Raw genomic sequence first — 115,343 nt, 5'->3', positions numbered from 1 at the left:
CCCAGATAACGGTCTAAAGTCAGCAGTGCCACAGTGACGGTCAGAATCGGGAAGGACACGATAATCAACACGTTGGTGCACAGTGCGGCCCAGGTAAATACCGGCATTTTCATCAGCGGCATACCAGGAGCGCGCATCTTCAGGATGGTCGCAAAGAAGTTAACACCGGTCAGCAAGGTACCGACACCGGATATCTGGAGACTCCAGATCCAGTAATCTACCCCGACCCCCGGACTGTATTCCTTACCTGACAGTGGCGGATAGGCTAACCAGCCGGTCTGTGCGAATTCACCCACACCCAGAGAGATGTTGATGAGCACGACAGCAGCGGCGGTGAACCAGAAGCTCACGTTATTCAGGAACGGGAACGCAACGTCGCGTGCACCGATTTGCAAAGGAACAACCACGTTCATCAGACCGATTACGAAAGGCATCGCCATGAAGAAGATCATGATTACGCCGTGCGCGGTGAAGATTTGGTCGTAGTGATGAGGAGGCAGGAAGCCCGGTTCACCTGCAGAAGCAAGAACCTGCTGGCTACGCATCATGATGGCATCGGCAAAGCCACGCAACAGCATGACGAAGGCCAGAATGATATACATGATACCTAATTTTTTGTGGTCGACAGACGTCAGCCACTCGGTCCACAGATACTTCCACTTACCGAAATAGGTGATGCCGGCAAGAACTGCCAGGCCACCGATAATAATCGCGGCAACTGTGACCATGATAATCGGTTCATGATACGGAACCGAATCAAGCGTTAATTTTCCGAACATCGTTTATTCCTCGGCTCCGGCTGCGTGAGACTGTCCACCCATATCCATGCCTTTCATGTCGCTGCCTGCAGGCATTGGCATGGTGTGACCTTCTGGCGCTGCCTTCATGTCATGCATGGAGTATTTGCCAATGATTTCTTTGAACAAACCAGGTTTTGCAACAGAGAAGTATTCGACCGGGTTGTCGATACTCTGTGCAGCCAGTTTGTTGAAGTCATCAGTGGTTGCCAGCTGGTTCGGTGCGCTTTTCACTTTCGCTACCCAGGTGTCAAAATCGGCACGGGTTGGAGTCGCAATCGTGTTGAACTTCATGCCAGAGAAACCGCGGCCGCTGAAGCTTGCTGAGATGCCCTTATAGGTACCGGCTTCATTTGCAATCAAGTGCAACTGAGTCTGCATACCGGCCATCGCATAAATCTGCCCGCCTAACTGAGGAATAAAGAACGAGTTCATCACAGAGTCTGAAGTGACTTTGAACTGAACTGGCACATCTTTAGGAATGACAAGTTCGTTAACGGTAGCGATGCCCTGTTCCGGATAAATGAACAACCATTTCCAGTCCAGAGAAACGACTTCAACCGTCATCGGTTTTTCGTCAGTCACGATAGGCTTGAACGGATCAAGCGAGTGGGTGGTTTTCCAGGTTATCGTTGCCAGGATGGCAATGATAATAATTGGAACTGTCCAGACGACGGCTTCAATTTTGTTGGAGTGGGACCAATCAGGACTGTATTTTGCTTTTGTGTTGGAAGCACGATACTTCCACGCAAAGGCAAACGCCATGATAATAACTGGTATAACAACGATCAGCATTAAACCGATAGCGGTTAAAATCAGCGTTCTCTGCTCGAGTCCAATTGCTCCCTTGGGATCCATCAATGCCGTATTGCAACCGCTCAACAATAACGCGGAAGCAAATAAGGACAACATCCCAATACTTTTATTGTATTTCTTAAGTCTCATCTAACGACCTCAATAACTAGGGCTCTATTGTCGCTTCAGGTGTGCGGGCATTTTACGGGAAGGTTGCAGGACTGTAAACACGCTTAAACAAGTGTCAAGCCGCTGTTGACACTTTATGTTAACGCAGTCACACATGTCACGGATCGTGACAATTTACAGTGGGCAACAATATGTTGCGTATAGATTTTTTTCTATGGTGATGAAAAACAAGGAGTGACACATTTTCCCATTATTATTGCCGGGCGTTATCTGATCGATAGGTTTAATTAATGTTAAATTAATGTTTAAAACGAGTGAAATAAAATCAACAAAAAGCGGCGGAGAAAAATTATCCCCGTGAATATTATTTTTTCTGAATTTAAATTATTGAGTGATATTTATTGATCAGTTGTTAAATGAACACGCCATTCATTTCAAATGAATGGCGGTAAATCATGAACGTGCGGTACGGCGCAGAGATAAAAAGTCGAGCAGGCTGCCTAAAATAACACCAGTCAGGCAAATAAATGCGCCGGTTTCCAGTAAAACTGTCGCCAGAGCTTGCCAGGATGTCCAGCCCATACTGTCGGCAATCAGTGTGACCAGCCACAGGAGCAGCAGTACGCTTCCCGTCAGCAGGCAACGCAGCGCCCAGCGGTAAGATTTCGCAAAGTGAATGCGGGGCAGAAAACTGTCAGTATTCTGGGTGTATTCCAGCGTTTGCCGGCAAACTGCCAGCAGAAGTAAACCGGGGACCGCCGCCACAATCGAGAAAAGATAAAACCACGGCCAGCCGTAGGCTTCCACAAACCAGCCGGCAATCGGCCCGACGTACACACGGCCCACCGCAGACAGCGCAGAAAGCAAAGCAAACTGTGTGGCCGAAAACGAGCGGTTACATAACGTCATCAGCAGCGCGACAAAGGCCGCCGTCCCCATTCCCCCGCACAGATTTTCGAAGAAAATCGCTGTGCCCATGGTGATCAAATCTTTATCCGTAACGGCGAGGATCCAGTAACCCGCATTAGATACGGCCTGCAAAATCCCGAACAGCATCAGCGCGCGGAACAGGCTAAGACGCTGCATCAGCATTCCGCCAAGCAGTGCGCCAATAATCGTGGCGGCCAGACCGAGCGTTTTGTTCACCAGCCCGACTTCCCCGGCATCAAACCCCACACCGCGGATCAAAAATGTGGTACTCAGGCTGCCCGCGAAAGCATCACCCATTTTGTACATCACGATGAGCAGCAAAATCAGCCAGGCATTATTACGACCAAAAAAGTCTTTCAGCGGTGCGACCACGGCCATTTCGATGGTGCGCGGTGCGGGTTGCGAGTTTTCAGGCTCCGGAGACAGCAGGGTGGCAATCACGCCAGTCAGCATCAGACCCGCCATCAGCCAGTACATGTGCTGCCAGCCGAGATAACGATCCGCAAGCCACAATGCCAGTCCACCTGAAACCAACATCGCCAGCCGGTAACCCAGTACGGAAACCGCCGCACCGTTTCCACGTTCTTCCGGCGGTAATAAATCGGTTTTGTAGGCATCGAAAACGATGTCCTGAGACGCGGAAGCGAAGGCGATCAGCACTGCCAGCGATGCCAGCCAGAATAAATCTTTCGAGGGATCCATAAATCCCATGGCAAAAATTGCCACCACCAGCAGGAGTTGCGTCAGTATCAGCCAGCCACGTCTGCGCCCGAGGAAAGAGGGCGTATAACGGTCCATCATCGGTGACCACAGGAATTTGAAAACGTAAGCCTGACCGACCAGCGAGAAAATCCCGATCGTTTTCAGATCGACGTTTTCCACCGTCATCCATGCCTGCAACGTGCCGGATGTCAGCGCCAGTGGTAAGCCGGAAGCAAAACCCAGAAGCAGCAAAATGACGGTGTTACGCTGCGTGAAAATCTTGAAATACTGACCTTTCATTAAAATTGTGTTCCTGCGAACCGGTGAGAGAGTGGTGCATATGCATATTAAAGGAAGGGATGCTTATCGGGAAAGACAATCACTTGCCTCAGAAAGCATTCTGCCCGGACAAGCCGGGCAGAAGTGATCACTCTTACAACAGAAACTTATCGTGCGTTGGCTTTGATGAAGTCGCTGATGCTGGTGTCTGACGCCATGTCGCTGATGACATCGCCCAGAGTGGTGTTAACCGCGTTGGTGATCTTCGCGTTAGTCGCAGACAGTGCGCCCTGAACATTGTACGTCGAGCGGTAGTTTTTCACCTGTTTGTTGCCATTTTTAGCCGTTGCAATGATAGAGATATCCGCTTTGGTGGTGATGTTGTAACGCAGGTTACCTTCCTGAACATCCGCATACAGATTATTCACCACGATTTGCAGATCCACAGCGCCGTCAGCACCGACCATGTAACCACGGGCGGTCATTTGTTTCTCCAGCGATTCCTGCAGCAGGAAACGCAGGTCACGGGAAGGAGTAAGGGAAATCAGCTGGCCATCACGGTTAACTTTCGCCAGTGCCTGATCCTTACGCTGGTCAGCACCGTTGATGCTGATGGTGATGCCCTGAAGAGTAGGATCCTGTGAAGGCAGTACAATTTTCGGAGAAACGTCCAGCGTATTCGTGCTGGTGGCGCAGCCTGCCAGCATCAACATCGCCAGAACCGGGAAAATAATTTTCTTTAGCATGTGTATTTTCTCAATATTAATAAGGGAATAGTGCTCAAAATTTTGCCGACATCATAACATTGCCATTTTCCGGGGAAAGACCCAAAAATCCGGAAAACGTGTTTTTTGCACTTTTTTTCAGCAAAGAAGCCATTAGCTCGCGGATGGCTGTCATCATCCGTGGCGGAGCTGCACTTTCTTTGACAGAATCAGCTTTGACAGGCTGAGCGGTGTTTTTATCAATCCGCAGCAGAAATTTATTCTTCTGGCATGCATAGAGTCCGGAAAACAGCCTATCATTATAGAGAGATAGATGTACCAGACAGACGCAGTTCTCAGCTGATGCGGTGTAAGGAGATTGCTATGATTCGTGAGCAAATAGAAGCAAAATTAGTTGAAGCATTCGAACCTGCGTTTCTGGAAGTGACTGACGAAAGCTATCGTCATAATGTCCCTGCAGGCTCCGAGAGCCATTTTAAAGTCGTGATGGTGTCCGATAAGTTTATCGGTGAGCGTTTCCTGGCGCGTCATCGTGCAATTTATGGAAGATTAACCGAAGAACTGGCGGGCAGCGTTCATGCCCTGGCTCTGCATACTTATACCCTGAAAGAATGGGAAGGCTTGCAGGATACGGTTCCGGCTTCTCCGCCTTGTCGCGGTGCGGGTACAATGGCGTAATCGTCACGATTTGATTCATTAAAGGCATAAATATCGGCGTTTGAGACGGTAAGACTGGAACTTTCCTTGTCAGATGCGGTATTAGTAGATGCGAATTTCAAGAAACGGCCCGCGGGCCGTTTTTGTTTTTCTTCTGACGGACAGACGGCAAGGTGAAATGCCTTTGCAATGACCGCTTTTTTCGAAGGATCGATTCCCGTGTGAGTTTCCTCCCGCGTAACAGATACCGTCCTCGACTCAATGCGTCTGCGTCGCTATAATGTCGCGTCTAATTTTTCCGGAATGGTTTCGGACGCTCTCGAATACAGGGCTACGTTCTGATACAGAACTGTCCCGGTTCTTAGAAGTCGTTTTCAAGGTAAGTTCGCGCACTCGATGCTGCTTCTCATCTTGAGAACGACTTCTGGAGTTGACCGAGCACTGTGATTTTTTTTTGAGGTAACAAGATGCAAGTTTCTGTTGAAACCACTCAAGGCCTTGGGCGCCGCGTAACGATTACTGTTCCTGCTGAAAGCATTGAAAAAGCAGTGAGCAGTGAACTGATCAACGTCTCTAAAAAAGTACGTATTGACGGCTTCCGTAAAGGCAAAGTACCAAGCCACATCATCGAACAGCGTTACGGCGCGTCAGTACGTCAGGACGTGCTGGGTGATCTGATGCAACGCAATTTCGTTGATGCGATCATCAAAGAAAAAATCAATCCGGCTGGCGCACCTAACTATATCCCGGGTGAGTACAAGCAAGGTGAAGACTTCAATTTCTCCGTAGAATTCGAAGTTTACCCGGAAGTTGAGCTGAAAGATCTGGAAAACATCGAAGTTGAAAAACCTGTTGTTGAAGTTAACGACGCTGATGTTGATACCATGCTGGAAACTCTGCGTAAGCAACAAGCTGACTGGAAAGAAACTGACGCTGCAGCTACTGCTGAAGACCGTGTAACAGTTGATTTCTCCGGTTCTATCGACGGTGAAGATTTCGAAGGCGGCAAAGCCTCTGATTTCGTACTGGCTATGGGCCAGGGCCGCATGATCCCAGGTTTCGAAGAAGGTCTGGTCGGTCACAAAGCGGGTGAAGAATTCACAATCGACGTGAACTTCCCGGAAGATTACCACGCTGAAAACCTGAAAGGTAAAGCTGCTAAGTTCGCTATCACTCTGAAGAAAGTTGAAGAGCGTGAACTGCCAGAACTGACGCCAGAATTCATCAAACGTTTCGGCGTGGCTGATGGTTCTGTTGAAGGTCTGCGCGCTGAAGTGCGTAAAAACATGGAACGCGAGCTGAAAGGTGCTGTTCGTAACCGCATCAAAACTCAGGCAATCGACGGTCTGGTCAGCGCTAACGAAATCGACGTGCCAGCTGCACTGATCGACGGCGAAGTTGATGTTCTGCGTCGTCAGGCTGCACAACGTTTCGGCGGCAACGAAAAACAAGCGCTGGAACTGCCACGTGAGTTGTTCGAAGAGCAAGCTAAACGTCGCGTAGTTGTCGGTCTGCTGTTGGGCGAAGTGATCAGCCAGCACGAACTGAAAGCTGACGAAGATCGCGTTAAAGCGCTGATCGAAGAAATGGCTTCTGCGTACGAAGATCCACAAGAAGTTGTTGAGTTCTACAGCAAAAACAAAGAGCTGATGAACAACATGCGTAACGTCGCTCTGGAAGAACAAGCGGTCGAAACTCTGTTGTCTAAAGCAAAAGTGACTGAAAAAGCCACTACCTTTACTGAGCTGATGAACCAGACTCAACCTGCATAAGTTAAATGCACGTTGCTGAACCTGTTTACAGGTTCGCTTCTCAGGCCCGCAGTTTTTACTGCGGGCTTTTTATTTGCTGAAAATCAGGTAATTTCTGTTTTTGACTGTTGTTTTTGCACTATATTTATCAATATAAGGCACAGCCCACGTAGAAACCTCACATTGACCCCATCCAGAATGGCTTTTCCCCGGTCCGGGACAGCGTGAGAAAAAGAAATATTCCTGCAGGCTTGAAAAAAGGGGCTAAATCCCCCAATTGATAAGAACGAACCCAGGTAAATTTGTAGTTAAAATCTGACTGATAACGACCGTCAGGCGTGTAAATGGCGACTTGGCCGCTTGAGCATAGTCATGTGTGCCTATCTCAAGTAGAATCGGTTTTAAAGAGCGCCAAACAGAATCTATTAGGAGACGGTTATGTCATACAGTGGTGAAAGAGAGCAATTTGCACCAAACATGGCGTTGGTACCCATGGTGGTTGAGCAAACTTCACGGGGCGAACGTTCATACGACATCTTCTCCCGTCTGCTTAAGGAACGTATCATCTTCCTGACAGGTCAGGTTGAAGACCATATGGCTAACCTGATTGTTGCCCAGATGCTGTTCCTGGAAGCAGAAAGTCCGGAAAAAGACATTTATCTTTATATCAACTCACCGGGTGGTGTGATCACTGCCGGTATGTCAATTTATGACACCATGCAGTTCATCAAACCGGACGTCAGCACCATTTGTATGGGGCAGGCTTGTTCAATGGGTGCATTCCTGTTGACCGCCGGTGCAGAAGGCAAACGCTTCTGTCTGCCAAACTCACGCGTGATGATCCACCAGCCACTGGGCGGTTTCCAGGGCCAGGCGACGGACATCGAGATCCACGCGAAAGAAATTCTCAAAGTGAAATCACGTATGAATGAGCTGATGGCGAAACATACGGGTAAAACTCTTGAAGAAATAGAGCGTGACACTGAGCGTGACCGTTTCCTGTCTGCCGATGAGGCTGTACAGTACGGGTTGGTGGACTCCGTATTTACCCATCGCGCCTGACGGCTTATTTCTGCCGGGCTGATGGTCTATAGTTATACTCATACGGACGTCTCAAAGGCAGGTTTTGTATCAAGCAAAATCTGCCTGCAATGAGTCATAACAGGAATGAACAGACATCAGCCAATCATGCGGCTGTTGTGTAATATGGTCGTGCCGTGGTGTTTTTGCTACGCTGCGGGACTGATACTAGAGAAGAGGTTTACTGATGACAGATAAGCGCAAAGACGGTTCAGGAAAGCTGCTGTACTGCTCTTTTTGCGGCAAAAGCCAGCATGAAGTGCGTAAGCTGATTGCCGGGCCGTCAGTGTATATCTGCGATGAATGTGTCGATTTATGTAATGACATTATTCGCGAAGAGATCAAAGAAGTCGCGCCACACCGTGAACGCAGTGCATTACCGACGCCGCATGAAATCCGTCAGCATCTTGACGATTATGTTATCGGCCAGGAACCTGCAAAAAAAGTGCTGGCTGTGGCTGTGTACAACCACTACAAGCGCCTGCGCAATGGCGATACCAGCAACGGTATCGAATTGGGCAAGAGCAACATTCTGCTGATCGGGCCGACCGGTAGCGGTAAAACGCTGCTGGCTGAAACCCTGGCGCGTTTCCTGGATGTGCCATTTACTATGGCCGATGCCACCACGCTGACCGAAGCCGGTTACGTGGGTGAAGACGTCGAAAATATTATCCAGAAACTGCTGCAGAAATGTGACTACGACGTACAGAAAGCGCAACGCGGCATTGTTTATATTGATGAAATCGATAAGATTTCCCGCAAATCTGATAACCCGTCCATTACACGTGATGTGTCTGGCGAAGGTGTTCAGCAGGCGCTGCTGAAACTGATTGAAGGCACCGTGGCTGCCGTTCCACCGCAAGGCGGACGTAAGCATCCACAGCAGGAATTCCTGCAGGTTGATACCTCGAAAATCCTCTTTATCTGCGGCGGTGCATTTGCCGGTCTGGATAAAGTGATTGGTCAGCGTATCAATACCAATACCGGTATCGGTTTTGGTGCAGAAGTTAAAGGCAAAGAACAGAAAGCAACAGAAGGTCAGTTGCTGGCGCAGGCTGAACCAGAAGATTTGATCAAATTTGGTCTGATCCCTGAGTTCATTGGCCGTCTGCCAGTGGTAGCGACCCTGAGCGAACTGAACGAAGAGGCTCTGATTCAGATTCTGAAAGAGCCGAAAAATGCCCTGACTAAGCAATATCAGGCATTGTTCAATCTGGAAGGCGTTGAACTGGAATTCCGCGATGAAGCGCTGGTTGCGATTGCGAAAAAAGCCATGGTCCGTAAAACCGGTGCCCGTGGTCTGCGTTCCATCGTAGAAGCCGCATTGCTGGATACTATGTATGATCTGCCGTCTCTCGAAGATGTCGAGAAAGTGGTGATTGATGAGTCCGTGATTGCGGGCCAGTCAGAACCTCTGATGATTTATGGCAAACCAGAAGCGCAACAGGCATCTGGCGAATAATTAGCCAATCTATCCAGAGAGTTAGCCATGAAATGGGGGATTTTGTCCCCCATTTTTTTTTCGCACATTCTTATCGTTGAATGTCAGACATTCATCCCCATATACTCAGTTAACGACTTGCTGAAACCCGTCTGACTCGTGTTTCACGAGATTTCCTTAACCTGGCGGAAGCTAAACTAAGAGAGAGCTCTATGAACCCTGAGCGTTCTGAACGCATAGAAATCCCCGTATTGCCTTTGCGCGATGTGGTGGTTTATCCGCACATGGTGATCCCGTTGTTTGTTGGCAGGGAAAAATCGATTCGGTGCCTTGAAGCCGCGATGGATCACGACAAAAAAATCATGCTGGTGGCGCAGAAAGAAGCCTCTACAGATGAGCCGGGCGTTAATGACCTCTTCTCCGTGGGTACGGTTGCCTCAATATTACAAATGCTGAAGCTCCCGGACGGCACGGTCAAAGTGCTGGTGGAAGGGTTACAACGCGCGCGTATTACGACACTTTCTGACAGTGGCGAGCATTTTGCTGCCCAGGCGGAATATCTGGAATCTCCGGCCGTGGATGAACGCGAGCAGGAAGTTCTGGTGCGTACTGCGATTAATCAGTTTGAAGGCTACATCAAGCTGAACAAAAAGATCCCGCCGGAAGTGCTGACTTCACTGAACAGCATTGAAGATGCTGCACGTCTGGCTGACACCATCGCTGCGCATATGCCATTGAAACTCGCTGATAAACAATCCGTGCTGGAAATGTTTGATATCACCGAGCGTCTGGAATATCTGATGGCGATGATGGAATCGGAAATCGACCTGTTACAGGTTGAAAAACGCATCCGTAATCGTGTCAAAAAACAGATGGAAAAAAGCCAGCGTGAGTACTATCTGAATGAGCAAATGAAAGCGATTCAGAAAGAACTTGGCGAAATGGACGACACGCCTGACGAGCATGAGGCGCTGAAACGCAAAATCGAAGCGGCCAAAATGCCGAAAGATGCGCGTGAAAAAACCGAAGCTGAGCTGCAAAAGCTGAAAATGATGTCACCGATGTCCGCCGAAGCCACGGTTGTCCGTGGATATATCGACTGGATGCTTCAGGTGCCATGGAATGCCCGCAGCAAAGTCAAAAAAGACCTGCGCAAAGCACAGGAAGTTCTGGATACCGACCATTATGGTCTGGAGCGTGTCAAAGACCGTATTCTGGAATACCTCGCAGTGCAGAGTCGTGTGAGCAAAATTAAAGGCCCAATCCTGTGTCTGGTCGGGCCTCCGGGTGTGGGTAAAACCTCACTGGGGCAGTCAATCGCACGTGCGACTGGCCGTCAGTATGTTCGTATGGCGCTGGGTGGCGTACGTGATGAAGCGGAAATCCGCGGTCACCGTCGTACCTATATCGGTTCCATGCCGGGCAAACTGATCCAGAAAATGGCGAAAGTCGGCGTTAAAAACCCGCTGTTCCTGCTCGATGAAATCGACAAGATGTCCTCGGACATGCGTGGTGATCCGGCTTCTGCTTTGCTGGAAGTGTTGGATCCGGAACAGAACGTGGCATTTAACGATCACTATCTGGAAGTCGATTACGACCTGTCAGATGTGATGTTTGTGGCTACGTCGAACTCGATGAACATCCCGGCCCCGCTGCTCGACCGTATGGAAGTGATCCGTCTTTCCGGCTATACCGAAGACGAAAAACTGAACATCGCCAAACAGCATTTGCTGCCGAAGCAGCTTGAGCGTAACGCGCTTAAGAAGAACGAACTGACGGTTGACGACAGTGCAATCATCGGCATTATCCGTTTCTATACCCGTGAAGCGGGTGTGCGTAGTTTAGAACGTGAGTTGTCTAAACTTTGCCGTAAAGCAGTTAAGCAATTGCTGATGGATAAAGACATCAAGCACATTGAAATCAACGGCGACAACCTGAAAGATTTCCTCGGCGTACAGAAGGTCGATTATGGCCGTGCTGATACCGAAAACCGTGTGGGCCAGGTCACTGGTCTGGCGTGGACCGAAGTGGGCGGCGAACTGCTGACCATCGAAACGGCCTGCGTACCGGGCAAAGGTAAGCTGACTTACACCGGTTCTCTGGGTGAAGTGATGCAGGAATCCATTCAGGCCGCGCTGACCGTTGTGCGTTCACGTGCGGACAAACTGGGTATCAACCCTGACTTTTACGAAAAACGTGATATCCACGTTCACGTACCAGAAGGGGCAACGCCGAAAGATGGTCCGAGTGCCGGTATTGCAATGTGTACCGCGCTGGTGTCTTGTCTGACCGGTAACCCGGTTCGTGCAGATGTTGCGATGACCGGTGAAATCACTTTACGTGGACTGGTTCTGCCAATTGGTGGTCTGAAAGAAAAACTGCTCGCAGCCCATCGTGGCGGCATCAAAGTGGTTCTGATCCCGGATGACAACAAACGCGATCTGGAAGAAATTCCGGCAAACGTGCTGGCAGATCTTGAGATCCACCCGGTAAAACGCATTGATGATGTTCTGAACATCGCACTGCAAAATCCGGCTTACGGCGCACTGCCGGTGGCAGCAAAATAGTGACATCAGCTTACACAGTTGAATAAAACTCAGGCTGGCAGGTGAAATCTCACTTGCCAGCTTTTTTTTGTGCCGTTAACTTAGTCAACGGTCAAAGGGTTTCAGGCTGCTTTCAGTCGCTTGCATCGCTCTGACAAGATTGATATAACAGCAGCGCGGTCACGTCTGCAGGGATAATGCTGCGTGATGAACGAAATTAAGAGGGGATGATAAGAGTGAATAAGTCACAATTGATCGACAAAATTGCTGCCGGTGCTGATATTTCTAAAGCCGCAGCGGGACGTGTTTTAGATGCTGTTCTTGCATCTGTCACTGACACCCTGAAAGCTGGGGATGAAGTAGCTCTGGTAGGTTTCGGTACTTTCTCCGTGCGTGAACGTTCAGCACGTACTGGTCGTAACCCACAGACCGGTAAAGAAATCAGCATTGCAGCAGCCAAAGTACCTGGCTTCCGTGCAGGTAAAGCGCTGAAAGATGCCGTAAACGGCTAATTATCTGCAAGCTGACGTTACAACCGTGTGAGGCGCATCACTGATGCTTTTTCATTCAGGTCTGGTTGTTAAACAATAACCTGACGTCATCGGGCTGGTAAGGTAAGATACAAGGCGCATCGAGAACGGTGCGCTTTTTTTATTACAGCGGAGTGTTGCCTCACTATGATGGACAATTTACGCGCGGCTTCCAATAATGTCGTGCTCAAAATCATTCTGGCCCTGATTATTCTGTCCTTTATTTTGACAGGGGTGGGCAACTACCTGGTCGGCGGTTCAGGCGACTATGCAGCGAAAGTGAATGGTCAGGAAATCGGTCGGGCTCAGTTAGAGCAGGCGGTGCAAAACCAGCGTAACCGGTTGCAGCAGCAACTAGGCGATCAGTTCTCTGAACTGGCGGGCAGTGACGGTTACATGCAGCAGTTGCGTCAGGAATCCCTGAGCAATTTGATTGACGTCACTTTGCTGGATCAGTATTCCAAAAAATTAGGGATTACCGTCAGCGATCAGCAGATCAAAGACGCGATTTTTGCGACCCCACAATTCCAGACTGATGGTCGTTTTGATAACGCCAAATACCTGCAAAGTATTCAGAGCATGGGATACAGCGCGGACAATTTTGCGCAGCTGATGAAACAGCAGCTCATCAGTCAGCAGCTTGAGCAGGCTTACGGCCAGTCTGATTTCGTTTTGCCGGTAGAAAGCAAATCACTGGCTGAACTGCTTCTGCAGGTTCGTGAAGTACAAACCGCTACTCTGGATACTGATGCACTGGCTGCAAAACAGCAGGTCACTGACGCAGAGTTGCAGGCTTTCTACGACCAGAACAAAAACAGCTTTATTTCCCCTGAGCAGGTAAAAGTCAGCTACATCGAAATGGATGCAGCGGCAATGCAGGGCAAAACAGAAGTGACGGATGCTGATATCAGCGCCTATTACGATCAGCACAAAAGCGAGTTCGGTCAGCCTGAACGTCGCCGTTACAGCGTCATTGTCCTGAAATCACAGGCTGATGCCGACGCGGTTGCCGCCGAGCTGAAGAAAGGAACTGATTTTGCTGAACTGGCTAAAACCAAATCTACCGATGCCCTGAGCGCTAAACAGGGTGGTGATTTGGGCTGGATGGAACCTGAAACCACATTGCCAGAATTTAAGAATGCTAATCTGACGGCGAAAGGTCAGGTTTCCGGCGTGATTAAATCTGACAGCGGTTTCTTCATCCTGCGTCTTGATGACGTGACGCCTGAGCAGGTGAAACCGTTAGCGGCTGTCCGTAACACGATCACTGACAAGCTTAAGCAAGAAAAATCACTGGATGCTTACTACGCGTTGCAACAGAAAGTCAGCGAAGCGGCAACCAATGACAATGAATCTCTGACTTCAGCCGAAGAAGTTGCAGGAACTAAAGCGGTGCATACCGACTGGTTTACCCAAAACCAAATCCCAGCTGGCATCAATTTCAAACCTGTCGTACAGGCGATTTTTGATGGCGGCCTGATTGGTCAGGACGGTGCTCCGGGCAGTAACTCCGATATCATTACTGTTGATGGCGATCGTGCTTTTGTGGTTCGTGTTGAAGCGCATAAAGCTGAAGGCGTGAAACCTTTTGCTGAAGTGAAAGATCAGGTGACGACGCTGGTTAAACGCCAGAAAGCCCAAGATCAGGCACGGATGGATGGCGAGAAGCTGCTGACCGCGCTGAAAGATGGCAAAGGCGATGAGGCGATGAAAGCGGCTGGTCTGAGCTTCGGTGCTGTGCAGAAAGTCCAGCGTAGCCAGCAGCCTTCTGCGTTTGAATCTAACATCTACGCATTGCCGCATCCTCAGAAAGACCAGCCGGTTTATGGTCTGACTCAGGACAATAAAGGCAACAGCGTGCTGGTTAAGCTGAATACGGTGACGCCAGGTGTTGTCCCGGAAGCGGATATCGCACGTTTCAATCAGGAGATGCAACAAACCTCCTCGAACGTGACCTTTGATGCCTTGCTGACAAACCTGCGTCAGGAAGCGAAAATCAAATACGGTTCAGCTGCACAAAACCAGTAAACGCCGCAAAGTTTTGCAACGCGTTGCAACAAACAAAGGCCGCTTTCGCGGCCTTTTCCATATTTGAAACTTGCCCGTTGTTCACTTCTCCTCCCTGATGCACTCTCTGCGTGCTGTCAAACACATGGAGGATACAGCATGAAAAAATTAGGTATTACATCACTTTCGTTGGCTCTGGCACTGGGGCTTTCTACTCTGCCCGTTATGTTACACGCGGCACCTAATGCCAGCAGCCCTGTGGCGACGACCACGGCGGCGCCGGTTACGACCGCGGGGAAAGTCTCAGGTCCGCAAGTGAAAAAGGAGCAGGTTGCGGTTACCGATGAAAGTACTGTCAGCATCAACACTGCGACAGCAGAGGAATTTGCCAGTGTGTTGAACGGGGTAGGGATGAAGAAGGCGCAGGCCATCATCAGCTATCGCGAACAACTTGGGCAGTTTACTGATGTGGAACAACTACGCGAAGTACCGGGAATTGGTGCTGCATTATTTGAACGTAACAAGGACCGTCTGAAATTGTGACGGATGTCGCGGCGGTAAACCCTCAACGGTTGCCGCCGTTTTCTTCTGCTAATCTCTAAAGACATCTGACCAGTTTGGTTGTATGCCTCAGACGACTATCAGGAGTTTTCTAACGATTATGCATACCTTTATTAAAGTTCGCGGCTTTCATATCGACGTCTATCAGCACGTCAACAATGCGCGTTATCTGGAATTCCTCGAAACTGCCCGTTGGGAATGGCTCGATAACCAGTCGGGTTTCCAGTGGATGAGCGAGAACAAAATTGCGTTTATCGTGGTGAATATCAACATCAATTATCGCAAACCCGCAGTGCTTGGCGATGTGTTGCGTATTGACAGCAGCATGCAGCAATTAAACGGACGCAGCGGTGTACTGGAACAGGTTGTGACCTGTCAGGGCGAAGTGGTTGCCGATGCGACGCTGACGTTTGTCTGTATCGATTTGCGAACGCAAAAAGCGTTGCCGCTGGAAGGTGAATTGCTGGAGCGATTGCGTGAGCTGGAACTGGAAAACGACTGATTCGGCGACGTACTGATATGCGTACTTTTTCACAGGAAACGGGTGGTCTGATGGCCACCCGCTTTGTTTATGATTTTGGCTGAATTAACGCAGGCCGGTTTTTTTCTTCAGGCTGTTCATCACGCCCGCTTTGTCTTGCTGATATTGTTGCAGGCCGTTGGCGCGCAGATGACAGGCTGCACATTCACCACAGCCATCGCCGGCAATGCCGTTATAACAGGTCAGCGTTTTATGGCGGACCAGATCCAGTTGCTGATAATAATCAGCCAGCGCCCAGGTTTCCGCTTTATTCAGCCACATCAGCGGCGTTTCAAAACGGACATCACGTGCCAGACCGAGCGATACGGCCGTGTTCAGCGCCTTCACGAACTCATCACGGCAATCCGGATAACCGGAGAAGTCTGTTTCACAAACCCCGGTGATCACTGCCTCTGCCTGGATCTGGTAAGCGTAAATCGCTGCCAGCGTCAGGAATAAAATGTTACGGCCTGGAACGAAAGTGCTTGGCAGGCCGCCGTTATTTTCATCGCCAAAGTTAGGCACCGGAATGTTATCGCGTGTCAGACTGCTGACGGCCAGTTCATTTAACAAGCCAACATCCAAAACCTTGTGCGCACGGGCGCCAAGTTCCACTGATAATTTCTGTGCGATTTCAATTTCAGCACGATGGCGCTGACCATAATCGAACGTGACGCAGTGGACTTCGTCATATTGTTTCAGAGCCTGAATCAGACAGGTTGTTGAATCTTGTCCGCCGCTAAAAACCACCACTGCTCTTTTCATTCTGATTACCTGTTGTTTGAAACCATTATCTGAATTCACTGCCCGCCGGACAGTAAAACTGCCCTAATGTTACTTTCCTTTAGTGCCAGAGTGTAGTGAAACAGCTCCTTCACACATTTTCGTCCTGCAGGGGCGGCGGAACCCAGGCCTGACAAAAATCGAACCAGCCCCAGGCCGTAAGCTGAACTCCGCTGATACGCGGTGGCGCACTGACCTGATATTGATAATTAAACAAAGGTGTCACGATGCCTGATTTCATCCATTGAAAGAAATGTTCGCGCAGTTCATCCGAACGTCGGTTTTCCTGCGGAATTTGCTGAATCACTGCCAGGCGCTGTTGCTGACACGCATAATCTTCATCGCGCAGGATCCCGGTCCATAGCGGGTCTTGCTGTAACCAGTTTTCAAGCGATGCTTCGGGAGATTCACCAATCAGGCGGTCCCCGAGCAGAAGGTCGGCTGAGCGGAGCAACGCATCGTCCTCCCAGAGCCGGCCGGCATGGTAACCAATCTCAAGCCTGCAACCTTCTTCCGCCAGCCGTTCTTTTAGCGCCTGTGCTACCAGCTCAAATTCAACCGGCGGATGAAAAAGCAATGTTAGTTTTTCCGGCAGCAGAACATCCGCATCGTCATGCAAAGGGATTGGCCAGCCCGGCAGCATTTCTTTGCTGGATTTCACCAGGTCATGATCGATAGGCAAATTATTTAACATGCCACTGCATTGGATCAGACGAACAATTTTCCGCGCCTGCGCTTCATTTAACACACCCCGCCTGAGATTGGCGGCGATGTAGCAAAAACCCAGGCTGGTGCTGCGCCTTACCGGTTTCACTCGCGATAATTCTTCCTGTTCGCCAAGAATGATCCTGACAGGATGCTGACAGCTGACATTATTCTTCTGCGCGAACAATTGTGGGGTGATCCAAAACTCAATCGCCGCCAGATAAGGATGTTGCAACGTATACAACGTGTGTTGCTCGAGCCTGACCAGCTCAGGGGAGAACGTGGTCAGCCGGAAAGGTCCGGCACCAATATGCGGGTCTTCAGGGTGCGAAAGCAGGCAATTGAGATCGGCAAAACGATGCGCCAGCCAGTAGTCGGGTTTATCGAGATCAAATTGCAGACATAGCGCGTGTGGCTGCGACAATCTGATCACTGAGGCCAGATTATGTTTGCCGCGTGACGAATTTTTTAACTGCTGGAACCGCGCCATCAGTTGCGCTGTTTTCAGTGGCTCGCCGTTATGCCAGAACAACTGACTGCGCAGAAAAAACTGCCAGGTTTTGCCATTGTTACTGACCTGCCAGTGATGTGCCAGATCAGGCTGTGGCGCAGAGTTTCCCGGAATATAACGCGTCAGCCCCGCATGTATTGTGTGGGCGAGATGCTGCTCCGCACGACCGGTCAGGGTCAGAGGATCCAACGGCTGGAGAGGGCGGTAATAAGGTATGCGTAGCGTGGGGGCATCTTCCTGCCATTGTCCGCCCAGATGCGGCGCCAGCAGGGCGTTGAGGTGGGTGGGATCCAGCTGGCTTAATTGCAGTGCCGCAGAATGTTCACCGTTAATGAGTAATTCCTGTAAATAGGTGCCGCGCAGATCTTCGGGGGTTCTCAGGCAGCAGAGCGAGGCGCGTTTTCCGCGGCCAGCCTGTGATTTCCAGTCAATCCAGCCCGCATCCTGAAAATGAGTGAGTAAAGTCCGTGTGTGGCGTTCGCTACAGCAAAAAATATCTGCCAGTTCTGCCACGGTAAGCTGAACCGGAAGCGATCCCGTTTTGAGATGCAGACGCTGGAATTGATTAAGGCGGTTTTGCAGGCGCATGATAAATACGGAACCTTATTTTCAGGCTAAGTTGTTGTTCAGCACATCGTTTGTTCAGCATATCGCACGTACGGCGGACTGGCTTGCAGCTTAAGGATAAACTGTGAGCTAAAACAGGAACAGTATTTCTAAATTGTTCACTATTAGTTCCGCAAATCCGGGTACATACTTTGAATGCGAAAATTATCTCCGCTCAGAGAGGAAACATGTACCGTTTAGCTGCATTTGATATGGATGGCACGCTGCTTTTACCCGATCACACCCTGGGCGAAAAAACACTGGCAACGCTGCGCGAGCTGGCTGAAAAACCGGTAAAACTGACGTTTGCGACCGGTCGTCATTATCTTGAAATGAAAGATATTCTGGCAAATATCGGGCTGGATGGTTTTCTGATCACCGGCAATGGCACGCGTATTCATGACTTAGCCGGTCACCGTTTGCACGCGAGTGATTTGTCCGAAGATTGCGCGCATGAGCTTCTGCATACGCAATGGGATACTCCGGCCAGTTTGCACGTATTCCGCGATGACGGCTGGTTTACGTCGCTGGATGATCCTGACTTACTGATCCCGCACCAGTTCAGCGGTTTCCGTTACCAGTTGCAGGATCTGCGTTTATTGCCGGATTCAGGCAACAGTAAAGTGTGTTTCTGTGCACCTCACGAAACCCTGCTGGCGCTGGTTCCGCAACTGAAAGAACACTTTGGTCCGCGTATTGATTTGTGCTTCTCAGCGGCAGATTGTCTGGATGTACAGCCAGCGGGCAGCAATAAAGGCAGCGCGCTGGCATTTCTGACGGCGGGCCTGGGGATTGAAATGTCGGAGTGCATGGCCTTTGGCGATGCCATGAACGACAAGGAAATGCTGGAAGGCGTCGGGATGGGGCTAATTATGGGCAACGCATTACCGGTGCTGAAAGAGCAATCCCCTCACTTACAAATCATCGGGCATTGCCGCAATCAGGCGGTGTCTCACTTTTTGCAACACTGGCTGCACACTCCACACCTCACCTATTCCCCCGAATAAAAGGTATTGCAGCAAGCCGGGCCATTCTGTCCCGGCTTTTTTCCTCTTCATCCCTCAAACTATAGCTGTGTTAGCGGCATTATTTCACCCGAATCACTTCCTTGTGTAACCTCATCGGGATTCATTCATTTACGGCCTTGCTGTAGCCCGAATGATTTCGAGGATATTCAGTTAAGTCCTTCCAGTTGTGCAGCGTAAACGGAAATATCCCCGATATTTTTCGCCACCCAGTTGTCATCAAAATAGGTATTCAGATAACGTTCTCCGCTGTCGCAAAGCAGGGTGACAATCGAGCCGGTTTCGCCTTTTTCACGCATTTGTTTTGCGAGCTGCAAAGCGCCCCACATATTGGTACCCGTTGAACCGCCGACTTTTCGCCCCAGTACCTGCTCAAGCCAGCGAACGGTTGCCACACTTGCAGCATCGGGTATCTGCATCATGCTGTCGATGACGTCCGGGATAAATGACGGTTCGGCGCGAGGGCGACCAATGCCCTCGATGCGGCTGCTGCATTGCGCGGTGACGCTGGCGTCACGTCGCTGATAGTAATCGTAAAATACCGAGTTTTCAGGATCCACTAACACTAGTTCTGTTTCGTGCCCCTGATAGCGGATATAACGACCCAGGGTGGCGGAGGTGCCGCCAGTACCGGCACTCATCACCAGATAGCGCGGCACCGGATGCGGCTCGCGGGACATCTGACGGAAAATACTGTCGGCAATATTGTTGTTCCCGCGCCAGTCAGTCGCGCGCTCAGCGTAAGTAAACTGATCCATATAATGGCCGTTTAGTTCTCTGGCGAGTTGTTCTGAAGCGGCATAAATCTGGCCGGAATTCTCGACGAAATGACAGCGGCCACCATAAAACTCAATTTGCTGAATTTTGCGCGGGGCGGTGCAGGCTGGCATCACAGCAATAAAAGGCAGGCCTAGCAGCCGGGCGAAGTAGGCTTCGGAAATGGCGGTACTGCCTGACGAAGCTTCAATGATGGGTGTATTTTCGCGGATCCAGCCGTTGCAGAGTCCATATAAAAACAGCGATCGCGCCAGGCGATGTTTCAGGCTGCCGGAAGGGTGCGTGCTCTCATCCTTCAGGTACATCGAAATTCCCGGAAAATCATTCAGTGTGAGACGAATTAAGTGTGTGTCAGCTGAACGTTGAAAATCGGCGTCGATTTCTTTAATGGCGTGAGTGACCCAGGAATTACGCATGTTGCAGGCTCATAAAAGTGTTTTGATGAGATAAGAATAACGTAATCGCCAGAGAAATAAGTTACTCTTTAACCCATGAGATGCAGTATTTGTAGAAATATTTTCTCCCGGAGTGCCTTGTGGTAGATAAAATTGACCTTAAGCTTTTGTCGTTGCTGCAAAACGATTGCACCCTTTCTCTTAACGAACTGGCGGAGGCCGTTAATCTCACCTCGACACCCTGCTGGAAAAGAATCAAGCGCCTTGAAGATGACGGGATTATTCGAGGCAAGGTGGCGTTGCTGGATGGCGATAAGCTCGGACTGAGCCTGACGGCATTTGTATTGATCAAGACACAGCATCACAACAGCGAATGGTATCAGCGCTTTGTACAACAGGTTGAAGCGTTTCCGGAAGTCCTGGGCTTCTACCGGATGGCCGGAGAATATGATTATTTATTGCAGGTGCAGGTTTCCGATATGAAAAGCTACGATAACTTTTACAAGCGACTTGTGAACGGCATTCCGGGGCTGAACGATGTGACCTCAAGTTTTGCGATGGAGCGCATAAAATCGAGCACAGCATTGCCAATTTAATGCAAAAGTTGCAGTAAAAAGTTTCATCAGAAACGCATGTTAACTCTGGTATCCTTGTCAGCCTGAAGAGCAAACAGGTATTTCTGATATCTGTTAACTCAATAAAATCCTTATTATTTGTATGGAAAACTCTGCGTGAGACTGTTTGCACAATTAGGCTGGTACTTCCGTCGCGAATGGCGCCGGTATCTGGGTGCCGTCGCCTTGCTGATCATTATTGCTGTCCTGCAATTATTGCCGCCCAAACTGGTCGGGGTAATTATTGATGGCGTAACGTCAAAACAAATGTCTTACAACGTACTTTTCGCGTGGTTGGGTCTGATGCTTGGCACGGCGATAGTCGTTTACCTGCTGCGCTACGTCTGGCGTGTATTGTTATTCGGCGCGTCCTATCAGCTGGCTGTCGAATTGCGACAGGATTTTTTCCGCCAGCTCAGCCGCCAGCATCCGGCTTTTTATCTGCGTCACCGCACCGGCGATTTGATTGCCCGGGCAACCAACGACGTCGACCGCGTAGTCTTTGCCGCAGGCGAGGGTGTTTTAACACTGGTCGACTCTCTCGTCATGGGGCTGGCGGTACTGATCGTGATGGCAACCCAGATCAGCTGGGAACTCACGCTGCTTTCGCTGGTGCCGATGCCGGTCATGGCGATCATCATCAAGCGTTATGGCGACCAGTTGCATTCCCGCTTTAAAACCGCTCAGGCGGCGTTTTCCTCTCTTAACGATCAGGCACAGGAAAGCCTGACCAGTATTCGCATGATCAAAGCTTTTGGTCTGGAAAATCATCAGTCATCACAATTTGCAGACGTTGCAGCGGATACCGGTGCCAAAAATCTGCGCGTTGCCCGGGTCGATGCGCGTTTTGACCCTACGATTTACGTCTCCATCGGCATGGCGAATCTTCTGGCCATTGGTGGCGGCAGCTGGATGGTGGTCAACGGGCATCTGACACTCGGTGAACTCACCAGTTTTGTCATGTACCTTGGGCTGATGATCTGGCCTATGCTGGCGCTGGCGTGGATGTTCAATATCGTTGAACGTGGCAGTGCAGCCTACAGCCGTATCCGCAGCTTGCTACAGGAAGCGCCGGCGGTTGCTGACGGCACGACACCTTTACCCGCAGGCCGTGCGGTGCTTGAAGCGCAGATCCACACCTTCCACTATCCGGAAAACAAACACGCCGCATTAACGTCCGTAGACTTTTCCCTCAAACCGGGGCAAATGCTCGGTTTATGTGGCCCGACGGGTTCTGGAAAAAGTACCTTGCTGGCATTGCTTCAGCGCCAGTTCGATGTCACTGAAGGCGATGTGCGTTACCACGGTTTATCTCTCAAAGAAATCCGGCTCGATGACTGGCGCGCACGGCTTGCCGTCGTCAGCCAGACGCCTTTCCTGTTTTCAGACACCGTCGCGCAGAACATTGCGCTTGGCCGGCCGGATGCAACGCAGGAAGAAATTGAAGAAGCGGCACGGCTTGCCAGCGTTCACGATGACATTCTGCGTTTGCCTCAGGGGTATGAAACTGAAGTCGGTGAACGTGGCGTTATGCTTTCGGGTGGTCAGAAACAACGTATTTCGATTGCCAGAGCGCTGTTGCTCAAAGCGGAAATCCTGATCCTGGATGACGCGTTATCCGCCGTCGATGGCCGCACGGAGCATCAGATCCTGCAAAACCTGCGTCAGTGGGGCAGTGACAGAACGGTGATAATCAGCGCTCACCGGCTTTCGGCGCTGACCGAGGCCAGTGAGATTCTGGTATTCAGTCACGGAAGCATTTCACAGCGCGGTGATCATGATGAACTGGCTGCGAAGCCGGGCTGGTATCGCGATATGTTCCGCTATCAGCAGCTTGAGGCTGCTCTGGATGATGTGCAGGAAAAGGAGGCTGAATAACATGGCGGAACAAAAAGTCAGTAAAATCCAGAAGCTTTGGCCTACGCTCAAACGTCTGCTGGGATATGGCAAACCCTACAGTAAGCCGCTGTCTTACGCTGTGCTGATGTTGTGGATTGCTGCCGCAGCGGAAGTTACCGGCCCGATTCTGATCAGCTTTTTTATCGACCATTATGTGGCTAAGGGTGAAATGCCCTGGGGGAAAGTCAGTTTACTGGCGCTGAGTTTCATCTTCCTGCAATTTCTGGCTGCAAGTCTGCATTATTTTCAGGCACTTTTGTTTAACCGTGCTGCCGTCGGCGTGGTTCAGCGTCTGCGCACCGACGTTATGGATGCGGCATTGCGTCAGCCTTTGAGCGCTTTTGATACTCAACCGGTCGGGCAGCTTATTTCCCGAGTTACCAATGATACCGAAGTGATCCGTGACCTTTATGTCACGGTGGTTTCGACGGTTCTGCGCAGCATTGCGCTGATTGGCGCCATGCTGGTGGCGATGTTCAGCCTTGACTGGCGACTTGCTTCAGTGGCTATCTGTATCTTCCCGGCCGTGTTTGTAGTGATGGGGCTATATCAGATTTACAGTACGCCGGTCGTTCGTAAGGTGCGTGCTTATCTGGCAGACATTAATGATGGCTTCAACGAAGTCATTAATGGCATGAACGTCATTCAGCAATTCCGTCAGCAAAAACGGTTTGGTGAACGCCTGTCCCGCGCCAGTCAGTCGCATTATATGGCCCGTATGCAGACGCTGCGGCTGGAAGGATTTTTGCTTCGTCCGTTACTCAGCTTATTTTCATCCCTGATTTTATGCGGCTTATTAATCCTGTTTGGTTTCAGTGCAGAAGGCTCGATAGGGGTAGGGGTGTTGTATGCCTTCATCAACTACCTCGGGCGTCTCAACGAACCTCTGATTGAGCTGACGTCGCAGCAATCCATTCTCCAGCAGGCTGTCGTCGCAGGTGAACGTATCTTTGATTTGATGGATCGCACTCAGCAGCAGTACGGGCCAGACGATAAGTTGCTTACCAGCGGCGAAATTGATATTCGTGACGTCAGTTTTGCCTACCGCCCGGAAAAATGGGTGCTGGAGAATATTTCCCTGCATGTCCCTTCGCGTGGGTTTGTGGCGCTGGTCGGGCATACGGGCAGCGGTAAAAGTACGCTGGCGAACCTTCTGATGGGCTATTACCCGCTCAACAAAGGTGAGATCCGCGTTGACGGGCGTAACCTTGCTGATCTTTCGCACTCCAGTCTGCGAAAGGGCATTGCGATGGTACAGCAGGATCCGGTGGTGCTGGCGGAATCAGTATTCTCTAACGTGACGTTAGGACGCGATATTGATGAAGCGCAGGTCTGGCACGCACTGGATGTTGTGCAGCTTTCTCCGCTGGTACGGGGAATGCCGGAAGGGTTGAATACGCGCCTGGGCGAACAGGGTAATAATCTCTCTGTTGGACAGAAGCAATTGCTGGCGATGGCGCGCGTTTTGGTGCAGGCACCGGAAATTCTGATCCTTGACGAGGCAACGGCCAATATCGATTCAGGAACCGAGCAGGCAATTCAGCGTGCTTTACGTGCCATTCGTCAGCAAACAACTCTGGTAGTTATCGCACACCGTCTGTCGACGATTGTGGATGCAGACAATATTTTGGTACTGCATCGCGGGCAAGCCGTCGAGCAGGGCAACCACTTACAGCTGCTGGCACAAAAAGGCCGGTATTATCAGATGTATCAGTTGCAACTTGCCGGGCAAGAACTGGCGTCGGCTGAGCAGGGAATTCCTTCTACAGAAAACGCATAAACTGTCAGCTGGCGTAACGAGTGCGCTACGCCAGCATCCTCTCCTGAACGTCCTATCCTCCCGCTATCCTGCTCTGCGCACCGTATTCATGCAGGCAAAATGTCCTCAGTTAAAGCATTGCACTATAAAGCAGCGATGAGCACTTTATTGGTGCGTGCGTTGCTGTGAGCGGTATTGCGAAACAACTGTGCGTGCGGTCACGATTATTCTGAAAATGCCGGTTTGCGCGGGAATTGCAGGAATATTTCAACAGTTTCAACTCTGGCACACCCTTTGCTTTATCCCTTGCGTATCGGGCGCGAATCCTCTCGCGGTAAGCCCTTAATTCGAGGAGTGGCACAATGAAGCTGGTTACTGTGGTGATCAAACCTTTTAAGCTGGAAGACGTGCGTGAAGCGCTGTCTGCTGTTGGAATTCAGGGGCTGACCGTAACGGAAGTTAAAGGTTTTGGCCGTCAGAAAGGTCATGCCGAACTTTACCGTGGCGCGGAATACAGCGTGAACTTCCTTCCAAAAGTAAAAATCGACATTGCTATCGCTGACGATCAGCTTGATGAAGTGATCGACGTCATCAGCAAAGCGGCCTACACCGGCAAGATCGGTGACGGCAAAATTTTCGTTGCTGAATTGCAACGTGTTATCCGTATTCGTACTGGTGAAACCGACGAAGCAGCACTGTAATTTCCGGATTTTATCTCTCATGCCAGTCGGTTTGAGATAAATCAGATTAGAAAAAACAGTTTTGAGAAACAGGGGTGGGTTAATAATGAAAAAACTTTTATCCATGATGGGGCTGGGCGCAGTGGCATTACTGCCTTCGCTTGCCATGGCCGCAGCACCAGCAGCCGCCAACGGTGCTGATAACGCCTTTATGATGATTTGTACCGCGCTGGTGTTATTTATGACCGTACCGGGCGTTGCGTTGTTCTACGGCGGCTTACTGCGTTCTAAAAACGTTTTATCCATGCTGACTCAGGTTATTGTGACCTTCGCATTGGTCTGCGTTCTGTGGATCCTTTACGGTTACAGCCTGGCATTCAGCGAGGGTAATGCCTTCTTCGGTGGCTTCGGCAACGTAATGATGAAAGGCATTGGCCTGGATTCTGTGACCGGCACCTTCTCTCAGATGATCCACGTGGCATTCCAGTGCTCATTTGCCTGTATCACAGTGGCACTGATCGTCGGTGGCATCGCTGAACGTGTGCGTTTCTCTGCGGTGCTGATTTTCACCGTGATCTGGCTGACCTTCTCCTACATTCCAATGGCACACATGGTGTGGGCGGGCGGTTTCCTGGCGGCTGATGGCGCGCTGGACTTCGCCGGTGGTACGGTTGTTCACATCAACGCGGCTATTGCGGGTCTGGTGGGGGCATACCTGCTGGGTAAACGTGCTGGTTTCGGTAAAGAAGCGTTCAAACCACACAACCTGCCAATGGTATTCACTGGCGCTGCAATCCTGTACGTAGGCTGGTTCGGCTTTAACGCCGGCTCTGCAAGTGCAGCAAGTTCTATTGCCGCGCTGGCGTTCCTGAACACTGTGATTGCAACTGCTGGCGCAATCCTGTCCTGGACTCTGGTTGAGTGGATGGTTCGCGGCAAGCCTTCCCTGCTGGGCGCAAGCTCCGGTGCTATCGCGGGTCTGGTTGCTATCACTCCGGCATGTGGCACGGTCGGCGTGGGCGGTGCTTTAATCATCGGTCTGGTCGGCGGTGTGACTGGCCTGTGGGGTGTGGTTACCCTGAAGAAATGGCTGCGCGTTGATGATACCTGTGACGTGTTCGGTGTTCACGGTGTCTGCGGTATCGTAGGCTGCCTGCTGACCGGTGTATTCACTTCCAGCTCTCTGGGCGGTGTGGGTTACGCAGAAGGCGTGACCATGGGCCATCAGGTTTGGGTTCAGTTCTTCAGCGTTTGCGTCACGCTGGTGTGGTCCGGTGTTGTGGCCTTCATCGGTTACAAAGTGGCTGACATGATTGTAGGTCTGCGTGTTCCTGAAGAGCAGGAACGTGAAGGTCTGGATGTAAACAGCCACGGCGAAAACGCCTACAACCAGTAACCGGCCATTGATTCAACAGTAATACGATTTCAGAGAAAGTAGTGCGCTAACTCTCTAATCAGGCAGTACAAAACAATAAAATAATGATGATATGCAAAAGGGGCGATAATGATATCGCCCCTTTTTAATGCACAGTTTTTGCCAACCGTGATCGGATAATGTTTATTCAGGTGTCCGCTGGCGGATCACGCCTTCCTGTACCGTCGAGGCAACCAGCACGCCATCACGGGTATAAAATTGTCCGCGTACAAAACCACGAGCGCCCGAAGCCGATGTGCTTTCTACGGCATACAGCAGCCAGTCATCCATACGGAAAGGGCGGTGGAACCACATCGAATGATCGATGGTTGCGACCTGCATTCCCGGCTCAAGGAACCCGATACCATGAGGTTGCAGCGCAGTCGGCAGGAAATTGAAGTCCGAGGCATAACCCAGCAGATATTGATGGATGCGCAAATCGTCCGGCATCTCCCCGTTAGCTCTGAACCATACCGCGCGGTGTGGCTCTTCGACGCTGCCCTTTAGCGGGTTATGGAATTTCACCGGACGCATTTCAATCGGCTTGTGACCAATGAATTTTTCGCGGAATTTTTCAGGGATCAGGTGAGCCAGATTTTTAGCAATGTCAGATTCTGAAACCAGCGTTTCCGGTGCCGGGACATCAGGCATGGTGTTCTGATGTTCGAAGCCGTCTTCCTGGCTCTGGAAAGATGCAGTCATATAAAAAATAGGCTTGCCATGCTGAACAGCTTTTACGCGCCGTGCGCTAAAGCTGTTGCCGTCCCGCAGAATTTCCACGTCATAGATGATGGGTTTGCTGCTGTCACCGGGACGCAAAAAGTAGCTGTGAAAAGAGTGAATACCACGATCGACAGGCACTGTCTGTTTAGCCGCATATAACGCCTGACCGACTACCTGACCACCAAAGACCTGACGTAAGCCCAGATCTTCACTTTGACCACGAAACAATCCTTCTTCAATTTTTTCCAGATCTAACAGATCCAGCAGATTTTTTAATGCCTGACTCATAGTGGCCTCATGAAATTTACTGATGATAGTGACCTAAGTTACCCGGGATACTGCAGGCAGGAATGTTCTGAAATATGCCTTCACTGACAGGTCTAACCTGTTAATCATAGTGGATCTTTTGATGGCTCAGAAGTCTTGTTTTGCCATCAGGCGGCAAACCTTGGTTTTTTGTGCCATGATTAATGGGTAAGCTGGTTTAAGTCACTAAGTTCATCGTCGGCGTTTATAACAACTTGTCGACAATCGAATAATAAAAGGGAGAAGGAACAATGAAACTTTGGCAGATAGTAGGTGGAACCGCGCTGTCTCTGACTCTTGCCGGATGTGCGCATCATCAGGCTCCAGCGCAGCAACCTCCAGTGAATACCGCGGCCAGTCCGGCCACTGCACCTGCGATCACCGGCCCGAACGTATCGGGTAGCGTGTTCATAAATCAGCGTGTGGCCTTGCCACCAGATGCGGTCCTGACCGTAACCTTGTCTGATGCTTCAATTGCCGATACGCCATCGCGTGTGATCTCGCAGAAAGTCGCGAGAACCCAGGGCAAACAGTCTCCGTTTACCTTTATCCTGCCGTACAACCCGCAGGAAATTGCGCCTAATGCACGTGTACTGTTAAGTGCGGCGGTGACCATTAATGGTCAGGTGACATTTGTTACCGATAGCATTAAAGAAGTCATTAATAACGGTCAGGGCACACGTGCCGATCTGCAACTTGTTCCGGTCGTAGCCGTTCCTGTCGCGACCAAACCGAATGCTTTGGGGCCAATGACTAACCCGTCAAATCCGGGGCTGGGCACAGCACCGGCACCGGTCAGTGCAGTTCCGACCCAGTCTGCAACTTATTAATATTTAATGACGAGTGCATGACTAACAATGATTCAGGCACCGCTCCGGCGGTGCTTTTTTATGGGTGCCGGTTACCACTTCCAGCCGTATTTTTCTAAATCCACTTTGCCTTTCTTAAAGATAATCCCCTCGGCCAGAAGTGCCTGGCGCTGACGTTTGAAATCCTCGCCTTGCAGGGAAATTTCACCGTGGCGGTTAATCACCCGATGCCAGGGAAGTGAACTGCCTTCGGGTAACTTTTTGAGCACACCGCCCACCTGACGCGCAGCCCGCGGAGAACCAGCCAGTTGTGCGACGTTGCCATAAGTCGTGACCTGACCCGATGGAATGGCGGCGATAATCTGGAATACGCGCTGGCGAAAGTTATCGGGTTCTGACATGACATCCTCCTCAGTGTTTGGCGAACAGTATGACGCAAAAAATGTCCTTCTGTCCTTCTGTCCGTCCTGATTCAGGCGTATTGTTTAAGAAAACAACGGTTGTCGGCGGTTGACTTGCATTTGCCTCGGGCATCACTGATAATGCCCACCGCTTCGATTCTCTCAGGAGAAATGAAGCCGACAACGTCAATGGGGGCCCTGTTGGTTCTCCCGCAACGCTAACTTGTTAACTCGGTCAGGTCCGGAAGGAAGCAGCCATAGCAGGTGTCGTGTGTGCCGGGATGTAGCTGGCAGGGCCTCCACCATTTCAGGCCTTTCCGTTTCACCAATCCCCTTATAATTTTCCTGATTTATCGTTCTCTCTTAGTCAAACTGCGCCCATAAAAAAGGGCACGTTCTCCGCGCCCTTGGTTTACTGACTTTTTACCTGCTTCTTTTAGTGATGAACCAGCGTCGCAAAGTAATACACCAGAGGGATGGCGAGGATATACAGCCCTAAAGGCACTTCGCGCGCCTTCCCGGCCACCACTTTAATGATGATGTAAAACAGCAGGCCACCGGCAATCCCGGTACCGAAGCTGTTGGAAATCAGGGTAATCATCACCATCATCAGCACCGGCAACGCATCAGTGAAATTCGCCAAATCGACTTTGCGCAGATTGCTGAACATGTTCAGGCCAATCAGGATCAGCGCAGGTGCCGTCGCTTCTTTCGGGATCATCAGCGCAACCGGTGTGAACAGCAGCATCAGCAGGAACATCACGGCAGCAGACAGCGCCGTCAGGCCTGTTTTACCCCCAGCTTCCGCGGCGGCAGACGATTCAATCAGCGCGGTTGCGGCCGGGATCCCCACTATCGGGCCGAGTGCAGCGGCAACTGAGTCCACCATGAACGGGCGGTTGATGTGCTTCATGTTGCCGTGTTCATCAAGCAGTCCGGCTTCTCCGCCTACCGCCAGAGTCGTGCCCATCGTTGAGAAGAATTCTGATGCAAAGAAGATGAACAGGAATGGCAGGAAAGCGATATTAATTGCGCCGATCAAATCAACTTTGCCAAACAGCGGAGCCACCGAATGGGGAAGAGAAATCCATTGTTCAGGTAAATGTGTCACGCCAAATGGAATACCTGCCACAGTCGCCAGTAAAATAGCCCAGAGGATGGCTCCCGGTACTTTGCGCGCCTGTAATCCCACAGCAATCAGCAAACCGAGCAGCGCAATCAGGGCACCCGGCGCGGTAAAGTCCCCTAACGCCAGTGCATGTGTTTTGGCATTGGCCATCACCAGCCCGGCGTTACGAAAGCCGAGCAGAGCAACGAAAATACCAATCGATGCTGTCAGCCCGAGCTTGATGGACTGCGGAACAGAACGTGTGACGATTTCCCGCAGACCAAAAACGGTCATGACGAAGAATAAAATGCCCGACCAGCAGGCAATCCCTAATGCAATGGGCCAGGTGATGCCGTCGCCTGCCAGCGTGATGCCGACCAGCACGGAGCCGCCGATGCCAGGACCAACCATAAACGGCAGATTAGCGTAGAACGCCATTAACAGTGAGCCCAGCACAAACACCAGGATCACGCCGGTTGTCGCCGCGCCTTTATCCATTCCGCCCACCGCCAGCAAACCGGGGATCACTACCAGTAAATAAGCGGCGGCGAGGAATCCTGTGATCCCTGCCAGACATTCGGTTTTCACTCTGGTCTGGCGCTGGTGTAAATGAAAGCGTCGCTGCAACCAGCTTTCCTGCGTTGAGGCTGCTACGTTTTTCACAGAACTTTCAGACATGCTTGAATTCCCCTGGCAATAATTTTTATCATGTTGTTTTTGCTATCATTTTTCTCCGGCGTTGCGCCGGGTGCTTCAGATTTTATCCGGCCAGATTTCCAGAACCGGGTCGACAATTTCACGCAATCCGCCGTCAGTGAGGCCTAAATCAGTCAGATGCGGCCCGGCATTACACGCCAGACATGTACCTTCGATGGCTTTGAAAACGCGGTAAGGCGGTTCCCAGTCGGCTATCTGAGCGCTGAGCTCCCGCAGATTTTTAAATTGTTCCGCCAGTTGTTCCGCTGGCAATTCAGAGAGCATTCCGGCAATGGGCATATCCACTTTAGCCAGCAATGTGCCGTTCTGGCTGAGCGCCATTCCGCCGCCGCTGGAGATGAGCTGATTCGCCGCCACAACCATATCTGCGGGGGAACGTCCCAGTACCACCAGATTATGGGAATCGTGCGAGTAGGAAGTGGCAATCGCTCCGCGCAGTTCGCCCCAGCCTTCCAGTAATGCCATTTGTGGCGTGGCATCGTGACGCCCGTGGCGGTGCTGTACCCAAATCATGCTGAAGCCTTCCGGGAGTTGTACAACGCCGTCTTTGACTTCAACGGTCACTTCGCTCCATTGTGTAAAGCGTGCGCCTTTGATATTTCGCAGGCGTGCCTTGCCGTTTGTCAGTCCTGCAATTTTCAAGCAGAAGTCGTCCGCACTCAGGGCGCTGAGCCGCATAGTGTCACGAAGTGGTGTTACGCCGCTGGCAGCGGCCGGCGTGAAGAGAAGTTTGCCCTCTCTGGCCACACAGTTACCTGCCACGTAAACCGCGTGTGGATGCAGATTTTCCAGCGAATCAAACGCGATGATATCTGCCGTACGGCCTGCCGCAATCAGCCCTAAATCTGCACGTTGCATGCGAATGGCGGCATTAAATGTTGCCATGCGCAGTACATCTTCTGCACGTAGCCCGTATGAAATCAGCAACTTAATTAAGGCAATCAGCCCACCTTTTTCCAGCAGATGATCCGGCGGAACATCATCAGTACATAGCGTAATCTGTGAGGAAAGATGTGGCAGAGCCTGCAACGCGGCAGCGATATCCGGAAGAAGATAAGGATGAGAGCCGCGGATTTGCAGCGTCAGTCCGGCGCGAAGTTTTTCCAGTGCATCTTCCGCAGAAGTCAGCTCGTGATCGGAGGTGACGCCGGCTGCCAGATAGGCCTGCAGCTGTTCATCTTTCAACCCGCGCGCATGGCCTTCGATCAGTTTGCCGCTGTTTATACCGGCTTCGAGAATTTCCAGCATCCGCTCGCTGCCGTTAATCACGCCGTGCATATCCATGACTTCGGCAACGCCAGCGACTTCCGGCCAGCTCAGCATGGTTTGCATTTCCTGACCCATAAAGTCAGCGCCGGACATTTCTAAACCGGGGGTGGAAGGGACGCTGGAAGGAGCAGCGCAAATCACTCTCAGAGGTAAATTTCGGCTCGACTCAACGGCATATTTCACGCCGGCGACGCCCAGCACGTTTGCCAGCTCGTGCGGATCCCAGAACACAGTTGTCGTCCCCTGAGCGACGACAATTCCGGCGTATTTTTCCGGTGAAAGGTGAGAGCTTTCGATATGCACGTGGGTATCGATGAGTCCGGGTGAGAGATAGTGACCCGTCAAGTCATCAACATTTTCAGTCTGAGAGAATTTTCCGCGGGGATGGACGCTGGCAATCATGTTGCCGGTGATCCCGATATCGGCTTCGCGAATTTCCCCTGTCACCATATCGATAACGTTTGCGTTGATAAGCAGGCGATCAAAAGGGATTTTCCCTAACGCAGCCTGAACCGCACGCTGGCGCAGGGGTAACGGAGCTATGTTTTCAGTCATGTCAGTATCCGGATTTGCAGAGTGATTGGGCTAATGTAGGGAGAGGGAATGCCTTTGCACAGATGAATTATTTTATCCGTTTATAAGATGCGGTTATGCTGAGCAAACGTTTTCTATTTTTTCGGGATCCCTGATCATCATGTCTGAACCCTGGCGCCGGTTGCCTGCACTCTCCCTGAAGCAAATTCAATACTTTGTGACGCTGGCACAGTTACGCAGTTTCACCGAAACGGCTAACCGTCTGGCCATCAGTCAGCCGGCTTTAAGCAGTGCACTGCGGCAAATTGAATTAGTGCTAGGGGGAAAATTACTAAACCGCACCGCTCAGGGGGTAAGCCTGACCGAACAGGGCGAAGCGGTTTTACCCTATGCAGAACGGTTGCTGAATACAGCGCATAGTGCTTTCGATGATATGCACCAAATTATGCGGCAGGGCGGCGATGGTACTTTACGTATCGGATTAGTTCCTTCAGTCAGTACTTTGTTATTCCCCGTCGTTCCGCAGTTATTATCGGAATATTTCCCTGATATGCGTGTGGAATTTCATGACCTGACAAACGATGCATTATTAGTGGAACTGGAGAATGGTTCTGTGGATTTTGGTATCGGTGCGACTGACAGCACGGTGCCGGATTCTGTCGCAATATATCCGCTGCTTGAAGACCCTTTCGTGGCGGTGATCCGGCGGGATGATCCATTATCTGAAGGGCATAATATTCCCTGGAAACAACTGGCTAAAAGAGATATTGCTTTGTTTTCAAAAGGAAATGTCAGCAGGCTGGTGAGTGCAATGATAGAAAGCCACAGGCTGAATCTGCGGGTAAGTTATCGCGTGGATTTTCAGGAGACGTTATATGGTTTAGTGCGTTCGCGTCTGGCTCTGGCGATATTGCCAGAATTATATACAGCAACGCTTAATGATGATGAATTAAGGGTGATTCATCTGCAGCAACCTACATTAAGCCGTACAGTCGCAATGATGCGTAAGCCAGCGCCGCTGCGCTCGCCCAAAACAGAGCAATGTTTCCAGTTTCTTTTACAAACATTTCACCGGCAGATCAAAGAGAAAGCAGAAAGAAATATCTGAAGAAATAGTTAAAAATCGCTTATGTTATTTTGTATGAAATATGAGCGTCAGGCCGAAAGGTATTTCGACCTGACTCAGTCTGTCAGCGTACAAATTTCCAAACTGATACCGGGATTTTATCGTACAGCTTGTTCATCGTTAGCTCCGCTAAACGATGATCAGCCGCCGAGTAAAACAATTCCAGCTCGTCGTCGGAAAGTTCGTACTTATTCTTTTCAATGACACGTTCAAGTGTATCAATAGTGGTGCATTTTCTTAAACGCATCAAATAGTCGATTTTGTTCATCTTAGCCTTTTCATTTTTATCTGATGACTGCATATAAATTATTACTCAAGTCTTCATTAGGGTACAGATGTAGTCCCCTGAGAACATTCTGAATAATCGCTTCTTGGTCTTTTGCCATTGGCGTAAATCAGAATCGTTAATTCCATAATTGCTGAACAGGGTGTAGGTATCATCCAGATACTCTTCAACCAGATCACTTAAATGGGTATCGTCCGGATACTTAATTTTAAAGCTCATCACAAAGGATGCAATGTGCTCAATCAGTTCGTTGAGTTGCAGGTTAACAGCAGAAGTAGGGTCGTTGACCCAACCGTGGTGACTGTCACCCAGTGTCGCGATGCCTTCATCATACAACATTTCATTCAGGTAGCGTAACTGAGCGATATCATGCCGCTTAGGCGAGTACTCATCCATATCATCCCCTCCGTAATGGTTTATTCGGTGTTGATAACACTCTGTGAGTAAACAACAAAACTTGATGGCTTACAGAAAACGGCTCTCACTACAAACGCTATGAACTGATTTATACACCAAAGACAATCACAGTCTTTGAGATGAACTTTCCCGGACTTATTACATACATGTAATTTAAATATAATTCATTTTTAGAAAGCTGCGCAAACGTATTACTCAAACTTACAATTCTTCCGCCGCTAAACCTTTGAACAAATCAATAATATCAAACTCCAGACCTTCCGGCTTTACCTGGAATGTGACACTTTGCGTCGTGAACTCTTGTGCATTAATGTCCAGACAACCGTTGAAAATCGTCCATCTGAACTGGAAGTTCATCGAATAACAATGTCCACCTGTTTCATCGATTGACATGATTTGCAAAGAATTTGGTTCGTAACGTGCATTTTCTGAGAAATAAGTTAAATCACCAATTAATGGTTCTTCAATTTCAGATAAATAACGCTCAATAATCTGCAGCAAATCTGAAGGAGTCAGATTCTCCCCGTTAATAGGGTAGGGGATAAATTTTTTCACCGGTTTTCGCCTTAGAACTCCATACCTTTCTATTATTGCATACTTTTAACAGGATGTGTTTTGAGCAGAGAAAAAAATTTCCAGTGCGAAAAAACATAACTTTCTGATTGTATTGAGAATTCGTTTATATTCATCAATTTTTACCCTTTTCTGACAATTTTGCCAGGCCCGGATGTGCGCATTTATTGTTCCGTAAAGGTCTGCGGTAAAAAATCGAAACAGTTCACGTATTGATACACACCCCGACATGTGATGTTATATTGTAACGAATGGGGGTTCTATGACGAAAACACTCTTTACACTATCTTCGCCAGCACGCTGTCTCGCCGTGCTGGTTGCGCTGGCTATTTTATGGGCCGCAATTTACTGGGCAATCTCGCTACCATGATTTTTGTTAACAATGTTGAAGTGGGCTATGACCGCCGTGCAGTTGCGATGCCGATCAGCGGAAAGTTTCTTTCAGGTTCACTGACGGCGGTTATCGGAGCTAACGGGGCGGGTAAATCTACTTTTCTCAAAACGCTGGCGGGCCTTCAGCAGGCTGTAGCCGGCAACATTACGTTCACCGGCGAAAAGCGTCCGCGTCTGGCCTATTTGCCACAGCAGGCAGAACTGGATCGCGGATTTCCGATTAGCGTATTTGATCTGGTCGCGATGGGATGCTGGCCGCAAAGCGGACTTTTTGGCGGCATAAATCAGCAGTCTGCTGTGGCAGTGGCTAAGGCGCTTGAGACGGTCGGGATGACTGAAATGTCGCATTTTCCCGTAGGCTCGCTTTCCGGTGGTCAGCTGCAACGTACCTTATTTGCACGTTTACTGGTGCAACAGGCGCCTCTCATCATGCTTGATGAACCTTTTACCGGCATTGATACCCAGACAACAGAACTGCTGCTCAAGGTGATTGCACAGTGGCATCAGGAAGGTAAAACCGTGATTGCGGTTTTACATGATATCTCAATGGTTGCCCGGCATTTTCCTCATGTGCTTTACCTCAGCACGCAACAGAATCTTTGGGGCACGGCGCACGACGTATTGGGCCATTTCCCGCATCAGGCGCATGCCTGTATATCGACCGAACCTTTTTCTCTCGTGGCGGGAGTCGCCAATTCATGATGCTTTTTCATTTACTTGCCGATCCCTTTATTGAGTTTGGTTTCATGCGCCGCGCGTTAATTGCCTGTATCGCATTATCGATCAGTGCCACGCCGCTGGGCGTTTTTCTGCTACTACGCCGGATGAGTCTGGTAGGGGACGCACTTTCCCATGCCGTATTACCGGGCGCAGCTATCGGGTATCTGATTTCAGGAATGTCGCTGGTCGCTATGGGAATTGGCGGTTTTATTGCAGGGCTGGCGGTAGCGATGCTTTCGGGGCTGGTGAGCCGCCGGACACAATTAAAGGAAGATGCCAGTTTTGCCGGTTTCTATCTGGGTTCACTTGCATTGGGGGTGACGCTGGTTTCCCTGCGCGGTTCCAGTGTTGATCTTCTGCACGTTCTGTTTGGATCCATTCTCGCTATCGATTCCTCAGCAATGATTATGGTCGGCATCATTACCAGCGTGTCATTGCTGGTGCTGGCCTGCATTTATCGCGCCCTGGTCATTGAATCTTTCGATTCACTGTTTTTACGGGTTAGCGCAGGGAAATGGCTGGCGGCGATACACGGGATTTTCCTGGCGCTGGTGGTCGTGAATCTTGTCGCCGGTTTTCAGATCCTTGGCACGCTGATGTCGGTCGGTTTGATGATGCTACCTGCGGCCAGCGCGCGATTCTGGGCACAGGATTTACCGCATACTTTGCTGAGCGCCATGATCATTGGGGTGATCGCCAGTATCGTCGGGCTTATCTGGTCATATTACGCCTCGCTGCCTGCAGGTCCGGCTATCGTACTCAGCGCGACGGTGATCTTCTTTATTTCAGTTTTATTTGGAAAGCGTGGCGGGATGTTAACGGCCTCGCGAACGTAAGCAGCAGTACGTTAATAAGCAGTACCACAATTAAGGGGACATGATGAAAGTATTACCTGTATCACTCGCAGTAGCTGCCCTGCTGTCGAGTCCGCTGGCCATGGCGAAAACCGTCGATGCAGTTGCCAGTTTTTCTATTCTCGGAGATATCGTCCAGGAAGTGGGCGGCGATCACGTTAAAGTAACGACGCTGGTCGGGCCTGACGGTGATCCGCACAGCTTTGAGCCTTCGCCGAAAGACAGTAAAGCGATTAACGCGTCTGATGTCGTTTTCGTCAGCGGCTTAGGTCTTGAGGGCTGGATCGATCGTCTGGTGACGGCTTCCGGTTACAAAGGTCATTTAGTAACAGCATCCGAAGGCGTTAATTCCCGCAAAATGGAAGAAGACGGTAAGCAAATCACCGATCCGCACGCCTGGAACAGCATGGCGAATGGCGTGATTTATGCGACCAATGTGATGAATGCATTGATCAAAGCCGATCCCGAAGATGCTGACTATTTCCGCCAGCGCGGAACCGCTTATATTGAGCAACTGCAAAAACTTGATGCATGGGCTAAAACTGAATTCACTGGCATTCCTCAGTCAAAACGCAAAGTGCTGACCAGTCATGATGCCTTCGGATATTTTGGGCAGGAATATCACGTCAGTTTTATGGCTCCGGTCGGCTTCTCTACGGAAGCTGAAGCCAGTGCCAGCGGTGTCGCTTCGCTGATTAAGCAGATCAAAGAGGAGAAAGTGAAAACTTACTTCATCGAAAACCAGACCGATCCACGTCTGGTGAAACAGATTGCTGCGGCGAGTGGCGCGCAACCTGGCGGTGAGCTGTATCCTGAAGCGCTTTCAGGCCCGCAAGGCCCGGCCACAACCTATATCAAAGCGTTTAAACATAACGTTGAGACGATTGTTGCCAGTATGAAATAAGATTTTCCCTCCTCTCGGTTTGGCTGTGAGGAGGTTTTACATCATGTCTTAACATAAGAAAAAGCCCCGTCGGGCAAGCGGCGGGGCTTTTGTTTTTTTAGGAGGAGCGTAACGGAAAGGCGCAATATCAACGCTTTTTCTTTTTGCCCTGCACAGCTTTAAAACGCGGATTGCTTTTACAGATCACATAAATCCGGCCTTTACGGCGAACCACGCGACAATCCGGATGACGATTTTTTGCCGAACGTAATGAACTCAGAACCTGCATAACAATTTCCCTGATGTTGTTTACTTTTTACCGAGGAAGCTGCCGAAGCGTTGATTGAATCGCGCGGTGCTGCCTTCTTTTGAATACTCTTTCTGCTTACCGGTGTAATACGGATGGGAAGCGGAAGAAACTTCAATCGTGATGTAAGGGTAGGTTGCCCCTTCCAGTTCAATGGTGCGGTCTGTCGAGATGGTTGAACCGACCTTGAAGTATTCATCAGCGCTGGTGTCGTGGAAAACCACGGTGCGATATGCAGGATGGATAGCGAGTTTCATAATGCCTCAAGTTGTTATGTTATACTATAACAATAAGTATGCACCCATCTGTTTTCCGGTTCAAGACTCAGGCGAAAAAAAAGGCCGCATAAGCGGCCTTTCGTCAGGGTGAGGATCCGTTACAGCGTCGGATGCTCTGTTTTGTGCGTATGTTCGATATCCTCGTTCTTCTTACCGAAGCGGCGACGAACCACCACGAAGAAGACCGGAACAAAGAAGATCGCCAGCAGTGTTGCCGTAATCATCCCGCCCATTACGCCGGTACCTACGGCGTTCTGAGAACCGGAACCTGCACCGGAGCTGATTACCAGCGGCATTACACCGAGGATAAATGCCAGTGAGGTCATCAGAATCGGACGAAGACGCATACGAACCGCTTCGAGCGTTGATTCGATCAGACCCTTACCTTCTTTGTCCATCAGGTCTTTGGCGAACTCAACAATCAGTATGGCGTTCTTCGCGGACAACCCGATGGTAGTCAGCAGGCCTACCTGGAAGTAAACGTCGTTACTGAGTCCGCGCATCGTTGCTGCCAGAAGTGCACCCACAACCCCGAGCGGAACCACCAGCATGACCGAGAACGGTATTGACCAGCTTTCGTACAACGCAGCCAGACACAGGAATACCACAATCAGGGAGATGGCATACAAGGCCGGAGCCTGGTTGCCTGACAAGCGTTCCTGATAGGACAGACCGGTCCAGTCATAGCCGATACCGCTAGGAAGTTTGGAAGCCAGAGACTCCATCATTTCCATAGCAGCACCCGAACTTTTGCCCGGAGCTGGCTGACCCAGAATTTCCATGGATGGCAAACCGTTATAACGTTCCAGACGCGGTGAACCGTATTCCCATTTCGCACTGGAGAATGCGGAGAACGGTACCATCTGGCCAGCGCTACCACGGACATACAAGTTATTGATGTCAGACGGCAACATACGGTATTTATTTTCAGCCTGAACGTACACTTTCTTCACACGACCACGGTCGATGAAGTCATTGACGTAGCTACCACCAATCGAAGCACCCAACGTGGTGTTGATGTCGGAAATTGAAACGCCAAGTGCCGTTGCTTTTTCCTGATCAATTTCGATTTTGAACTGTGGGGTATCTTCCAGACCGTTTGGACGAACCTGAGTCAGCAAGTCCGGATGTTGAGCTACCATGCCCAGCAACTGGTTACGTGCCTGAGTCAGCTTGTCATGCCCAAGGTTAGCCTGGTCAATCAGCTGGAAGTCGAAGCCTGTCGCCGTACCTAACTCAACAATTGCCGGTAAGTTGAACGGGAACACCAGTGCATCTTTAATGGTGCTGAATGCGCCCATTGCACGGCCTGCAATGGCAGGAACTTTATTCTCAGCGCCGCTACGCTCAGACCAGTCTTTCAGACTGATAAACGCTATACCGGTGTTCTGACCACGACCTGCAAAACCAAAGCCGTTAACCGTAAACACGGACTTCACGTTGGCTTTTTCTTTCGTCAGATAGTAATCGCTGACTTCGTCCAGCACTTTCTGTGTACGTTCCTGGGTTGCACCTGCTGGCAATTGCGCCATGGTCAGGAATACCCCCTGGTCTTCTTCCGGCAGGAAGGAGGTTGGCAGGCGGATAAACAGGAATGCCATGCCGACAACGATCAGCAGATAAATCACCAGATAACGACCGGTGCTGCGCAGAATATTGCCTACGCTGTCGGTGTAGTGGTGCGTGCTTTGGTCGAATTTCTTGTTAAACCAGCCGAAGAAACCTTTTTTCTCGTTATGCTCACCTTTGGCAACCGGCTTGAGCATGGTCGCACAAAGTGCAGGCGTCAGGATCATCGCCACCAGAACCGACAGCACCATGGCTGAAACGATGGTGATGGAGAACTGACGGTAGATAACGCCGGTAGAACCGCCGAAGAAGGCCATCGGGATGAATACTGCGGACAGCACCATCGCGATCCCTACCAATGCACCCTGGATTTGCTCCATAGATTTTTTGGTAGCTTCTTTTGGCGGCAGACCCTCTTCGACCATGACGCGCTCGACGTTCTCGACGACGACGATGGCGTCATCGACGAGCAGGCCTATTGCGAGCACCATCCCGAACATCGTCAGGGTGTTTATCGAATAGCCAAACGCTGCCAGAATCGCAAAGGTACCGAGCAATACCACCGGAACCGCAATGGTCGGGATAAGCGTTGCGCGGAAGTTTTGCAGGAACAAGAACATGACCAGGAATACCAGGACGATGGCCTCGAACAGCGTTTTACCTACTTCTTTAATCGAGATTTTTACGAACGGCGTGGTGTCGTACGGGTAAACAATTTCTAAGCCAGCCGGGAAGAATGGCTCAAGCTTAGTCAGCGTGGCTTTAACAGACGCTGCGGTATTCAGGGCGTTCGCACCGGTTGCCAGTTTGATACCCAAGCCCGACGCAGGTTGTCCGTTGAAGCGGGCAATAACGTCGTAGTTTTCACCACCGAGTTCGATTTTAGCCACATCTTTCAGGCGAACCTGAGAACCATCCTGATTCACTTTCAGAATGATTTTACCGAATTCATCCGGTGACTTCAGACGGGTCTGCGCCACGATAGAGGAGTTCAATTGCTGGCCCGGGACCGGTGGCGTACCACCGAGCTGACCTGCTGCGATCTGGTTGTTCTGAACTTTGATGGCGTTGATGACATCTACCGGCGTCAGCTGGAAGTTGTTCAGTTTGTTCGGATCCATCCAGATACGCATCGCATACTGAGCACCAAACAGCTGAACGTCCCCTACACCCGCAGTACGGCTGATAGGATCCTTGATGTTGGAACCGACGTAGTCGGCGATATCATCCTGGGTCATTGAACCGTTATTGGAAATAAAGCCCGCTACCATCAGGAAGCTGCTGCTCGATTTCTCAACGGAAATACCCTGTTGCTGAACTTCCTGCGGCAGCAATGGTGTTGCCAGCTGCAGTTTGTTCTGAACCTGTACCTGCGCGATATCCGCGTCAGTACCGGAAGCAAAGGTCAGGGTAATCTGAACAGTACCTGATGAATCACTGGTCGACGACATGTACATCATGTTGTCGATACCGTTCATGTTCTGTTCGATAACCTGAGTAACGGTATCCTGTACGGTCTGCGCATCCGCGCCCGGATAGGTTGCAGTCAGCTGAATCGCTGGCGGTGCAACGGTTGGATACTGTGCGATTGGCAATTTAAGTATCGCCAATCCCCCTGCCAACATGATGATGATCGCAATTACCCATGCAAAGATGGGACGATCTATAAAAAACTTAGCCATGAATTACCGGCTCCTATTAAGACTTCGTCGCTGTAGCGGGTGCTGCGGCGTTTTGATCGACTTCCTGTGCAGTAACCTGTACGCCTGGCTTAATTTTTTGCAGACCTGTCACGATAACTTTATCGCCACTTTTCAGGCCGTCTGTCACTACCCATTTGTCGCCGATTGCCTGCGTTGTGGTCACAGTACGAAGTTCAACTTTATTGTCCGCACCAATCACCATCGCTGTAGCATCACCACGTGGGTTACGGGTAATACCTTGCTGAGGAACCAGCAGAGCGTTGTCGTTTACGCCTTCATCCAGACGCGCGCGCACAAACATACCTGGCAGCAGGGCATCATTTGGATTAGGGAAGATGGCGCGCAAAGTGATGGACCCGGTGGTTTCATCAACAGTCACATCAGAGAATTCTAATGTACCCGCCTGTGAATATTCTTTACCGTTATCCAACAGCAGCTTGACTTGTGCCTTGCCGTTAACCTGCTTGAGTGAGCCATCTGCCAGTTCCTGCTTCAGACGCAGGAAATCGTTGCTCGACTGAGTGACGTCAACATAGATAGGGTCAAGTTGCTGAACAGTGGCCAGCGCATTGGTCTGGCCGGTCGACACCAGCGCACCTTCTGTTACGGACGAAATACCGATACGGCCGCTAATAGGGGAGGTGACTTTGGTGTAAGCCAGATTGATACGTGCGCTTTCAACGGCTGCTTTGGCGCTGACAACAGCGGCATCAGCCTGTGCTGCAGTGGCCACAGCGGTATCGTAATCTTGCTTACTGATGTAATTAGTGCCAAGCAGAGGTTTATAACGAGTCACCGTCAGACGAGAAATTTGTGCATTCGCCTGAGCTTTTACCAGATCGCCTTTAGCGCTGTTATACGCGGCCTGATAAGTGGCTGGATCAATTTGATATAAAGAGGTCCCGGCTTTAATTTCGCTGCCTTCAACGAAGTTGCGTTTAAGAATAATGCCGCCAACCTGTGGACGTACTTCGGCGATGCGAAAAGCAGCAGTACGACCAGGAAGTTCGGTAGTCACATTCAACGGTTCAGTTTTGAGAGTAACGACCCCAACCTGCGGAGCATGAGGTGCACCTTGTTGAGCTTCTTTATCGTTACATCCTGTAAGTGCTAAGCTTCCGGATAGCATCAGAACTACCGCCAGAGGCGTTAACCCTCTGTTTTTGTTCATAAATAAACCTCAAGTGTCCGATTTCAAATTGTCCAATGGATCACAACATTCCAAATCCATTGCTGCGCTTTTAGTATGTGCGTGCTATGTTACATACATTCAAGAATGTATGTAAATCAAACTCCCCTTAAAGATAAACCTATGGCACGAAAAACCAAATCACAGGCGCTGGAAACCAGACAACAGATTCTGGATGCTGCTGTGCGTGAGTTTTCTGCCCGTGGGGTATCGTCGACATCACTGACTGATATTGCGAATGCAGCCGGTGTGACGCGGGGCGCAATTTATTGGCATTTCAGGAACAAAGTGGAACTGTTTAACGCGATCTGGGAAGCCTATGAATCGCGGATAAAAGTGCTCGAAGTAGAGTATCAGACAAAGTTTCCGAATAATCCACTGCGTATTCTACGTGAAATCTTAATTTACATTCTGGTCGCCACGGTTACCGATAGCCAACGTAAGGCATTGATGGAGATTATATTCCATAAATGTGAATTTGTTGGGGAGATGACGTCAGTTCATGAGGCGCGGAAAGCGTTATACATGGAAGGCTATGGCAAAATCGAGCGTATTCTCGTGCGCTGTATAGAAGAAAAGCAGCTTCCGGTTGATCTTGATACCCGCCAGGCCGCCATTATTCTTCGGGCTTATCTGACGGGGCTGATGGAAAACTGGTTATTTATTCCTGAAAGCTTTGATTTAGAAGGGAATGCCGGGAGATTCGTGGATACGTATATCGATATGTTGTGCCATTCGTCCTATCTCACTGCGGTAAAATAAACCTTTAATACTTTCCGTTTAATTAATAAGCCTGCAAATCTATCTCTCTTTTGTTTATAAATTAAACACTCTGATGTTGTATTCAGAAACGCTTTTCTCCTTCCTTTCATCGTCAACGCTGCTATTGTCATCTCCATATTATTCATTAAGTAAATGAGTTGACGCTGACGTATGTGTATCCGGTTTCTGGCCGCCCCTTCTGACGTAATGCTTTCCCTGAAAAAACAGGGAATGACAGGTTTTTTCACGTTTCTGGTATGCGTTGCACTGCTTTTTGTCTCCTTTTCCGGCCATGCAGCAAGTAATGATATTCCCGGCAGGAATGAAGTTCAGAACCAGCTTGATGCGTTAAACCGCCAGAAGAACCTGACGCCGGTGGATAAGCTTTCGCAACAGGATCTGATCCACACACTGGAATATCTTGATGCACTGGAAAGAGTGAAGCAGGAAGCGAATCAGCTGCAAAAACAGGTCGCCGAAGCACCGCAAAAACTGCGCGTCGCCATGGATGGGCTGGAGCAGATCAAAAACAATCCGAAAGATGATGTGAATAAAGCTCAGCTTTCCGCACTGTCGCTGCGCCAGCTTGAAAACCGCCTTAATGACACGCTGGACGATTTGCAGTCTTCGCAGGATGATTTATCGACGTTCAACACTCAGCTGATCTCTCTGCAAACCCAGCCTGAGCGCGTTCAGAACGCGATGTACTCCTATTCGCTGGCGATTCAGAAAATCCGCAATCAGCTCAACGGCATGTCGCCCGGTCAGCAAGATTTACGTAACACGCAACAAAATATGCTGGTCACGCAGCAGGCCTTACTTGCGGCGCAAATTGACCTGCAACGCAAGAGTCTCGAAGCCAATACAACGTTGCAGGATTTACTGCAAAAACAACGTGATTACACCAACGCGCATATCAATCAGCTTGAACACACTGCGCAGTTATTGCAGGAAGTGGTCAACGGCAAACGGCTGATTTTGTCCGAGCGGACAGCGAAAGAAGCACAAACGCCGGACGATACCTCGAATATCCAAAATGACCCGCTGGTGGCTCAGGAACTGGGAATTAATCGTAAACTCAGCGAACGCCTTATTGCCGCAACCGAGGAAGGTAACCAGCTGGTCCAGAAAAATATCACAGTGAAAAACTGGCTGGATCGTTCGGCGCAAGCTGAACATGACCTTAAAGAGCAAATCACTGTGCTCAAAGGCAGTTTATTACTGTCACGTATTCTGTATCAGCAACAGCAGAACACCACGCCGCCGTCGGGGCTGGTTACCGACATGAGAACCCGCATTGCGGATTTGCGCCTTGAACAGTTCACCATCAACCAGCAGCGCGACGCTTTGTTTCAGGGCGACAGTTACATTCAGAGCGTGGTAGATAACAGCAAAGAAACGATCAATGCCGATATCAGTGATGCGCTGGATCAGATTGTCGATATGCGCCGCGAATTGCTCGATCAACTGAATAAGCAACTGGGCAATCAGCTGTCGCTCGCTATCAATTTGCAGATTAACCAGCAGCAACTACTGAGCATAAATCAGTCACTGACAGAAACGCTGACTCAGCAGATTTTCTGGGTCAGCAGTAACAAACCGATGAACTGGGAATTCATTAAGTCGTTGCCGGATGATGTTAAAAATCAGCTGAGCAGCCTGAGCCTGAATATTCCGCCGGGTGAATTAATGGTGGGCGCAATACATTCATTACCGGTCACTATCCCTTTGCTCCTCGTCATTTTGCTGCTGTTATGGCGCCGGAAGTACATTAATCAGCGCATTGAAAAACTCACCAGCGATGTCGGGCAGCTTAAACGGGACAGCCAGCTGCACACGCCGCAGGCGTTGATATTAATGGCGCTGAACGTCTTACCCGGCGTATTACTCATGCTGGGAATTGGCTACTGGCTTTCGCAATGTGATATCGAACTGAGCGACTTTTTATGGACGCTGGCGCAGCGGCTGGCGGTGTTCCAGCTGGTCATGGGCTTTTGCTATCGCATTCTTAAACCCGGCGGGATCAACGAGCGGCATTTTAATACGCCCCCGGCCACCTGTGCGCATTACCGTCGTTCAGTCATCCGCCTCAGTCTGGTGATGTTGCCACTGATTTTCTGGTCGGTTCGCGGTGAGAAAGCCCCACTCGGACTGGTCGATGACATCATCGGGCAGGTGGTGATTTTCCTGACACTGCTGGCGCTGACAGTTCTGGTCTTCCCGATCGCACGTGACGGCTGGCGTGAAAAAGATTCTCACAGCATTCGGCTGGTCGTGGTCACAGCCATTGCGATAGCTCCGGCCTTCCTGGTCGGGCTGGTGGTTACCGGATATTTTTACACCACGCTGCGTCTGGCGGGGCGCTGGATTGACAGTCTTTATCTGCTGATTTTCTGGAATATTATTTATCTCACGGCGCTCAGAGGATTAAGCGTTGCAGCCCGGCGTCTGGCTTATCGTCGTGCGCTGGCCCGCCGTCAGACAAACGCGGCGAAAGAGGGTGCAGAAGGCAATGAGCCGGTTGAGGAGCCGCAGATTGGCCTGGATCAGATTAACCAGCAGTCGTTGCGTCTGACCACGATGGGTTTGTTCTTTATCTTCGCGACGGTGTTTTACTGGATTTGGTCGGATCTGCTGACGGTGATTTCGTATCTCGACAGCATTTCACTCTGGCATTATTCCAGCACGGTGGCGGGCGCGGTCACTCAGCAAACCGTAACGCTGGGCAATATGCTGCTCGGTTTCCTGGCGGTGATTGTGGCGTATGTTCTGACGCGCAACCTGCCGGGGCTGCTGGAAGTGGTGGTGCTGTCGCGACTGCAATTGCGGCAGGGGACGTCGTACGCTATCACCACGATCCTGACTTACTCGATCACGGTGATTGGGGCGATCACTGCGCTCGGGTCGCTCGGGGTTTCGTGGGATAAATTGCAATGGCTGGTGGCAGCGCTGTCGGTCGGGCTGGGCTTCGGTTTGCAGGAAATCTTTGCGAACTTTGTTTCAGGTCTGATTATCCTGTTCGAACGCCCTGTACGTATTGGCGACACCGTGACCATCGGTACATTTTCCGGCACGGTCAGTCGTATCCGCATCCGCGCAACAACCATTATCGATTTTGACCGCAAAGAAGTGATCATCCCGAACAAAGCCTTTGTGACGGAACGGCTGATCAACTGGTCGCTGAGTGATACCGTCACCCGCGTGCTGATCAAGATCGGTGTGGCGTACGGTTCAGATCTGGAGAAAGTGAAAGAGGTCCTGCTGCAGGCGGCGCATGAAAACGCCCGAGTGATGAGTGATCCGGCACCGCTGGTCTTCTTCCTGAATTTTGGGGCCAGCACGCTCGATCACGAACTGCGTGTTTATGTGCGTGAACTGGGCGACCGCAGTTATACCGTCGATGAGCTAAACCGCAGTATTGATAAACTCTGCCGCGAGAACGACATCAATATCGCTTTCAATCAGCTGGAAGTGTATCTGCACAATCAGGATGGCAGCGAGATTCAGGAGGTTAAGCGCGTGTTGAGACAACCGGGTGATGAACCGGATGCGTTGCCTCAGGGCTAAAGGGAAGCGGGCAATTCAGGGGAATGCGTAAGGTTCCCCTGAAACGGTCAGCCGGACGGCTTAAAGGTAACTAATCGACAGCGTGCTTTTGCTGTTTTTCAGCTTTTCCTGATAATCGCGTTGTACGATTTCCAGTGCTGCAAGAGCGGTTTCCGGTGCAATTTCGTTGCACTCAAGCAGGTAAATCAGATCAACAGCAAGCTGAAGTTCGGGAGGCGCATTTTCTACTGACATATTGGCCAACATTATAATTAGCAGGTTTTGGACTTACCATTATAGATAAGAAAATGCCGGGCCTGAACGCCGGGTTAAAAAAATGTGATAAAGATTCAAAAACCTTTTTCCTGCCGCTCGATTTGCCTCTCAATTTTGGCCAGCGCCTGACGACAGCGCATTAAACGTCCTTCCAGCGCAGCCAGTTCCTTTTGCACGCGTTGCTGATCGCTGAACGTGGCCAGTTGTCCGAGCGTGGTTTCCCGGTCCTCAATCATCGCAATCAGACGGCGCTCGAACTGCTGAGTTTCCGCGAGTTTGGTATAATTATCATGGCTTTTTCGTTCCGGCGTCTGGTGCGTTTTACGCAGTGTTTGCGTGGCGAGTTCACGCTGCATAGCGGTGATTTGCGCCACCAGCCGCTCGGCGATGAACGCCACCTGCGCGGACCGTTTCTCAACCACTTCCTGATTAAGTTGCTGTAAGTTCATCTTAATTTCTGCCAGATAATCGCGCAGACGGGTGCCTTTGGTTGAGAAAAGGGCGATATCAAACCGTGCCTGCGAAGCGGAAACATGGCCGATGGGTTCGATTTCCCGCGCCAGAGTTTCTATCTGCTGATCAAGGACATGTAAAATTCGTTCAGTGCTCACAGGTTATCTCCATTAATGACGTTCATAGCTTACCTGCAACCGGCGGTTATGACACCTTCGCTGCACTTGTATAAACTGGGGGCTGAATTTTCTGGCAATTTGTGCGAATCAAAAGGAACTGCATGAAGCGCATATTACTGATTATGGTCGGCTGGCTGTGTGTGGTACTGGCAACGCTGGGCGTTGTACTGCCGCTGCTGCCCACCACGCCGTTTTTACTGCTGGCCGCCTGGTGTTTTGCCCGTTCGTCGCCACGCTTTCATCACTGGTTGCTGCACCGTTCCTGGTTTGGCAGCTATTTACGGCACTGGCAGACACACCGCGCGTTGCCCAAAGGGGTGAAGCCAAAAGCCGTTGCGCTGATTGTGACGACATTCGCGATTTCGATCTATTTTGTGCCGCTATTATGGGTACGTATTTTATTGGTTTGCATGATGTTTGCGTTACTGATCATGATGTGGCGACTACCAGTGGTTGACCTTGAGCAATAAAACAGGCGATCATGTCCGGCTGCGGGTTGCTTTTTAAAGCAGCTTTGCATAGATTTGGGCATCTCGTACGTCGGTGCGCTCCCAATTTCCTTCCTTGAACGACATGCTTTTAAAGGGCATGACGGGGGACATTTGACCGCCCGCGTTTAAGTATGAACAGCAGCTTTATCAGGCAATTAACATTATGACCGCTACCGCACAGCAGCTAGAGTTTATTAAAGACAGTATCAAGACCATCCCTGACTATCCGAAGCCAGGCATACTGTTCCGTGACGTCACCAGCTTGCTGGAAGACCCAAAAGCTTACGCTGCAAGCATTCAGTTACTGGCCGATCGTTACCGCGATGCCGGAGTCACCAAAGTCGTGGGCACCGAAGCACGTGGTTTCCTGTTTGGCGCGCCGGTTGCGCTGGCTTTGGGCGTGGGTTTTGTTCCCGTGCGTAAACCGGGCAAATTACCGCGTGAAACCATCAGCGAAACTTACGATCTGGAATACGGCACTGACAGTCTTGAAATCCACACGGATGCCATTCAGCCGGGTGAAAAGATTCTGGTGATCGACGACTTGCTGGCAACGGGTGGCACCATTGAAGCTACCGCGAAACTGATCCGCCGTCTGGGTGGGGAAGTGACTGATGCAGCATTTATCATCAATCTGCCGGAACTGGGCGGTGAAAAACGCCTGAACGATGCCAATATCAACTGCTACAGCCTGGTGTGTTTCGACGGGCACTGATTTACATTTTGCAGGCAGTGTGATGTAAAAAGGCCTCGCCGTTAACGTGAGGCCTTTTGCTTTCTGCGCTACTCTTTCCCGCTTTCAACGGTCCAGACCACCATCACCTTATCGTCACCGTGCTGACGGCTGAAGGCGTAGTATTCTGCTGTCTGCTGTGATTTCTGCACACCTGCACCGACCGCCTGATGCTGTTCCCGGAATTTCCCCAGTTTTTGCCAGTGCTTCAGCAACGCCTGTTTTGTACCGTTCAGCTCATCCCAGTTCATGTCTGATCGCGTACCTTGTAAAGGATCCGATCCCGTCGGGCCGAACTGACGTCCGCTTTCGTCGCCGTAATAGATCTGCACCGCGCCCGGTGCCAGCAATAATAAGTCTGCCGCTCGCTGTTGTAATGGAACTGACCCTTTAGCGTCGTCAGCGAAAAATAACCGGGTATCGTGTGATGAGAGATAACTCAGCACATTGAAATCCTGCATTTTCTCCGCCATCTGCTGATACGTTGCGTCGATATTTGCAAAGCAGTTCAGCGCCGCCGCTGCCTGATCCTGAAAATCAAAATTGATCATCGCGTCAAAACCATTGGCGTAATAATCACTTTTCATTACGCCGTGACCCCAGGCTTCACCGGTCATCCAGAACGGCGCGTCGTCCAGCGCTAGGGAAGGATTGGCGGCTTTCCACTGTTTCAGTGCTTCTGCAGAACGGGTTTTCAGCAACGCCAGCGTCGGTTTTTCCACGTGTTTTGCGGTATCGACGCGAAAACCGTCAATGCCGTAATCGCGTACCCACTGACTGAGCCACATCACCAGATAATCGCGGGGCGTAGCGCCGGGGATTTCTCGGGCGGCGGTATCAGGTTTATGACGATAGAAAACAGGCAGGCCACTGGCTTGTGTGGATCCGGTTTTGATATCCGGCAGGAACGCCAGCGACATGGTCAGATCGTCATAACCGGGCGAGTCATAATCGCCAATATCGGTGCGGATCCATTTCTTTCCCCACCAGGTGCTCCAGCCGTTTTTGTCACTGAAATTGATGTAATCATTAAAACTGTGCCAGTTCTGGCCGGGGCCGGGTTTCCAGTCGGTCCAGTTTTTGCCCAGGGTTTTTTCGATTTCATCGCCTTTGAGATACAACGAGCCAAAATGGAACGTTTGCATATCCGCCAGCGTGGCGTAGCCGGTGTGATTGAGCACCACGTCAAAGAGAATGCGGATCCCGCGTTTGTGCGCCTCGCTGACCAGTTTCTGTAAATCTTCACCGCTGCCCATATTGGCATCGAGTTTTGTCCAGTCGAGCGTGTAATAGCCATGATAGGCATAATGCGGGAAATCGCCTTTGGTGCCGCCACCGACCCAGCCGTGGATTTGCTCCAGCGGCGAACTGATCCACAACGCGTTCACGCCCAGCTGTTGCAGATAATCCAGTTTGCTTGTCAGTCCGGCCAGATCGCCACCATGGAAAGTGCCGATTTCCTGCATTCCGTCACTGTGACGGCCATAGCTGTGATCGTTATCCGGATTGCCGTTTTCAAACCTGTCGGTCAGCACGAAATAGACTGTGGCGTTTTGCCAGCTAAAAGTGGCGGGGGTTTTACGCACCGCAGATTCAAGCAGCAGCAGGCCGCCGCTGGCCGGGTCGGGCGTCATCGTGATGTGTCCATTAGCGACCACTGCACTCTGGCTGGAATAAAAATCACGCACCGTTTCGCCATCGCTAAAGGTACCGGATACATCCACAGTCAGCGGTTTGCCATCCCAGCGCGGACAGATTTTTGTCACGGCGGCCACGGCTTCCTGCGCTGTTTTCAGGCTCAGCTGAAGCGTCGGTGTGCCGCTGCGGGTATCAATCCGCACCTGATAATCGCCTGTGCGGAACTGTTTCCAGTTAACCGGCGGATTGCTTTCACAAGGTTGCAGCGACAGCATCTCGTTAAGTTTTACCGCGCCTGAAGGTTGCCAGCACTGATTATCCTGATGTAATTCCAGTGTGCGTTGTCCTTTGGGTAAAGTGGCGTCGCTGGTGAATATTCCGCTGACCGGTTCGGCAAACGCCGGGAAGCCTTGCAACGTCCAGCTGTGAGCTGCGGGGGAAACGAGCATTAACAAAGGCAGTGTCAGGTGTTTCATGGCTCTCCTTACGCGGGGCAGGAAGCATTATCAGAACAGAGGTGAATTCAGTCTACTTGTTGTGCAAAATTTGCCCTCATCCCCTGACGTTAATTGTCAGGAGGAGGACGCGGGGGGAGAAAGCGCGGCACGCTACGCAAAAAGTAAAGTAATAGGAATGATGGCGACCCTGCTGGTACACTAAGTAGTGGCAGTCTGGCGCGGGCATCATTATGCTTAGCCTTCAGTCGCCGGTTCGCCGACCCGCGCAGAAAGTCGGGTTAAACGATGTTTTTTCGTGTATCGTCAAATTATTCATTATAAATCAACGATGAAGTGTTAATGAGCTATCAGGTTCTTGCCCGTAAGTGGCGCCCCCAAACTTTTGCCGACGTTGTCGGACAGGAACATGTGCTGACCGCGCTGGCCAATGGCCTGTCGCTCGGGCGCATCCATCATGCCTACCTGTTTTCCGGCACCCGTGGCGTGGGGAAAACCACCATCGCCCGTCTGCTGGCGAAAGGACTTAACTGCGAAACCGGGATTACCTCCACGCCTTGTGGCGTGTGCGATAACTGCCGTGAAATCGAGCAGGGGCGTTTTGTCGATCTGATTGAAATCGATGCGGCTTCCCGTACCAAAGTTGAAGATACCCGCGAGCTGCTCGATAACGTGCAATACGCACCGGCGCGTGGCCGTTTCAAAGTTTACCTGATTGACGAAGTGCACATGCTGTCGCGTCACAGCTTCAATGCGCTGTTGAAAACGCTGGAAGAGCCGCCTTCGCACGTCAAATTCCTGCTGGCGACAACCGATCCGCAAAAATTGCCCGTCACTATTTTGTCGCGTTGTTTGCAGTTCCATCTGAAAGCGCTGGACGCTGAACAGATCCGCAAACAGCTTGAACATGTATTAACTGAAGAAACCATCACCACCGAACCGCGTGCGTTGCAGCTGCTTTCCCGTGCTGCCGACGGCAGTATGCGCGACGCGCTGAGTCTGACCGATCAGGCAATCGCCATGGGGCAGGGCGCCGTCACCACCGAAACCGTGGCGCAAATGCTCGGTACGCTGGATGACGAGCAACCGCTCGCGATGCTCGAAGCGCTGGTCAGCGCTGATGGCGGTCAGATGATGGCACAGGTTGAACAGGCCGCGTCACGTGGCGTGGACTGGGAAAACCTGCTGGTGGAAACGCTGGCGCTGCTGCACCGCATTGCGATGGTTCAGCTGTTGCCGTCGGTGCTCGATAACCATTACGCAGCGATCGAACAACGTCTGCGCGAACTGGCGCGCGTTATTCCGCCGGCTGACGTCCAGCTTTATTACCAGACGTTACTGATTGGCCGCAAAGAGCTGGCGTATGCGCCGGACAAGCGCATGGGCGTTGAAATGACCCTGCTGCGTGCGCTGGCCTTCCATCCGAAAGTGATCATTGCTGAACCGGCTCCGCAGCCGGTCGCGGCTCCGGCATATGTAGCATCGCAGCCATCGCGTCCTGCGCCCGCACAGCCGCAGCAATCGCCGCAACAGAGCGATAATGCGCCGCCACAGGGCCATGCCGAACCGGCAGCGATGCCGGATTCCACCGCGCAACTTTTACAGGCGCGAACACAATTGCTCAGGCAGGGGAGTACCACCCCAAAAAAAGCTGAGCCGGCAGCGCCAGGAAAAGCGCGGCCGGCAACCTCAGCACTGGAGCGCCTCGCTTCGGTGACTGAACGTGCGCAGACATTGGCGGTGAAGAAAGAACCTGCCGCGCCGATAAAAGAAGAAGCGTATCGCTGGAAAGCGATGACGGAACCGGAAGTCGCACCGGAACCGGTGGCGACACCGAAAGCGCTGCGCACCGCGCTGGAACATGAAAAATCGCCGGAACTGGCTTCCCGACTGGCGGAAGAAGCGATTGAACGCGATGAATGGGCGGCTGAAATCAGCCGGATGACCATTCCAAAACTGGTGCAGCAACTGGCGCTGAATGCCTTTCGCGAGCAGCCGGAGCCGGGCAAAATTTGCCTGCACCTGCGTTCCTCGCAAAAGCACCTGAATTCGCCGTCCGCGCAGAAAGTGCTGACGGATGCCTTATCAGCGTTGCACCAGACGCCGGTTGAACTGACCGTGCTGGAAGATGATAATCTGGCGGTGAAGACGCCGCTGGAATGGCGACAGGCCATTTATGAAGAAAAACTGGCGCAAGCGCGTCAGTCTATTATTGCGGATAACAACATTCAGACGCTGCGCCGCTTCTTCGACGCGGAGCTGGATGAAGAAAGTATCCGCCCAATTTAAACGCCGCGATTTTGACGCGGCCATTGCTGAGAGAGAAGACTATGTTTGGAAAAGGCGGCATTGGTAACCTGATGAAACAGGCCCAGCAAATGCAGGAAAAAATGCAACAGGCTCAGGCTGAAATCGCTCAGCTGGAAGTGACCGGCGAGTCCGGCGCTGGCCTGGTGAAAATCACCATCAACGGTGCACACAACGTGCGTCGCGTGGAAATCGATCCAAGCCTGCTGGAAGACGATAAAGACATGCTGGAAGATCTGATCGCTGCGGCGTTCAACGATGCAGCACGTCGTATCGAAGAAACTCAGAAAGAAAAAATGGCAGCCGTGTCTGGCGGCATGCAGTTGCCACCAGGCTTTAAGATGCCGTTCTGATGCAAACCAGCCCTCTCCTTGAATCTTTAATGGAGGCGTTGCGTTGCCTGCCGGGCGTTGGCCCGAAGTCCGCGCAACGTATGGCATTCCAGCTGCTGCAACGTGATCGCAGCGGCGGAATGCGGCTGGCGCAGTCTTTAACGCGTGCGATGTCTGAAATCGGTCACTGTGCCGATTGCCGTACGTTTACCGAACAGGAAATCTGCACCATTTGCGCCAATCCACGGCGTAAAGAAAACGGTCAGATTTGCGTGGTAGAAAGCCCGGCGGATATCCATGCGATTGAACAAACCGGTCAGTTTTCTGGTCGCTACTTTGTGCTGATGGGGCATCTGTCACCGCTTGATGGCATCGGGCCTGACGATATTGGTTTAGGCCGTCTGGAAGAGCGTCTGGAGCGTGAAAACATCCAGGAAGTGATTCTGGCGACCAACCCGACGGTCGAAGGCGAAGCGACCGCCAACTATATCGCTGAAATGTGCGGCCAGTTTGGCGTACTGGCGAGCCGTATCGCGCACGGTGTGCCGGTCGGCGGCGAACTGGATATGGTGGACGGCACCACGCTGTCACATTCCCTCGCCGGACGTAACCCCTTCCGGTTCTGACTGTTATACGGGCGCAGCCTTCTGCGCTCCGTATTATTCTGCTATCCCCCTGCATTTCTTCTTAAAAATTTCTTCGTGCGCTTGAAAAGCCCGATGCATAACCCCACTTATTCCTCAGCGTCTGATTTGGTCAATAACAGTATCTGGATTGAGGTAATTTGATGAGTATGAAAGGACAAGAGACACGTGGCTTCCAGTCTGAAGTAAAACAACTGCTTCATCTGATGATCCATTCTCTGTATTCAAACAAAGAAATTTTCCTGCGTGAGTTAATCTCCAACGCCTCGGATGCCGCTGACAAACTGCGTTTCCGCGCATTGTCTGCGCCAGAACTTTATGAAGGTGATGGCGAGCTGCACGTCCGTCTGTCGTTTGATAAAGAAAAACGCACCCTGACCCTGAGCGATAACGGTATCGGTATGAGCCGTGATGAAGTGATCGACAACCTCGGGACGATCGCTAAATCCGGTACCAAAGCGTTCCTGCAATCTGTCGGTTCTGAGCAGGCGAAAGACAGCCAGCTGATCGGTCAGTTCGGCGTCGGTTTCTATTCTGCGTTCATCGTGGCGGATAAAGTCACCGTGCGCACCCGCGCAGCCGGTGCCAGCGCTGACGAAGGTGTATTCTGGGAATCTGCCGGTGAAGGTGAGTACACCCTGGCAGATATCGAGAAAGCCGATCGCGGCACAGAAATTACCCTGCATCTGCGTGAAGATCAGGACGAATTCCTGGATGACTGGCGCGTGCGCTCGATCATCAGCAAATACTCTGATCACATTGCGCTGCCGGTTGAAGTCGAAACCCGCAACGAAGAAGACGGCACCGTCACCTGGGAACAAATCAACAAGGCGCAAGCCCTGTGGACCCGCGGTAAAGCTGAAGTCACCGACGAAGAATATAAAGAATTCTACAAACACATCTCTCATGATTTCAGCGATCCGCTGAGCTGGAGCCACAACCGTGTTGAAGGTAAGCAGGAATACACCAGCCTGCTGTATATCCCTTCACAGGCGCCGTGGGATATGTGGAACCGCGATCATAAACACGGCCTGAAACTGTATGTTCAGCGCGTGTTTATCATGGATGAAGCCGAGCAGTTCATGCCGAACTACCTGCGTTTTGTTCGTGGTCTGATAGATTCCAACGATCTGCCGCTGAACGTGTCCCGTGAAATTCTGCAGGACAGCCGCATTACCCAGAACCTGCGCAGTGCGCTGACCAAACGTGTTCTGCAAATGCTGGAAAAACTGGCGAAAGACGATAATGAAAAATACCTGCAATTCTGGAAACAGTTTGGTCTGGTATTGAAAGAAGGTCCGGCAGAAGACGGCGCAAACAAAGAAGCGATCGCCAAACTGCTGCGTTTCGCCAGCACCCGCAACGACAGCAGCGAGCAGACTCTGTCGCTGGAAGACTATGTGGCGAGCATGGTGGAAGGTCAGGACAAGATTTATTACATCACTGCCGACAGCTATGCCGCGGCGAAGAGCAGCCCGCATCTGGAACTGTTCCGCAAAAAAGGTATTGAAGTTCTGCTGCTGTCTGACCGTATCGACGAATGGATGATGAGCTATCTGACAGAGTTTGATGGCAAAGTCTTCCAGTCCGTCAGCAAGGCCGACGATACACTGGACAAACTGGCTGACGAAAGCGAAGAACAGAAAGAAGCTGAAAAAGCGCTGGAACCGTTCGTTGAGCGTGTGAAAACGCTGCTGGGTGACCGTGTGAAAGAAGTGCGCCTGACGCACCGTCTGACCGACACGCCCGCTATCGTCACCACCGGTGCCGATGAAATGACCACGCAGATGGCAAAATTGTTTGCCGCTGCCGGCCAGGAAGCGCCGGAAGTGAAATATATCTTTGAGCTGAACCCGGAACACGCGCTGGTGAAACGTGCTTCTGACGTGGCAGACGAAGATCAGTTCAGCGAGTGGATCGAACTGTTGCTCGATCAGGCGTTGTTCGCAGAACGCGGTACGCTGGAAGATCCAAACCTGTTTATCCGCCGTATGAACACGCTGTTACAGGCGTAATCGCCTGATATAAACAGGAAAGGGTGTCGTGAAAGCGACACCCTTTTTTATTGCTGCGTTTATTCCCTGATCCAGTCCCTGAAAGCATGCGAGTAAAGTTCAGCAATCATGCCGGTAGCGTGATGTTCTCGCTGGTCGTGGTCCCGCAAACCTGGTGGGTAAAACGCCGGATGGCGCAGGCTTAACCCCAATTTCTGCGGGGTGTGTTCCTTGAGCAAAAGTGCTCAGAATGGTATGGTTGACCGGTTTTCGAGATTCATAATAATTACATGCAAGGGGATTTACGCAATGCGTATCATTCTGCTGGGCGCTCCGGGCGCAGGTAAGGGTACTCAGGCTCAATTCATCATGGAGAAATTTGGTATTCCACAAATTTCTACCGGTGATATGTTGCGCGCCGCTGTGAAGGCCGGAAGTGAGCTCGGCAAGAAAGCAAAAGAGATTATGGATGCCGGTAAACTGGTGACCGATGAACTGGTTATCGCACTGGTGAAAGAACGTATCCAGCAGGAAGATTGCCGTAACGGCTTCCTGTTAGACGGTTTCCCACGCACCATTCCGCAGGCCGATGCCATGAAGGACGCGGGCATCAAAGTGGATTACGTGCTGGAATTTGATGTGCCTGATGAGCTGATCGTTGATCGCATCGTGGGCCGTCGCGTACACCCTGGCTCTGGCCGCGTGTACCACATCCAATACAATCCGCCAAAAGTGGAAGGTAAAGACGATGTGACTGGCGAAGAACTGATCACCCGTAAAGATGATCAGGAAGAAACCGTGCGTAAACGTCTGGTGGAATACCATGAGCTGACTGAGCCGCTGGTATCTTACTACAGCAAAGAAGCAGAAGCGGGTAACACCAAATACGTCAAAATTGACGGCACACAGCAAGTTTCTGCTGTGCGTGACGAACTGGCTGCAATCCTGAGCTAATCGTCTGTACTGCACGCTCCCACGGGGTGACTTCGGTCGCCCCGTTTGTTTTTCTGCGCCAGCGCATCTGCCGCCTTAAGTATGAAGGGTATTAATAACAATTCGCATTGATAGCTACTGCCGTTGTTCCGATTGTCATTGTTTTCGTTACAATGACCTGCGCCTCTTTTCAGCATTGCCAATTGCAGCACCAAAAAACGGCGGCGCCCATCATTTTTCACACGGCTTCAATGCCATCAATTTAGGATATTCAGCATGACGCAGACTAAATTCGGTGTTCTCCTGGTCAATCTCGGAACACCGGAAGCACCGACTCCGCAGGCCGTTAAAAAATATCTGGCTGAGTTTTTGAGTGATATCCGCGTCGTGGATACGCCCCGTTTACTATGGTGGCCTATCCTGAATTTGGTGATCCTGCCGCTGCGATCTCCGCGGGTGTCCAAACTGTATAAAGCGGTCTGGATGGAAGAGGGCTCGCCGCTGATGGTGTACAGCCGCCGTCAGCAGAAAGCGCTGGCAGAACGCCTGCCGGGCACGCCGGTTGAACTGGCGATGAGCTACGGCAAGCCGGGCATGAAAGAGCCGATTGAAAAACTGCTGGCCCAGGGCGTGACCAAAATGGTAGTCCTGCCGCTCTATCCGCAATATTCCTGTTCGACCAGCGCCGCGGTATTTGACGGCGTGGCGCGGGTGCTGAAATCTCAGCGTCGCCTGCCTTCAATGAGCTTTATCCGCGATTATGCCACCCATCCGGCGTATATTTCTGCGCTCAAAGCCAGCATCGAACGTTCCTTTGCTCAGCATGGCGAACCGGATCGTCTGGTGCTGTCCTTCCATGGTATTCCGAAGCGCTTTGTCGCTGAAGGCGATGATTATGAACAGCGTTGCCGCGATACCGTGCAGGCGCTGACTGACGCACTGCAACTGCCATCGGGCAAAATAATGCTGACCTTCCAGTCGCGCTTTGGTCGCGAGCCGTGGCTGACACCATACACGGATGAAACCCTGAAAGGCCTTCCGGCTCAGGGAGTTAAGCATATTCAGATCCTGTGCCCTGGCTTTGCGGCAGACTGCCTGGAGACGCTGGAAGAGATCAAAGGCGAGAACCGTGAGATTTTTATTCATGCAGGCGGCGAGCGCTTCGAATATATTGACGCCTTAAACGACCAGCCGGAGCATATCGATCTGCTGCAACAACTGGTCACTCAGCACTTCTGAATGAAGCCTGAGCTTTTTGAATTTCCCGAGAATAATGAATGAAATTTCCTGGTAAACGTAAGTCTAAACACTATTTTCCGGTCAGCGCGCGTGACCCTTTATTGCGTGATTCTATGCTGCAGGAGATGCAGCCGGAATCTGAAGCCGGGGCCTCGTACATTGTCGGCATCGACCAGACAATGGTCGATATTGAAGCGCGCGTGGATGAAAATTTTGTGGCCCGTTACGGCCTGACGCCGGGTGAATCCAATATTCTTGACGATGATATGTCGGAAGCGCTATATCAGGAACTGATGAGCCACGCTCTCATCAGCCATCAGTTTGCCGGTGGCACCGTCGGCAATACGCTGCATAACTATTCCGTGCTGGCTGATGACCGTTCGGTGCTGCTGGGCGTGATGTGTAATAACGTCAAAATCGGTGATTACGCTTACCGCTATTTGTGTAACACCTCCAGCCGTGTGGATCTTAACTTTCTGCAAGGCGTGGACGGCGCAATTGGCCGCTGTTTCACCCTGATCAGCGACACCGGCGAGCGCACCTTTGCCATCAGTCCGGGCAAAATGAATGAACTGCATGCGTACAGTGTGCCGGAAGATGTGATTGCCGGCGCGTCTGCGTTGCTGCTCACCTCATACTTGCTGCGCAGCAAGCCGGGCGAACCGATGCCGGAAGCCACCATGCAGGCCATTGAGTACGCGAAAAAGTACCATGTGCCGGTGGTCTTAACGCTGGGTACGCAATATGTCATCGCGGATGATCCGCAGGCATGGCGCGATTTCATCCGTGATAACGTGTCGATTCTGGCGATGAACGAAGATGAAGGGTTTGCGCTGACCGGCATGAAAGATCCGCTGATGGCGGCGGATAAAGCGCTGGACTGGGTGGATCTGGTTTTGTGTACCGCCGGACCGAACGGTCTGTTTATGGCGAGTTATACCGAAGACGAATTCAAACGCACGACACAGCATCCGTTGCTGCCGGGCGCGATTGCAGAATTTAATCAGTATGAATTCAGCCGGGCGATGCGCCGTGAATGTTGTCAGGTTCCGCTGAAGATTTATTCCCACATCGCGCCGTATATGGGCGGACCGGAAAAAATCATGAACACCAATGGTGCGGGCGACGGGGCATTATCGGCGTTGCTGCATGATATCGCCGCGAACGGTTTCCACCGTACTTCTGTGCCGAACTCCAGCAAACACGCCCGTGAGTATCTGACGTATTCCTCGCTGGCGCAGGTGTGTAAATATGCCAACCGCGTCAGCTATCAGGTTCTGAATCAGCATTCTCCGCGTCTGACGCGAGGATTGCCGGAACGTGAAGACAGTCTGGAAGAAAGTTACTGGGAACGATAGGGAGACAGGTGGCTGCCCACGTCAAGACCTTGGGTTGCCACCCAAACCGGCCTCAGGCTTCTTAAATCAAAACCTGCCGCAAAATGTAATTTTTGATTATTGTGAGAAGGTAATCAGAAGGGCAGTAAAAGAGAAGCAACGGGTTTAGCAAGGGGCTTAAACAGGCGCAGTGATGAACTGCGCCCTTATGTCTGCCCTCAACCCGCCTGCACCTGATTCCTTCCTGATGTCTTTGCGCGATATAACGCGTCATCCACACGTTTAAACAGTCTGGTGAAGTCTTCTCCTGTTTCGTACTGCACCACGCCGACGCTCACCGTCATTGAAGGTAAATCAGGGTGTACAAATCCTTCTACGGCGAAGCGCAGTGTTTCCGCCACGTGTAATGCACCTTCCAGTCCGGTCAGCGGCAGCAAAATCAGAAACTCCTCGCCACCCCAGCGGAATACGGTATCACTTTCGCGGATCCCCGTTTCCAGCGTTCTCGCCAGCAGCACCAGCGCTTCATCGCCTTTGTTATGCCCGTGCTGATCGTTAATTGCTTTGAAATGATCGGCATCGACCAGCATCAGACTGAAATTGTGCGTGCGTTGCAGATTTTGAGTCCGCGCGTTTTCCACCAGTTGCATAAACTGGCGGCGGTTGCCCAGTCCGGTCAGCGGATCACGGAGTGCAGCGTGTTCCAGCTCCTGCTCAAGGCGTTTCTGCTCGGTAATATCGTGAATAATGCACAGCATCAGCCGCACGCCATCCACGTCCACCGGGCCGGCGTAAGTCTGCACATGGCGCAGATTACCGTCCGCCAGTTTATGCACAAACGTCAGCGGTTTATGTCCGCCGGGCAGACGGGCGATTTCATGCATCACCGGCAGCACGTCCTGGCCCATCGCATTGATTTCCCAGGTGTGTCTCATGCACATTTCGTCGCGTGTGTAGCCATAGAATCGCGTCGCCGCCAGATTCGCATCGACAATCTGCCCGTTATTAGCAGGGTCAATCAGCAGCATTGGCGCCGTATTAGTCTGGAAAAATCGCTCATAGAAACCGCTCTGATCACGGCGGTAAGGTCGGGCTTCGCTCAGGAACGAACCGGGTGCCGGAACATTGGCCGCGGAGGTATGTGTTCCTTCGAACACGATGACCGGTTCCTGCAAGCCAAACTGTGCCAGAGAAAGACGACAGCTCAGGGGAAAGGCGCGGCCTTCTTTGTGGATGGTCCAGATTTCAATGACCTGATCGCCTTTTTGCAGATGAGGCAGATAGGACTCGAGGGGTTGCAAAGACTGGACCGAAAACTGACCGTTGCGCAAGGGTCCCAGCAAACTGTTACCCGCAAGTTTTCTGGCCGCCGTATTAGCGAAAAGAATTTGCTGGTTATGTACTGAGACAACCCAGACCGGCGTGCTCAAAATGTTCAATGTTTCCAGATGGGATAGCAACATCGCAGTACCGGTCAATTTTTGACATAAAAAGAGAATACCGCGAAATGATCTGATTAGGTGTTTTTTATGTCGCGAAAGTTAAAGGGAATTTTTTGCGGGGAGGGGGCAGGCGCAGCAAAAGTACTGCGCCCGGCGTAAAGAACAAATCAGATCGGGCAAAATGGCCTTTTTTCGTCTTCGGTCATGGCATCTATCTGCAACATATCTACCATGCTGTTGGCAATTTCACGTTCGCCCATCACTACGCGATTTGCACCACGCTCCAGGATGTAAGTCACTTCGTCATCATAATGCGCACGGGCGATAATCTCGATATTAGGCCGTTTGGCACGCGCAGAGGCGACGATTTCTCCGGCTTCGTAACCATTCGGAATGGTCACCAGCAGCCAGCGGGCGCAGTCGAGACGCGCCAGATCCATCACTTCCTGATTGGCGGCATTGCCCAGCACCGTGCTGATGCCCTGATCGCGCAGGGCTTCGACGCGCGGGCGCGAATTTTCAATCACCACCAGCGGGATGCCTGCGGCCTGAAGTTTCTCGCCGAGCAGGCTGCCGACACGTCCGTAACCGACCAGCAGCGCGTGGTTGCACAAATCGAACGGGATTTGTTTTTCATCTTCCACGGCTTCTTCGATGCTTTGATCTTCAATGGTTTCTGTTTTTGCCAGATACTTTTCAAGCAATGTGAACAGCAGCGGGTTGAACATAATCGACAAAATTGCCCCGCCCAGAACCAGATTGCGGCCATGTTCCGACAGCAGCCCCAGTGAAATTCCAAGGCCTGCGAGAATAAAGGCGAATTCCCCAATCTGCGCCAGGCTGACGGAGATCGTCAGCGCGGTGCGTCTGGAATGCCCGAACATCTTCACCAGCAGGAAAGCGGCGACTGACTTACCCAATACGATAATTGCCAGGGTAGCGATCACGGTCAGCGGTTCGCGCACCAGGATCATCGGGTCAAACAACATGCCGACGGAAACGAAGAACAGCACCGCAAACGCATCGCGCAGCGGTAACGTATCGTGTGCCGCGCGCTGGCTGAGTTCGGATTCATTGAGCACCATACCGGCGAAGAAAGCGCCCAGCGCGAACGACACATCAAAGAATTCAACTGCGCCGTAAGCGATGCCCAGCGCCAATGCCAGAACGGACAGCGTAAACAGTTCGCGTGAACCGGTACTGGCGGTTTTTGCGAGGATCCATGGCACAACGCGGCGCCCGACCACCATCATCAGCACCATGAACGCAATCACTTTACCGATAGTCACCGCCAGTCCTGTGAGCAGTTCAACCGGGCTGGAGTGATGGCTTTCCAGCATGCCGCTGAACGCAGGCAGCAGAACCAGCGTCAGCACCATCACCAGATCTTCCACAATCAGCCAGCCGATGGCGATTTGCCCGCGCTGGCTATCAATCAGTTGCCGTTCTTCCAGCGCACGCAACAGCACCACGGTACTGGCGGTGGACAGACACAGCCCGAACACCAGTCCGGTCGCCAGATCCCAGCCCATCAGACTCGATAATCCCATCCCAAGCAGCGTCGCTACCGCGATTTGCGCTACAGCGCCGGGAATGGCTATCGACTTTACGGCGAGGAGATCTTTCAGGGAAAAATGCAGGCCGACGCCAAACATCAGCAGAATGACGCCGATTTCAGCCAGCTCCGGTGCCAGCGAGGTGTCAGCAACGAAGCCCGGTGTAAAAGGGCCGGCCAGCACGCCAGCGGCGAGATAGCCAACCAGAGGAGAAATTCGCAGGCGGTTGGCGAGCATTCCTAACAGGAACGCTAAGACCAGACCGCCGACGATGGTAGTGATGAGAGGCGTAGAATGATGCATTCAGACTCCTTCTGGTTATGCATAAAGCAAATATGTTGCTGATTGTTTCTAAGTTTATGGTAAAAATCGTTTTCGCGTTGGGGAAATTTGGCCTTTTTTATTAAAAATCATCAGCAGACGATAAAAAAATTTCCAACGCGGGATTTAAATGGGTTTTATCAGGCAGATATCAAGGGAATAAGGGGTCAGACGCTGCCGATATTTAACTATCGGCAGCCGGGAAGGAAAGGTTAAGAGCTATTTGCGTTCAATATTTGGCAGGAATGCTGTCAGGATCCCCAGCAACGGCAGGAAGGCACAAATCTGATACACCAGTTCGATGCTGGTTTTATCCGCCACATAGCCGAGAACCGCGGCGCCAAGCCCGCCCATACCGAAGGCCAGACCGAAGAACAGGCCGGAAACCATGCCGACTTTGCCCGGCATCAGTTCCTGCGCAAACACCAGAATGGCGGAAAATGCCGAGGCCAGGATCACGCCGATAATCACGCTCAGCACGCTGGTCCACATCAGGTTGGCATGCGGTAAAAGTAGCGTAAACGGCGCGACACCCAGAATTGAGACCCAGATGACGTATTTGCGCCCAATCCTATCGCCCACCGGCCCGCCGATAATGGTGCCCGCTGCCACGGCAAACAGGAAGACGAAAAGGTGAATTTGCGCACTCTGCACCGATACACCGAATTTATGGATCAGGTAAAAGGTGTAATAACTGCTCAGGCTGGTCAGATAGAAATACTTCGAGAAAATCAGCACCAGCAGAATGCCCATCGACATCGCCACCGTTTTACGCGGCAGCAGGGTGATATTGCTGTGCACCGGGCCACGCTTTTTGGCGATCTGATTTTGCTGGCGGTACCATTTACTGATTTGCAGCAGCACGACAATCCCCAGCAGCGCGGCCAGCGAGAACCAGGCGACGTTGCCTTTACCGTAAGGCGCAATAATCAGTGCCGCAAGCAACGGCCCGAGTGAAGAACCCAGATTGCCACCGACCTGGAACAGCGACTGCGCCAGCCCGTGACGTCCGCCCGATGCCATGCGCGCCACGCGGGAAGATTCCGGGTGGAACACTGAAGAACCTGTGCCCACCAGCGCCGCCGCCAGCAATACCACCGGGAAACTCTGCGCCACTGCCAGCAGCAGCAGGCCGGAAAGTGTAAAGCCCATGCCGATCGGCAAAGAATAGGGCTGCGGATGCTTGTCGGTGTAATAGCCAATCAGCGGTTGCAGAAGCGATGCGGTTATCTGATACGTCAGGGTAATCAGCCCTATCTGCGTAAAGCTCAGGGAAAACTCGTTTTGCAGCAACGGATAAATCGCCAGTATCAGCGACTGGATCATGTCATTGAGCAGGTGAGAAACGCTGATCGCCGCCAGAATAGAAAACGCAGTCTTTTTGACTGCGTCTTTCTGCGGGATTTCAGGCGTTGACGTTGAATCTGTCATAGCAGGTGAACCTTATTATTGTAAGGGTACAGATTTTCAGTGCCGTCAGTCGATTTTAGCGATATCAGCAAACTGGCCTTTGAGTAAACGGCAAAGATCGCCTGCCGCCAGTTCAATATCAAGTCCGCGTTTACCGCCTGAAACATAAATCGTGGAAAACGTCTGCGCCGGGCTGTCGATCACTGTCGGCAGCAGTTTTTTCTGCCCGAGCGGGCTGATGCCGCCGACCAGATAACCGGTGACGCGCTGGGCGATCGCCGGATCCGCCATATCGGCTTTTTTGGCCTTCAGGGCTTTGGCGACCTTTTTGAGATCCAGCATCGACGCGACCGGCGTGACGGCAACGGCCAGGTTTTTGGCATCACCGTTGAGCGAAACCAGCAGCGTTTTATAAACCTGACGCGCATCCAGCCCGAGTTTTTTCACGGCTTCATCGCCAAAATTTGTTTCATCGCTGCTGTGTTCGTAAGGGTGAAGGGTAAAGCTGACTTTATTTTTTTCCAGGAGGATGACCGCGGGTGTCATGATTACCGCCTATTTTATTTACTTTTTGTTCGGAAAATCGTCATCAGCTCAATCTGATGAAAACAAACAATAAAGTATGATTACTGAGCGAGGATGAAATAGTAGAGCAATGAATGGTTATTGCCAAGACCCGCCGCAGATTGATACCCTGTCCGCGCCGGTGCTGTGCCTGCAAAGGCCGGCACTGAAGCTATAACTAATAAAATGAAATTCCTCTTTGACTGGCCGATAGAAATATCGGCCATTTTTTTATCCTTTGAGCAGCTCCGGCAAATTCCCTTCGCCGTACAAATGCAGCGCGCCGACCGCCACCACATAGTTTCCTGCAGGCAGATCCAGCAACTGTTTTTTCCAGCGCGCATTCCGCTGATTCATCAGCACATCGTATAAATCACTGCTGAACGTATTCGGAAGTTGCTCAACTGCCAGTCCCGGTTTGCTGTCCAGCCACCAGCTGATCATGGTTTGCAGCAGGCGCGCGTTGGTGTGCCAGTGCGTCAGGGTATCTTCCAGCAATCCCAGGCCGTCGTCAGGAAGTTGCTGCAACAGCGCAAATTGCTCCTCCGGGCCTTCAAGTTCAATGACCGGCGTTTTCTGATCTTTAGCGGTGTGCAGCAACTGATAATCGATGCCGTAATTACCTCGCAGTCCGAGACGCTGTGCCTGCGTGGCCTGTAATATCAGCGCGACCTGCCATGATGGCAAAGGATTGAGCGTCCACATCGACACACCCAACTCTTCGCATAAACGTTCGACGTGGAGATATTGCGATTCAGAAAGGCGTTCGGCCAGCGGAGGATATTCGCCGGTCATACTGAAAGGGGAATCGGTGCCGCTGATATCCGCTTCGACAATAAGCGCATCGGCTTTTTTAAGGCGGCGCAACAGTTGCGCGGGCAGCGGTTGCATATCCTGCGTGCCCATATGAATGCTGCCGACCAGATGCAGAAAGCGGTTGCCGGGAAGCCGGATATCAATGGCGGGATAGGAATACTCGGCGGGGAACAGCCTGCGAAGCAAGCTGAATGCCCGGTTTAAGAACGGCGCCATAATGCAGGGTCTCCCGAAAAATGAGAGACCATGCTAACGCGCCTGTGGTTTAGCGAACAGGGGAAACGTCTTGTTTTTTCGGCGTGTTTTTCATCACTTCCCTTTTTTTGGTGAAAAGCGTAACAGACGGTTTGCGTTGGCGACCACCGTGATGGAAGAAAGCGCCATCGCAGCACCCGCCACTATCGGGCTGAGCAGGGTACCGGTCAGCGGATAGAGCACACCAGCGGCGACCGGAATACCAATCACGTTGTACACAAAGGCACCCAGCAGGTTCTGCTTCATATTACGCAGCGTCGCCTGTGACATCGCCAGCGCATCGGCGACTCCGTGCAGACTTGGACGCATCAGCGTAATCGCCGCAGTTTCAATCGCCACGTCACTGCCGCCACCCATGGCAATGCCGACATCCGCCTGAGCCAGCGCCGGAGCGTCGTTAATGCCATCACCAATCATGGCGACCTGCTGCCCTTTAGCCTGCAAGGCTTTAATGGCGTCGGCTTTGCCTTCGGGGCGGACACCGGCAATGACCGTATCAATGCCTGCCTGCGCCGCAATAGCCTGCGCGGTTTGCGGGTTATCGCCGGTCAGCATCACCAGCTGATAACCCAGCTGATGCAGGCGCTGTAACGCACTGACGCTGTCTTCACGCAGCGGATCACGCAGGGCAAACAGCGCCGCAATCTTCCCGTCAGCAGCCAGCAATACCGGCGTGGCGCCTTCGCTGGCTAACGTATTCAGTAAAGTGTCAGCCGCCTGAGTATCCACTGCGTTTTCCTGCATCAGCGCCTGATTGCCCAGCAGCAGGGATTGTTCTTCCACGTCGCCGCGCAAACCGAGCCCGCCAAGGGTGCGGAAATTCATCATATCGGGGATTTCCAGTCCTTCAGCTTTTTCGACAATCGCCTGCGCCAGAGGATGGTGTGAACCTTTTTCCAGTGCGGCGGCAAACCGTAAAGCCTGTTGCTCACTGAAACCGCTGAATGTATGAATATCGGTCACTTTCGGCTGACCTTCGGTCAGCGTCCCGGTTTTATCAAACACCAGCGTGGAAAGGGTGCTGGCTTTTTGCAGCGCATCGGCATCACGCACCAGCACGCCAAACTCCGCGGCGCGTCCGACACCGGCGGTAATCGACATCGGCGTTGCCAGACCGAGGGCACAAGGACAGGCGATGATCAGCACCGTAGTGACAATCACCAGTGTGTACATCAGTTGCGGTTGCGGACCTAAGAAGTACCAGATAGCACCGCTGAATAACGCAATCAGCACCACCACCGGTACGAAGACGGCAGAGATTTTATCCGCCAGCTTACCGATTTCAGGTTTACTGCTTTGGGCTTCGCGTACCAGATTAATAATGCGCGAAAGGGTGGTCTGGCTGCCGATGGCATCCGCGCGAAACAGCACACTGCCGTCTTTCACCAGCGTACCCGCATGCACTTTTTCACCCTGCGATTTTTGCTGGGGGATGGGCTCACCGGTCAGCATCGCCTCATCCATCCAGGCTTCGCCGCTTTGAATTTCGCCGTCAACCGGCACGCGGTCACCGGTAGTCAGGCGCAGTGTCATACCTTGCTGAACGTCAGCCAGTGGCAGCGTTTTCTCGCCTTCTGCGGTGACTACGCGCGCGGTGGGCGGGGTCAGGTCCAGCAGGCGTTCGAGCGCCTGAGACGAACGCTGACGTCCGCGTTGTTCCAGTGCGTGGCCAAGGTTAATCAGACCAATAATCATCACACTGGCTTCATAATAAAGATGACGTGCCTGCATCGGGAACGCCTCCGGCCACAGGCTGACGGCGAAGGAAAATATCCAGGCCGCACCGGTACCGAGCGACACCAGCGTGTCCATGTTGGCGCTGCCATGCATCAGGCTTTTCCAGGCGCTGCGATAAAAATGGCCGCCCGCCACCACCATGATCAACAGGGTCAGCAGCCCGACGATCAGCCAGCCGGTCTGGTTGCCAGCGGTCACCATCATTTCACCGCCGAGTAATCCCCATAGCATCATCGGGATACCCGCGGCTAAGCCGAGAGCTGCCTGCCAGCTGAAGCGGATCATGCTTTTGCGCGAGGTTTGTTGCTGGCGTTCACGGCGTTTGGTTTCGTCGATAATGATTTCGGCACCATAACCGGCCTGTTCAACGGCAGCAATCAGCGCATTCTGGTCAGCATTACCGCTGATCAGCGCACTGCGTTCCGCCAGATTGACGCGTGCCCGTTCGACGCCGTTCACGCCTTCCAGCGCCCGCTGCACTTTACCGACGCAACTGGCGCAACTCATACCGCTGAGCAACAGCTGTACGCTGTCATCGGCGGGCTGAGCAGACTGAGTCTGTGCCGGAACAGATGACATCGCCGCTGACAGGGGTTCCGGCAAAACTTTCGCCTTATCGGTCAGCGGCTCAGATTTTGGGGATGTGTCTCCAACAACCTGTGCTTCATAACCGGCGTTAACCACAGCATCGACCAGACTCTGGCTGCTGGCATCGCCTTTGACGATGGCTTTATCCAGAGAAACTTCAACGGCAGTCGTGCCTTCCACAGCTTCCAGCGCTTTACGCGTTGAAGCCACGCAGTGCCCGCAGGACAGGCCTTGCAGAGATAATACGGTGGTTGTCATGATGATTTTCCTTAGGTTAACTTCACTAAGGACAGAGGATAAACCTTCCAGCAAGGGGAAGGTCAAGCCGCAGTCTCCGTTATTTTCATTTCATGGCGTATGATGTTTGTATCATGCGTAAAAATCAGTTTGTCGTGGAGGCGAAATGAACATCAGTGATGTGGCGAAAAAAACCGGTCTCACCAGTAAAGCGATTCGGTTTTATGAAGAGAAAGGGCTGGTCACAGCACCGGCACGCAGTGAGAACGGCTACCGCAGCTATGCACAAAAACATATCGAAGAACTGACGCTATTACGTCAGGCGCGGCAGGTCGGATTTACGCTGGAAGAATGTCAGGAACTGGTGGCGTTATTCCATAATCCGGATCGCCACAGTGCGGACGTGAAAGCGCGGACATTAGAAAAGGCCGCCGAAATTGCGCGGCACATTGAAGAACTGAAGGCGATGCGCGAGCGCTTACTGACGCTGGCGGATGCCTGTCCGGGTGACGAAGGGGCGGACTGCCCGATAATCGATAATCTCTCAGGTTGCTGTAAGCACTGAGATTATATCTGGCGAACCTCAGGTTCCACGCGCAGCGTCGCGCCTTCGACGCCGGTGATCACCACTTTGTCACCGACATTCAGTGGCGACGTGCAGATCGCCCGCCAGCTGCTGTCACCGATTTGTACCCGTGTAAACTGATTATTCACCGGTTCCAGCACGGTAGCGTGAGTGCCCACTAATTGCTGACCGCGCTGATTCAGCGCTGAATTACCCGCAGATTTATCCACCCGCTGATTCAGCCACTTCCACCACAGCCACGCCGCCAGAATAGTCAGCAGCGCAAACGCCGTGCCTTGCCATTCCCACGGCAACGGCAGGATCCACGTGACGAGGCCCACTAAAGCCGCCGCCACGCCACTCCACAGCAAGTAACCACTCGCACCCACCAGCTCAGCCGCCAGTAACAGGCCACCCAGAGACAGCCAGAATACGTGCGGATTTGCCATGAAATCGTGCAGCATCATTTGCCGCCTTTAGTTTCTTTCAGCAGTTCAGCAATCCCGCCAATGGAGCCCATCAGACTGGTGGCATCCAGCGGCATCATGATGATTTTGCTGTTATTAGCAGAACCGATTTTGGTCAGCGCATCGGTATATTTTTGTGCCACGAAGTAGTTGATCGCCTGAACACTACCGGCTTCAATCGCTTCGGAGACCATTTTGGTCGCCTGAGCTTCAGCTTCTGCCGCACGTTCACGCGCTTCAGCCTGCAGGAACGCTGACTGACGTTCACCTTCCGCTTTCAGAATTTGCGACTGCTTTTCGCCCTCAGCACGCAGAATGGCAGACTGACGCACGCCTTCGGCTTCCAGAATGTCGGCACGCTTTGTACGCTCGGCTTTCATCTGCGCGTTCATCGCGGAGATAAGTTCAGCAGGCGGACGCACGTCACGGATTTCGATACGGGTAATTTTAACGCCCCACGGATTGGTGGCTTCATCGACGATATGCAGCAAACGTGCGTTGATGTTGTCGCGTTGTGACAACATTTCGTCCAGTTCCATGGAGCCCAGCACCGTACGGAAGTTAGTCATCGTCAGGTTGACGATAGCCTGTTCCAGATTGCTGACTTCATATGCGGCGCGCGCCGGGTCAATCACCTGAATAAAGCATACGGCGTCAATGGCAACATTGGCGTTATCGCGGGAAATCACTTCCTGAGAAGGAATATCCAGTACCTGTTCCATCATATTGATTTTACGGCCGATGCGGTCCACAAAGGGCACCACCAGATTCAGCCCCGGCATCAGGGTTTTGGTGTAACGGCCGAAACGTTCGACAGTCCACTGATAACCCTGAGGCACGATCTTGATCCCGGCGTAAACCACCAGCAACGCCAGCACGATCAGAATAAGGATAGGAATGGGAATGAGATCAAACATAGAGTGAAACTCCTGTAAAACTGTGTCCTGACTATTCCGGATGAAATAGTCGAGTAAAAACATGTCCCTGGCACATTCGCCAACCGGCAAAGTGTGTGCTCAATTGTCGCACAAATAACCGTTACATCGTATTAATAAAGGATAGTTCAGGGGATAAAAGGCGGGGGAAAGCCAAAAAAAAACGCACGTCCTGTTCAGTAACGTGCGTTTGATGTTTTGCGGTCAAGCCGCATGAATTAATACAGCAGAGAATATAACTGGCGGCGATATTTGGCAGCCAGCGCATCGCCGGTCCCGAGAGCGGCCATGATATCCATCAGTGTTTTACGTGCCGCGCCGTTCGCCGCGCCTAAATCTTTTTTCAGTGGCGCCATCAGCAGTTCCAGCGCTTCTTCGTTACGTCCGACCTGATGCAATTGCAGGCTGAGTTTGACGATGAGTTCTGCGTTCTCAGGATCCTGCTGGAGTTCCTGTTGCAGCAGCTGAATTTCCGGCGTATCGGCTGCCTGTTTCAGCAGTTCAATTTGCGCAATCAGCCCCTGATAGCGGGAATCTTTATCCTGTAACGGAATAGTCGCCAGCACGGCTTCGGCGTCGTCGGTTCGGTTCAGATGAATTTGCGTTTCTGCCAGCAGCAGGCCGATATCACTGCGGTAATTGCTCAGCTGCCAGGCATCTTTGAGCACCGGCAGCGCTTCAGCCACATTGCCTGCCTGCAGCAGTTCCTGCGCCTGAGCCAGTTTCAGCTCTTCTTCTTTCGGCAACACTTTTTGCAACAGCTCACGGATCACTTCTTCCGGCTGCGGCCCCTGGAAACCATCAACAGGCTGACCGTCTTTAAACAGGTAAACCGCAGGAATTGAACGCAGACCAAACTGCTGGGCAATCATTTGCTCTGCATCGCAGTCCACTTTAGCCAGAATCAGCTGACCGGCGTATTCCACAGCCAGTTTGTCGAGAATCGGCCCCAGTTGCAGGCAGTGCTGGCTGCGTTCAGACCAAAAATAGAACATCACCGGCACAGACATGGATTGTTCCAGCGTCTGGTGCAGGTTGGTTTCGTTGATATCGATTACTGTAGGTTGTGCAAGCATGAATTCTGTCTCTCCGCTACCCGTCATACTTCGAGCTGCTGATGCGTTGGCTACGCTCATTCAGCCCGGTCACTTAGTTATCTAAGCTCCCGGGTCTTCGTGAGCTTGCCGCCTTCCCGCAACTCGAATTATTTAGGGTATAGAAAATTAAAGTATTTAAGAACAAATGGGGGCGACTCTAGCCGCTTCAACCCCCTATCGCTTTTACTTAGCTGTTTCCGCGTAATATTTTGTCCAGCAAACGGGCTGGCAACAGGCGTTTAAGCACCGTCAGGGCATGAGCCACCAGCGTGACCGGATAACGCAGGCGCGCGCGCGGGTTTTCTAAAGCATGGTGCAGTTTGGGTAAAACTGCCTCCGGCTTGAGCGTAAAACGTCGTGCAATACCCGGATTTTCTACCGGCTGGTCGGCTTGTGACTGACTGACGTTGGCGGTGAAATTACTGCTCAGCGGGCCGGGTTCAATCAGGCTGACCTGAATCCCCGTGCCGTGCAGCTCCATACGCAGCGTGTCAGACCAGGCTTCCAGCGCAAATTTACTGGCGGCATAAACGCCACGACGCGGCGTGGTAATCAGCCCCATCACCGAGCTGGTCTGGATAATGCGTCCTTCACCGTGCGGCAACATGGCCGGCAGCAAAAGCTGGGTCAGCTGATGCGTGCCGAAGAGATTGGTAGAAAATTGCTGCTCGAACTGTTCACGGCTGATGGTATTAAGCGGTCCGTAAACCCCGTAACCGGCGTTATTAAACAGGCCGTACAGACGGTTTCCCGTCAGCGCAATCACCTCGGCAGCGGCGAGTTCCACACTCTGTTTGTCATCAAGATCGAGCTGAACAGTTTCAAAACCCATTTGCTGCAGGGTGTCGATATCCTGCGTTTTGCGGCATGCCGCCAGTACCCGGTAGCCACGAGCGCGTAAATCCTGTGCGGCGACCAGCCCGATACCGCTGGAACAACCGGTGATTAATACAGCTTTTTGCATAACTTTACCTGTGGGATGTCCCTATTTTTTATGACTGTGATTTACTAGGGAGTCGGATGAAAAGGTAACGTTTTGGTTTTACTCACGTCCCGGTATTATTTTATTCATCGTATTTTAAACTTAATGCGTCAGCAGCGGTGTGAGTTTTTCTGACATCCAGTCGGCAATAAACGACTGTGCAGCCAGAGCGGGATGCAGACCGTCGTCCTGCATCCATTCAGGTTTTACGGCGACCTGTTCCATAAAGAACGGCACCAGCGGAATATTTTCCTGCTTCGCCAGCGCCGGATAAATAGCGTAGAACGCATCTCCGTAGCGGCGACCATAATTAGGCGGCAGGCGGATTTGCATCAGCAGCGGCTCGGCATTGGCCTGTTTAACCTGGCTGATAATCTGCGTCAGCGTTTGCGAAATAGTTTGCGGCGCGAAACCACGCAATCCGTCGTTAGCGCCCAGTTCAATCAGCACCCAGCGCGGATGGTGTTGTTCCAGCAAGGTTTGCAAGCGCGCCAGCCCTTGTTCAGCGGTATCGCCGCTGATACTGGCATTAATGATGGTGGGCTTTCCACCCTCTTTTTGCCATTTGTTATTCAGTAATGTCGGCCACGATTCGGCTACCGGAAGGCGATAGACTGCACTCAAACTGTCGCCAATAATCAGCAAGTTATCAGCAGCAACGGCGCGAAAACTCATTAATCCTAACAACATAAGGAAGGGGAGATGCCAGCGGAAAATGTTCTTGAAGTTCATCATCTAAGTAAGCACGTCGGTCAGGGTGAAGGTCAGCTCACCATCCTGTCCGGTGTGGAGCTGGTTGTCAAACCTGCCCAGACAATTGCCCTGATTGGCGAATCCGGTTGCGGTAAATCCACCTTGCTGGGCATTCTTGCCGGGCTTGATGACGGCACCAGCGGCGACGTGAAGTTGCTGGGCAAATCTCTTGGCGAACTCGATGAGGAAGGGCGCGCGGCGCTGCGGGCAAAAAATGTCGGCTTTGTGTTCCAGTCGTTCATGCTGGTGCCGACGCTCAACGCGCTGGAAAACGTGCAACTGCCTGCGCTGTTGCGCGGCGAAAGTGACAGCAGCAGCCGTCAGCAGGCGGTGCAGTTGCTGGAAAGTCTCGGGCTGGGCGGGCGTCTGCATCATCTTCCGGCGCAGCTTTCCGGCGGCGAACAGCAGCGTGTGGCGCTGGCGCGGGCATTTATCGGTAAACCTAAACTGCTTTTTGCCGATGAGCCGACCGGTAATCTGGATCGCGCGACCGGCGAACGCATTGTCGACTTGCTGTTTTCCCTGAACCGCGATGCGGCGACCACGCTGATTCTGGTTACGCATGACGAACAGCTGGCGGCGCGTTGCCAGCGACGGCTGCGTCTGCGCGACGGGAAATTGTGGGAGGAAGCATGATCTGGCGCTGGTTCTGGCGGGAATGGCGTTCGCCTTCGCTGCTGATTGTCTGGCTGGCGCTGACGCTGGCGGTCGCCTGTGTACTGGCACTTGGCAGCCTCAGTGACCGCATGGACAAAGGGCTGAGTCAGCAAAGCCGTGAGTTTATTGCCGGCGACCGCGTGCTGAGTTCTGCCCGGCCGATTACCGAAGCCTGGTTGCAGGATGCGCAGTCGCAGGGATTGAAAGTCAGCCGTCAGCTCTCTTTCATGACCATGACGTTTGCCGGTGAAACGCCGCAGCTTGCGGCAGTCAAAGCCACCGATTTGGCGTATCCGCTGTATGGCGCGTTACAAACCGAACCGGCGGGACTGAAACCTGAGCCTGGAACGGTGCTGGTCGCGCCGCGTTTGCTGGCGCTGCTGAACGTGAAAGTCGGCGATAATCTTGATGTCGGCGACACCACGCTGAAAATTGCCGGAGTGATTGTTCAGGAGCCGGATTCGGGCTTTAACCCGTTTCAGACCGCGCCCCGTGTGATCATGAATCTGGATGATGTGCCGAAAACCGGTGCTATACAGCCGGGCAGCCGGCTGACCTATCGTTACATGTTTGCCGGTTCTCCGCAGGCAATTCAGACTTACGGCGAGGCGATCAAAGGTCTGCTCAGACCCGATCAGCGCTGGAGCGGCATGGAAGATTCCGAAGGTGCGCTGGGCAAATCATTACAACGTTCCCAGCAGTTCCTCACGCTGTCGGCGCTGCTGACGCTGATGTTGTCGATTGCCGCCATTGCTGTCTCAATGGGGCATTACTGCCGCAGCCGTTATGATCTGGTTGCGGTGTTGAAAACGCTGGGAGCCGGAAAAAAAGCACTGCAAAAACTGATCATCGGTCAGTGGCTGGCGGTGCTGGTGCTGGCGGGAATTTGCGGCAGCGTGGTCGGCCTGGTGTTCGAAGCCGTGCTGATGAAAGTCCTGGCGCCGGTTTTGCCAGCGGCGTTACCGCCTGCCGGTGGCTGGCCGTGGGTATGGTCGATGGGCGCGATGATAGTGATCTCTTTGCTGATCGGCATCCGTCCGTATCGACAGTTACTGGCCACTCAGCCGCTACGTGTGTTGCGCCATGACGTGGTGGCGAATGTCTGGCCGCTGCGTTATTTCCTGCCGGTGATGGTACTGGTGGTGGTCGGTCTGCTGGCGGCCCTGATGGGCGGCAGTTCGCTGCTCTGGTCACTGCTGGCGGGGGTTCTGGTACTTTCGCTGTTGCTCGGTGTGATTGGCTGGGGCGCGCTGTTGCTGCTACGCAAGCTGACGTTTCGTCAGCTGCCGCTGCGTCTGGCCGTTAACCGTCTGCTGCGCCAGCCGTGGGTGACACTCAGTCAGCTGGCGGCGTTCTCGATGTCGTTTATGTTACTGGCCTTGCTGCTGGTGATGCGCGGGGATTTGCTGGATCGCTGGGAGCAACAGCTGCCGCCGGACAGCCCGAATTACTTCCTGCTCAATATTACCAAAGAGCAAATTCCGCAGGTGACAGATTTCCTGCATCAGCATAAAGCAGAGCCGGAAACCTTCTATCCGATTGTGCGGGTACGTCTGACGAAGATTAACGGTAAGGCCGCCACCGATATTATCAAACCGGATGATGCGGGCGGAGAAGCGGTGAACCGTGAGCTTAATCTGACCTGGATGGAAGGGCTGCCGGATCATAATCCGCTGGTCGAGGGCAACGGGCCGCCGAAAGCCGGTGAAGTGTCGATTGACGAGGGGCTGGCCGGGCGTCTGGGCCTGAAGCTCGGCGATAGCGTGACGTTCAGCGGTGATACGCAGGAATTCAGCGCTAAAATCACCAGCCTGCGGAAAGTGGACTGGGACAGCCTGAAGCCGAATTTTTACTTTATTTTCCCGCCGGGTGCACTGGACGCACAGCCGCAAAGCTGGCTGACCAGTTTCCGTTACCACGGCGATGTCAGCACCATTACACAGCTTAACCGCCAGTTCCCGACGCTCAGTTTGCTGGATATCGGTTCGATCCTGCGGCAGGTCGGCCAGGTCTTGCAGCAGGTGAGCAGGGCACTGGAAGTGATGGTTCTGCTGGTGATGCTGTGCGGCGGATTGTTATTACTCGCGCAAATCCAGGTCGGCATGCGTCAGCGCCGTCAGGAACTGATCGTTTACCGCACGCTGGGGGCCAGCAAAAAAATGCTGCACCGGACGCTGTGGTGCGAGTTTGCGGTGCTCGGTCTGGTGGCGGGTATTGCTGCCGCGATTGGCGCAGAAGCCGCACTCTGGCTGCTGCAACGCAAAGTGTTCGATTTCCCGTGGGAACCGAATTATCTGATGTGGATTGCGGTACCGGTGGTCAGCGCGGTGCTGTTGTCCGTCTGCGGAGGCTGGCTGGGTGTGAGGTTGTTGCGGGGGCGGGCGCTGTTCAGGCAATACGACTCGTAACCGTCATACTTCGAGCCACAGGTGCGTTGGCTGCGTTCAGTCACCCGAATCACTTACCTGAGTAAGCTCATCGGGATTCCTTGACTTGCCGCGTTACTCGGCAGAGCCTCGCCCCGTGGGGCCAGCACATGTGCTGTTCAAAAGGCTGAAGCCTTTTGTCCTGTAACTCGAATTATTTAGGTTACCAGAGCATCTCCTTTTAATAAGGAGGTGCTCAAATCAAAGCTTTTCAACTGCCCATTCAATCCCGCTGGCGTATTCAGCCGGCAGCATCGGGACCAGTGCGTTCAGGTTTTCTTTCAGCAGGCTGGCGCTGGCATCGTTGAGATTCAGGTGTCCGACTTTACGCCCTTGACGCACATCTTTCTCGTACCAGTGCAGATTGACCAGCGGCAGGTTCAGCCACTCTTCTGACACATCCGTGCCAATCAGATTCACCATCACCGACGGCGTACTGACTACCGGCTTTGGCAGCGGCAGGCCGAGAATGGCACGCAAATGCATTTCAAACTGGCTGTAGGATGCGCCGTTTTGCGTCCAGTGCCCGCTGTTGTGAACGCGCGGAGCCAGTTCGTTAATCAGCAAACCTTCGCTGACGACGAAACATTCCATTGCCATCACACCGACATAATTCAGTTCGTTGAGAATGGCCGACAGCATGCTTTCTGCCTGCTGTTGCAGGGTTGCGTCCGGCTGCGGCAATGCGACGCTGGTGCGCAGAATACCGTCCTGATGCAGGTTATGAGTCAGAGGATAAAACACAGTTTTACCGTCGTGACCACGCGCGCCTACCAGCGAAACTTCGCCGGAAAAATTGATGCCCTGCTCAACGATGCATTCGCCGTAGCAATCCTGCGGCAGAGTGCTTTCTTCGCCGGGACGCAGACGCCACTGGCCACGGCCGTCGTAACCGCCGACGCGACGTTTAACAATCGCCAGTTCGCCAAGCTGTGAGAAGACCTGCGGCCATCCGGCGGCATCAGTCAGCAACTGCCACGGCGCCGTCGCCAGACCGAGCTGGTCGAGTAACTGTTTTTGCGTCAGGCGGTCAGCCAGACGTGGGAAAATGTCGCGGTTAACGAACGCGTTGTGCGTGGCCAGTTCGCGGGTCAGTGCTGTTTCTGGCCAGCGTTCGATTTCAGCGGTGATTACGCTTTGCTGATACGGCACGGCTTCCGGTTCGGCATCAAGCCCGACGGGATATACGGCGATGCCCAGTGGTTCACCCGCCTGACGGAGCATGCGGCCTAACTGGCCGTTTCCAAGTACGCAAACCGGCTTCATGCTTCCTCCCGCGGATCGGGATTATTCAGCACTTCATCAGTTTGCGCGGTGCGCCATGCCGCCAGGTTTTTAGCAATCTCAGCATCGTGCAGGGCCAGGATTTGTGCGGCCAGCAATGCGGCGTTAGCGGCACCTGCTTTACCAATCGCCAGCGTACCGACCGGAATGCCACGTGGCATTTGTACGATGGAATACAAACTGTCGATGCCACTCAGGGCAGCACTCTGAACCGGAACACCGAGTACCGGCACCAGCGTTTTTGCCGCCAGCATGCCCGGTAAATGCGCTGCGCCACCGGCACCCGCGATGATCACATCAAAGCCATTAGCGGAAGCCTGCTCAGCGAAAGTGAACAATTTATCCGGTGTGCGGTGAGCGGAGACGATATCGACATGGAAAGGAATATTCAGCGTTGTGAGAACTTCGGCGGCGAACTGCATGGTCGCCCAGTCACTTTTAGACCCCATAACGATGGCGATTTTTGCCGGGGTAACGTTGGATGACATGTCTTTAAAGCTCCTGTGATTCGGAAATAGAAACTGCGAGGGCGCAAATGATAACACGCTCCGTGAGGGAGGAAAACGGTTGCGTCGCCGGAAAACGGCGCATTTTTGATGAGAAGTTGGCAGCAGATTTGTATAATACAAACCAATATATTGAAGACAAACTTGAGTGGAAACTGATTTATGACGCAGGCTTTACTGGCACCGATTTATGATTTTCTTCACTGTGAAACACCCGCTCTTTGGGTGGATGTGGCGCTGGAAAATCAGACGGTCATGCTGATTGACCACGCTAACTGTGAAAAGAAAGCGGCGGCGACGGCGATGAGCCTGATGACGAAATATCTGGATCGCACGGAGTTGTTGTTTTGTGCGGCGCGTCTGGCGCGTGAAGAGCTTCATCACTTCGAACAAGTGGTGGAAATCATGCAAAAACGCAATATCACCTATACCCAGCTTTCACCGTCGCGCTACGCCAGCGGCATGATTAAACATACCCGCCATCATGATGATCTGAATATTCTGGTCGACCGGCTGATTATTGGTGCCTATATCGAAGCGCGTTCCTGTGAGCGTTTTGCCAAAATTGCGCCGCATCTTGACGAAACGTTGTCGCGTTTTTATACCTCGCTGCTGCGCTCAGAATCACGGCATTTTGCCGATTATCTGGCGCTGGCAGAGCAATATGCCGGAACGGACATCAGTGAACGTGTGGAGGAGTTTGGCAGGATTGAAGCGGAACTGATCTTAACCCCGGACGAGCAGTTCCGCTTCCATTCCGGCGTACCCGTTACCCTTCATACTTCGGGCTGCTGATGCGTTGACTGCGCTCATTCACTCCGGTCACTTAGTCAGCTAAGCTCCCGGGGATTCGTGAGCTTGTCGCCTTCCGGCAACTCAAAATTATTTCGGGTAATTTTGAGATGACTTAAAACGGGAAGCTGATCAGCTCGACGTTATCGGCGGTGACTTTTACCATCGAACCTTCTTCGTGCCACGCGCCGAGTACCACGCGGTGGCCGGTTTTGTTATCCAGCGGTACGTCGTGAATCGCCGGGCGATGGGTGTGGCCGTGGATCATCCACTCGACGCCTGCCGCCTGCATTTCGCTGACCACCGCCTGCTGGTTCACATCCATAATCTCCAGTGATTTGCCCTGATTCGACGCCTTACTGTTAGCGCGCATTCTGGCAGCAATGCCCAGCCGCCATTTCAGTGGCAGCATCAAGAACAGTTTCTGGATAAACGGATTGTGGACTTTTTTGCGGAAGTTTTGATAGGCAACATCGTCGGTACACAGCGTATCGCCATGCAGAATAAGGACGCGACGTCCGTACAGCTCGAGAACTTTCTTCTCCGGCAGCAACGTCATCAGGCTGTCGCGCGCGAATCGCCTGCCGAGCAGAAAATCGCGGTTGCCGTGAATGAAGAAGCAGGGCACGCCTTGCTGATGCAAGTGATTGAGTGCGGAGGAAATTTCAGCATGAAGCGGCTGCGGATCGTCGTCGCCAATCCAGGCTTCAAACAAATCGCCGAGAATGTACAGCGCATCGGCCTGCGGCGCGTCTTCACGTAGAAAACGCAGGAAACCGGCAGTGATTGCCGGCTCCTGGGCGCAAAGATGGATATCTGCGATAAAAAACGTGGTCATGCCGACGCGTTCTTTAAAAACGTCGGTTATTCGCTGACTGTCACGCTTTTGATCACAACATCTTCTTTTGGAACGTCCTGGTGCATACCGCTGCGGCCAGTTTTGACGGCTTTAATCGCGTCAACCACGTCCATACCTTCAACCACTTCTGCAAATACACAGTAGCCCCAACCCTGCGCGTTTTTGCCGCTGTGGTTCAGGAAGTCGTTGTCAGTTACGTTGATGAAGAACTGTGCGGTAGCAGAATGCGGATCGTTGGTACGTGCCATCGCCAGCGTGCCTTTGGTGTTTTTCAGGCCGTTGTCTGCTTCGTTATCGATAGGTGCGTCGGTGTTTTTCTGGTTCATGCCTGGCTCAAAACCGCCGCCCTGGATCATAAAGCCGTTAATAACACGGTGGAAAATTGTGTTGTCGTAGAAGCCTTTACGGCAATAGTTCAGGAAGTTTTCAACCGTGGCTGGCGCTTTGTCAGCGAAAGTTTTAATGACGATGTCGCCGTGGTTGGTGTGGAAAGTGACCATAATTATCATCCTGCTAATGTTGATGTGTGCTCTGTGTCAGAGCGGCTACTATAGCCTTTTCTTATACCATAACTCAAAAGTTGCCGTCAGCAGTGCCTTTATGACCACTAAAGCCCGTCCTGCGGCCTTATGCCGTTTCGGTGAAATCATTTTCGTTATATTATGGCCGTTAGTGTCGCTTAAATGCGCCAACGTCATTTTCTACGCCCAACACACGGAATAGCCTGATGCTGAAGATTTTTAATACCCTGAGTCGCCAAAAAGAGGAATTCAAGCCAATTCATGCCGGTAAAGTCGGGATGTACGTGTGTGGGATCACTGTTTACGACCTGTGTCACATCGGCCACGGCCGCACCTTTGTGTCTTTCGACGTGGTATCGCGCTACCTGCGTTACGTCGGTTATGACCTGAAATACGTGCGTAACATTACCGATATCGACGACAAAATCATTAAACGTGCCGCTGAGAATGGCGAAACGTTTATGGCGCTCACGGATCGTATGATCGCGGAAATGCATGCTGACTTCGCGTCCCTGAACATTTTGCCGCCGGACTCTGAGCCGCGTGCCACTCAGCATATTCATGAAATCATCGAGATCGTGCAGAAGCTGATCGACCGTAACCACGCGTATGTCGCCTCCAACGGCGATGTGATGTTCTGGGTGGAAAGTGACCCGGACTACGGTGTGTTATCCCGCCAGGATCTGGATCAGTTGCAGGCGGGCGCACGCGTTGAAGTTGAAGCCAACGTGAAGCGCAATCCGATGGACTTCGTGCTGTGGAAAATGTCCAAGCCGGGCGAGCCGAGCTGGACGTCACCGTGGGGTGAAGGCCGTCCGGGCTGGCATATCGAATGTTCTGCAATGAACTGCAAACAGCTTGGCGCGCATTTTGACATTCACGGCGGCGGTTCTGACCTGATGTTCCCGCACCATGAAAACGAAATTGCCCAATCCAGCTGCGCGCACGATGGCCCGTATGTGAATACCTGGATGCACTCAGGCATGGTAATGATCGACCGCGAAAAGATGTCCAAATCACTGGATAACTTCTTTACCGTGCGCGATGTCCTGAAATATTACGATGCGGAAAGCGTGCGTTACTTCCTGATGTCCGGCCACTACCGCAGCCAGCTGAATTACAGCGAAGAGAACCTGAAACTGGCGCGTACGTCGATGGAACGCCTCTATACCTCGCTGCGTGGTACCGACGCCAGCGTCACGCCAGCCGGTGGTGAAGCCTTTGTGACGCGTTTCCGTGCCGCAATGGACGACGATTTCAACACGCCGGAAGCCTATTCCGTGCTGTTTGATATGGCACGCGATATCAACCGCCTGAAAGTGGAAGATATGTCTGCGGCTAACGGTCTGGCAGCAGAACTGCGTCAGCTGGCAGGCGTGCTGGGCTTGCTGGAACAAGATCCTGAACAGTTCCTGAAATCCGGTGCGCAGGCAGATAACGACGATGAAGTGGCTGAAATCGAAGCGTTGATCAAACAGCGTAACGATGCCCGTGCCAGCAAAGACTGGGGCATGGCGGACAAAGCGCGCGATCGTCTGAATGAAATGGGCATTGTGTTAGAAGACGGCGCGAACGGCACCACCTGGCGTCGTAAGTAATCTCCTTCATACCTGAAGCCGCAGCAGCGTTGGCTGCGTTCGCGAACCCGAATCACTGACTTGTGTCAGCTCATCGGGATTCGTTCACTTGCCGCCTTGCTGCAACTCCAGTTATTTTGGAGATGCGAGACATATAGCCTCCTTCCGGGAGGCTTTTTTATAAGGATCATCCTGTGACCCAAATGCTTCTGACGTATCAGCCCCCGTATGACTGGCAGTGGATGACGGCGTTTCTTGGCGCGCGTGCGTTGCAGGGTATCGAGCAGCAGGAGGGCGACTATTATCAGCGGACGCTGGCGGTAAGGCACAATGGCGTGCGGCTGACCGGCTGGTTGCGCCTGCGGCCTTTGCCGGAGGTTAACAGCGTAGAACTTGAGATTTCGCCGTCGCTTGAGCCGGTTACGGATATCGTGGCAAAGCAGGTACGGCGTTTGCTGGATCTCGATGCGCAGCCATTACTGATCGCTCAGGGGTTAGGGGCGCTGGCTGAAAACGCCGTGGGATTACGTCTGCCGGGCTGCGTGAACCGTTTTGAGCTGACGGTCAGGGCAATTCTCGGACAACTGGTCAGTGTGAAAATGGCAGCGACACTGGCAACGCGGCTGACCGATAAATGGGGCGAACCGGTGAGTACGCCGTTTGCGGCGCTGACTCATCTGTTCCCGTCTCCGGCGGCGGTGGCGAAATTAACGGTCGATGATTTACGCGGTATCGGCGTACAGGCCAGACGTGCAGCCTGTCTGATTAATATTGCGCAGGCGGTGGAAGAGGGGCGGTTACCGCTCGATGACATTACCGATGTGCAGGAAGGCGTCAGACAACTGCTGGCAATGCCGGGGATCGGCAGCTGGACGGCCAGTTATGTCGCGATGCGGGCCTGGTCTGCGCCGGATGTTTTTCTCGGCGGTGATTATCTGATTAAACAGCGTTTTCCGGGCATGACACCGGGGAAAATTGCCCGGTATGCTGAAGTCTGGAAACCCTGGCGCACCTACGCCACGCTGCATTTATGGTTCAATAATGACTGGCAACCGGATACGCCATAATCTGCATCGGCTAAGGTTTTTCCGGTGGGGAAGTGCTGTCATCTGTATGAATGTTGGCGGTTTTCTGTTCCGGCTCGTAGCGGAAAACCCGTCCCCGCCCGTTATTTTTGGCGGTGTAACAGGCCTTATCCGCCTGCGCCATATATTCGCTGCCGCTGACATTGGGGTCATTCATCTTCGTTAATCCGGCGCTGGCGCCAATGCGGTAGATTTTGTCTTCCCAGATAAACTCGAACTGGTTGATTTCACCGATCAGTTTCAAGAGGATGCTCAGCCCCTGTTCCACCGGACAATCAAATAATATCAGCGCAAACTCATCACCACCCAGCCGCGCGAGGCGGTCGCTGCTGCGGATATGTTCCTGCATCAGCGTACTGATCTGGCGTAACAGTTCGTCACCGGCAGCGTGTCCTGACGTGTCATTAATCGTTTTGAAACGATCGAGATCAATAAACGCCAGACAGTGTGACTGATGTGCAGTGGCAATCAAATTCAGTGCTTTTCTCAGGCTTGATTCAAAACTGCCCCGGTTCGCAAGGCCGGTCAGTAAATCGTGGGACGCGCTGTAGCTGAGCCTGCGCATCAGTTCGCGGGATTTACTGACGTCCTGCAATACCAGCACGATCCCGATCGGTTCATCTTTCAATGTACGCAGCGGAGACACCGCCAGTTGCACATCAAACAGGCCGGTGTGATGACCGTGCAGCACCAGCGAACGCTCAACGGAAGAGTGAAGATTTTCGTTGATATCAAAGTGCAGCAGGTTGTCGATGAGCGGGCCATCCTGCCCTTTGCTGATAAGCACAATGCGGTTCACCGGCTGGCCCTGCGCTTGTTCCTCGGTCCATCCGGTCATTTTCTCCGCCACCGGATTCATGAACGTAATATTCATATTCCGGTCGGTGGAAATCACCGCCTCGTTGATGGAGTTGAGGGTGATGTGCAGCAGTTCTTTCTCTTCATGCAGCGCTTCCGAAAGACGCTTATTGGTCATTTCGGTGTGCTTAAGTTCGTTGATATCTTCAATCTGAGAAATGAAATACAGCGGATTATGTTCTTCATCACGTACCAGTGACACCGCGAGTAATGCCCAAATCACTTCTCCGTTACGGCACAGGTAACGTTTTTCCATGGTGTAGTTCTGGATTTCATCGTTAAGCAATTGCTCCAGCATCGCCAGATCCTTGCCCAAATCTTCCTGATAGGTGATTTCCTGGAAGGTCAGCGTGTTGAGATATCTCGCCTCATACCCCAGTAAATTACACAGCGATTTATTGACCTGCAGCAGCCTGCCTTGCGGGGAGACCAGCGCCATGCCAATTGCCGAGTATTCCATCGCGTTGCGAAAACGGTTTTCACTCTGCGTGATATGGGATTTCTCCGTGCGCAGGGCGTGCATGGCCATTGCCATGGCGTTTGCCGGCGTCAGGATCAGCAGCAATGGCAGGAAAATGAGCCCCTGCGGAATTTGTACAACAGCATGCGGTTGCACGGAAACAATGCCGCTGGTGTGCAGTAAAGCAATCATCAACGTCATCGACAAAAAAATGATGAATGCTTCGACGCGGGGTAAGCGGATGGCGCTCCACAACAGCGGAATGGTGATAAAGGCAAAGGTATAAGGCAGCCATTTGAGCGCCAGAAAACCCGCTGCCAGCGTGATGATGAGCGTCAGAAGTAAACTGAAAAAACGTCGTGAAGTCAGGTTTTTCCTGAAATAACCGTGCTGATAAACCAGTCCGAGCGGCGTAAGCGCCAGAATGGCGACAGCTTCAGACATAAACCAGGTAGCAAAACGGCTTTGCAATTCCACGGGGGATTGAATGTGCAGGATAAACAGCATCATGATCAATGAGCTGAGCAGGGGACAGAAAATGACCGCTATCAGCAGGAACTTTACCCAGGAGCCAAGACCGGAAAGAGGATCCTGTACCGGCAATATCCGGCGTAACAGTGCTGCGCAAAACGAGGCTTCAAAAAGATTATTGAGCAGATAGGGCAGATAGCGCAGAAAAGGCGTGCCCAGAACGGCATGTGCTGCAGCAATGCCCAATGCGCTGGCGCACAGTAAAGGCAACCAGTCCCGATAGCGATGGCGAAACAGAACCGGGATCATCAGCGCTGTTGGCAGCCATAAACCCGCAAGGCTGGACGATTTCTGAATCACGCTCATACAGGCGAGCGCCAGCAGGCAGACAAAAATGCCCAACAGTACGTGAGATGTCCAGTTCGCCGGGCTTACTGTGCACGAGGGCGGTTTGCTTTTTTCCACGATAAAACCTTTTTCTGGCTGGGGCGAGATCCCAGAACAGTGGCAGTGATGAATATTTTTTATCACTCTGGAGTCACCGTGAGCAGATACGATGACAGGTACTATCAGTATCGGAGAAGCGCGACTAATTATTAATATAAATTCTACATTGCGTTGTAATTGTTCACGAATACTCCGGCCGGATGGCCGGAGTACGGGGTCAAAGCAGGAAGATGGTGGCAAGACCGAGGAAGATAAAGAATCCTCCGGTATCCGTCAGCGCGGTTATCATCACGCTTGAACCGACCGCCGGGTCGCGCCCCAGACGTACCATGGTCAGCGGAATGACCACACCCATCAGCGCGGCCAGCAGCAGGTTCAGCACCATCGCCAGCGTCATCACGGCGCCCATTTCCCAGTCGCTGTACAGCAGCCAGGTCACCACGCCCATCAGTCCGCCCCAAACCAGACCGTTAATCAGCGCCACGCCCAGTTCCCTGAACATCAGGAATTTCAGGTTACCGAGCTGAACATGATGCAGGGCCAGTCCACGGACAATCATCGTGATGGTTTGATTGCCGGTATTCCCGCCAATGCCGGCAACAATCGGCATCAGGGCAGCCAGCGCCACCAGTTGTGAAATCGTATGCTCAAACAAACCGATCACGCGCGAGGCAACAAACGCCGTACACAGATTAATCGCCAGCCACGCCCAGCGATTACGCACCGCCTTCGTGACCGGGGAAAACACATCCTCTTCCGGGCTCAGACCCCCCATGCGGCGTAAATTGCTGTCTGTGTCGTTATTGACGAAATCGACGATTTCTTCCACCGTCAGACGCCCCATCAGCTTGCCTTTTTTGTCCACCACCGGCGCGGTGATCAGGTCATAACGTTCGAACGCACTGGCGGCGTCTTCGGCTTTATCTTCCGGCTCAAAACTGGTGAGGTCGGTCACCATGACCTCTGAAACCAGCGTGTGCGGCGGGTTCAGTAAAATGGTGGTCAGCGGCAGTTCGCCTAATAACGTATTTTTACGATCAGTGATAAACAGCTTATCGGACGCTTCCGGGATGGCTTTATTCAGGCGCAGAAAACGCTGCACGGTGCCGAGAGAAACGTCAGGGCGAACCGTCAGCAGTTCAAAGTCCATGATCCTGCCCACGCACTCTTTACTGAATTTCATCACCTCGCGTACTTTATCGCGCTGACGCGGATCCAGTGAGGTAAGCACGCGGCCGGTCAGGTCGCGCGGCAGATATTCGGCCAGATAGACCTGATCATCCACATCCAGCAGCGACATGGTTTTCAGCAGGTCTTTGTCGCTCATTTCCTCGATGAGGCTGTCCCAGACGGTTTCTGAGACTTCGACCAGCGCCTTACCGCGGGCAGCGGGTTCAACCAGCCGCCACAATGCAAGGCGTTCGTGAATGGGTAACGCTTCCAGCACATCCGCCACGTCAGCGGCATGGAGTTTTTGCACCCGCGAGCTCAGCTCCGCGGTGAAATCTATCAGCCTGGCGCGGGTAGCATCATCAACGTCAATTTCTTCACCGAGAATGCTGTCCGCAAGGTCATCGGTGTTAAGAAGGAGATCGAGGATCCGGCGGCGACTTTCGGCGAGTTTTTGGCCGTAACTTTTTGGTTTTTCGTCAGACATTCGGGATCCTTAGTCCTTATGGTAGCGGCAGGTCTTGAGTGTGCCGGTACAAGTTTTGTCGGAAGTCGGTTCCTGAGGTGCGAGGGTTTGCCCATCTGTTTGCTGTTGTTTTTGATTCTGATGGTGGGAATACGCGCCGATACCGGAATAGACCAGACGTCCTAACAAAATAATGAAGCTGATCGATAAAACGATTTTCGTCATTGTGATGTTGGTTTTTCTAGACATAATTTGATCGCTTAAGTAAATCGTTGCTCCGGTGGAAGGATGAAGAACTGCAAATGATAACGTTTACAATATATAACACATCTAAACGAGCAGCCAGATAATCAAATAAAGGCGAAGTTGCGTTTTGTCCATTTTGGGCAACAATCTGACGATGAGGAATTTTTCTTTTTCCTCGGATTATTCTCTGTCACTGGATATAAAAACCATTTGTTAGTCACGCGATGAATTTGTTTAAGATTATTTTTACGTGAAAACACAAAGATTATGTTTAATGATCTGCATCAAGAGATTTAAGATAAGTCACATTAGAATCCAGTCATATTTTTGAAGCGTTATACTCTGGCCTCCGCTGTATTCTTTTTTCTTCAGTTGTTTTATGTGAAATGACGTTTTTACGACGATAATTTAAGGCGGGGCCTGCAACTGCGGTTGTCAGCCTGCTTGTCTGACGTCCGCTACACGATGAATCACTCACCGCGGCATGAAGTTCATGCGCAAAACTTAGATGGACTGAATGCGTAAAATTTTTTCCTGGCATGAGATTCGCCATAAATGGTGGGGACTTCCCGTCATTTGCGCGCTGGTCTTGATCCCCCTGACCTCGTGGCTTTCTCCGATCATATTTTTGCCTGAAGGTCGCACCTATCTGATTTATATGCCGTTAGCGACGTGTGTTGCGTTGCTGATGGTTTTTGACTGGGCAGCATTGCCTGGGATCGTCCTGACGTTGTTCCTGCGTTATTATTTCAGGGTCGGCGCAGAAATGGCGACATTACTGACGGTTATTTATTTCACCTCACTTTTTCTGGCCTGGCTCGGATACCGCTGGCAGGCCGGGAATCGCTGGTCGGCGCCGTTAGGTCTGATGAATCTGGCGTGGATACGTGTCGGCTGGTTGCTGGTGTTCCTCACTGTCTTCTTCATGACTGTGCTGCAAATTGTCGTGGAAAGCGGGTTGCTGCCGGGTTATCTGGGGCTGGTAACGCCTGACTTTGTGACATTGCGGACACTCATCAATTTGCAGGCGATGATCATTGGCATTTTGCTCAATTCGCACGTGATTTACCTGGTGATCCGCATGATGCGTCAGCCCCGCTACTGGCGCGTGATGCGGATGATGTTGCGTAAGCAACGGGCACCGGGCGTAAAAACCCCCGAAATGGTGGTCTGGTTTGTCGTCATGGGGACCATGGTCACGCTGCTGAGCGTACCCAGTGTAAGCGAGCCTTTCACTAAAATTTTGCTGAGTGATTACACCCTGACGCTGTTGTTCCCTGTGATGCTGTTTGGGGCGCTACGCTATGGTTATTACTTCATCAGCATCGTATGGAGTATTGCTCTCACTATATTGTTCTACAATTATCAGGGTTTTATCTCAGAATCTGGCTTTGTTCATAATCTGGTGTTTGTCTCTGCGCTGATGCTGGTTTACACCATCACCCTGTTGCTGATGTCGGCGCTTTCTTCGCGGCAGCGCCTGCTGATGAAAAAGTTCAGATCAGCTGCCCTGCAGGATCCTGTGTTTGGTTTGCCAAATTTGCGTGCCTTTAACCGCGATTTAGCGCGCCATCCGCGCTCCATGCTTTGCTTTATCCGCGTGTCGGATATGGACGTTCTCAGCCGTAACTACGGGATGCAGCTGCGGATCCAGTTCAAACAGCAACTGGCGGTCGGGCTCAAACCTTATCTTCAGCCCGGCGAGCGTGTGTATCACTTACCCGGCTACGATCTGGTCCTGCGCCTGAACTGTGAAGATGCCGATATTAAATTGCAGAAGCTGCATGATTATCTTGAGGATTTCCGTCTGATCTGGAACGGGTTGCCGTTGCATCCCAACATTGGTTTGTCTTACTGCACGGTATATTCACCTGTCGAACATCTGCCTATTTTGCTGGGTGAACTCAGTGGTATTGCAGAAGTTTCACTGACCACCGGTCAGCCAGAGTCGAACAAAAGCGACCACAGTCAGGTTCAGCTGGAGATCAGAGACAAAGTGGACATGCTGCACAAAATTCAGCGCGCGTTAGACGACGACCGCTTTGTGCTGATGGCCCAGCCGATACTGGGCGTCCGCGGTGACAGCTACTACGAAATCCTGCTGCGTATGTTTGATGGTTCGCAGGACACTCTGATCACGCCGGATAAATTCCTGCCGGTGGTTCACGAATTCGGGCTGTCTTATCAGATGGATATGTGGGTGCTCAGGCATGCACTGATGTTTATTAATCAGAACCGTGTACGTTTGCCGAGCCTGCGTTTTGCCGTGAATTTCACGCCATCGACGTTATGCCGTCCGACGTTTACCCGCGATTTTAAATCGCTGATGCTTGAATATGAAATTGAGCCGTTCCAGATCGTACTGGAAGTCACCGAATCGCATCTTTTGCAGAATATGAAATATGCTGACTTCGCGATGCGGGAATTACGCGCCTACGGCTGCCGGATTGCGATTGACGATTTCGGCACCGGTTACGCCAGTTACGGACGTCTGAAAGCTATTCAGGCTGATATCCTGAAAATTGACGGCAGCTTTGTGCGCAACATGCTCACTGATTCACTGGATTCTTACATTGTGCAGTCAATCTGCCAGGTCGCACGTATGAAGCACCTGTCGATTGTGGCGGAGTATGTGGAGACGGAAGAGCAGAAAGCCGCGCTTCATGCGCTGGGCGTCGATTACATGCAGGGATATCTGGTGGGTAAACCGCAACCACTGGCGACATTACTCGATTTTCCGGCTTCCTGATTTTTACGGGGAATTGAAGCGCGAAAATAAAAAGCCCTCTGAGCACGCTGTGCCGGAGGGCTTTTTTATAGCGACAAACGAATTAGTCTTCCGCTGCGCCGTCTTCTTCTTCGAGCATCAGTTTCCAGCCCGTGACGTCGTTCCAGTAATTTTGTTCTTTCTCAAAATCCAGCTGAACCAGGTTGTTCTGCGCCAGATAGCCGGCCGGGAAACGCAGCGTCCAGTGATTATCATCAGTAGATAACCGCAGGGATTCCGGTGTGGTCGTCGACTGGCGCTGGTTATTGAGCAACGCGCCAAGACGCAGCAGCTGAATAAGCGGAATGTAGTGTTTCTTCTTAAACAGGTTCAGGCGTGGCAATTCTTCCAGCTTGATGGCTTTACGATGGAAACGCACCAGCGTTGCCAGCAATGTTTGCTGTTCCTGATTAAAGCCCGGCAAATTGGTGTTTTGCAGGATATATGAAGAATGGCGATGCATCCCGGTATGGTTAATGCTCAGACCCACTTCATGCAGCATTGCACTGAATTTCAGCAGTGATTCCAGTTGCGGCTGCACCAGTTTGGTATTTTGTGCTAACCACTGACTGTAAAGTTGCTCGGTGGTTTCCAGCACGCGGCGCGCCTGCTCCCGGTCGATATTGTAATGCTCGGCCAGACTTTTGGCGGTGCGCGTGCGGATGTCCTGATGACGGAAACGACCTTCCATCTCATACAGCACACCTTCACGCAGCGCGCCGTCTGAAAGACGCAGCTCTTTCACGGCCAGCGCATCAAATACGCCACGCAAAATTGCCAGCCCCGGCACAAACACTGACTGACGGTCTTCCGATAAACCGGGTAAATCCAGATCGCTGAATTTTTTGAAATCCAGCACGGCTTCGGTCAGCATTTCCAGACGCTCAGGGGTGATCAGTCCATCTTTCTCACCCATTGCGACCAGCACTTCGTAAGCCGCTTTGATACTGCCGGACGCGCCGAGCGCATACTGCCAGCCTTGCAGACGATACTGCCAGGCCAGTGTTTCCAGCTTCTGTGCGGCAGCGAGTTGTGCGCGTTTGAAGTTGCTGCGACTGATTTCGCCTTCCGGGAAGAACATCTGCGCAAAACTGACACAGCCCATACGGCGGCTTTCTGCCAGCAAAGGCTCGAAATCTTCGCCGATGACCAGTTCCGTAGAACCGCCACCAATGTCGATGACCAGCTTGCGACCTTTTTCCGGCTGCGTGTGTTCAACACCCATAAAAATCAGACGGGCTTCTTCCTGCCCGGAAATAATTTCAATCGGGTAGGGGATCACTTCTTTGGCACGCCTGAGGAACTCCTCGGCGTTCACCGCCTGACGCAGGGTATGTGTCCCCACGATGGTGACGTTACTTTCCGGAAAACCTTGCAGACGTTCTGCAAATAAAGCCAGGCAATCCAGCCCGCGTTGCATGGCTTCTTCACTGAGCACACTCTTATTATCGAGACCATCGGCCAGATGAACGCGCTGTTTCAGGCGACCTAAGACCTGCATCGCGCCGTTAACCACGCGCGCAATGACCATGTGGAAACTGTTCGATCCGAGATCGATAGCCGCAATTTCCTGTGGCTTGGCGTTCATTGGGCTGTTTTTTAGGGGCATAGTTATGTAGCGCTCCAGAGATTCAGGCTTGCTGACTTTGTTGTTCCAGATCTTTCAGATATTCGTAAATCGCCAGCTGCGCACGCACTTTGCGACGATTTCCGCGTGGAACATACCGGTTGCTCAGTTCTTTATCAATCACTCTGGCTTTTACCGTGTCACTAAACAGCAGTTCGAGAATGTCCAGAACGCGCTGTTTAAGGCGTGGATCGAGCAGGGCGACAGCAACCTCAATTCGGTAATCGATATTACGGGTCATCCAGTCAGCTGAAGACAGGAATACTTTGGTATCGCCACCATTTTCAAAGACATATACACGGTCGTGCTCAAGATAGCGGTCAATAATACTGGTGACCTGAATGTTTTCGCTAAAGCCCGGTAAATTCGGGACCAGCGAACACATGCCGCGGATCAGCAGACGGATTTTCACCCCGACGTTAGACGCAACGTACAGGCGGTCGATAAGTCCTTTATCTACCAGATTATTGATTTTCAGCGTAATGCTGCCTGAGCCGCCTGCCTGAACATTGGCAATTTCTTTGTCGATCAGGCGATACAGCATGTCGCGCGAGTTTTGCGGCGACACCATCAGATGTTCGAAAGAGACCGGACGGTACGGGTTCTCAATAAAGTTAAACACCCGGCGGACTTCATTGGTGATCCGCGCATCTGCGGTGAGCAGCGAATAGTCGGTATAGAGACGGGCAGTTTTCTCGTTAAAGTTACCGGTCCCAATATGAGCATAGCGGACAATTTCATCGCCTTCGCGGCGGGAAATAAGAAAGAGTTTTGCGTGAATTTTCAGACCCGGCGCAGAGAAAATAACGTGCACACCGGCTTCTGTCAGACGTTTCGCCCAGTGAATGTTGGCTTCTTCATCAAAGCGCGCCTGAAGTTCGACGACGACGGTCACTTTCTTGCCGTTGTGCGCGGCGTGGATCATGGATTCGATGATGCGTGAATCTTTCGCAACGCGGTAAATATTGATTTTTATTGATAAAACGTTCGGATCGAACGACGCCTGACGCAGCAGTTCCAGCACGTGTTCAAACGTATGATACGGATAATACAGCAGCACATCCTGCTCACGGATTGCCGCAAAGCCGTTGCGGAATTTATCGAACCATAAATGGCGCAGACGCGGCAGCGGGCGGTTGACCAGATTGGCTTTGCCGACATTCGGGAAGCTGATGAAATCTTTGAAGTTATGGTAACGGCCGCCGGCGATCACGGAATCGTAATTGGAGATACCCAGCTTGCCGCGCAGCAATTCCACCATTTCATCGGGCATATCGCGCTGATAAACAAAACGCACCGGCTCGGCGGTCAGACGCTGTTTCAGGCTCGATGACATCAGCTCCAGCAGGCTCGATTCCATTTCTGTGACCAGATCGTATTCGGCGTCACGGGTCATTTTCATCGAATAGGCATTCAGCGCGTCGTAATCAAAGAAGCCTTTAAAAATATCATCCAGACAATAACGCAAAATGTTATCAAGCAGGATCATCGGCTTACGGCGGCGAGGGGCTTCCGGCGGCAGATTGACGAAACGCGGCACTTTATCGGAAGGGATCTCCAGCAGCGCGTAATGAATTTCTTCGCCACGAATAATTTCAACCGCCAGATAGGTGTAATCGTCTTTCAGGAACTGCACCAGATTGGTGTCGTGATTAATCAGAATTGGCGTGATGTGCTGGCGCAGATGATGTTTGAAATACTGACGCAACCAGGCCTGCTGATTTTCAGAAACCTGACGTTCATTAATCAGGAAGATCTGATTACGCGCCATTTCCAGCAGCAAATCGTTGTACAGGCTGTCAAATTCCTGATCAATACGCAGAACTTTCGCCTGAATTTTTTTCAGTAAATGACGGGAAGCACCCAGAAAGCCTTGTTCTTCACTGATGAGGATCCGTCGCTTTAAATCGGCAAAACGGACTTTATAGAACTCATCCAGGTTATTGGAGTAAATCCCTAAAAAACGCATCCGTTCGATCAGAGGATTGCTTTTGTCTGCCGCTTCCTGCAACACGCGCTCATTGAAGGACAGCCAGCTTAGTTCTTTCTCGATATAAAGCTTTTCCTGACCCATTTTCACTCCGTTCATTTAGCTTGCAACCTGGCCCATACAGGCAAACTTGCCTGAAAACACCGCAATTTAGCTCAACATATTCTTCGTGTTACGGGCTTTTTTCAGGTCAGCCCAACAGGAAGCCGTCAGTGAGAGGGGCCTAGTGTCTACTATCAATATTGCGAAAGATTGACAGGAAAGTCCAACATAACTGGGGATGATTTCAGGAGAGTTTGTATCAGCGGAATAAATGCGAGAAAAAGGAGGGAAAAGTCTTACCGGTGAAGGAGTTCTTCTCCCCTCACCGGTAATTTATTGCATGATTTTAACCGGTGGCTAAATTAAACCGCGCTGGCGCCAATCAGTGATTCAGGTTTGACCTGAACCGGTTTGGTTTTGTACTTCGCCAGGAATTGCGGCTGGAAAATACACATGCGGATGGCGCTGCGGTATTCACCGTTCACAAAGAATTCCTGCTTCAGTTCACCTTCGAGCTCAAACCCTAATTTGCTGTAGATGTGGATCGCCTTTTTATTTTCTTTATCCACGATTAAATACAGTTTGTAGAGGTTCAGAACCGAGAAGGCATAATCCATCGCCAGGCGCACGGCATCACCGGCAAAGCCTTTGCCCTGATGTTGCGGGTCAATGATTATCTGAAATTCCGCGCGGCGGTGAATATGATTAATTTCCACCAGCTCCACTAAGCCAACCGGTCCGCTTTCGAATTCTATAATGAAGCGGCGTTCGCTCTGGTCGTGGATGTGTTTGTGATACAAGTCGGTCAGTTCGACGAAAGCCTCGTAAGGTTCTTCAAACCAGTAACGCATGATGCTGGCGTTATTATCAAGACGGTGAACAAACGACAGGTCGTCCTTTTCCAGTGGACGTAATCTGACGCTGTTATGGCTAAACATGGGGTGTTCCTCAACTATAAAAGCCGTTTTATGAGGGTAACCTTCGTAAATATGAGGTCTGAAACAACCGTGTTTCAGATGAAGGTCGGCGCACAAACGACGTTTAAACGTGCGCCGGGATGTGCATTATATCGGGTGAAATGTAAACAAATGTCAAATGGTGGAAAATAAAAAACCGGCACGTGGCCGGTTTATAGTGAAATCGTGATGCCTGGGCAGATTAATCTTCTGCGTATCCACGTTCAGAAAGCGGTTTGTTGTCCAGAAATGCCTGACCGTTTTGCAGTGATAAACGTCCGTCAACAAACCAGCTGACCACCAGCGGATAAATGCTGTGTTCCTGCGTTTGCACGCGGGCAATCAACTCGTCTTGCGTATCTTCAGCAAAAACCGGCACCTTGGCCTGTAAAATTACCGGGCCGCCGTCGAGCTGTTCAGTGACAAAATGCACCGAGGTGCCGTGTTCAGCATCCTGATTTTCAATCGCCTGACGATGAGTATGCAGCCCCGGATATTTCGGCAACAGAGAAGGGTGGATGTTGATCATACGCCCTGCAAAGCGCTGAACGAATTCGGCGCTCAGGATCCGCATATAACCGGCGAGTACCACCAGATCCGGCCTGAAAGTCTCAATAGCATCAGCCAACGCTTCGTCAAAAGCTGTGCGGTCTTCGTAAGCTTTTACATCCAGCGTGTGCGCCGGAATATCGGCTAAACGGGCTCTTTCAAGCCCGTATGCAGCGATTTTGTTACTGAAGACTGCACTGATTTTTGCGTTGATTCGTCCCTGCTGGCAGGCATCGATCAGGGCCTGTAAGTTGCTTCCCTCGCCCGATACCAGAACCACAATCCTTTTCATATCCCAACCTGCCGTCTTCAGTGAATAGAGTGACCTGACGTCTGATTACTCGATAACGACGCGCTCAGCGGAGTCAGAGGCCTTAACATAGCCAATTTTCCACGCTTTTTCACCCTTGTCATTCAGCAGCGCAATCGCCTGATCGGCGAGCTGCGCCGGAAGTGCGACAACCATGCCCACGCCACAGTTGAAGGTGCGATACATTTCGTGACGGCTGACGTTACCGGTAGTTTGCAACCAGGTGAAGACATCCGGCCATTGCCAGCTGGCTTCTTCGATGATGACCTGGGTGTTATCCGGCAGTACGCGCGGAATGTTTTCCCAGAAGCCGCCACCCGTCAGGTGAACGATGCCGTGAACTTCCACGTTTTCGATCAGATTGAGGATCGACTTCACATAAATTTTGGTCGGTGCCAGCAGGTGATCGGCCAGCGGTTTGCCTGCCAGAACGGTGGTTTCCGGATCAGTTTTGCTGACTTCCAGAATTTTGCGCACCAGAGAGTAACCGTTAGAGTGCGGACCACTGGCGGCGAGGCCGATCAGCACATCGCCGTCAGCCACTTTGCTGCCGTCGATAATTTCTGATTTTTCCACGACGCCAACACAGAATCCGGCGACGTCGTAATCTTCGCCGTGGTACATGCCCGGCATTTCAGCGGTTTCGCCACCGACCAGCGCGCAGCCAGACTGTTTACAGCCTTCTGCAATACCTGTGATCACACTGGCGGCGATATCGACGTCCAGTTTACCGGTGGCGTAATAGTCGAGGAAGAACAGGGGTTCAGCGCCCTGAACGATCAAATCGTTGACGCACATCGCGACCAGGTCGATACCGATAGTATCGTGGCGTTTTAAATCCATCGCCAGACGCAGCTTGGTGCCAACGCCGTCGGTACCCGAAACCAGCACGGGTTCACGATATTTTTGCGGCAGCGCGCAGAGAGCACCAAAACCCCCTAATCCACCCATAACTTCCGGGCGACGGGTCTGTTTTACTACACCTTTAATGCGATCTACCAATGCGTTACCGGCATCGATATCTACGCCTGCGTCTTTATAGCTGAGAGAGGTTTTGTCGGTCACTGCGAAGTCCCCACGGCGGTTTGGGTTGGTGGTTGAAGAATAAAGCGGGGCAATTCTAACAGTGGAAGCAAACGTTTGCGAGCGCCTTATTCAGAGTCACTATCTATACTTAAAGATACAACACTTAGCCGAAGTCACTGGAGTTACAGCAAGGCAGCAAACGAGCGAATTCCGATGAGCTGACTTGAGTCAGTGATTCGGGTCAGAGAGAGCCGCTAACGCAGCTGCGGCTTCAATGAAGAAGGATAAGTTGATTTGGATCAGGCTAATTGGTATGGCGTTCAAAAAAAATGGCGTTATAATCTCGCGATTTTTTTTTGCAGCTCAACCACCTTAGGAGAATAAATAATGAAGATCGTCGAGGTGAAACACCCGCTGGTGAAACACAAGCTGGGCCTGATGCGTGAAAACGACATCAGCACGAAACGTTTTCGCGAACTGGCTTCTGAGGTGGGAAGTCTGCTGACGTATGAAGCGACTGCCGATTTAGAAACTGAAAAAGTGACCATCGAAGGCTGGAATGGCCCGGTGGAAATCGATCAGATCAAAGGTAAGAAAATTACTGTCGTGCCAATCCTGCGTGCCGGTCTGGGCATGATGGAAGGCGTACTGGAACACGTGCCGAGCGCGCGTATCAGCGTCGTCGGCGTGTACCGTGATGAAGAAACCCTGAAACCTGTGCCGTATTTCCAGAAGCTGGTTTCTAACATCGAAGAACGTCTGGCGCTGGTCGTTGACCCGATGCTGGCCACCGGGGGGTCTATGATTGCCACCATCGACCTGCTGAAAAAAGCCGGCTGTCAGAGCATTAAAGTGCTGGTGCTGGTTGCTGCACCGGAAGGCATCGCTGCTCTCGAAGCTGCGCACCCGGATGTTGAGCTGTACACCGCCTCGGTCGATCAGGGACTCAACGAGAAAGGCTACATCATCCCGGGGCTCGGCGATGCGGGCGACAAGATATTTGGTACGAAATAAATAAGCGTTTAGCCGACTAATGAGTCGGCTTTTTTTTGGAATTTTTTTTGCACGTCATACACAACACAACATCACACCATTGAGAGGATCACATTCATGACCCGTCGTGTCATCGGGGTAAGCGAACGTCCGCCATTGCTGCAGACGATCCCCCTGAGTTTCCAGCATCTGTTTGCCATGTTTGGTGCCACCGTTCTGGTTCCCATTCTGTTTAAGATAAACCCGGCGACGGTGCTGCTGTTCAATGGCATAGGGACTTTGCTGTATTTATTTGTCTGTAAAGGGAAGATACCGGCGTATCTCGGCTCGAGCTTCGCGTTTATTTCACCGGTGCTGTTGCTGTTGCCGATGGGGTATGAAGTGGCGCTGGGCGGATTTATTGCCTGTGGTTTACTGTTTTGTCTGGTGGCGCTGATTGTTAAGAAAGCCGGGATTGGCTGGATTAACGTGATGTTCCCGCCAGCGGCGATGGGTGCAATCGTGGCCGTCATCGGGCTTGAACTTGCCGGTGTCGCGGCGAATATGGCTGGATTATTGCCTGCCGAGGGGGCGCCGGTGGATTCCACCACCATCACTATTTCTCTGGTTACGCTGTCGGTGACGATTCTGGGTTCCGTACTTTTCCGCGGTTTCCTGGCGATTATCCCGATTCTGATTGGTGTGCTGGTGGGTTATGCACTTTCGTTCTTCATGGGCGTGGTGGATGTCTCCACGATCGAAAATGCCCACTGGTTCGCGCTGCCAACCTTCTATACGCCGCGTTTTGAATGGGTGGCCATCCTCACCATCCTGCCTGCGGCGCTGGTAGTCATTGCCGAGCATGTCGGGCATCTGGTCGTGACGGCAAACATCGTGAAGAAAGATTTGCTGCGTGATCCGGGTCTGCACCGTTCGATGCTGGCCAATGGTCTGTCGACGGTGTTATCCGGTTTCTTCGGCTCGACGCCAAACACCACGTACGGTGAAAACATCGGCGTCATGGCGATCACCAAGGTTTACAGCACCTGGGTTATCGGCGGCGCGGCGATTCTGGCGATTCTGCTTTCCTGTATCGGTAAACTGGCGGCGGCCATTCAGGCAGTGCCGGTGCCGGTGATGGGCGGCGTTTCGTTGCTGCTTTACGGTGTGATTGGCGCTTCGGGGATCCGCGTGCTGATTGAATCTAAAGTAGATTACAACAAAGCGCAGAACCTGATCCTGACTGCAGTGATCCTGATCATCGGCGTCAGCGGCGCGAAGATCCACATCGGTGCTGCTGAGCTGAAAGGCATGGCGCTGGCGACGATCGTCGGCATCTTCCTGAGCCTGCTGTTCAAAGTGATCGAGATTTTCCGCGGCGAAGAACAGATCATTGACGTGGAAGATGAGCGGGAAAATCCGCCAGTCTGACCCTGATCATTCCTGACCGTCAGGCAGCCGCTTGCCGGTCAGGTGCTCGGATCGCAAGCGGTTGCACCGGGTACAGTTCATTTCACGACGGATCCTTGCTAGAATTCGACAGTTCTTTTTATTGACGTGACAACATCTGCGGTCATCATGCCGCTTTGGTTGAGGTGCTTCTGAATACGCCGGCACAGCTTTCCCTGCCACTTTATCTACCCGATGATGAAACCTTTGCCAGTTTTTATCCGGGGGAAAACCCTTCTCTGCTATCTGCCATTCAGAGCGCATTGCATCAGGAACACGGCACCTATATTTATTTCTGGTCACGCGAAGGCGGCGGCCGCAGCCATCTGTTACACGCAGCTTGCGCTGAATTATCGCAGCGCGGCGAAGCGGTGGGATATGTGCCATTAGACAAGCGGGCTTATTTCGTGCCGGAAGTTCTGGACGGCATGGAACATCTGGCGCTGGTGTGTATTGATAATATCGAAGGCATTGCCGGTGATGATGAATGGGAAGCCGCTGTTTTCCATCTCTATAACCGCATTCTTGAAACCGGTCGCACGCGTTTGTTTATTACCGGCGATCGTCCTCCGCGTCAGCTGAATCTCAGCCTGCCGGACCTGGCTTCCCGTCTCGACTGGGGGCAAATCTATAAACTTCAGCCACTTTCCGACGAAGAAAAACTTCAGGCGTTGCAACTGCGCGCTAAATTGCGCGGTTTTGAACTGCCGGAAGACGTGGGGCGTTTCCTGTTAAAACGTCTGGACAGGGAAATGCGTACGTTGTTTATGACGCTGGATCAGCTGGATCGCGCGTCTATTACCGCGCAGCGCAAACTGACCATTCCGTTCGTGAAAGAAATTCTCGGGCTGTGACAGAGAGGCTGTAATGGGAAGCGACAGCCGGGTTCGTGAACCGAACCCGTATGTTTTGGCGGGGGTTATAAAATCTCTTTGACCTGTTCCGGCGGACGGCCCAAACGCGCTTTGCCGTTGGCGACCACAATCGGACGTTCAATCAGCCGCGGATGATCGGCCATTGCCTGTAACAGCTGTTCCTCGCTCAGGTCTTTATCTTTCAGGTTGAGATCCTTATAAATCTGCTCACCTTTTCGCATCAGTTCCCGCGCTGAGCTAAAGCCCAGCAGTCCCAGCAGTTCTTTCAGCTTATCCACTGACGGCTGTGTTTCCAGATACAAAATCACCTGCGGCTCAATGCCTTCTGCTTCCAGTAACTTCAGGGTCTCACGGCTTTTTGAACAAGCCGGATTGTGGTAAATCGCAACATCATGTGGCATTAAAATTTCTCCATTCTGGCACTGAAATCAGCCTTTCTGATACTGACGGAATCGCCCCTGCAACTGACGAAGCTGATCGATGCGTGCGTCGTAACGAGCCTGTTCCAGACTGCCTAATTTTTGTAATGCGCTGGCGTTGCTCAGCAATTCTATCGCCTGATCCAGACGGCCAATTAACGCCATGCTTTCCGCTCTGGCGGCCAGTTCCTGCGCGCGCAAACCCTGCGCCGCAGCCGCCTGAGACAACAGATCCCAGCCATTCGGATCACCCGGATAGTTGAAAGTATAGCGGTTGAGGATTTTCATGGCATTGGCCGGTTTCGCCCCTTCAAGGTAAGCGTTGGCCAGATTGAGCTGAAGTACCGGATTTGAACTGGTCGCCGCACCCGCCATCTCCAGACGCGCGATAGCCTGCGGCGCGCGTTTGCTTTCAAGATCGGTATCGGTCGCTAAATCCAGCAACCATTCGTTGCCGGGATTTTGTGCCAGCAACGGATCAAGGATCGCGCGTGCCTGATCGTATTTTTTAGCTTTGTAGAATTGCAGCGCATGGCCGTATTTTGCCGCCAGCTGCTCGCGGATATTGCCGTTGCTCAGTTTCAGCAAATAGTCATCGCTGAGCGGGAAACTGTCAGAACCGTACATTCCCAATATGCGCACTTTCGCCATCGTGTAATCTTGTGAAGATTGCACCATCAGGTGCGGCATCTGGTTCGCGCGGTTACGGATATCCGCCAGACGGCTGTCCGGCAAGGGGTGCGTCAGCAGCATTTCAGGCGGACGGGTTGAGTAGCTGGCCTGATCGGCCAGTTTTTGCAGGAAGGCGGGCATGGCCTGCGGATCAAAACCGGAACGTTGTAATACCTGAATGCCGATACGGTCCGCTTCCTGTTCATTGCTTTGCGTGAAGCTGATCATACCTTGCTGCGTTCCCGCCAGCGTACCGGTCAGCGCAGCCATGCCCATTTGAGGGCTGGCCATCGCCAGCAGGATAGAACCTAATGCGCCCACCCAGGTGAGCGGTGCGTTGCGCTGTTGATCTTCCATCGCACGCGCCAGATGGCGCTGGGTCACGTGGGAAATTTCGTGCGCCATAACGGAAGCCAGCTGGCTCTCATTCTCGGTATAGCGGAACAGGGAAGAGTGGATCACCACGTTGCCGCCAAAGAAAGCAAAGGCGTTCAGCTCATCGTTATTGACGATGAAGAAATGAAATGGGGTACGAACGGAGTAAGCGTGTGCTACCAGCCTCTGGCCCAGTTCGTTAATGTACTGATTGAGCAGTGGATCGTTAATCAGCGGCGTACTGGCGCGCATCTGACGGACGTAAAAATCGCCCATCTGCAGTTCCTGATTAATGCTCAGCGTACCGCCGGCAGTAGTGCCAATGTCCGGCAACTGATCGCTTACCGGAGGAGCCAATGGTGAACTGGTTTTGGCAGAGCTCACGGGCGTTGACCAGAATGAGCTGTCATCAGCGCCTGCCGGCAGAATACCGCCAGCGAACAGGCTGCCCAGACACAGAGCAATCACCGTTTTTTTCAACCGTATTACCATAAACATTTGCTTCCCAATAAGTGAACTGCGATACCGATGAGCATTGCGAGCCTTTCTTCCGTGATCAGGTAGTCAGACCATTATTTTCTGACGCTTTTATTTGCGCCTGTCTCTATAGTAGCTATCCTCGTGAGAGTTTAAAACACTGTGCAGCTACAGTTGTATGACAACGAATTTTTTAGATAGTTACTTGTGTCTGAGCATGCAGGGAACAAACTGCGCACACCCGCCGGAACAGGAAACTACAGGAGCGTTATCTGATGTTGGACATGTTGTTACAGTGGTACCGCCGTCGCTTTACCGATCCCCAGGCCATTGCGCTGCTGGCCATTTTGGTCGCGGGTTTTTGTATTCTTTATTTTCTTAATGGCATTCTTGCTCCGCTTCTGGTGGCGATTGTTCTGGCGTATTTACTGGAATGGCCGACCGTTCGTCTGCAACATGTCGGCCTTTCCCGCACGCTCTCCGTCAGCGTCGTGCTGATTATTTTCGCCGGTATTTTACTGCTCGGCATGTTCGTCATTGCGCCGGTGACCTGGCAACAGGGCGTGAACCTGATGACCGATTTACCGAGCATGCTGAACCGTTTTTACGATTTTGCGGCCACCTTACCCAAGCGTTATCCGGCGCTGGTCGATGCCGGTATCATCGATATGATGGCCGAAAACATGCGCAGTAAATTGTCCGGGCTGGGCGAGTCGGTGGTGAAATATTCGCTGGCGTCGCTGGTGGGTTTACTGACGCTGGCGATTTACCTGATTCTGGTGCCGATGATGGTGTTCTTCCTGCTTAAGGATAAAGAGCAAATGCTCAATGCCGTGCGTCGCGTGCTGCCACGCGATCGCGGGCTGGCAGGGCAGGTTTGGGTGGAGATGAATCAGCAAATTACTAATTATATCCGCGGTAAAGTGCTGGAGATGATCATCGTCGGTGTCGCCACTTATCTGGTATTTGTGGTGATGGACATGCGTTATTCGCTGCTGATGGCGGTGCTGGTGGGCGTATCAGTGCTTATCCCGTATATCGGCGCGATGCTGGTGACTATCCCGGTGGTGATTGTGGCGATGTTCCAGTGGGGACTCGGCGCTGATTTCTGGACACTGATTGTCGCGTATCTGGTCGTTCAGGGGCTGGATGGCAATGTGATTGTGCCGCTGTTGTTCTCAGAGGCGGTGAACCTGCATCCGCTGGTGATTATTCTGGCGGTTGTGGTCTTCGGCGGGCTGTGGGGGTTCTGGGGGGTATTCTTTGCGATACCGCTGGCGACGCTGGTCAAAGCTGTGGTTCACGTCTGGCCGGATGAATCCCTGAACGAAACGGTCTGATTCTTTCTGCTACCGTACCCAATAAAAAAAGCGCGTCTGCGCTTTTTTTTATGAACGTTTGTCAGGCGTGAGAGATCAGGCAGACTTCTCGTTCAGATAGGCCATCACGATGTCATGGTGGTTAGTGGTTTTAAAATCATCGAACACTTTTTCGACTTTGCCATTGCCGTCGAGCAGGAAGCTGATGCGATGAATGCCGTCGTAGGTCTTGCCCATAAAGGATTTTTCACCCCAGACGCCAAACTGTTCACAGACCTGATGATCTTCATCGGAAAGCAACGTGAAGTTCAGCAGCTCTTTTTCAGCAAAACGCGACAGTTTTTCTGGCTTATCGGTGCTGATCCCCAGCACTTCAACGCCTGCACTTTTCAACTGATCCATGTTATCGCGCAGTCCGCAGGCCTGTACCGTACAACCGGGGGTCATGGCTTTTGGATAGAAATAGACCAGGACACGCTGTCCCTGGAAGTCGGCCAGATTAATTTGTTCACCGTCTTGGTCGGGTAAACTAAATTGCGGCGCAGGATCACCGGCTTTCAGTGGGCTCATTGTCTTTCTCCGTATCTTTCAGCTGTTACTGCAGTTTATCTTCATTCTCAGAATAACTAACGACGTTAATACTGCCTTGCGCTTTCAGTTCTGTACATAGCTGATGAAACGCCTGCTCAATAATTGCCGGATCGGTATTGGCCGCGCTGTGCGCCGTGATCTGGATAGAAAGCTGCGCGGGCAACGTGGCGTCTGCCGGACGGGTTTTTGACGCAAGTTCGGCGATATTCATCTGATGTGTATCGAATAAATCGGTAAAACGCTCAATCAGGTGCGGCGAGTCTTTCACTTCTACTTTCACCCACACGGTGGCAGGCATCGGCGGGCGTTCATGCGCGCTGGTGCGTTTCATCACAATCAGTAATTCAAGCTCTGCCCCTTTTTGCGGCAGGGTGGATTCAATCAGGGTGATGGCGTTCCAGCTGCCGGAAAGCAGCATGATGAACGTAAACTCATCGCCCAGCATTGCCAGCCGGCTGTCTTCGATATTACAGCCGCAGCTGCTCACCTGACGGGTAATAGTGTTCACGATACCGGGGCGATCGGCACCCAACGCGGTGATAACCAGATAATGTTGTTGTGGCTGCGGCAAAATGGGTCTTCCTGTCGTGCTTTGGAGTATTCCCAAGGTAAACATAAAAAAAACCGCCGGACAAGCGGTTACCGCTCGTTGATTGCTTGCTTTTGCAGTGGTGTCAAAAGTACCATGAGTGACCTGTTTGTGGAGGGGAAGGTCAATGTTTACGGGAAGTATTGTTGCACTGGTTACGCCGATGGACACCAAAGGTGCCGTCGATCGCGCAAGTCTGAAAAAACTGATTGATTATCATGTGTCCAGTGGTACTGCGGCGATCGTTTCCGTTGGCACAACCGGCGAGTCAGCAACACTGAGCCACGAAGAGCATGGTGATGTGGTCTTACAAACACTGGAACTGGCCGATGGCCGCATTCCGGTGATCGCAGGCACGGGGGCAAATGCCACCGCTGAGGCGATTTCTCTTACGCAACGTTTTGAAAAAAGTGGCGTTGTTGGCTGCCTGACAGTCACCCCTTATTACAACCGTCCGACTCAGGAAGGCCTGTATCAGCACTTCAAAGCTATCGCTGAAAACACCTCCCTGCCGCAAATTCTCTACAACGTGCCTTCACGTACCGGCTGCGATATGCTGCCGCCGACCATCGCGCGTTTAGCAAAATTAAAGAATATTGTTGCTGTTAAAGAGGCAACAGGGAACTTAAGTCGTGTTAGTCAGATCCAAGTGCTGGTTGATGATGAAGATTTCATTCTGCTGAGCGGTGATGACGCCAGTGGTCTGGACTTTATGCAGCTCGGTGGCAAGGGCGTTATTTCCGTTACTGCTAACGTCGCTGCCCGTGAAATGGCACAACTTTGTGAGCTGGCTGCACTTGGCAATTTTGCCGAGGCGCGTCGCCTGAATCAGCGCCTGATGCCTTTGCATCAGAATTTGTTTGTAGAAGCAAACCCAATCCCGGTGAAATGGGCCTGTAAGGCACTGGGTTTGATGGCAACCGATACGATGCGTCTGCCTATGACGCCGTTAACAGATGCTGCCCGTCCGGTCGTGGAAGAAGCATTAAAAAGCGCCGGTTTGCTGTAACTCTTAGGAAGATTTGATGGCCTCTTTATTTGACAAGAATAGTTTCCAGATGACCCGATTGCAGAAAACTGCCGTAGCCAAAGTCGTGGGTGTTTCCCTGATTATGCTGCTGGCTGCATGTTCCAGTGACCAGCGCTACAAGCGCCAGGTAAGCGGCGATGAAGCCTACCTGGATGCGCCAGCGCTGCATGAGCTGAAAGCACCATCAGGCATGATCCTGCCAGTGCAGAACGGCACCTATGATATTCAGCAAGGCGCAATGCAGGGCGCGGTAGGTAAACAGCTCGACATTCGTCCACCAGCCCAGCCGCTGGCCTTACTGAACGGTTCCCAGACTCAGTTGTCTGGCGACACCAGTACCGTGCTGCTGGAAAACACGCCGCAAAACCGCGATTTGTGGAACAACGTCGTGAAAGCTGTTGAGCAAAATAAATTCAAAATTGCCAACCGCGATGACGCGAACCAGACGCTCTCCACCGATTTCGTTGAATGGAATCGTGCGGATGAAGACTTCCAGTATCAGGGCCGTTATCAGATCAGCGTGAAACAGCAGAGCTACCAACTGGCACTGACCGTGAAAACGCTTGAGCTGAAACAGCAAGATAAAGCGGTGACGTCTACGACTGAAATCCAGCGCTACAACAGCCAGATGATGAACGCCATCACGGCGAACCTGGATAAAGTGCAGCAGGATACACAGGCGCGTCTCGATAACCGTCGCGTCGGTGAAATCGACGTCCAGAGCGGCGCTGATGATACCGGCTTACCGGTGCTGATCGTCCGTTCATCTTACGGTGTGGTCTGGGATCGTCTGCCTAATGCCCTGGCGAAAGCTGGCATGAAAGTGACCGACAGCAGCCGTCCGCAAGGCACAATGTCTGTGACTTACAAACCGCTTAATGACGATGCGTGGCAGACGCTGGGTGCGAAAGATCCGGGCCTCAGCTCCGGTGATTACAAACTTCAGGTTGGCGACCTCGACAACCGTAGTAGCTTGCAGTTCCTTGATCCGAAAGGACATGCTCTCAGCCAGTCGCAGAACGACGCGATGGTGGCGGTCATGCAGGCCGCGTTTAGCCAGAGCAGCGCAAAATAATACCAAGGGGCTACGGCCCCTTTTTACATCTGTTTTTTCCACTGGAGTAAGTAAAGATGCAAAAGTTAGCTGAGTTGTATCGCGGCAAGGCGAAAACCGTCTACACCACCGAAAACCCGGACCTTCTGGTACTGGAGTTCCGTAACGATACGTCAGCACTGGATGGTCAGCGTATTGAGCAGTTCGACCGTAAAGGGTTGGTTAACAACAAATTTAACCATTTCATCATGGCTAAGCTGGAAGAAGCCGGTATTCCTACTCAAATGGAACGCCTGTTGTCTGACACCGAAGTGCTGGTGAAAAAACTGGATATGGTCCCGGTTGAATGCGTTATCCGTAACCGTGCTGCTGGTTCGCTGGTAAAACGTCTGGGCATTGAAGAAGGTCTGGAACTGAACCCGCCGTTGTTCGATCTGTTCCTGAAAAACGATGCGATGCACGATCCGATGGTCAACGAATCTTACTGCAAGACGTTTGGCTGGGTGAACGAAGAAAACCTCGCGCGCATGAAAGAGCTGAGCTACAAAGCTAACGACGTGCTGAGCAAATTGTTTGATGATGCAGGTCTGATCCTGGTCGATTTCAAACTTGAATTCGGTCTGTTCAACGGTGAAGTGGTGCTGGGTGATGAGTTCTCTCCGGACGGCAGCCGCCTGTGGGACAAAGAAACCCTGAACAAGATGGATAAAGACCGTTATCGCCAGAGCCTCGGCGGCCTGATCGAAGCTTATGAAGAAGTGGCTCACCGTATTGGTGTGAAACTGGACTAAACGCCGGTTCCTTTTTTTAGCCAGACTGCGCAATCGTTTACGCGGCGCGCACAAAACGGGTGGTGGCCTCCGTCACCCGTTCTCTTTGCTGCATTTAATTTTCCTGTTTTCACACTGTTTTCTTTCATTTAATTCCTCCTCCTCTAAAATTACGTCCTTTCGCAGATGGTATTAACTGCGTGTGCTGGCTAGTCTTAAAAAAACAGTCTGGAGGTGGATTATGCGTTGGCAAGGGCGTCGCGAAAGCGACAATGTAGAAGACAGACGCGGACAGGGATCTAACGGCGGCGGCGGTTTAGGTGGCGGGGGGATGCGTCTGCCTATCCGTGGCAAAAGCGGCATTGTGATTATCATTGTGGTGCTGGTTGCCGGTTATTACGGTATCGACCTCACTCCGCTGATTGACGGCGGACAGTCAGGCGGGATGCAGCAGCAGACACAATCGCAATCCATCAGCCCGAAAGATGACGAGCAGGCAAAATTCACCTCGGTGGTCCTCGCATCAACGGAAGACACCTGGAAAGAGATTTTCCAGAAGCAGGGCATGACTTATCGTGAGCCGAAACTGGTGATGTATCGCGGTGCAACCCGTACCGGCTGCGGCACCGGCCAGTCGGTTATGGGCCCGTTCTATTGCCCGGCGGACAGCACGGTGTATATCGATTTGTCGTTCTATCAGGAATTGCAGAATAAACTCGGCGCAGGCGGGGATTTCGCGCAGGGCTATGTCGTGGCGCACGAAGTCGGTCACCATGTGCAAAACTTGCTGGGCACTGAGCGCAAGGTTCGCGAGATGCAGCAGGGCGCATCGCAGACGGTGGTGAATCAGCTGTCGGTGAAAATGGAATTGCAGGCTGACTGCTACGCCGGGGTATGGGGACATGCGATGCAGCAGCAAAACGTTCTCGAAGAGGGCGACCTGAAAGAAGCACTGGATGCTGCGCAGGCCATCGGCGATGACCGTTTACAACAGCAAAGTCAGGGGCGCGTGGTGCCGGACAGCTTCACACACGGCACGTCTGAACAGCGTTATACCTGGTTCAAACGCGGATTTGATACCGGTAATCCTGACCAATGCAATACCTTTGCCAGCCGCTGATTAACCGGCAATAAGCGCTGGTCTGCCGGTAAAAACTGTTCAATAATCAATGACCGATACAGAGAGGCTCCGTGAGCCTCTCTTTTTTCCTCATGTTGAACCGCTGGGAATGCCATGGCTTTTCTCGATCCAACCCTTTTGATTTTACTCGTCTTCGCCGGTCTGGGCATCATCAGCCACAACAGCGCCGTCACCATCGCAATGTTCTTCCTTCTTACGGTACGCATTACGCCGCTGAACAATTTTTTCCCGTGGATAGAAAAATACGGTCTGACCATCGGCATTATTATTCTGACCATTGGCGTGATGGCGCCGATTGCCAGCGGAAAAATCAGCGCCAGCACCGTGGTGCATTCCTTCTTCCACTGGAAATCCATTGTCGCCATTCTGGTGGGGGTGCTGGTGTCATGGCTTGGCGGGCGCGGCCTGACACTGATGGGCACGCAGCCTCATCTGGTGGCGGGTTTGCTGGTGGGCACCGTTTTGGGTGTGGCGATGTTTAAAGGTGTGCCGGTCGGGCCGCTGATTGCTGCGGGTCTGTTATCGATGATTGTCGGGAAAACCTGACATGTCAGTCACTTTGCTACAGCAACAAATGCAGCGGCTCGGCGTGCGGCGTTTGCTGGTGTTCAGTGGCGAAGCGCTGTGGTGTGAACAACAGGCCATTCAGTTCTGTGCTCAGAGTGGCGGTGACTGGCTCTGGCTCAGTGATTCCGCACCTGATGAGGTGAACGCCTGTTCTCCTTCAGCGGCACATACGCTGCTCGGGCAGGACATTTTGCACGGCGTGTTTGATGCGCGCCGAAGCCTGAATGTCGAGGCGCTGGCGGCATTTTCCGGCACATTGAAAGCCGGAAGCTGGCTGATTTTACTGGTGCCGGAATGGCGCGCCTGGGCTGACACTCCGGATGCTGACAGCCTGCGCTGGAGCGAACAACCGCAGGCGATCCCAACGCCGCGTTTTATCCGTCGTTTCCAGTCTTTGCTCGAACAAGACAGCAGCGTCACGGTTTGGCGGCAGCCTCTGCCGTGTGATCTCGTGCCGTTACCTGCTGCACCCGACTGGCAGCCACCTGACGGTCAGCCCACTGCTGAGCAATCACTGATTTTACAACAACTGTTGCAGGCTCATTCCGGTGTATGGGTGCTGACGGCTGCCCGTGGCCGTGGCAAATCGACGCTGGCGGGCATGCTGATACGTCAGTGGCCGGGCATCTGTTGGGTGACCGCACCGGCAAAAGCGTCGGCCAGCCGGATACTTCATCAGACTGTGGAAACTGCCCGCTTTATTGCCCCCGATGCGCTGCTGGCATTATGCCGCGAAGGTGCTGTAACCGGCGCTGACTGGCTGATTATCGATGAAGCCGCCGCTATTCCTGCACCGATGCTTTCAGAGCTGATGGCGTCTTTCCCGCGTGTTTTGCTGACCACCACGGTTCAGGGGTACGAAGGCACAGGACGCGGGTTCTTACTCAAATTCTGTGCGTCTTTGCCGCAGTGGCATGACCTGCGTCTGAACGCGCCGGTCCGCTGGTCATCCGCCGACACACTCGAGCCGTTCATCAGCGAATTATTGCTGTTTGACGAGCATCTGCCGGTTGCTGAACAGACGGACGGCACATCCGAAATATTCCCGATTGATGCCGCTGACTGGCTGAGCGAACCGGCGTTGCTAACGGATTTCTACGGCCTGCTGACCAGCGCGCATTACCGCACGTCTCCGCTGGATCTGCGTCGTCTGCTGGATGCGCCGGGTATGACTTTCAGCGCGTCACGGATGCACAACACGCTGACGGGGGCGTTATGGTTGGTGGATGAGGGCGGACTGAGTGCGGAACTGGCGCAGGAAGTCTGGGCGGGCAGGCGGCGTCCGCGTGGCAATCTGGTGGCGCAGTCACTCGCGGCTCATGCGGGATTTCCTGAAGCTGCCGTATTACGTTCACGGCGCGTCAGCCGCATTGCGGTACATCCCGCGTTTCGCCGTCGGGGTATCGCCCGTGATTTGTTAGCAGCGCAAAAACAGTGTGCGCTGCAGGCGGGGCTGGATTTCCTGTCGGTGAGTTTTGGCTACACTTCAGATCTGGCGTCATTATGGCAGCAGGCCGGTTTCCGGCTGGTGCGCATCAGTACGCAGAAAGAAGCCAGCAGCGGGTGTTATGCCGCGATGGCGATATTACCGCTTAGCGCGGCGGGGCAGGCGCTGGCTGATAATGCACAATCTCAGCTTAACCGTGACTGGCGCTGGCTGGCACCACAGACAGAACGGGTGTTGCCGATAAATATCACGACAGACACAGCGCCTGACGACGCCGACTGGCGCGAGCTGAACGGATTTGCTTTCGCTCATCGTCCGCTGGAAAGCAGTTTACCGGCGCTCAATCGCCTTCTTTTACACAGTGCTTTGCCGCTGACGGCGTTGCGTGCTCATCTGCAACAGGGGCAAAGTGTGGCGGAAGTGGTCAGGGCGTTGGAACTTTCCGGCCGTAAAGCCTTGCTGACCCGCTGGCGTCAGGAGACACAGCAGGCGCTGAAAGCCGCAGGAACAGTGGAATAAGTCACCGGTTTCATTGCAAAAAATGGAAAGACTCGTTCAATAAAACCCGATTTCACTGAATGGCAGGCGGCGTATAGTGAACCCATTAATTTACAACGGGAGAGAGCAATGAGCTCAGAACAGATTATCGTCCAGCAGCCGGAAGAAATAGCTAACCAGCTGATTTTATTGTTTCATGGCGTGGGTGATAACCCGATTTCCATGGGTGAAATCGGTAAGTTTTTTGCTGTTTCATTCCCGAAGGCGCAGGTGATCAGCGTCGGCAGCCCGGACATTTGTGATTTTGGCCGCGGATTTCAGTGGTTTTCCGTACAGGGTGTGACTGAGCAAAACCGTCAGCCGCGTGTGGATTCCGCAATGCCGGCTTTCGTGCAGATTGTCCGTGACTGGCAGCAGAAAACCGGTGTCACACCAGAACACACCACGCTGGTGGGATTCTCTCAGGGCACCATCATGGCACTTGAATCGACGAAAGTGGAAGAGCATCTGGCATCGCGCATTATTGCTTTCAGCGGACGCTTCTCCTCTTTGCCGGAAAAACCGATTGCCGCCGGTACGGTGGTTCATTTTATACATGGTGAGCAGGATCCGGTGATCAACCCGTTCCAGTCTAAAAGCGCGGCAGAACGCCTGAAGTCTCTCGGCTGTGACTGTACTCTGGATCTGCAGGCAGGTATGGCACACGGGCTGGATTCGCATATGATCAACACCGCGATTGCTCATTTACAGAATTACCAGCCGAAATCGCATCAGCACTGATTTTGTTGAGACTTTAAAAAAAATGCCCCCGGCTGCATTACAACCGGGGGCGTTTTTTTGTCTGCCTGATGGCGATTACTTACGGTTTTTACGCATGAAATCATCCATGAAGTTCGTCAGCTTTTCAGCCGCTGGCAGCGACAATGCATTATAGATAGACGCACGGATACCGCCGATCGCGCGGTGCCCTGACAGACCCGAGAAACCCGCTTCATGGCTTTCCGCCAGGAATTTCTTCTCCAGCACATCATCCGGCAGTTTAAATGCCACGTTCATTTGTGAACGGTCCGCTTTGCTGCTCCAGCCGTTATAGAAACCGTCGCTGTTATCGAGCATTGCGTACAGCAGTTCCGCTTTGTGGCGGTTGGTCTGTTCCATATTGTCCAGACCGCCGACATCATTAAGCAACCAGCGCGTGACCAGCAGCACCACATAAATCGCGAATACCGGCGGCGTGTTGAGGTTGGAATGGGATTCCACCTGACGGCGGTAATTGAGGAACGAGGGCAATTCATCAGATGACGCTTTCACCACGGTGTCGTGCACCAGCACGATAGTGACGCCAGCCGGGCCGATGTTTTTCTGCGCATGGGCGTAAATGACAGAGAATTTATTGGCATCGCACGGTTTTGACAGGAAATCAGAGGACATATCGCAGACACGCGGTACATCATCACGTCCCAGAACGCGCTGGAACTGCAGACCTTCTACCGTTTCGTTGGAAACGTAATGCAGATAGGGCGCGTCCGGAGAAAACGCCAGTTCCTCATCCGCGGGCAGGCGGTTAAACCCGCAAGATTCGCCGCTCCACAGCACTTTTACCGGCCCTTCACGACGCGCTTCGGTCACGACTTTACTGCTCCAGTAACCGGTATCCAGATATTCTGCCGCATGCTTCTGACCGCGTAACAGCGTCATGGGTACCATCGAAAATTGCTGGGTTGCGCCGCCCTGCAGGAACAGGATATGGAAATCTTTCGACAAGCCAAGCAGGGTGCGGATGTTGTTTTCGGTTTCTTCAACAATGGCGGCAAACCAGTCAGAGCGATGGCTGATGCCGAGAATTGACAGGCCAACTTCTGGCACTTCTTTGATCGCCGCTTCAACTTGTGCGAGCACCACTTCGGGCAGTGCGCCGGGACCACCGGAGAAATTCAGAGCGTTACGTGAAATCATGATTGTTCTTTTCCTTCTGGCGCATCAGCCGATGCGCCGCTGTGCGCAAAGGCACGGGATAACAGCAACTCGCGGCATGCTGTTTTAACTTTATTTATATGGATTTGTTTGTGCGGGAACATCACTTCCAGATCCATCGCGTGGACGACCATGGCAGGATCGATCTCAAAGACCAGCAAGCTGCCGTCCGGCGTCTCACTGCAATCAATCCCCAGATAATCAAGCTGCGTGGTGTCGTAAATGGCCTTCAGCGCCTGCTGATGACGGGCCACGAATTCGTGGAAGTTATTCAGAAACGCGGCTTCTTCTTCGCGTTTTTTCTGATCTTCATACATGAACGCGTTGACGTAATGCACCATCCAGTGCGACGAAATCGCCATATGACAGGCATAAGGCACGCCGTCGATCAGCGAAATACGGTATTTGCGGAACTGTCCATCGGCGTTGCTGTAATCAATGAACTGCGACAGGAAATAATCTTCCACCTGCACACGCGTCAGATAACCTGCTAGTTCTTCCGGACTGATCACTTTTTCCAGACCGTGACCGCCGTGCGAACCGGCAGGTCGCAGGATCACAGGAAAATCGCTGCCGGGCAGGGCGCTGCTCAGGGATATGTTGCCTTCCGCTACCGCAGATAAGGCTGAAAAGGTCACCGGATGCGCCTGCGCAATGGTTAATCCTGGCTGATCCTGCAACAGCGTACTGGCGGTATGGCGCTCGGAATTGGGAATGTGTTGCGGTGCATTGATGACCGGCACCGGCCACTGGCGGGTAATGCTTTCCAGTTGCTGTAACAGGAACAGGTTTTCAGTGGTGGCGCTGATCCCAACCATCAGCAAATCATGTTCAGGGATCGGCGCTTCAAACGGCGCTTCGGGCGTAATGTAGTAATAAATCAGCTCGATATCGCTGTTTTCCAGCAGGCAGTCGAGCGGCACATTGGCTGACAACGTGCCGGGAACCATCAGCATCAGCAGGCGCAATTTCGCCGGGCGTTGCGCAGCATTCAGGGTATAAACCTGCTGCATGGCCAGCGCCTGATTCTGAATGGTCAGCCCGAGTTCGGTGCGCTGCAGGCACAGCATGACGGTGGAAAGGTTCATCCACAGTACGGCGTCATCAGGGTTTTGCTGCGCGCGGGTCACCAGCTCCTGAGCGATATCAGTACATTCATCGCCGGCGATGCTCATGCGTAAAAACGGAGCCAGTCCCAGAAATTGCGTAGCGTCGAAATGCTCAGACGCAGCCTGAACAGGGTGGGAAATAGGTAGTGTTTGCAAAGGACGTGTTCTCTCCGTGCATCGGTTTCACTTGGCATGTTACCGGCAGGGGAGAAAGTCAATCGGCGGAGAATCGCTAGATTATCCGCCGACTAATATTGATTAAAGATGAGGGACTGACGGGGGGAAATTACTTTTTCTTCGGCCAGTCGTCATCTTTATCCCACTCCGCATTGTTGTCGCGGTGCGGTGGGATTTCCGGTTTGTCTTTCAAAAACTTCTTAACATCAACGCGGTTCAGCTCTTTGATCCCGCTGATTAACATCCCGACCAGTATGATCAGAACGATCCACCAGTAATCTTTGATCCACTCCATGGTGTGCTCCTTTAAAGGGGTGAGAGGGCGATAAATCGCGGAAATATTTCCGTCATCTGACCGGCTAACCAGTCTGCGGCGGCCACTTCCTGTCCTGTCCAGGCGCTGATGAGAACTTGCGGTGTAAGCAATTTCTCGCATTCCTGCGCCAGCGGACGGTAACTCAGATGCCAGGGTTCAACGGCGACACCACCGGTATCTTCTGCGTACGGGCGATAAAAACCAAATTCTGCCATATGTGCCGAAAGCCACTGATTGAGCGGATAAAAATAACCGCCTTCTTCGTACTCCCACGGCTCCAGCTGCAACTTTTTATCAGCCGGTAACAGAGAAGGATCGTACACATCCAGATCACTGCCCCAGTGATGGCGGCTGGCGCCCGGTAGCGCCGACCAGCGTAAAATCAGCTCACAACGTTCCGCTGTGGTTAACTCACTGATATCCACCGGCTGGCTGTTCTTATCTAATACTGGTCGCTCGCCGCGAAATTTGCCATTCCAGATAGCCAGTTGCCGGCTGAAATCACGAAAAGTGCTGGCCGGTTGTAAATCAAAACCGGCAACACTGGCGGCCTGGCGCATTTTTTCAAATGCCTGCACCGCCTCTTTCTGCAACCGGTGCGGG

Annotated in this window: 102 protein-coding genes, 1 other RNA gene and 1 other annotated feature (2 of these 104 only partly in view); of the genes, 50 read left to right on the top strand and 53 right to left on the bottom strand. The window is 52.2% G+C overall.

The genetic code is table 11. The features are described 5' to 3' along the window. The 4 genes from cyoB to J1778_RS17335 all read right to left on the bottom strand — a co-directional run. Positions 1-779, bottom strand: partial view of a cytochrome o ubiquinol oxidase subunit I gene (cyoB, locus tag J1778_RS17350; RefSeq protein WP_112287503.1) — the 5' end (the start) only. The gene continues 1,213 nt to the left of window position 1, outside the view; 779 of the gene's 1,992 nt are visible here — the first part of the coding sequence; it begins with the start codon at positions 777-779; its stop codon lies beyond the left edge, outside the window. 3 nt (positions 780-782) lie between these two features. Further along, positions 783-1,742, bottom strand: coding sequence for a cytochrome o ubiquinol oxidase subunit II (cyoA, locus tag J1778_RS17345; protein ID WP_112287504.1), 960 nt, complete (start codon positions 1,740-1,742; stop codon positions 783-785). Positions 1,743-2,174: 432 nt separating this feature from the next. Beyond that, a complete protein-coding gene (ampG, locus tag J1778_RS17340) occupies positions 2,175-3,653 on the bottom strand; it encodes a muropeptide MFS transporter AmpG (protein WP_217174214.1) in 1,479 nt (492 codons plus the stop codon). Positions 3,654-3,799: 146 nt separating this feature from the next. Further along, entirely contained in the window at positions 3,800-4,378 is a 579-nt protein-coding gene (locus J1778_RS17335) for a lipoprotein (RefSeq protein ID WP_217174213.1), read from the bottom strand. A 342-nt stretch (positions 4,379-4,720) separates the two neighbouring features. Here J1778_RS17335 and bolA point away from each other — a divergent pair, with 342 nt between their 5' ends. From bolA to J1778_RS17290, 9 genes are all read left to right on the top strand, one after another. Further along, positions 4,721-5,035 (top strand): transcriptional regulator BolA, encoded by a 315-nt coding sequence (bolA, locus tag J1778_RS17330; protein WP_013576642.1) that lies wholly within the window; start codon positions 4,721-4,723, stop codon positions 5,033-5,035. 446 nt (positions 5,036-5,481) lie between these two features. After that, a complete protein-coding gene (gene tig, locus J1778_RS17325) occupies positions 5,482-6,786 on the top strand; it encodes a trigger factor (RefSeq protein ID WP_112287507.1) in 1,305 nt (434 codons plus the stop codon). Between the two features lie 417 nt (positions 6,787-7,203). Next, the gene (gene clpP, locus J1778_RS17320) at positions 7,204-7,827 is read left to right on the top strand and encodes an ATP-dependent Clp endopeptidase proteolytic subunit ClpP (protein WP_056771081.1); all 624 of its coding nucleotides are present in this window, start codon (positions 7,204-7,206) and stop codon (positions 7,825-7,827) included. Positions 7,828-8,032: 205 nt separating this feature from the next. Next, positions 8,033-9,307 (top strand): ATP-dependent protease ATP-binding subunit ClpX, encoded by a 1,275-nt coding sequence (gene clpX, locus J1778_RS17315; protein WP_112287508.1) that lies wholly within the window; start codon positions 8,033-8,035, stop codon positions 9,305-9,307. Positions 9,308-9,498: 191 nt separating this feature from the next. Further along, positions 9,499-11,853 (top strand): endopeptidase La, encoded by a 2,355-nt coding sequence (gene lon / locus J1778_RS17310; protein ID WP_095924954.1) that lies wholly within the window; start codon positions 9,499-9,501, stop codon positions 11,851-11,853. Positions 11,854-12,068: 215 nt separating this feature from the next. Beyond that, positions 12,069-12,344: a nucleoid-associated protein HU-beta gene (gene hupB / locus J1778_RS17305; RefSeq protein ID WP_013576637.1), complete on the top strand. Its 276-nt coding sequence runs from the start codon at positions 12,069-12,071 to the stop codon at positions 12,342-12,344. Between the two features lie 165 nt (positions 12,345-12,509). Further along, complete coding sequence (gene ppiD, locus J1778_RS17300) at positions 12,510-14,390, top strand: peptidylprolyl isomerase (RefSeq protein WP_217174212.1); 1,881 nt, start codon at positions 12,510-12,512, stop codon at positions 14,388-14,390. A gap of 138 nt (positions 14,391-14,528) precedes the next feature. Further along, the gene (locus tag J1778_RS17295) at positions 14,529-14,912 is read left to right on the top strand and encodes a ComEA family DNA-binding protein (RefSeq protein ID WP_217174211.1); all 384 of its coding nucleotides are present in this window, start codon (positions 14,529-14,531) and stop codon (positions 14,910-14,912) included. A gap of 118 nt (positions 14,913-15,030) precedes the next feature. Beyond that, the gene (locus J1778_RS17290) at positions 15,031-15,432 is read left to right on the top strand and encodes a YbgC/FadM family acyl-CoA thioesterase (RefSeq protein ID WP_217174210.1); all 402 of its coding nucleotides are present in this window, start codon (positions 15,031-15,033) and stop codon (positions 15,430-15,432) included. Positions 15,433-15,516: 84 nt separating this feature from the next. Here J1778_RS17290 and queC read toward each other — a convergent pair whose 3' ends face one another. Both queC and J1778_RS17280 read right to left on the bottom strand, forming a co-directional pair. Next, entirely contained in the window at positions 15,517-16,215 is a 699-nt protein-coding gene (gene queC / locus J1778_RS17285; protein ID WP_217174209.1) for a 7-cyano-7-deazaguanine synthase QueC, read from the bottom strand. A gap of 109 nt (positions 16,216-16,324) precedes the next feature. Continuing rightward, complete coding sequence (locus J1778_RS17280) at positions 16,325-18,037, bottom strand: SgrR family transcriptional regulator (RefSeq protein ID WP_217174208.1); 1,713 nt, start codon at positions 18,035-18,037, stop codon at positions 16,325-16,327. A 206-nt stretch (positions 18,038-18,243) separates the two neighbouring features. Here J1778_RS17280 and cof point away from each other — a divergent pair, with 206 nt between their 5' ends. Then, a complete protein-coding gene (gene cof / locus J1778_RS17275; protein WP_217174207.1) occupies positions 18,244-19,062 on the top strand; it encodes an HMP-PP phosphatase in 819 nt (272 codons plus the stop codon). 167 nt (positions 19,063-19,229) lie between these two features. Here cof and J1778_RS17270 read toward each other — a convergent pair whose 3' ends face one another. Further along, positions 19,230-20,273 carry a PLP-dependent cysteine synthase family protein gene (locus J1778_RS17270; RefSeq protein WP_217174206.1) on the bottom strand — a complete coding sequence of 348 codons (1,044 nt, stop codon included), beginning with the start codon at positions 20,271-20,273 and terminating at the stop codon, positions 19,230-19,232. Positions 20,274-20,392: 119 nt separating this feature from the next. Between J1778_RS17270 and J1778_RS17265 the strand changes: the two genes are divergently transcribed. From J1778_RS17265 to amtB, 5 genes are all read left to right on the top strand, one after another. Then, positions 20,393-20,848 (top strand): Lrp/AsnC family transcriptional regulator, encoded by a 456-nt coding sequence (locus tag J1778_RS17265; protein WP_217174205.1) that lies wholly within the window; start codon positions 20,393-20,395, stop codon positions 20,846-20,848. A gap of 135 nt (positions 20,849-20,983) precedes the next feature. Next, complete coding sequence (locus tag J1778_RS17260) at positions 20,984-22,744, top strand: SmdA family multidrug ABC transporter permease/ATP-binding protein (RefSeq protein ID WP_217174204.1); 1,761 nt, start codon at positions 20,984-20,986, stop codon at positions 22,742-22,744. Between the two features lies 1 nt (position 22,745). After that, on the top strand, positions 22,746-24,545 hold the full coding sequence (locus J1778_RS17255) for a SmdB family multidrug efflux ABC transporter permease/ATP-binding protein (RefSeq protein ID WP_217174203.1): 1,800 nt from the start codon (positions 22,746-22,748) through the stop codon (positions 24,543-24,545). Positions 24,546-24,886: 341 nt separating this feature from the next. Further along, the gene (gene glnK / locus J1778_RS17250; protein WP_009639071.1) at positions 24,887-25,225 is read left to right on the top strand and encodes a P-II family nitrogen regulator; all 339 of its coding nucleotides are present in this window, start codon (positions 24,887-24,889) and stop codon (positions 25,223-25,225) included. Between the two features lie 85 nt (positions 25,226-25,310). Continuing rightward, positions 25,311-26,600, top strand: coding sequence for an ammonium transporter AmtB (amtB, locus tag J1778_RS17245; RefSeq protein ID WP_095924964.1), 1,290 nt, complete (start codon positions 25,311-25,313; stop codon positions 26,598-26,600). Between the two features lie 162 nt (positions 26,601-26,762). On the opposite strand, the gene tesB is transcribed toward amtB, so the two are convergent. Continuing rightward, on the bottom strand, positions 26,763-27,629 hold the full coding sequence (gene tesB, locus J1778_RS17240; RefSeq protein ID WP_217174202.1) for an acyl-CoA thioesterase II: 867 nt from the start codon (positions 27,627-27,629) through the stop codon (positions 26,763-26,765). A gap of 269 nt (positions 27,630-27,898) precedes the next feature. On the opposite strand from tesB, the gene J1778_RS17235 reads away from it, so the two are divergent. Then, complete coding sequence (locus J1778_RS17235) at positions 27,899-28,477, top strand: YbaY family lipoprotein (protein WP_217174201.1); 579 nt, start codon at positions 27,899-27,901, stop codon at positions 28,475-28,477. A 71-nt stretch (positions 28,478-28,548) separates the two neighbouring features. Here J1778_RS17235 and J1778_RS17230 read toward each other — a convergent pair whose 3' ends face one another. After that, the gene (locus tag J1778_RS17230; protein ID WP_217174200.1) at positions 28,549-28,857 is read right to left on the bottom strand and encodes an MGMT family protein; all 309 of its coding nucleotides are present in this window, start codon (positions 28,855-28,857) and stop codon (positions 28,549-28,551) included. 199 nt (positions 28,858-29,056) lie between these two features. Here J1778_RS17230 and ffs point away from each other — a divergent pair. Beyond that, positions 29,057-29,153, top strand: an RNA gene (ffs, locus tag J1778_RS17225) — signal recognition particle sRNA small type. A 140-nt stretch (positions 29,154-29,293) separates the two neighbouring features. On the opposite strand, the gene J1778_RS17220 is transcribed toward ffs, so the two are convergent. Beyond that, the gene (locus J1778_RS17220; RefSeq protein WP_217174199.1) at positions 29,294-30,643 is read right to left on the bottom strand and encodes an NCS2 family permease; all 1,350 of its coding nucleotides are present in this window, start codon (positions 30,641-30,643) and stop codon (positions 29,294-29,296) included. Positions 30,644-30,718: 75 nt separating this feature from the next. Continuing rightward, entirely contained in the window at positions 30,719-32,506 is a 1,788-nt protein-coding gene (locus J1778_RS17215) for an adenine deaminase (RefSeq protein ID WP_217174198.1), read from the bottom strand. 136 nt (positions 32,507-32,642) lie between these two features. Between J1778_RS17215 and J1778_RS17210 the strand changes: the two genes are divergently transcribed. Continuing rightward, positions 32,643-33,593, top strand: a complete 951-nt coding sequence (locus tag J1778_RS17210) for a LysR family transcriptional regulator (protein WP_284006264.1) — start codon at positions 32,643-32,645, stop codon at positions 33,591-33,593. An 82-nt stretch (positions 33,594-33,675) separates the two neighbouring features. Here the strand turns inward: J1778_RS17210 and J1778_RS17205 are convergent, their stop codons facing one another. The 3 genes from J1778_RS17205 to J1778_RS17195 form a co-directional block, all read right to left on the bottom strand. Next, positions 33,676-33,879, bottom strand: a complete 204-nt coding sequence (locus J1778_RS17205) for an HHA domain-containing protein (protein ID WP_013576617.1) — start codon at positions 33,877-33,879, stop codon at positions 33,676-33,678. Between the two features lie 45 nt (positions 33,880-33,924). After that, positions 33,925-34,293 (bottom strand): Hha toxicity modulator TomB, encoded by a 369-nt coding sequence (gene tomB / locus J1778_RS17200; protein ID WP_104923047.1) that lies wholly within the window; start codon positions 34,291-34,293, stop codon positions 33,925-33,927. Between the two features lie 222 nt (positions 34,294-34,515). Beyond that, positions 34,516-34,869 (bottom strand): hypothetical protein, encoded by a 354-nt coding sequence (locus J1778_RS17195; RefSeq protein ID WP_217174196.1) that lies wholly within the window; start codon positions 34,867-34,869, stop codon positions 34,516-34,518. A 351-nt stretch (positions 34,870-35,220) separates the two neighbouring features. Here J1778_RS17195 and J1778_RS17190 point away from each other — a divergent pair, with 351 nt between their 5' ends. Genes J1778_RS17190 through J1778_RS17180 form a run of 3 tightly spaced genes read left to right on the top strand, consistent with a single transcriptional unit; the run spans position 35,221 to position 37,758 of the window. Next, entirely contained in the window at positions 35,221-35,982 is a 762-nt protein-coding gene (locus tag J1778_RS17190; RefSeq protein WP_217174195.1) for a metal ABC transporter ATP-binding protein, read from the top strand. After that, entirely contained in the window at positions 35,979-36,836 is an 858-nt protein-coding gene (locus J1778_RS17185; protein WP_112287526.1) for a metal ABC transporter permease, read from the top strand. The genes J1778_RS17190 and J1778_RS17185 overlap by 4 nt, the downstream gene beginning before the upstream one ends. 43 nt (positions 36,837-36,879) lie before the next feature. Continuing rightward, entirely contained in the window at positions 36,880-37,758 is an 879-nt protein-coding gene (locus tag J1778_RS17180) for a metal ABC transporter substrate-binding protein (RefSeq protein WP_217174194.1), read from the top strand. A gap of 127 nt (positions 37,759-37,885) precedes the next feature. Here the strand turns inward: J1778_RS17180 and ykgO are convergent, their stop codons facing one another. The 4 genes from ykgO to J1778_RS17160 all read right to left on the bottom strand — a co-directional run bounded on the left by ykgO (position 37,886) and on the right by J1778_RS17160 (position 42,765). After that, positions 37,886-38,026 carry a type B 50S ribosomal protein L36 gene (ykgO, locus tag J1778_RS17175; RefSeq protein WP_095924976.1) on the bottom strand — a complete coding sequence of 47 codons (141 nt, stop codon included), beginning with the start codon at positions 38,024-38,026 and terminating at the stop codon, positions 37,886-37,888. Positions 38,027-38,046: 20 nt separating this feature from the next. Beyond that, positions 38,047-38,301, bottom strand: a complete 255-nt coding sequence (locus J1778_RS17170) for a type B 50S ribosomal protein L31 (RefSeq protein WP_217174193.1) — start codon at positions 38,299-38,301, stop codon at positions 38,047-38,049. Between the two features lie 119 nt (positions 38,302-38,420). Beyond that, on the bottom strand, positions 38,421-41,573 hold the full coding sequence (gene acrB / locus J1778_RS17165) for a multidrug efflux RND transporter permease subunit AcrB (protein WP_217174192.1): 3,153 nt from the start codon (positions 41,571-41,573) through the stop codon (positions 38,421-38,423). 16 nt (positions 41,574-41,589) lie between these two features. Then, positions 41,590-42,765 (bottom strand): efflux RND transporter periplasmic adaptor subunit, encoded by a 1,176-nt coding sequence (locus J1778_RS17160; RefSeq protein WP_217174191.1) that lies wholly within the window; start codon positions 42,763-42,765, stop codon positions 41,590-41,592. Between the two features lie 141 nt (positions 42,766-42,906). Here J1778_RS17160 and acrR point away from each other — a divergent pair, with 141 nt between their 5' ends. Beyond that, positions 42,907-43,545, top strand: coding sequence for a multidrug efflux transporter transcriptional repressor AcrR (gene acrR, locus J1778_RS17155; protein ID WP_217174190.1), 639 nt, complete (start codon positions 42,907-42,909; stop codon positions 43,543-43,545). A gap of 171 nt (positions 43,546-43,716) precedes the next feature. Continuing rightward, on the top strand, positions 43,717-47,112 hold the full coding sequence (gene mscK / locus J1778_RS17150) for a mechanosensitive channel MscK (protein WP_217174189.1): 3,396 nt from the start codon (positions 43,717-43,719) through the stop codon (positions 47,110-47,112). A gap of 60 nt (positions 47,113-47,172) precedes the next feature. Here mscK and rsmS read toward each other — a convergent pair whose 3' ends face one another. After that, positions 47,173-47,346: a pleiotropic regulatory protein RsmS gene (rsmS, locus tag J1778_RS17145; protein WP_015690305.1), complete on the bottom strand. Its 174-nt coding sequence runs from the start codon at positions 47,344-47,346 to the stop codon at positions 47,173-47,175. A gap of 95 nt (positions 47,347-47,441) precedes the next feature. Further along, positions 47,442-47,978 (bottom strand): primosomal replication protein PriC, encoded by a 537-nt coding sequence (gene priC, locus J1778_RS17140; RefSeq protein WP_112287533.1) that lies wholly within the window; start codon positions 47,976-47,978, stop codon positions 47,442-47,444. A 122-nt stretch (positions 47,979-48,100) separates the two neighbouring features. Between priC and J1778_RS17135 the strand changes: the two genes are divergently transcribed. Both J1778_RS17135 and apt read left to right on the top strand, forming a co-directional pair. After that, positions 48,101-48,469, top strand: a complete 369-nt coding sequence (locus tag J1778_RS17135; RefSeq protein ID WP_217174188.1) for a DUF454 family protein — start codon at positions 48,101-48,103, stop codon at positions 48,467-48,469. A gap of 184 nt (positions 48,470-48,653) precedes the next feature. Then, a complete protein-coding gene (gene apt, locus J1778_RS17130) occupies positions 48,654-49,205 on the top strand; it encodes an adenine phosphoribosyltransferase (RefSeq protein ID WP_217174187.1) in 552 nt (183 codons plus the stop codon). A gap of 68 nt (positions 49,206-49,273) precedes the next feature. Here the strand turns inward: apt and J1778_RS17125 are convergent, their stop codons facing one another. Beyond that, positions 49,274-51,337: an alpha-amylase gene (locus tag J1778_RS17125; RefSeq protein ID WP_217174186.1), complete on the bottom strand. Its 2,064-nt coding sequence runs from the start codon at positions 51,335-51,337 to the stop codon at positions 49,274-49,276. 321 nt (positions 51,338-51,658) lie between these two features. On the opposite strand from J1778_RS17125, the gene dnaX reads away from it, so the two are divergent. From dnaX to J1778_RS17090, 7 genes are all read left to right on the top strand, one after another. Continuing rightward, positions 51,659-53,605 carry a DNA polymerase III subunit gamma/tau gene (dnaX, locus tag J1778_RS17120; RefSeq protein ID WP_217174185.1) on the top strand — a complete coding sequence of 649 codons (1,947 nt, stop codon included), beginning with the start codon at positions 51,659-51,661 and terminating at the stop codon, positions 53,603-53,605. Beyond that, positions 52,941-53,005 (top strand) — a sequence feature (DnaX frameshifting element). (Overlaps the previous gene by 65 nt.) Positions 53,606-53,646: 41 nt before the next feature. Beyond that, positions 53,647-53,976: a YbaB/EbfC family nucleoid-associated protein gene (locus tag J1778_RS17115; protein WP_112287539.1), complete on the top strand. Its 330-nt coding sequence runs from the start codon at positions 53,647-53,649 to the stop codon at positions 53,974-53,976. After that, on the top strand, positions 53,976-54,581 hold the full coding sequence (gene recR, locus J1778_RS17110; protein WP_217174184.1) for a recombination mediator RecR: 606 nt from the start codon (positions 53,976-53,978) through the stop codon (positions 54,579-54,581). The genes J1778_RS17115 and recR overlap by 1 nt, the downstream gene beginning before the upstream one ends. Positions 54,582-54,748: 167 nt before the next feature. Continuing rightward, positions 54,749-56,614, top strand: coding sequence for a molecular chaperone HtpG (htpG, locus tag J1778_RS17105; RefSeq protein ID WP_217174248.1), 1,866 nt, complete (start codon positions 54,749-54,751; stop codon positions 56,612-56,614). A gap of 288 nt (positions 56,615-56,902) precedes the next feature. Continuing rightward, on the top strand, positions 56,903-57,547 hold the full coding sequence (adk, locus tag J1778_RS17100) for an adenylate kinase (RefSeq protein WP_217174183.1): 645 nt from the start codon (positions 56,903-56,905) through the stop codon (positions 57,545-57,547). A 255-nt stretch (positions 57,548-57,802) separates the two neighbouring features. Next, positions 57,803-58,765, top strand: a complete 963-nt coding sequence (gene hemH, locus J1778_RS17095; protein ID WP_112287545.1) for a ferrochelatase — start codon at positions 57,803-57,805, stop codon at positions 58,763-58,765. A 38-nt stretch (positions 58,766-58,803) separates the two neighbouring features. Beyond that, the gene (locus J1778_RS17090; RefSeq protein ID WP_217174182.1) at positions 58,804-60,123 is read left to right on the top strand and encodes an inosine/guanosine kinase; all 1,320 of its coding nucleotides are present in this window, start codon (positions 58,804-58,806) and stop codon (positions 60,121-60,123) included. A gap of 197 nt (positions 60,124-60,320) precedes the next feature. On the opposite strand, the gene J1778_RS17085 is transcribed toward J1778_RS17090, so the two are convergent. From J1778_RS17085 to copA, 7 genes are all read right to left on the bottom strand, one after another. Continuing rightward, a complete protein-coding gene (locus J1778_RS17085) occupies positions 60,321-61,565 on the bottom strand; it encodes a sensor domain-containing diguanylate cyclase (protein ID WP_217174181.1) in 1,245 nt (414 codons plus the stop codon). Between the two features lie 146 nt (positions 61,566-61,711). Beyond that, on the bottom strand, positions 61,712-63,403 hold the full coding sequence (ybaL, locus tag J1778_RS17080) for a YbaL family putative K(+) efflux transporter (RefSeq protein WP_217174180.1): 1,692 nt from the start codon (positions 63,401-63,403) through the stop codon (positions 61,712-61,714). A 237-nt stretch (positions 63,404-63,640) separates the two neighbouring features. Then, positions 63,641-64,852 (bottom strand): MFS transporter, encoded by a 1,212-nt coding sequence (locus J1778_RS17075; protein ID WP_217174179.1) that lies wholly within the window; start codon positions 64,850-64,852, stop codon positions 63,641-63,643. Between the two features lie 45 nt (positions 64,853-64,897). Beyond that, entirely contained in the window at positions 64,898-65,377 is a 480-nt protein-coding gene (ybaK, locus tag J1778_RS17070) for a Cys-tRNA(Pro)/Cys-tRNA(Cys) deacylase YbaK (protein WP_217174178.1), read from the bottom strand. Positions 65,378-65,457: 80 nt separating this feature from the next. After that, positions 65,458-65,622, bottom strand: coding sequence for a hypothetical protein (locus J1778_RS17065; protein ID WP_167458018.1), 165 nt, complete (start codon positions 65,620-65,622; stop codon positions 65,458-65,460). A 4-nt stretch (positions 65,623-65,626) separates the two neighbouring features. Beyond that, positions 65,627-66,427 carry a TraB/GumN family protein gene (locus J1778_RS17060; protein ID WP_217174177.1) on the bottom strand — a complete coding sequence of 267 codons (801 nt, stop codon included), beginning with the start codon at positions 66,425-66,427 and terminating at the stop codon, positions 65,627-65,629. Positions 66,428-66,520: 93 nt separating this feature from the next. Then, on the bottom strand, positions 66,521-69,049 hold the full coding sequence (gene copA / locus J1778_RS17055) for a copper-exporting P-type ATPase CopA (RefSeq protein WP_217174176.1): 2,529 nt from the start codon (positions 69,047-69,049) through the stop codon (positions 66,521-66,523). 145 nt (positions 69,050-69,194) lie between these two features. On the opposite strand from copA, the gene cueR reads away from it, so the two are divergent. Then, entirely contained in the window at positions 69,195-69,593 is a 399-nt protein-coding gene (gene cueR, locus J1778_RS17050) for a Cu(I)-responsive transcriptional regulator (protein WP_217174175.1), read from the top strand. A gap of 2 nt (positions 69,594-69,595) precedes the next feature. On the opposite strand, the gene J1778_RS17045 is transcribed toward cueR, so the two are convergent. The 5 genes from J1778_RS17045 to tesA form a co-directional block, all read right to left on the bottom strand. Next, positions 69,596-70,057, bottom strand: a complete 462-nt coding sequence (locus J1778_RS17045) for an NfeD family protein (RefSeq protein ID WP_217174247.1) — start codon at positions 70,055-70,057, stop codon at positions 69,596-69,598. Next, positions 70,057-70,977, bottom strand: coding sequence for an SPFH domain-containing protein (locus J1778_RS17040; protein ID WP_095925004.1), 921 nt, complete (start codon positions 70,975-70,977; stop codon positions 70,057-70,059). The genes J1778_RS17045 and J1778_RS17040 overlap by 1 nt, the downstream gene beginning before the upstream one ends. Before the next feature lie 236 nt (positions 70,978-71,213). Continuing rightward, entirely contained in the window at positions 71,214-72,071 is an 858-nt protein-coding gene (locus J1778_RS17035; RefSeq protein WP_217174174.1) for a co-chaperone YbbN, read from the bottom strand. 208 nt (positions 72,072-72,279) lie between these two features. Continuing rightward, complete coding sequence (locus tag J1778_RS17030) at positions 72,280-73,056, bottom strand: SDR family oxidoreductase (RefSeq protein ID WP_217174173.1); 777 nt, start codon at positions 73,054-73,056, stop codon at positions 72,280-72,282. A gap of 120 nt (positions 73,057-73,176) precedes the next feature. Beyond that, positions 73,177-73,806: a multifunctional acyl-CoA thioesterase I/protease I/lysophospholipase L1 gene (gene tesA / locus J1778_RS17025; protein WP_238484775.1), complete on the bottom strand. Its 630-nt coding sequence runs from the start codon at positions 73,804-73,806 to the stop codon at positions 73,177-73,179. On the opposite strand from tesA, the gene ybbA reads away from it, so the two are divergent. Both ybbA and ybbP read left to right on the top strand, forming a co-directional pair. After that, complete coding sequence (gene ybbA, locus J1778_RS17020; protein WP_217174171.1) at positions 73,777-74,463, top strand: putative ABC transporter ATP-binding protein YbbA; 687 nt, start codon at positions 73,777-73,779, stop codon at positions 74,461-74,463. The genes tesA and ybbA overlap by 30 nt on opposite strands. Then, positions 74,460-76,892: a putative ABC transporter permease subunit YbbP gene (gene ybbP, locus J1778_RS17015; protein ID WP_217174170.1), complete on the top strand. Its 2,433-nt coding sequence runs from the start codon at positions 74,460-74,462 to the stop codon at positions 76,890-76,892. The genes ybbA and ybbP overlap by 4 nt, the downstream gene beginning before the upstream one ends. Positions 76,893-77,111: 219 nt before the next feature. Here the strand turns inward: ybbP and purK are convergent, their stop codons facing one another. Next, the gene (purK, locus tag J1778_RS17010) at positions 77,112-78,176 is read right to left on the bottom strand and encodes a 5-(carboxyamino)imidazole ribonucleotide synthase (RefSeq protein ID WP_217174169.1); all 1,065 of its coding nucleotides are present in this window, start codon (positions 78,174-78,176) and stop codon (positions 77,112-77,114) included. Further along, positions 78,173-78,682 carry a 5-(carboxyamino)imidazole ribonucleotide mutase gene (gene purE, locus J1778_RS17005; RefSeq protein ID WP_112287560.1) on the bottom strand — a complete coding sequence of 170 codons (510 nt, stop codon included), beginning with the start codon at positions 78,680-78,682 and terminating at the stop codon, positions 78,173-78,175. Before purE ends, purK begins: the two co-directional genes overlap by 4 nt. 180 nt (positions 78,683-78,862) lie before the next feature. Here purE and J1778_RS17000 point away from each other — a divergent pair, with 180 nt between their 5' ends. Continuing rightward, complete coding sequence (locus J1778_RS17000; protein WP_013576577.1) at positions 78,863-79,495, top strand: MiaE family protein; 633 nt, start codon at positions 78,863-78,865, stop codon at positions 79,493-79,495. A gap of 112 nt (positions 79,496-79,607) precedes the next feature. Here the strand turns inward: J1778_RS17000 and lpxH are convergent, their stop codons facing one another. Next, complete coding sequence (lpxH, locus tag J1778_RS16995) at positions 79,608-80,330, bottom strand: UDP-2,3-diacylglucosamine diphosphatase (protein ID WP_217174168.1); 723 nt, start codon at positions 80,328-80,330, stop codon at positions 79,608-79,610. Positions 80,331-80,356: 26 nt separating this feature from the next. Continuing rightward, on the bottom strand, positions 80,357-80,851 hold the full coding sequence (gene ppiB, locus J1778_RS16990) for a peptidylprolyl isomerase B (RefSeq protein ID WP_112287563.1): 495 nt from the start codon (positions 80,849-80,851) through the stop codon (positions 80,357-80,359). A 227-nt stretch (positions 80,852-81,078) separates the two neighbouring features. On the opposite strand from ppiB, the gene cysS reads away from it, so the two are divergent. Together cysS and alkA are read left to right on the top strand one after the other, a co-directional pair. Then, entirely contained in the window at positions 81,079-82,470 is a 1,392-nt protein-coding gene (cysS, locus tag J1778_RS16985; RefSeq protein ID WP_217174167.1) for a cysteine--tRNA ligase, read from the top strand. A gap of 182 nt (positions 82,471-82,652) precedes the next feature. Next, entirely contained in the window at positions 82,653-83,516 is an 864-nt protein-coding gene (gene alkA / locus J1778_RS16980) for a DNA-3-methyladenine glycosylase 2 (protein WP_238484774.1), read from the top strand. Positions 83,517-83,526: 10 nt separating this feature from the next. On the opposite strand, the gene J1778_RS16975 is transcribed toward alkA, so the two are convergent. The 3 genes from J1778_RS16975 to J1778_RS16965 all read right to left on the bottom strand — a co-directional run bounded on the left by J1778_RS16975 (position 83,527) and on the right by J1778_RS16965 (position 87,655). Continuing rightward, positions 83,527-85,788, bottom strand: coding sequence for a PAS domain S-box protein (locus J1778_RS16975; protein WP_217174165.1), 2,262 nt, complete (start codon positions 85,786-85,788; stop codon positions 83,527-83,529). A 199-nt stretch (positions 85,789-85,987) separates the two neighbouring features. Next, positions 85,988-87,427: a magnesium transporter gene (mgtE, locus tag J1778_RS16970; protein ID WP_217174164.1), complete on the bottom strand. Its 1,440-nt coding sequence runs from the start codon at positions 87,425-87,427 to the stop codon at positions 85,988-85,990. A gap of 9 nt (positions 87,428-87,436) precedes the next feature. Continuing rightward, positions 87,437-87,655, bottom strand: coding sequence for a YfgG family protein (locus tag J1778_RS16965; RefSeq protein ID WP_217174163.1), 219 nt, complete (start codon positions 87,653-87,655; stop codon positions 87,437-87,439). 514 nt (positions 87,656-88,169) lie between these two features. Here J1778_RS16965 and J1778_RS16960 point away from each other — a divergent pair. Then, the gene (locus J1778_RS16960; RefSeq protein WP_217174162.1) at positions 88,170-90,401 is read left to right on the top strand and encodes a sensor domain-containing phosphodiesterase; all 2,232 of its coding nucleotides are present in this window, start codon (positions 88,170-88,172) and stop codon (positions 90,399-90,401) included. A gap of 82 nt (positions 90,402-90,483) precedes the next feature. Here the strand turns inward: J1778_RS16960 and ppx are convergent, their stop codons facing one another. The 5 genes from ppx to purM form a co-directional block, all read right to left on the bottom strand. Continuing rightward, positions 90,484-92,028, bottom strand: a complete 1,545-nt coding sequence (gene ppx, locus J1778_RS16955; protein WP_217174161.1) for an exopolyphosphatase — start codon at positions 92,026-92,028, stop codon at positions 90,484-90,486. 22 nt (positions 92,029-92,050) lie between these two features. Beyond that, positions 92,051-94,120 carry a polyphosphate kinase 1 gene (gene ppk1, locus J1778_RS16950; RefSeq protein ID WP_217174246.1) on the bottom strand — a complete coding sequence of 690 codons (2,070 nt, stop codon included), beginning with the start codon at positions 94,118-94,120 and terminating at the stop codon, positions 92,051-92,053. Between the two features lie 320 nt (positions 94,121-94,440). Then, a complete protein-coding gene (speG, locus tag J1778_RS16945; protein ID WP_217174160.1) occupies positions 94,441-95,016 on the bottom strand; it encodes a spermidine N1-acetyltransferase in 576 nt (191 codons plus the stop codon). Positions 95,017-95,236: 220 nt separating this feature from the next. Beyond that, the gene (purN, locus tag J1778_RS16940; protein WP_217174159.1) at positions 95,237-95,875 is read right to left on the bottom strand and encodes a phosphoribosylglycinamide formyltransferase; all 639 of its coding nucleotides are present in this window, start codon (positions 95,873-95,875) and stop codon (positions 95,237-95,239) included. 45 nt (positions 95,876-95,920) lie between these two features. Next, positions 95,921-96,958, bottom strand: coding sequence for a phosphoribosylformylglycinamidine cyclo-ligase (gene purM / locus J1778_RS16935; protein ID WP_217174158.1), 1,038 nt, complete (start codon positions 96,956-96,958; stop codon positions 95,921-95,923). A gap of 348 nt (positions 96,959-97,306) precedes the next feature. On the opposite strand from purM, the gene upp reads away from it, so the two are divergent. The 3 genes from upp to hda all read left to right on the top strand — a co-directional run bounded on the left by upp (position 97,307) and on the right by hda (position 100,194). Further along, complete coding sequence (gene upp / locus J1778_RS16930) at positions 97,307-97,933, top strand: uracil phosphoribosyltransferase (protein WP_095925026.1); 627 nt, start codon at positions 97,307-97,309, stop codon at positions 97,931-97,933. A gap of 96 nt (positions 97,934-98,029) precedes the next feature. Beyond that, positions 98,030-99,322 carry a uracil permease gene (gene uraA / locus J1778_RS16925; protein WP_217174157.1) on the top strand — a complete coding sequence of 431 codons (1,293 nt, stop codon included), beginning with the start codon at positions 98,030-98,032 and terminating at the stop codon, positions 99,320-99,322. Between the two features lie 164 nt (positions 99,323-99,486). Further along, entirely contained in the window at positions 99,487-100,194 is a 708-nt protein-coding gene (gene hda, locus J1778_RS16920) for a DnaA inactivator Hda (protein WP_013576559.1), read from the top strand. 65 nt (positions 100,195-100,259) lie between these two features. On the opposite strand, the gene arsC is transcribed toward hda, so the two are convergent. Both arsC and bepA read right to left on the bottom strand, forming a co-directional pair. After that, the gene (gene arsC, locus J1778_RS16915; RefSeq protein ID WP_217174156.1) at positions 100,260-100,616 is read right to left on the bottom strand and encodes an arsenate reductase (glutaredoxin); all 357 of its coding nucleotides are present in this window, start codon (positions 100,614-100,616) and stop codon (positions 100,260-100,262) included. Positions 100,617-100,643: 27 nt separating this feature from the next. Then, on the bottom strand, positions 100,644-102,173 hold the full coding sequence (gene bepA, locus J1778_RS16910) for a beta-barrel assembly-enhancing protease (RefSeq protein ID WP_217174155.1): 1,530 nt from the start codon (positions 102,171-102,173) through the stop codon (positions 100,644-100,646). Positions 102,174-102,433: 260 nt separating this feature from the next. Here bepA and J1778_RS16905 point away from each other — a divergent pair, with 260 nt between their 5' ends. Further along, positions 102,434-103,498, top strand: a complete 1,065-nt coding sequence (locus J1778_RS16905) for an AI-2E family transporter (RefSeq protein WP_112287578.1) — start codon at positions 102,434-102,436, stop codon at positions 103,496-103,498. A 75-nt stretch (positions 103,499-103,573) separates the two neighbouring features. On the opposite strand, the gene bcp is transcribed toward J1778_RS16905, so the two are convergent. Both bcp and J1778_RS16895 read right to left on the bottom strand, forming a co-directional pair. Next, positions 103,574-104,047 (bottom strand): thioredoxin-dependent thiol peroxidase, encoded by a 474-nt coding sequence (bcp, locus tag J1778_RS16900; RefSeq protein WP_112287579.1) that lies wholly within the window; start codon positions 104,045-104,047, stop codon positions 103,574-103,576. A gap of 25 nt (positions 104,048-104,072) precedes the next feature. Continuing rightward, on the bottom strand, positions 104,073-104,639 hold the full coding sequence (locus J1778_RS16895) for a glycine cleavage system transcriptional repressor (protein WP_120160262.1): 567 nt from the start codon (positions 104,637-104,639) through the stop codon (positions 104,073-104,075). 145 nt (positions 104,640-104,784) lie between these two features. Between J1778_RS16895 and dapA the strand changes: the two genes are divergently transcribed. From dapA to ypfH, 7 genes are all read left to right on the top strand, one after another. Further along, the gene (gene dapA, locus J1778_RS16890; RefSeq protein ID WP_095925033.1) at positions 104,785-105,666 is read left to right on the top strand and encodes a 4-hydroxy-tetrahydrodipicolinate synthase; all 882 of its coding nucleotides are present in this window, start codon (positions 104,785-104,787) and stop codon (positions 105,664-105,666) included. A 16-nt stretch (positions 105,667-105,682) separates the two neighbouring features. Further along, positions 105,683-106,762 (top strand): outer membrane protein assembly factor BamC, encoded by a 1,080-nt coding sequence (bamC, locus tag J1778_RS16885; protein ID WP_217174154.1) that lies wholly within the window; start codon positions 105,683-105,685, stop codon positions 106,760-106,762. 56 nt (positions 106,763-106,818) lie between these two features. Next, positions 106,819-107,532 (top strand): phosphoribosylaminoimidazolesuccinocarboxamide synthase, encoded by a 714-nt coding sequence (gene purC / locus J1778_RS16880; RefSeq protein WP_047608889.1) that lies wholly within the window; start codon positions 106,819-106,821, stop codon positions 107,530-107,532. A gap of 220 nt (positions 107,533-107,752) precedes the next feature. Beyond that, positions 107,753-108,631: a KPN_02809 family neutral zinc metallopeptidase gene (gene ypfJ / locus J1778_RS16875; RefSeq protein ID WP_217174153.1), complete on the top strand. Its 879-nt coding sequence runs from the start codon at positions 107,753-107,755 to the stop codon at positions 108,629-108,631. A gap of 114 nt (positions 108,632-108,745) precedes the next feature. Next, complete coding sequence (locus tag J1778_RS16870; RefSeq protein WP_112287584.1) at positions 108,746-109,198, top strand: DUF441 domain-containing protein; 453 nt, start codon at positions 108,746-108,748, stop codon at positions 109,196-109,198. Between the two features lies 1 nt (position 109,199). Next, on the top strand, positions 109,200-111,185 hold the full coding sequence (locus J1778_RS16865; RefSeq protein ID WP_217174152.1) for a tRNA(Met) cytidine acetyltransferase TmcA: 1,986 nt from the start codon (positions 109,200-109,202) through the stop codon (positions 111,183-111,185). Positions 111,186-111,293: 108 nt separating this feature from the next. Further along, complete coding sequence (gene ypfH / locus J1778_RS16860) at positions 111,294-111,944, top strand: esterase (RefSeq protein WP_217174151.1); 651 nt, start codon at positions 111,294-111,296, stop codon at positions 111,942-111,944. A 75-nt stretch (positions 111,945-112,019) separates the two neighbouring features. Here the strand turns inward: ypfH and J1778_RS16855 are convergent, their stop codons facing one another. From J1778_RS16855 to J1778_RS16840, 4 genes are all read right to left on the bottom strand, one after another. After that, the gene (locus J1778_RS16855; RefSeq protein ID WP_217174150.1) at positions 112,020-113,120 is read right to left on the bottom strand and encodes a phosphoserine transaminase; all 1,101 of its coding nucleotides are present in this window, start codon (positions 113,118-113,120) and stop codon (positions 112,020-112,022) included. After that, entirely contained in the window at positions 113,117-114,403 is a 1,287-nt protein-coding gene (locus tag J1778_RS16850; protein ID WP_217174149.1) for an ATP-grasp domain-containing protein, read from the bottom strand. The genes J1778_RS16855 and J1778_RS16850 overlap by 4 nt, the downstream gene beginning before the upstream one ends. A gap of 130 nt (positions 114,404-114,533) precedes the next feature. After that, positions 114,534-114,719 (bottom strand): YpfN family protein, encoded by a 186-nt coding sequence (locus J1778_RS16845; RefSeq protein WP_217174148.1) that lies wholly within the window; start codon positions 114,717-114,719, stop codon positions 114,534-114,536. 11 nt (positions 114,720-114,730) lie between these two features. Beyond that, positions 114,731-115,343, bottom strand: the 3' portion of a protein-coding gene (locus J1778_RS16840) for a M15 family metallopeptidase (protein ID WP_217174147.1). It continues 62 nt past the right edge of the window; only the last 613 of its 675 coding nucleotides appear in the window; its start codon lies beyond the right edge, outside the window; it ends in the stop codon at positions 114,731-114,733.

Source organism: Rahnella bonaserana, assembly GCF_019049675.1.
Lineage (GTDB): Bacteria > Pseudomonadota > Gammaproteobacteria > Enterobacterales > Enterobacteriaceae > Rahnella > Rahnella bonaserana.
Note: the sequence above shows the minus strand (reverse complement) of the source record. Positions and strands in the feature narration are given on the sequence as shown.

Excerpts from the sequence above, each read along its gene's own strand:
- ppiD (WP_217174212.1), top strand. The coding sequence starts at position 12,510 with ATGATGGACAATTTACGCGCGGCTTCCAATAATGTCGTGCTCAAAATC.
- copA (WP_217174176.1), bottom strand. The coding sequence starts at position 69,049 with ATGACAACCACCGTATTATCTCTGCAAGGCCTGTCCTGCGGGCACTGC.
- J1778_RS16965 (WP_217174163.1), bottom strand. The coding sequence starts at position 87,655 with ATGTCTAGAAAAACCAACATCACAATGACGAAAATCGTTTTATCGATC.
- J1778_RS17040 (WP_095925004.1), bottom strand. The coding sequence starts at position 70,977 with ATGTTTGATCTCATTCCCATTCCTATCCTTATTCTGATCGTGCTGGCG.
- J1778_RS16870 (WP_112287584.1), top strand. The coding sequence starts at position 108,746 with ATGGCTTTTCTCGATCCAACCCTTTTGATTTTACTCGTCTTCGCCGGT.
- J1778_RS16960 (WP_217174162.1), top strand. The coding sequence starts at position 88,170 with ATGCGTAAAATTTTTTCCTGGCATGAGATTCGCCATAAATGGTGGGGA.
- amtB (WP_095924964.1), top strand. The coding sequence starts at position 25,311 with ATGAAAAAACTTTTATCCATGATGGGGCTGGGCGCAGTGGCATTACTG.
- J1778_RS17075 (WP_217174179.1), bottom strand. The coding sequence starts at position 64,852 with ATGACAGATTCAACGTCAACGCCTGAAATCCCGCAGAAAGACGCAGTC.
- J1778_RS17190 (WP_217174195.1), top strand. The coding sequence starts at position 35,221 with ATGGGCCGCAATTTACTGGGCAATCTCGCTACCATGATTTTTGTTAAC.
- cueR (WP_217174175.1), top strand. The coding sequence starts at position 69,195 with ATGAACATCAGTGATGTGGCGAAAAAAACCGGTCTCACCAGTAAAGCG.
- tesB (WP_217174202.1), bottom strand. The coding sequence starts at position 27,629 with ATGAGTCAGGCATTAAAAAATCTGCTGGATCTGTTAGATCTGGAAAAA.
- ppk1 (WP_217174246.1), bottom strand. The coding sequence starts at position 94,120 with ATGGGTCAGGAAAAGCTTTATATCGAGAAAGAACTAAGCTGGCTGTCC.
- J1778_RS17270 (WP_217174206.1), bottom strand. The coding sequence starts at position 20,273 with ATGCGTAATTCCTGGGTCACTCACGCCATTAAAGAAATCGACGCCGAT.
- J1778_RS17335 (WP_217174213.1), bottom strand. The coding sequence starts at position 4,378 with ATGCTAAAGAAAATTATTTTCCCGGTTCTGGCGATGTTGATGCTGGCA.
- dapA (WP_095925033.1), top strand. The coding sequence starts at position 104,785 with ATGTTTACGGGAAGTATTGTTGCACTGGTTACGCCGATGGACACCAAA.
- ampG (WP_217174214.1), bottom strand. The coding sequence starts at position 3,653 with ATGAAAGGTCAGTATTTCAAGATTTTCACGCAGCGTAACACCGTCATT.
- adk (WP_217174183.1), top strand. The coding sequence starts at position 56,903 with ATGCGTATCATTCTGCTGGGCGCTCCGGGCGCAGGTAAGGGTACTCAG.
- J1778_RS17030 (WP_217174173.1), bottom strand. The coding sequence starts at position 73,056 with ATGCAAAAAGCTGTATTAATCACCGGTTGTTCCAGCGGTATCGGGCTG.
- purE (WP_112287560.1), bottom strand. The coding sequence starts at position 78,682 with ATGTCATCCAACGTTACCCCGGCAAAAATCGCCATCGTTATGGGGTCT.
- tesA (WP_238484775.1), bottom strand. The coding sequence starts at position 73,806 with ATGAACTTCAAGAACATTTTCCGCTGGCATCTCCCCTTCCTTATGTTG.
- purK (WP_217174169.1), bottom strand. The coding sequence starts at position 78,176 with ATGAAGCCGGTTTGCGTACTTGGAAACGGCCAGTTAGGCCGCATGCTC.
- purN (WP_217174159.1), bottom strand. The coding sequence starts at position 95,875 with ATGAAAAGGATTGTGGTTCTGGTATCGGGCGAGGGAAGCAACTTACAG.
- J1778_RS17220 (WP_217174199.1), bottom strand. The coding sequence starts at position 30,643 with ATGTCTGAAAGTTCTGTGAAAAACGTAGCAGCCTCAACGCAGGAAAGC.
- upp (WP_095925026.1), top strand. The coding sequence starts at position 97,307 with ATGAAGATCGTCGAGGTGAAACACCCGCTGGTGAAACACAAGCTGGGC.
- ppiB (WP_112287563.1), bottom strand. The coding sequence starts at position 80,851 with ATGGTCACTTTCCACACCAACCACGGCGACATCGTCATTAAAACTTTC.
- J1778_RS17215 (WP_217174198.1), bottom strand. The coding sequence starts at position 32,506 with ATGACTGAAAACATAGCTCCGTTACCCCTGCGCCAGCGTGCGGTTCAG.
- bepA (WP_217174155.1), bottom strand. The coding sequence starts at position 102,173 with ATGGTAATACGGTTGAAAAAAACGGTGATTGCTCTGTGTCTGGGCAGC.
- alkA (WP_238484774.1), top strand. The coding sequence starts at position 82,653 with ATGCTTCTGACGTATCAGCCCCCGTATGACTGGCAGTGGATGACGGCG.
- acrB (WP_217174192.1), bottom strand. The coding sequence starts at position 41,573 with ATGGCTAAGTTTTTTATAGATCGTCCCATCTTTGCATGGGTAATTGCG.
- ybaK (WP_217174178.1), bottom strand. The coding sequence starts at position 65,377 with ATGACACCCGCGGTCATCCTCCTGGAAAAAAATAAAGTCAGCTTTACC.
- ypfH (WP_217174151.1), top strand. The coding sequence starts at position 111,294 with ATGAGCTCAGAACAGATTATCGTCCAGCAGCCGGAAGAAATAGCTAAC.
- J1778_RS17185 (WP_112287526.1), top strand. The coding sequence starts at position 35,979 with ATGATGCTTTTTCATTTACTTGCCGATCCCTTTATTGAGTTTGGTTTC.
- ykgO (WP_095924976.1), bottom strand. The coding sequence starts at position 38,026 with ATGCAGGTTCTGAGTTCATTACGTTCGGCAAAAAATCGTCATCCGGAT.
- lpxH (WP_217174168.1), bottom strand. The coding sequence starts at position 80,330 with ATGACCACGTTTTTTATCGCAGATATCCATCTTTGCGCCCAGGAGCCG.
- J1778_RS17280 (WP_217174208.1), bottom strand. The coding sequence starts at position 18,037 with ATGCGCCTGCAAAACCGCCTTAATCAATTCCAGCGTCTGCATCTCAAA.
- ypfJ (WP_217174153.1), top strand. The coding sequence starts at position 107,753 with ATGCGTTGGCAAGGGCGTCGCGAAAGCGACAATGTAGAAGACAGACGC.
- cysS (WP_217174167.1), top strand. The coding sequence starts at position 81,079 with ATGCTGAAGATTTTTAATACCCTGAGTCGCCAAAAAGAGGAATTCAAG.
- uraA (WP_217174157.1), top strand. The coding sequence starts at position 98,030 with ATGACCCGTCGTGTCATCGGGGTAAGCGAACGTCCGCCATTGCTGCAG.
- J1778_RS17295 (WP_217174211.1), top strand. The coding sequence starts at position 14,529 with ATGAAAAAATTAGGTATTACATCACTTTCGTTGGCTCTGGCACTGGGG.
- glnK (WP_009639071.1), top strand. The coding sequence starts at position 24,887 with ATGAAGCTGGTTACTGTGGTGATCAAACCTTTTAAGCTGGAAGACGTG.
- rsmS (WP_015690305.1), bottom strand. The coding sequence starts at position 47,346 with ATGTCAGTAGAAAATGCGCCTCCCGAACTTCAGCTTGCTGTTGATCTG.
- ppx (WP_217174161.1), bottom strand. The coding sequence starts at position 92,028 with ATGCCCCTAAAAAACAGCCCAATGAACGCCAAGCCACAGGAAATTGCG.
- J1778_RS17000 (WP_013576577.1), top strand. The coding sequence starts at position 78,863 with ATGACGCAGGCTTTACTGGCACCGATTTATGATTTTCTTCACTGTGAA.
- htpG (WP_217174248.1), top strand. The coding sequence starts at position 54,749 with ATGAAAGGACAAGAGACACGTGGCTTCCAGTCTGAAGTAAAACAACTG.
- J1778_RS17230 (WP_217174200.1), bottom strand. The coding sequence starts at position 28,857 with ATGTCAGAACCCGATAACTTTCGCCAGCGCGTATTCCAGATTATCGCC.
- tig (WP_112287507.1), top strand. The coding sequence starts at position 5,482 with ATGCAAGTTTCTGTTGAAACCACTCAAGGCCTTGGGCGCCGCGTAACG.
- mgtE (WP_217174164.1), bottom strand. The coding sequence starts at position 87,427 with ATGTCTGACGAAAAACCAAAAAGTTACGGCCAAAAACTCGCCGAAAGT.
- clpP (WP_056771081.1), top strand. The coding sequence starts at position 7,204 with ATGTCATACAGTGGTGAAAGAGAGCAATTTGCACCAAACATGGCGTTG.
- J1778_RS17045 (WP_217174247.1), bottom strand. The coding sequence starts at position 70,057 with ATGCTGCACGATTTCATGGCAAATCCGCACGTATTCTGGCTGTCTCTG.
- J1778_RS17135 (WP_217174188.1), top strand. The coding sequence starts at position 48,101 with ATGAAGCGCATATTACTGATTATGGTCGGCTGGCTGTGTGTGGTACTG.
- J1778_RS16905 (WP_112287578.1), top strand. The coding sequence starts at position 102,434 with ATGTTGGACATGTTGTTACAGTGGTACCGCCGTCGCTTTACCGATCCC.
- apt (WP_217174187.1), top strand. The coding sequence starts at position 48,654 with ATGACCGCTACCGCACAGCAGCTAGAGTTTATTAAAGACAGTATCAAG.
- ybbP (WP_217174170.1), top strand. The coding sequence starts at position 74,460 with ATGATCTGGCGCTGGTTCTGGCGGGAATGGCGTTCGCCTTCGCTGCTG.
- J1778_RS17255 (WP_217174203.1), top strand. The coding sequence starts at position 22,746 with ATGGCGGAACAAAAAGTCAGTAAAATCCAGAAGCTTTGGCCTACGCTC.
- queC (WP_217174209.1), bottom strand. The coding sequence starts at position 16,215 with ATGAAAAGAGCAGTGGTGGTTTTTAGCGGCGGACAAGATTCAACAACC.
- J1778_RS17205 (WP_013576617.1), bottom strand. The coding sequence starts at position 33,879 with ATGAACAAAATCGACTATTTGATGCGTTTAAGAAAATGCACCACTATT.
- hemH (WP_112287545.1), top strand. The coding sequence starts at position 57,803 with ATGACGCAGACTAAATTCGGTGTTCTCCTGGTCAATCTCGGAACACCG.
- J1778_RS17125 (WP_217174186.1), bottom strand. The coding sequence starts at position 51,337 with ATGAAACACCTGACACTGCCTTTGTTAATGCTCGTTTCCCCCGCAGCT.
- J1778_RS17160 (WP_217174191.1), bottom strand. The coding sequence starts at position 42,765 with ATGAACAAAAACAGAGGGTTAACGCCTCTGGCGGTAGTTCTGATGCTA.
- tomB (WP_104923047.1), bottom strand. The coding sequence starts at position 34,293 with ATGGATGAGTACTCGCCTAAGCGGCATGATATCGCTCAGTTACGCTAC.
- bcp (WP_112287579.1), bottom strand. The coding sequence starts at position 104,047 with ATGAGCCCACTGAAAGCCGGTGATCCTGCGCCGCAATTTAGTTTACCC.
- J1778_RS17180 (WP_217174194.1), top strand. The coding sequence starts at position 36,880 with ATGAAAGTATTACCTGTATCACTCGCAGTAGCTGCCCTGCTGTCGAGT.
- speG (WP_217174160.1), bottom strand. The coding sequence starts at position 95,016 with ATGTTTAGCCATAACAGCGTCAGATTACGTCCACTGGAAAAGGACGAC.
- cof (WP_217174207.1), top strand. The coding sequence starts at position 18,244 with ATGTACCGTTTAGCTGCATTTGATATGGATGGCACGCTGCTTTTACCC.
- mscK (WP_217174189.1), top strand. The coding sequence starts at position 43,717 with ATGTGTATCCGGTTTCTGGCCGCCCCTTCTGACGTAATGCTTTCCCTG.
- J1778_RS16855 (WP_217174150.1), bottom strand. The coding sequence starts at position 113,120 with ATGATTTCACGTAACGCTCTGAATTTCTCCGGTGGTCCCGGCGCACTG.
- J1778_RS17170 (WP_217174193.1), bottom strand. The coding sequence starts at position 38,301 with ATGAAACTCGCTATCCATCCTGCATATCGCACCGTGGTTTTCCACGAC.
- J1778_RS17090 (WP_217174182.1), top strand. The coding sequence starts at position 58,804 with ATGAAATTTCCTGGTAAACGTAAGTCTAAACACTATTTTCCGGTCAGC.
- purC (WP_047608889.1), top strand. The coding sequence starts at position 106,819 with ATGCAAAAGTTAGCTGAGTTGTATCGCGGCAAGGCGAAAACCGTCTAC.
- ybbA (WP_217174171.1), top strand. The coding sequence starts at position 73,777 with ATGCCAGCGGAAAATGTTCTTGAAGTTCATCATCTAAGTAAGCACGTC.
- J1778_RS17035 (WP_217174174.1), bottom strand. The coding sequence starts at position 72,071 with ATGCTTGCACAACCTACAGTAATCGATATCAACGAAACCAACCTGCAC.
- J1778_RS16845 (WP_217174148.1), bottom strand. The coding sequence starts at position 114,719 with ATGGAGTGGATCAAAGATTACTGGTGGATCGTTCTGATCATACTGGTC.
- J1778_RS17115 (WP_112287539.1), top strand. The coding sequence starts at position 53,647 with ATGTTTGGAAAAGGCGGCATTGGTAACCTGATGAAACAGGCCCAGCAA.
- J1778_RS16865 (WP_217174152.1), top strand. The coding sequence starts at position 109,200 with ATGTCAGTCACTTTGCTACAGCAACAAATGCAGCGGCTCGGCGTGCGG.
- recR (WP_217174184.1), top strand. The coding sequence starts at position 53,976 with ATGCAAACCAGCCCTCTCCTTGAATCTTTAATGGAGGCGTTGCGTTGC.
- bolA (WP_013576642.1), top strand. The coding sequence starts at position 4,721 with ATGATTCGTGAGCAAATAGAAGCAAAATTAGTTGAAGCATTCGAACCT.
- acrR (WP_217174190.1), top strand. The coding sequence starts at position 42,907 with ATGGCACGAAAAACCAAATCACAGGCGCTGGAAACCAGACAACAGATT.
- ybaL (WP_217174180.1), bottom strand. The coding sequence starts at position 63,403 with ATGCATCATTCTACGCCTCTCATCACTACCATCGTCGGCGGTCTGGTC.
- clpX (WP_112287508.1), top strand. The coding sequence starts at position 8,033 with ATGACAGATAAGCGCAAAGACGGTTCAGGAAAGCTGCTGTACTGCTCT.
- J1778_RS17060 (WP_217174177.1), bottom strand. The coding sequence starts at position 66,427 with ATGGCGCCGTTCTTAAACCGGGCATTCAGCTTGCTTCGCAGGCTGTTC.
- dnaX (WP_217174185.1), top strand. The coding sequence starts at position 51,659 with ATGAGCTATCAGGTTCTTGCCCGTAAGTGGCGCCCCCAAACTTTTGCC.
- bamC (WP_217174154.1), top strand. The coding sequence starts at position 105,683 with ATGGCCTCTTTATTTGACAAGAATAGTTTCCAGATGACCCGATTGCAG.
- J1778_RS17235 (WP_217174201.1), top strand. The coding sequence starts at position 27,899 with ATGAAACTTTGGCAGATAGTAGGTGGAACCGCGCTGTCTCTGACTCTT.
- cyoA (WP_112287504.1), bottom strand. The coding sequence starts at position 1,742 with ATGAGACTTAAGAAATACAATAAAAGTATTGGGATGTTGTCCTTATTT.
- J1778_RS17065 (WP_167458018.1), bottom strand. The coding sequence starts at position 65,622 with ATGGCCGATATTTCTATCGGCCAGTCAAAGAGGAATTTCATTTTATTA.
- J1778_RS17290 (WP_217174210.1), top strand. The coding sequence starts at position 15,031 with ATGCATACCTTTATTAAAGTTCGCGGCTTTCATATCGACGTCTATCAG.
- arsC (WP_217174156.1), bottom strand. The coding sequence starts at position 100,616 with ATGCCACATGATGTTGCGATTTACCACAATCCGGCTTGTTCAAAAAGC.
- lon (WP_095924954.1), top strand. The coding sequence starts at position 9,499 with ATGAACCCTGAGCGTTCTGAACGCATAGAAATCCCCGTATTGCCTTTG.
- J1778_RS17085 (WP_217174181.1), bottom strand. The coding sequence starts at position 61,565 with ATGTTGCTATCCCATCTGGAAACATTGAACATTTTGAGCACGCCGGTC.